We start from the raw sequence: 113,084 nt of genomic DNA, 5'->3' as shown, positions 1-113,084 counted from the left end.
CTGGGCCCCTTCCTCGGCGGCCTCATCACCTTCACGCTCGACTGGCGCTGGATCTTCCTCATGAACCTGCCCATCGGCGCGCTGGGCCTGATCGGCGCCTTCGTCTTCGTGCCGAAGACCCGTGTGGAAGGCCGGCAGCGACTGGCGTTCCTCCCCGTGCTGCTCGCGACGGTCAGCATGTTCGGCGTGCTCTACGCGCTGATCGCCGGACCGCGCATTTCCTGGGGGCAGATCTTTTCCGGGGTGAACATCAGCTATGTCCTCATCGCCGGACTGGTCGTTTTCGGTGGCTTCGTCTATTGGGAATGGTCCCGGACCGACGGCCTCCTGCCGCGAGCGCTGTTCGACAACAGAAACTACGGCCTGATGGCATGGGCCTCCCTGGCGACATATTTCTGTATCTTCGGCACCCAGCTGACCATGACCATCTATTTGCAATCGGTCCTGCACCTCAACGCCCTGGAGGCGGGGCTGGCGTTGTCGCCCATGTGGCTGGCCTCCTCACTCGTCGCCCCGCTCAGCGGGGGCCTGATGCGACGCTTCCAGCCCCGCTGGATCCTGGTCGGCGGCTTCGCCGCCTTCTGCCTCGGCACGGTGGCCACGGCGCTGTTGATCACCCCTGACACCTCGTGGGGCGTGTTCGTCGTGACCCTGCTGGTGGCCGGAGCCGGCGCCGGGTTCACCTTCGCGCCGCTCACCACCGTGGCGATGAGCGAGGTGCCGCCACGAGACCTGGGCGGAGCCTCGGGCACCATCGAGATGGCGAGAATGCTCGGCAGCGCCGTGGCCACGGCGATCACCGGCGCCATCCTGGGCGACACCGTCGCGGCCTCGGGCCCGGCCCTGTCGGCCGAAGCGCGTACCGCCCTGCTGGCCAGTGCTCTCCTGATCGCGGCCGCGGTGATCACCACCGTGTTTCTCAAGCACGGCGGGCGCCCCGGCACCGCCCCCGGCGACCACGAGCACTCCACCCCGGCCAACGCGGCCGAAGCCACACCGACCGCGTGACGCCCCGGCAGGTGGCGAGCCCGCCGGCTCGCCCCTGTCCGCTACCCCGGCAACCTCACATCCACCAGGTACGGCGAGCCGAAGTCCGTCCGGTCCCCCGGCCCCGCGCCCGGCACGGGGAACAACCGGGCCGACAGCGGTTTACGCAGACGCACGGCGAGCGCGGCCACATCCATCAGAAGCCGGGCCACCTCCTCCACCGGCGTGTCACCGGGCAGCGGCACGGTGTCCAGGCCCGTGCCGCACACCGCCGAATAGGCCAGCAGCCGGTGGAGGTCGATCCCGCCCGACTCCCAGGCGCGTGCCAGGACGGTGTCCTCCATGACCGGCAGCATCAGGCCGCAGTAGCCGACCTGGGAGACCGGGACCGTGCGCAGGGCCTGCGTGATCGCGGCAGCCGTGCTCAACGTGCCAGGGGCGCCGAACGGCCCGGCGATGGCGTGTTCGATCGCCCGGCCGATGCTGGTGTCACCGTGCGGGGCGGGCGACAGATCGATCCCGGCGAACGGCCGGCCCACCTCGGTGGCCAGCTTCTCCGCCAGCCGTACGACAGGCAGCACGTGCTCGGCGAGCGCTCCACGGACCCGTTCGGTGATCTTCGCGGGATCCGGCTCACCGGGGATGGCACGCAGCGCCTCGGCGACCACTCCCGCCGACTGCAGCCCGAGGCTGAAGGTGCTGGGCCCCTCATGGTAGGCGGCGGGAAAGAACGGATGTCCCGGCCCGACCTCGGCCAGGACCGCGAAGCGAAAGTTGCCGACCCCCTTGGGCGTCGCGGCCGACAACTCACCGACAACCCGCGCCGCCGCCATCGCCGCCGCCACCCGCGCGCCATGCTCGCTCGTCGCGATCTGAACGGTGCAGCTCAACGCCTCGCACGCGGCCAGCATGCCGGCGATCTCCGCAAGGCGGTTCAGGTCGAAGTCCGGCCGGGCGGCCTGGGCGGGACCCAGCGACAGATGCCCGATGCCCTCGTCGTCCATCAGGCGCTGTAATCGAGTGGCGTACGGGGCCAGGTCCGGCACCTGGCCGAACACGGGCTGCGTGGCCAGCCGGACGGTCTGCACCTCGTACCCGGACTCCGCGAACCGCGTACCCAGCCGATGCGCGACGCCGGCCGCCTCCCGCAGCTCCGCGCCCCCCACGGGGTGCTCTTGCGCCACACCTACGGTAATCGTGCGTATCGTGAGCCGCACCGCTACAACCCCAAAGACCGGCGACGAGTGATTACCTCGCCAATGAACCACCTGTGCGACACGCGATCAAGCGAACGCCGCCAAGGCTCTGCCCGGAACCTGGGAACGTCCCGGGCGCCGACCGCTGCGACCGTTCTCGCCCGCGCGCACCTCGTCGAACGCCCCAAGGCCCCCCGTCCCGCTCCTGGCAACGACGGCCCAGCGCAGGAGCGCTGGTAGCCTGCGGTCGTGTCATCCAGCCGAGGCAAGTCGCGGACCGATGCCGAGCGGAATCGGGCGCGTGTGCTCGCGGTGGCGCGTAGCCTGTTCGCCGAGTTCGGCGACCAGGTGCAGATGGCGGAGGTGGCCAGGGTCGCCGAGGTGGGCATCGGCACCGTCTACCGCCACTTCCCCACGCGCAAGGCACTGGTGGAAGCGGCCGCGCAGCACCGGTTCGCGGAGATCCTCGCCTTCGCCGAAACCCGGTGCCTGGCGGCGCCCGATCCAGCCGATGGGCTGGCTTTCCTGCTGGGGCACATCGGTGAGGTGCTCGCCAGAGACCAAGGCCTGTCCGGCGCGATCGAGTCGGCCATGGGCTCCGCCGAGCCGTCCGGTGAGAGCAGGATCGCGCTGGAGGGCCTCGCGGCGACGCTGATCGAGCGGGGGCAGGCGGCGGGATCCGTCCGGGAGGACGCCACGGTCCATGACGTCTACATGATCGTCTGTGGGCTGGCCGCGGTGATCCGGACCGGCAGCGGAGAATGGCGGAGATTCGTGCGGATCGCCCTCGACGGCTTGCGGCCCGTGCCGGCTCCGGCGACGCCCTCCCGGCGCTGACAGCGAGCACCAGGGCGAGCCCCGCGCCCTCACGATCATGACTCGCCGCCCGGGTATCAGCCCCTAGTTCTCCTCGTAGACCACGTGGTACGGGCGTGTGTACCGGTTGAGGGCGGCCGGGTCGAAGCGGCCCGCCACACTCACCTCTGACCTGTGCTCGATCAGGGCCTCCACCACGCACTCCCAGCCCCCGGGAGAGGAAATCTGGATCACCCTCGGCGGCGGGTTGGAGCCGGGACGCAGCGCGTGCGGCACGCCATGCGGCAGCAGGACGAACTGCCCCGCTCCCGCGGTGTGGCTCCTGCCGTCGAACTCGATCTCCAGCTCGCCGTTCAGCACGTAGACGCATTCATCGGCGACGTGGTGGGTGTGCCGCGGGATCGGCTGCGCCACGACGACCTCCAGCAGGGAGAACAGTCCGTCGGTGTCGGCCGTGCGCGCCTTGACGGAGAACGCCGGCGGGACGGCGATCCGGCCCGGCCGCGCCTCACCGGCGTCGAGCACGAAGAAGCGTTCCTTGTCGCCCCACTCGTCGGCGTCGCCCTCCCCGGTGTGGTAGCGCATGCCGTACGGCTTGCCCACCTCGTTGGCCTTGGTCCAGTCGCCCCCCAGGCCTGCCTCGGCGATGTCTTCCATGTAACGCTCCCAGCCCGCCGGCGCCGAGAGTTGCAGCGCGTGTACGGCGGAGCCGTCGGGGCCGAGATTGCGCATGGCATGAGTGACCCCGCGAGGTACCAGGAAGTACATGCCGGCGGTCAGATGGTGGGTCGTGCCGTCGTAGTCGAGGCCAAGGTCGCCCTCCACGACGTAGACGAACTCATCGAAGGTGTCGTGGACGTGCGGGGGGATGCTTCCGCCACCGCGGTTCTCCATGAGGGTGAAGCGGCCCTGGGTGTCCTCGACACCCGCTTTGACCGTCGCCCACGGCGGCAGCGGCACACGGGTGGGGCGGGAGGCGCCGGCGTCCAGCAGAAAAAAGCGGTCCTTGGACATGGAAGGTCCTTTGCTAAGAGGATGCGGAATCCGATTCCGTATAGATGTAAGCAGAGTGCGCGGGGCGAAGTCAAAGAGACGTTCAGCAGCCCGAAACGACGGTGGGCACTGCGGAGATGCCGCGAGCACCGCCCCGGGCGCCGGGACGGCGCACGTGGGAAAACGGGCACGTGGTGGCTGCCGGCCACGAAGGTCAGCAGGTCGGCCAGATCACGCGGGTGCCGATGGTGAAGGTGGCGCCGCCGGCCCGCGGGGCGGTCGACGCGGCGAGAATGGCCTGCGCCGCGTCGTCGAGCCGGAACGGCTAATTGACGGTGACGAAACCGGTGCCGGGGCGGTAGTTGGGCGACTGGTGCCGGAAGTAGGTGTTGTACACCTCGCAGTAGCGCCCGCCCCTGGCCAGCAGGGTGGCGTGATCGCCCTGCTCCACGATCCGGCCGTGGTCGAGCACGAGGATCCTGTCCACGTGCTCGATCGTCGACAACCGGTGCGCGATCACTATGGAGGTCCGGCCGGCCAGCACGGTGTCGAGCCCGTCCTGGATCTGCGCCTCGGTCAGCGGGTCGACGCTGGCAGTCGCTTCGTCCAGGACGACGATCGCAGGGTTCTGGATGAGGAGCCTGGCCAGGGCCACGAGCTGGCGCTGGCCCATGGACAGCGATCTGCCGTGCTCGCCGACGTCGGTGGCCAGGCCGTCGGGCAGCGTCTCGATCCAGTCGCCGCCTCCCACGCCGACGGCCGCCTCCAGCACCTCATCGTCCGTGGCCTCCGGGCGCGGGTAGCGGATGTTGTCGGCGACCGTACCGCTGAACAGGAACGGCAGCTGCGGCACCGCCCCGATCTGCCGGCGGTACGCCGGGAGGTCAAGGGTCCTGATGTCGCGGCCGTCGATGAGGAGGGTGCCGCCCTGGAACTCGTAGAAGCGGGTGATGAGCTTACTCAGCGTGGACTTGCCCGCCCCCGTGTGGCCGACCAGCGCCACGGTCTGCCCGGCCTCGATCGTGAGGCTGAAGTCCTGAAGGACCGGGACCTCGGCGGAGTAGCCGAAGCTCACGTCATGGAACTCGATCCGCCCGGCCAGCTCGCCGACCGGCAGCGCGTCGGTCTGCACCACTCGTGGAGGCGCGTCGATCAGTGCGAACACCCGCTCGGCCGCCGTCAGACCCTGCTGGAACTGCGACCAGAAGGCGGCGATCGAGGTCAGCGGGAACCAGAAGAACGCGATGGCCTGCAGGAACAGATACCAGTCACCGGCCGACAGTCCGCCGTCCAGCACCGACCTGCCGCCGACCAGGACCAGCCCCACCTCTGCCAGTCCGGCGATGAGGAACAGCAGCGGAAAGATGCTGGAAAAGACGAAGCCCTGCCGCAGGTTCACCGCGTAGCTTTGCTCGTTGATCGGGCGGAACTCGTCGTAGACCCGCTGCTCCTGGCGGAAGTTCTTGGCGACGGAGATCCCGCCCATGGTCTCGTTGAGGTTGGCGTTGACCCGGCTCATCGAGCGCTGGGCCCGGCGCGTGGTGGTGCGCGCGATCCGCCGGAACTGCAGCGCGCACAGGATCACGATCGGCGCGATGACCAGCGTCAGCAGGGCGAGCGGAGCGCTCCGCGTGAACAGCAGCGTGGTGACGAAGCCGACGACCAGCACCTGGCTGAGCAGGTCCATGCTGAGGCCGACGACGTTGGCGAAGTCGTCGGTGTCGGAGGTGACCCGGCTGACGATCCGCCCGGACGGGTTCTCGTCGTAGAACGACATGTCCCGCTCCAGGACCGCGTCGAAGGCGTCCTCGCGCAGGCTCAGCACCACGTCGCCGGTGGCCTTGGCGTTGAACCACTGCCGGACGAAGCTGAACGCCCAGCCGAGGGCGCCGGCGAGCAGGATGCCTCCGGCCAGTGCCCAGATGTTGCCGCCCGCGACGATCCTGTCAATGCCCGAGCTGATCATCAGAGGTACGGCCGCCTGTGCCGCGGAGCCGAGCACGACCATCAGGGCGACCAGGAGCATCGCCCATCGTTTGGGCCAGAAGTAGCGCAGGATACGGCGGAGCAGGTCGCGGTCGCTGTACACGCGGTCGTAGTCCTCGGCCTCCAGGCCGTCCATCAGGAAACCCATCTAGACGGGCACCTCCACCTCGTCGTAGTGGGAGAAGATCCGGCGGTAGAGCGGGCTTCGGCCGAGCAGCTCGGTATGGGTGCCGAAGTCGATCACCTCGCCCCGCCTGAGCAGCAGGACCTTGTCGGCCCAGCGGATCTGGGCGAGCCGGTGGGTGATCAGCAGCGTCGTGCGGCCGGACTGGATGCGTTCGATCGCCTGCTGGATCAGGTCCTCCGTGCCGGAGTCGATGGCGCTGGTCGAGTCGTCGAGGATCAGGATGGCCGGGTCGGTGAGCAGGGCGCGGGCGATGGCCAGGCGCTGGCGCTGGCCGCCGGACAGCGTGACGCCGCGCTCGCCGATCACGGTGTCGTAGCCGTCCTCGAGCTCGGCGATGAACTCCGCGGCCTGCGCGTCGGCCGCGGCGGCTTCGATGGCCTCGCGGCTGGCCTGCTGGCCCAGGCCGAAGGCGATGTTCTCGGCCACGGGACGGGAGAACAGCACGATGTCCTGCTCGATGGTGGAGATCTGCGAGCGCAGCGAGTCGAGGTTCCAGTCGCGTACGTCCACGCCGTCGATCTGGATCTTCCCGGAGTCGACGTCGAAGATCCTGGAGACGAGCTTGGTCAGCGTGCTCTTGCCCGAGCCGGTTTCGCCGACGATGGCCACCGTTTCGCCGCGCCGTACCGTGAAGGACACGTTTTTCAGGACCTGTGCGCCCTCATAGCCGAACGAGACGTCCTCGAACACGACCTCGCCACGCATCGGAGCCGTGCGGCCGTCCGTGTGCTGGTCGAGCTCGGTCTCGGCGTTCATGATCTCCAGGATGCGGCGCGCGCCGACCAAGCCCAGCTGGACCAGGGAGAACGTGAACGTCGACACGTTCGTCGGGAAATGCAGCAGGCCCATCAGGCCCATGAACGCGATCAGCTGGCCGAGGGTCAGATCACCCGCGGCGTGCAGGTGGACGCCGTGCCACAGGGCACCGGCCATGGCCACGGCGAGCAGCAGGGTCGGCAGGTAGCGGGCGCGGACCAGGCCCTCGCGGACGAACAGGTCGCGGTAGCTCCGGGCGTTGCGCCGGAACCTGAGCCGCTCGCCGCCTTCCTGCGCGGTCACCTTGATGACCTCCATGCCGCGCACGGCCTCGCTCAGCCCGGCGTTCAGCGTGCCGAACTCCTCGCGCATGCCGGTCGCGACCGGGTTGAGCTGCCGCATGTAGTGCCACAGCGCGAGGCCGAAGGCGACCATGAAGATCGCGGGCACGAGCAGCAGCCGCGGGTCGATGAACGCAATGAACACCAGTGGGATGACGGCCTGGGCGCCGGAGTCGACGATCATGTCGAGGCCGGGCGCGACCAGCATGCGCAGCTGCCTGATGTCGTTGGCCGCGCGGGCCATCAGATCGCCGACGCGCTGGCGGTTGTGGAAGGTCTGGCTCTTGCCGAGCAGGCTCACGTACAGCTCGTCGCGGGTGTCGCGGTTGAGCCGGTTGGCGAGCAGCTCGCTGCTCAGGCGCGCGCAGAAGTCGAGCAGGCCGCGCAGCGCGACGACGCCGAGCAGCACCAGGGCGATCGGGAGCACGTCCCGCCGGGCGAGCACGGCGTCGAAGGCGTCGCCGACCAGGCCGGGGATGGCCGCGTTGAGCACCACCATCACGACCGCTCCGACCAGGGACCCGGTCAGGTACAGCGGCTGGCGGCGCAGGTGCGACCAGATCCAGCGGGACGGACCCCGCCGATCATGGCGCGCGCCTGGGACCGTGAACTCCGCCCGTGTTGTCACGCTCTTCCCTTCGCCAAGCTCGCCGGCGACTGTTGTATCAAATTCGACCGACAGTTCGGAATCGGTTATCCGGGCACCGGATCAGGCCTCGGCCCGCACGCGCTCGCTTGACACGCCGACGTGCTCCGGCGCCTGGGGACACGTCCGGGAACCGAGGTCCTTCACGGTCAGGTAGTGAGCGTCCGTGGCCGGACGCAGCTATGCGTTCACCGCGGCCAGCAGGGTGCGGACGTCTTCGGCCTCCGGCAGCGAGAGGCGGTCGAAGATCTCCAGCGCTTCGGCGTGGCAGACGTGACCGCGTTCCCGCTGGCCGGTGGCGGTGAGGGCCTGGCCGAGGATCATCAGGGCCTTGCCCTGCCAGTGCTCGTCGTCGGCTTCCCGCAGCGCGGCCAGGCCTTGCTCGGCGAGTTCGAGGGCGCGGGCGTGATCGCCCAGGGTGAGGTAGATGCCGGCCATCCGGGTGGCGGCCGTGCCGATCCAGTCGAGCTCGCCGATCTCGCGGAAGCCCGTGACCGCGCTCTCGTACATGCGCAGCGCCTCCTCCAGCGAACCCACGGCCTGCAGCGTGAACGCGAGCTGGTAGGGCGCCCACGGGTGCCGCGGGGTGCCGCCGCCGAGCTCGGCGTGGACGCGGTAGGCCGATCTGGCCGCCTCCACGGCCTGGCCGGGCTCGTCGGCGGCGGCGAGTGAGCGGGCCAGCAAGCCGAGCCAGAGAGCTTGGGCGCCCCTGTCGCCGCGGCCGGCGAAGATCTCCACGCCTCGCCTGATGAGCTCGACCGAGCCCTGGTAGTCGCCGTCGTCGTAGGCCTGGACGCCGAGGGAGGCGGTGGCGACGGCCGTCACGTAGGGGTCGCCCTGGGCCAGATCGATGGCCGCCAGGGCGTCGGACCGGCGTGCCTCCCGGTCGGCCGAGGACAGCGTCGAGCGGAGGTAGCGGGCCAGGCCCTCGGCCCGCGGCTCGCCGCCGGCCCGCGCGACCAGGAGGTCGAGGGTGTGCTGGAAGGCCACCGACTCCGGTGCGACGTCCGTGAGCATGTCCACGATCCAGGCCAGCCGGTAGCGGTCGGCGTGCTCGCGCGTGGCGGCCTGCCGTACGACAGAGAGCAGGGCGTCGGTCTCGGCGGGATCGAAGGCGTCCCGGCACTCGCCGGTGGGCAGCAGCTCGGCGCGCAGGTCGCCGGGAAACAGCGAGCGGAAGCGGCCGGCGACAGCGGCGGCGGAGTACTCGAGCAGCCGGTCGAGCGCCGCGCCGGCGCCGGAATCCGCCCGGCTCCTGGCGAACACGCGCAGCAGATCGTGGAAGCGGTAGCGGCCGGGCGAGAGCGACTCGAGCATGCTGACGTCGACCAGCGCCTCGCACACCGCCTCCGCCTCCTGCTCGGGCAGATCCAGCAGCGCGGCCGCGGCACGCAGCGAAACATCCGCCATATCCGGTACGGCCAGCAGCCGGAAGGCCCGAGCGTGCGCCTCGTCGAGCTGCTCATAGCCCAGCGCGAACGTGGCCTCGATCGCCAGATCGCCGGCGCGCAGCTCCGACAGCCTGCGCCGCTCGTCGGAGAGCCGGTCGCGCATGCCGGCCACACTCCAGCCGGGCCGGGCGGCCAGCCGGGCGGCCGCGATCCTGATCGCCAGCGGCAAGAACCCGCAGGCCGCGACCAGATCCATCGCCGCGCCCCGCTCGGCCGCCACCCGCGACTCACCCACGATCCCGGACAACAGCCGCAACGCGGCCACCGGCCCGAGCACCTCCAGGTCCAGCTGGCGTGCGCCGGTCAGCCCGATCAGCCGGGCCCTGCTGGTCACCAGCACCCCGCAGGTGGCCGAGCCGGGCAGCAACGGCCGCACCTGAGCCACCCCGGCCGCGTTGTCGAGCACCACCAGCATCCGCCGGTCGGCCACCATCGAGCGATACAACGCCGCCCGCTCGGCCGGCTCCTCCGGCGCCTCCTCCACACCCAGCGCGCGCAGAAACGCGCCGAGCACAAGTTCGGCCTCCAGCGGCTGGACGCCCGAGCCGCGCAGATCGACGAACAACTGCCCGTCCGGGTAGTCCCCGGCCAGCCGGTGCGCCACGTGCACGGCCAGCGTGGTCTTGCCCACCCCGCCCGCACCCGCCACCGCGCAGACCACCAGCGCCGACGCCTCCCCTGGACGCAACGCCTGCGCCATCGCCTCCACCTCGCTCCGGCGGCCGGTGAAGTCGGCCACGTCAGCGGGCAGCTGACGCGGCACCCGCCGGGCCGGCGGCCCTGCGGCGGTTCCCGGCCGGGCGGGTGCGCGGCCGAGCGCCGGGTCGGCGCTGATGATCCGCTGGTAGAGCTCGGCCAGCTCGGGTGAGGGATCCACGCCGAGCTCGTCGGCCAGCAGCCTGCGGGTGTCGGTGTAGACGCCGATGGCCTCGGCCTGCCGCCCACCGCGATAGAGGCCCAGCATGAGCAGGCCGCGCAGGCGTTCCCTGGTCGGGTACTCGGCGCACAGGGTGCTCAGCTCGACGACCACCTCGGCGTGCTTGCCTTCGTCGAGGTCCTGGCCGAGGCGGTGTTCGAGGGCGGCTAGCCGCTGCTCGGCCAGGCGGGCGCGCTGGGCCTCGGCGTAGTCGCCGCCGAGCCCGGCCAGCGGCTCGCCGCGCCACAGGGCCAGCGCCTCGGCGTAGCGGCCTTCGCCGTACAGCATCCGCAACTCGGCGGCATCACACGCGCCCGCCCGCAGCGCGTACCCATCGCCAACCGACACCAACGCATCGGCCCCCAGCACCGCACGCAACCGCGACACATACGTGCGCAACACCTGAAGCGCGGTACGCGGCCGCGCTTGACCCCACAGCGCATCCATGAGCTGGTCACCGCCGACCGCCCTGCCGTCGGCGAGCAGGAGCACGGCCAGCACCAGGCGCTGCTGCGGCGAGCCAAGCTCCAACTCCCGGCCGTCACGCCACGCCTGCACCGGGCCGAGCACCGAAAACCTGAGCTCATCCCCCATGCCCGCCCACCCCCGTCATCCTTCACCGCAAGGACGATCACCCTACCGTCCACCCCGAGCGCGGCCTTCCCCACAATCTCCCAGCCCCGCCTACACGCCAGTGCGCGGCTCGGGCACGTCACCCCGGGAGGCCGGCAGCTCGCTCGTCGGTGTGCGGGTGTAGGAAACCGCCGGGCAGCGCATGCCAGGAGCGGGAAGCGCCTGCTCGATGAGGTAGCGGTCGAGCGCGTCGCGGGTGCACGCACTGCGGTTGTAGATGCTGTGCCCCCAGCCCTCGTAGGTCAGCAGCCGCGCCTCACCGCCGATCTGGCCGGCCGCGTTCACCGCCCAGGCAGCGTGTCGACGTGGTCGAACAGCGGTCCGGTCCTGGCCCGGCAGTCGGCGCGGAGCCGGTCGTTGTGGTCGAGCCATCGATCGAAGTCGGCCTGGCTCTTCAGGAAGGGGTCGGCTGGTGCCTGCCGCATGAGTTCGACGGAGCAGGCCACGGGATTGCTGCGCGCCACACCGCGGGGGTCGAACCCGACGATGTCGAACCTTCGGGTGATCTCCTCGCTGAAGTAGCCCTGGCGTCTCAGGATGAAGTCGACCCCGGATTCGCCGGGACCACCCGGGTTGACGCTCAGGGAGCCGATTCTGGCTTGGGGGTCGGTGGCCTTGCGCCTGGCCACGGCCAGGTCGATGGTGGGGCCGCCGGGGTTCGCCCCATCGAGGGGGACGGTCAGGGTGCCGCACTCCGCGGTCGGGTTCTCGACGCAGGGTGCCCAGGCGATGGCCCGGCCGGCCGACGTAACGGCCGCAGCCGCGTTCCCGAGGAGGACCAGAACCGTGACCATCATCAGAAGAACGGGCAGGGTACGAACGGATCTTGTCATGCTTCTCCGGTCATCAAGTCGAAAGGCAGGCGAAGCGCCTGTTCCTCATCGTCGGATCAGGACGTCGCCAGTGAGACGAGGATGGCCGGCGAGCCCGCCGTCGTCCGGAGAAAGCGGGTCATGACCAGGGGCCGGAACCAGCCGGGGAAGGCTTCCTCGGCTGCTCTCATCAGTACCTAACCTCTGTGATCAGTACATCTAGAAGGTAACCGGTAGTTCGCGTACGCCGTAGACGTTGGAGTTGGTGCGCATCGGCACCTCTTCTGGCGTGACGGCCAGCCGTAGGCCGGGGAAGCGGGTGAGCAGCGCGGGAAGGGCGACGCGTAGCTCGACGCGGGCCAGTTGCTGGCCGAGGCACTGGTGGATGCCGTGGGCGAAGGCGAGGTGCCCGGTGGCCTGACGGTTCAGGTCGAGGGTGTCGGGGTCGGGGAACCTGGCCGGGTCGCGGTTGGCGGCGTTGGCCGCCAGGACCACCGTTTCGCCTTCCCTGATCAGATGGCCGTTCAGTTCAACGTCTCGCAAGGCGGCGCGGATGCCGGTGTGGGCGATGGTCAGGTAGCGCAGCAGTTCCTCCACCGCCTTGTCGGCGAGGCCCGGGTCCTCGCGCAGTGCGGTGAGCTGGCCGGGGTGCTGGAGCAGGGCGAAGGTGCCGAGGGCGATCATGTTGGCGGTGGTGTCCAGGCCGGCTCCCAGCAGGAGGGTGACGACACCGGCGAGTTCCTCGTCGGACAGGTCGGTGCCGGTCAGGTCACTGAGCACGTCGTCGGTCGGGTCGGCCCGTTTGGCCAGGACGAGATCGCCGATGTACTCGCCGAGCGCGGCGAAGGCGGTGAACTGGTCCTGCGGCGAGGAGGCGGCGATGCTGTCGGCCGCCTGGCGGCGGAAGGTGTCGCGGTCCGCGTACGGCACGCCGAGCACCTCGCAGATCATGATCGCGGGGATCGGCTGCGCGTAGGCCTTGAGCAGGTCGAGCGGCGGGCCCTGCCGTTGCATGGCGTCCAGGTGCTCGGCGGTGACCTCCTCGACGCGTCCGGTGAGCTGCCGCATCCGGCGGACGGTGAACTGGCCGGTCAGCAGCTTGCGGTAGCGGGTGTGCTCGGGGGCGTCCAGTCCGGACAGGTCTCCGATCGGCGCCGGGGGCATCGGGCCCGATCCGGCGGGGACGAGGGGGTGGTGCAGCAGTTCGTAGCGGGAGGTGAAGCGGGGGTCGGCGAGCACCTCGCGGACCAGGGAGTGGCTGGTCACCAGCCAGCCCTGGTGACCGTCGGCGAACGCCAGCCGGGCGATCGGCTGCCGCTCGCGCAGGCTCGCCAGTTCCTCGGGGGGATCGAAGGGGCATCGCGCGGGGCGCTCGTGGGGGAAGGCTACAGATTCGGACATTTCATACTCCCTGATTCCAAAGGTGGGGGCGTGCAGGGGTGCGGAGCTCGCGCGGGCTGTTCCGGCCGGGCAGTCCGGCCGTGGCGGTGGTGGGCGACGACGGACCGGTCGTGGGGCAGGGTTCATTCGGTGATCTTGATGGCCATGGCCGGGCAGACCTGGGCCGCCTGGCGGGTCGCCTCCTGGAACTGGGGTGCGGGTTGCGGTCGCAGGAGTACGACGAGGCCGTCGTCGTCGCGCTGGTCGAAGACGTCGGGTGCGAGCAGGGCGCACTGGCCGGCGCCGACGCAGGCGGGAGTGTCCACGTCGATGTGCATGACTGGGTTCCCTCGGCTTCAGTGATGGGTGCCGGCGACGATGTCCGGCACGGCCCGCAGGCCCTCGCGGTCGCGGAGGGCCGAACTCCAGATCGAGGTCGCCCTGCGCCGCTCGTCGTCGTCGAAGACGGTGATGAGGATCGACAGCGTGCCGGGCATGACGAGCGCGCCGCAGCAGTCCGGCGAAGACCAGGATGTAGGACGCGGCGATCCACTGGATGTCCTGAGCGGTGGCGCCCAGGTCGTGGGTGAGGGTCGGGATCGCCACGGTGAGTACGCCGTTGTCGACGACCAGGACCAGAGCGCACAGGCACAGGACGGCCAGGATCAGCCAGCGCCGGGGATGGCGTTCCATCCGCGACACCTCCTTCTTGAACGTTGTTTGACAGTTTTAACGCCGTTAGAAACAGTCAACACCGTACATGAAGTCTTACGTTGTTCAACAGGGCGGCTATGCTGGGCCGTGAAGAAGGAGGTCGCATGTCAGGCGATGAGCAGGCGCTCGGCTCGGTGTGGACCCGCCCGGCCCGCACGAAGCGGGCACGGCCCGAGCTGAGCCGCGAGCAGATCGTGTCCGAGGCGATCCGGCTGCTCGACGAAGAGGGCATCGACGCGCTGACGATGCGGCGGCTCGGCAGCCGGCTCGGCGCCGTCGCCCCGGCGCTCTACTACCACGTGAGCAGCAAGGACGAACTTCTCGAACTCATCGTGGACCAGATCTACGGCGAGATCGAGGTAGCCGGGGAATCGGCCGGCTGGCGGGGCGGCGCCGTTCGCACCGCGCGCAGCCTGCGCTCGGTGATCCTGCGCCATCCCTGGTTCGCCTCGGTGATCGGCGAGGCCGGCCTGGTCTTCCTCGGGCCCAACATGATGCGCGCCTCGGAGGACATTCTCGCCCTGTTCGAACGCGGCGGCTTCACCCTGGAGCAGGCCGACCACGCGCTGAACACGCTGATCGCCTACGTCCTCGGGTCGGCGATCAGCGAGGCCGCGTTCCTGACCACGCTGGCCCGCAGCGGACGCTCCGAGCGCGACCTGGTCGAGCAGGTATGGCCGGCGGCCGAGAAGGCGGCGCAGCCGTTCCCGCGCCTGAGCAGGCTGTACGCCCTCCACCACGGAAGGAACCTCCACAGCACCGGCGACGCGGACTTCGACCGCCGACTCGACCTGTTCCTGGACGGCCTGCAGACCTGGCTCACCCCCGCGAACGGCCACGACGGCCCTTGACCCGCTGCGGGCCCGAGGCACGTCTCCGACCCCGGTTGTGATCTTCGGTGCTCATCGGCTTCGTGACGCGGGCGATCGGTGGGACACGTCACATCGTCGATCTGTCACACCGATCATGCGGCCGGCGTCTCTTGGTCGTCAGGGCGCCGACGCGCCTCCTCCGGTTCAGGGAGTCGAGCATGACCGAACAGGCACACCAGAAGATCGCGCTGGTCACCGGTGCGAACAAGGGGATCGGGCGGGCGGCCGCCGAGCGGCTGGCCGTACTGGGAATGACGGTTCTGATCGGCGCCAGGGACCGGCGGCGCGGTGAGGAGACCGCGGCGGCGCTGCGCGCGGCGGGTGGCGACGCGCGCGCGATCGTCCTGGACGTCACCGACCAGGTCACCGTCCAGGCCGCCGCCCAGCGGATCGAGGCGGAGTTCGGCCACCTCGACGTGCTGATCAACAATGCCGGCATCACCGGCTCCGGGCGGACCTCACCCATGGACGCCACCGACCAGATCCCCAGCACCGTCGATCTGCACATGGTGCGAGCGGTGTTCGAGACCAACGTCTTCGGGTTGATCGCGGTGACCAACGCCATGTTGCCGCTGCTGCGACGTTCACCCGGGCCGCGCATCGTCAACGTCAGCAGTCACGCCGCGTCGCTGACCCTCACCAGCGACCCGGACGGGCCCTTCGCCGCGCTGCTGCCCTCAGCCGCGTACACGCCGTCGAAGTCCGCGCTCAGCGCGCTGACCGTCCAATACGCCAACGAACTGCGCAAAGACAACATCCTCGTCAACGCCGTCGCCCCCGGCTACGTCGACACCGACAGCAACAACCACACCGGGCACCTGACCCCCGCCCAGGGCGCGGCGGTCCTGGTCCGCCTGGCCACCCTCGCCGCCGACGGGCCGACCGGCGGGTTCTTCAGCGAGGAGGGCCCGGTGCCCTGGTGACAGAAGTCCGGTGCCGCATGCGGGACCGGCTGACCAGGCCGGCGAGCCGGCTCAGCTCATCGCATCACGCGGGCCGGAGGGACCGCCGTCAGGCGTCGGGGATCCAGTTGCCGTGGAAGCCCAGCGGGACGCGGACGGGCAGGTGGACGCGGGCCACCGGCGGGCCGGTGAAGTCCTGGGCGGACAGGATCACCAGGTCGGAGGCGCCGCGGTCGGGGTCGGCGACGTAGGCCATCAGGTAGCCGTCGTCCTCCTCGCCGCCACCGGACGGGTTGGCCGCGAACGCCGCCTCACCGACCGCCGCGTCGCGCGCGAACCCGTGGACCTCGGTCGTGCCGCTTACGAGATCATGCTTGACCAGCGCGTTGGTGAACGCCTCGTCGGGGTGCGGCCCGTCGGGCGTGAACGGCGTGCCGTACAGAGGACTCACCGCGGAGTAGCCGAAGCGGTGAGGGAGAGAGGCGAACGCGTCGTTGACCCGCGGGAAGTCCTGCGGCCGGTCGTCCACGCGGCGCTGGTCGACCGTGCCGGCCGCCAGGTCGATGGTCCAGCGGTCGAGCGTCGGCTCGATCCCGCCCGGGTCGGTGACGTCCATCGGGCCCGCGGATCTGATCAGGTCGACGGTGATCGTGGAGCCGTCGTCGTAGGCGTTGAGCGTGTGGCTGACGAAGAACGGGTCGACGGGCAGCCAGCGCACCTCCCCGCCCGTCCGGGGGAGGACCCCCACGCGTGCCTGGTGCGCCGGGTTCCACCGGAAGGGAACCGCCTCCATGCTGAAGACCAGCGGGATGTCGAAGACGATGACGTAGTTCTGCGACAGCGCGAAATCGTGCAGGAACGGGGTCTCCTCGCCGGCCAGCGGGATGTCGGTCACGCGCGTCACCGTGCCCGCGGGGTCGGTGACGATGTGCTGCGCGAACGGCTGCCCCATCAGGTACGCCAGGGAGTGCAGGTCACCGGTGCGCGGATCCACCTTGGAATGCGCGTTGGCGCTGAAGCCCTCCGGGGTGGCGCCCATCGGGCAGGGACCGACCGTATCCAGTTCGTAGCCCAGTTCGTGGGTGAGCCCGCCGGCCTCGACGAGGGCGAGCGTGCGCCCGGCATGACCGATCACGTGCACATTGGGGGACGGCAGGATGAACCCGGGAGGCTCCTCGCCGTCTCGCAGCTTGTCCAGCGCGTCGGCGACCTCCGTCGAGCGGACCCAGCGGTTGCGATACCACTCGGCGCGGCCGTCCCGGATCCGAACGCCGTGCACCATGCCGGCGCCAAGAGCCCAGAAGTGGGCGGTGGGATCCTCCACGCCGAGCGGATTGGGCCCTATTCGCAGATAACGGCCCTCAAGATCGGCGGGAAGGCTGCCGGTCACCGGCAGGTCGAGGGCGGTCACCTCCTCCTTCACCGGGGCGAAGGGACCCTCCAGGTAGCGGTTGCTCATTCTCACTCCTCTTGTACGGTGTACGAGCAGGACGGTACGCCGTACAAGGCATCGAGCAACCGCTTGAGCCGCGTGTGCTAGCCCAGCCTGACGCGTGCATACCACACGACTTGGCGGCCGTTGCCCGCATGCTGTGTACTAGCACAATGGGTCCAGGTGAGCCGCCGTACCGGCAGATCGTCACGGAGATCAAGCGGCGCGTCGCGGAGGGCGAACTCCGCGCCGGCGACCGCGTCCCGTCGACCCGGCAGGTCGCCGTGCAGTGGGGCGTGGCCACGGCGACCGCCGCCAAGGCGCTGAGCACGCTGCGCCAGGAGGGTGTGGTGGTGGCCGTCCCTCGCGTCGGCACCGTGGTCGCGGAAAAGCCCCGGATCCGGCCCGTACGGCAGGCCGCCCCGAGGGTGGATCGCGAACGCCTCGTCGGCATGGCGATCGCCATCGCGGACGCCCAGGGATTCGCCGCGGTGTCCATGCGCGGCCTCGCCACAGCGCTCGACATCCCCACCCTGTCGCTCTATCGCCACGTACGCGGCGAGGAGGACCTGGCCGCGCTGATGTCCGACAGCGCGTTCGGCGAAATGGAGTTCCCCGCGACCTCGCCCGCGGGCTGGCGGGCCAGGCTCGAAATGGCGGCCCGCCTTCAGTGGAACCTCTACCAGCGGCACCCGTGGCTGCCCCGGCTCGTCTCGCTCACCCACCCCCAGCCCATGCCGAACATGTTGCGACACGCGGACTGGGTCCTGCACGCGTTGCGCGAACTCGGGCTCGACACGGAGACCGGCCAGATGGCGTGGTGGACGGTGGTCAACTACGTCAGGGGAACGGCGACGAACCTGGAGCCGCAGGCGGAGTCGGAACGCCACACCGGCCTGACCTCCGAGCAGTGGTGCGCCTCCCACATGCCGCTCTTCCACGCCGGCCTGCCCTCGGGCTCCCTCCCGGAGCAGCTGCCGCACCCCGACTTCGACCTGACCGCCTACTTCGAGTTCGGCCTGCAGCGCGTGCTGGACGGCATCGCCGTCCTCGTCGGCCGCCGGCACCGCCACTGACCAGACACAGAGCAGATGCCAAGATCACAACCAGTACGGTGGCGCGAGGGTGAAGCTCTACAACGCTTCACAAGCGGAGATCGCGTCCTACGGAAAGGGCAGGCACGGCATCCCCAACGAAATTCTGTACGCGACGGAGTGGATCAGAATCTGCTGAACCAGCCTCCTGGGAACGACCGCCCTACGCCCCCACCTGTCACCAAGCGGGGGCGTAGGCCATTCGACGGTCTTCTGCGCCCAAACCGGCACCGCGCGATTCTTGCTGCCGTACGCACCTGGCGCTCAGCAGGCTCCGGGGTCGATCCGGTTCATGCGGCGGCCGAACTTGGACTTGGTGCTGTAGAAGCGGGAGTAGTCGCCCTTGGCGGCCCGGTGCGCCTCGCGGACGCGGCCGTCACCGTAGGTGTCGACGAAGCAGGCGTCGGCCTCGGCGATGAACGACCTCACGTTGTCGGCCAGGCAGGACTCCAGGTAGCGGACGCCGTCGGCGGGCTTCCACTGCAACGTACACGTGTTGACCTTGAAGTCCGTCTCGTTGTAGAGGCAGACGTGGCCGTCCGGGCATATCGGCGCCGCCGCGGCCGGTGAGACGGCGAAGGGCGAAGGGATCATGGACACCGCGGCCAGGCTCAGGGCGGCGGCGGCGACACGGGACGTGGTGAAGAGTGTCATGGGAAGGCCTTTCGCGAGGGCGGGTCGTGGGTCAGCAGGAGGGGTCGATGCGGTCCCAGTTGAGGCCGTATCCGCCGCCGTACTTGTAGGCGCGCGAGTAGTCGCCCTTGACGGCGCGGTGCGACTGCCGGATCTGGCCCCTCCAGCTGTCGACGAAGCAGGCGCCGACCTCGGCCCTGAACGAGCCGACCCAGTCGCGCAGGCAGACGGGCAGGGTCTGGACGCCGTCGGCGGGCTTCCAGATCCACTCGCAGCCCGATCTCACGTAGTCGTGCTCGCGCCAGAGGCAGACGTGTCCGTCGGGACAGTCGGCGGATGACACGGCCGGTGCGGCGGCGGCCGGCAGCGGGGCCGCGGTGATGATCGTCAGAGCGCAGGTGGCCGCTGTGGCGAGCCCTGCCCATCGGATGTGCATGGTGACGCTCCTGTGTACGGGCGAGCGGCCTGTTCAGCCGCCGGTTCATCGCTTACACAGTCAGGACAGCGGGATCGCCTGGGTGTCCAACAGGGCTTCGGACGGGCTCGGACAACCTCGGACGGTGCGTGCCGCGCCCGGCTCGGCTACGGTCGCCGTGCGCGCCCGGAGCCCGGCCCCGGTCCAACAGGCCCACCACCAGTGACAGCGCCAAGGGCCTGCGGTTACGTGGCGGTGGACAGCCAGGTGGTGATGTCGGTGTTCAGGCGGTCTTTGAGGGCGGCCGGGGCGAAGGAGGCGTTCACCGCGTTTCTGGCGAGGCCGGCCAGGACGGCGTCGCCGTATCCGAAGACGTCGCGCAGGCGCTCGTACTCGGCGGCCAGGTCCGTCTCCCCGTCGGTGTTGATCGTCACCGTCAGGCCGGCGTCGAGGAGGCGGGGCAGGGGGTGTTCGGGGAGGGAGGGGACGAGTTTGAGCAGGACGTTCGAGCTCGGGCAGACCTCCAGCGCGATGCCGGCCGCGGCCACCCGCGCGGTGAGGGCCGGGTCGTCGAGGATGCGGATGCCGTGGCCGAGGCGGGCGGTGCGGCCGGGGCCCAGGGCGGCGCGGATGCTGTCCGGGCCCGCGGACTCGCCAGCGTGGTGGACCAGGCGGATGCCGGAGGCGTGGGCGGCGTCGATGACCTCGGTGAAGGGGGCCAGCGGGTACTCCTCGTCGCCGGCCAGGCCGATGGCGACGACCTCCGGATGGCTTTGGGCTAGTTTGAGGGTTTTCCAGAGGCGTTCGGCGGGGCGGCGGCGGGAGTGGTCGAGGATCACCCGGCATTCGACGCCGTACTGGCGGCCCTCGGCCAGGCCCTCCAGGACGGACTCCAGCGGCATGTCCGGGCGGCCGAGCCGTTCGCCGTGGGCGGCCGCGGTGAAACTCACCTCCGCGTAACGAGTCCCCTGGGCCGCCTCGTCCTCGCAGAACTCCCTGGCTATGCGGCGGAAGTGCTCGGGTTCGACCAGGCGCTGCCTGACCTGCGCGCGGTGGTCGGCGAAGTCGCGGAAGGTGGCGAACGGGCCGCCGCGTCCGGCGGGGCCGCCGAGCTCCTCCGAGGTCTCGGGGCGGACGGTGCTCTCCAGGTGTACGTGCAGGTGCGCCTTGGGCAGCGCGCGCAGGTCTCTCACCGCACGGACCCTAACCGACCGCCCACCTGCGAAGCAGCCCATTTTCCGCCCGGGAAGGAACTCACATGGGGGCGTCGAGCTAGCTGAGGTAGTCGCGCAGGGCCAGGGCGCGGGAGGGGTGGCGGAGCTTGGACATGGTCTTGGACTCGATCTGGCGGATGCGCTCGCGGGTCACCCCGTACACCTTGCCGATCTCGTCGAGGGTCATGGGCTTGCCGTCGGCCAGGCCGTACCGCATGGTGATGACGCCCGCCTCGCGCTCGGTCAGGTCGTCCAGCAGCGACCGGAGCTGCTGCTGCATGAGCGTGAACGAGACCGCGTCGGCCGGTGAGACCGCCTCGGTGTCCTCGATGAGGTCGCCGAACTCGCTGTCGCCCTCCTCGCCGAGCGGGAGGTGCAGGGAGATGGGCTCGCGGCTGTACGACTGGACCTCGACCACGCGCTCGGGCGTGATCTCGACCTCGGGGGCGAGTTCCTCCGGCGTGGGCTCGCGGCCGAGTTCGATCTGCATGCGCCGCTGGACCCGGGCGACCTTGTTGATCAGTTCGACCATGTGCACCGGGATGCGGATGGTACGGGCCTGGTCGGCCATCGCGCGGGTGATGGCCTGCTTGATCCACCAGGTGGCGTAGGTGGAGAACTTGAAGCCCAGGCGGTAGTCGAACTTCTCGATGGTGCGGATGAGGCCGAGATTGCCTTCCTGGATGAGGTCAAGGAAGAGCATGCCGCGGCCGGTGTAGCGCTTGGCGATGGAGACGACCAGGCGCAGGTTGGCCTCCAGCATGCGCTCCTTGGCGCGCAGGCCGTCCTCGGCGACCCATTCCAGGTCGGCCCGCAGGTCGAGGGGGAGGCCGGTCTCGGTGTCGAGCCGTTCGCGGGCGAACAGACCGGCCTCGATGCGCTTGGCCAGCTCGATCTCCTGCTCGGCGGTGAGCAGGGGGACCCGGCCGATCTCCTTCAGGTACGCCTTGACCGAGTCGCCGGTGCCCGGGGCGCTGTCGTCCAGGACGGGAAGCTCTGCTACTTCGGACAAGACGCTCTCCTCGCTTCGGTGGGCCGGCTTCGTCGGTGACGCGGTGACTAGAGGCAAGAGGGACCCTTCTCCAAACTTAGGACGCGCCCAACTTTAGGTCGACACGATGATGATGTCAACCTAAAATAAGGACCGACCTAAAATTTTTAGATGGGGATGCTGAGGTGAGGCTGCCTCTTTCACGCTACCCAACGCCGGGGCGAACAAAGCTCCATCAGCTGAGGCTCTTGACATCATCGGCGGCTTCGGCGATGGGCGGCCCCTAGATCGGCATCGGGGTTCCGGGAGCCCGCCACTCGATCGCCCCGCCCTCATGTCCGGCGAAGGCCAGCAGTCGCGCGCCCTCCTCGGCCAGTTCGGCCCGAGCCGCCTGCGGCAGCGGTGAGAAGGGCACCAGGACCAGGGCGCCGTCCTTGAAGTCCCACATGCCGCCGACGGTTCCGTCGACGAGGAAGGTGGGGTAGATGGTCGAGCCGACGCAGATCGCCTTGCGCTGCTCGTCGGTCATCATGCGGCGCCGGTCGGCGAAGGCCACGATCAGGTTGTCGAACCACGGCAGGAACCGCACCGGCGCCGGGGCGTCGGCCGAGACCAGCACCGCCCCCGGCAGGTCATAGAGAACTTTGCCGGAAATATCGCGATATTTTGCCAGGTCCATCGCCTCCATCACCGGCTTCAACCGGGTCAGGCCCGACCAGGCCTGGACGTCCATCACGCCGGCCGGGCCGTACGCGGCCAGATACCGCGCCACCAGCCGCTCCACCGGCGGCGACGGCTCCAGCGCGCGGCCCAGCCACTCCTCCGCCAGTGTGAACGGCGTGGCTCCGCCCCGGTTCCAGGTCCCGTTGGGCGGCGTGTGGATGATCGGCAGCAACGACTGCGCCGACCAGCCCAGCCCGGACGGCTCCACCTCCGGCCAGCGCACGGCCAGCAGGTCGCGCAACTGCGGCCGGGTCAGCGTCCGCCCGCTCAGGTGTTCTCGGGCCAGCTTGACCAGCTCCTCCAGATCCACCTCCTGCATGGACTTGCCGAAGGAGGCCTGCCGCGCCCGGCTCATCGGCACCTGCATCAGGGGCCGCAGCCAGAGGTAGTCGTCGGAGACGGCCAGGTGCTGGGTGGCCCGCAGCATGGTGCCGCGCACGACCTGCTTGCCGTACAGCAGGGAGGTCAGGTCGTCCTGGGTGAAGGAGGCCAGGCGCGACCACAGTCCGACGTACGGCGCGTTGGCCTCCTGGCCCTGCACGGCGACCAGGCGTTCGACGGCGGTCCGCGCGTCCAGGCCGGCGCGCTCCAGAAGCAGCTGCCGGTGCAACGTGGTGCGGTTGAGTACCCTCTGGCTCAGCTCCATGGACTCAACCTAGAACTCCATGCGGAAAGGTTCATTCCGCGTTGAGCAGCTCGTCGAGGGCTTCGCGCAGATATCCGGTCAGCTCCCACGGGTCCGGAACCATCTGCCGGTCGGTGATGACGCCGATGTCCAGCGAGCCGTCGTAGGAGAAGGCGGTGATGTTGATCCCGCCGCTCACGTCGGTGATCACCGAGACCGGGTAGTGGGTCAGCAGCCGCGCCCCGCACACGTACAGGGGGAACTGCGGGCCCGGCACGTTCGAGATCGCCACGTTGATCGGCGGCGCCGTCTGCCCCACCAGCCCGAACGCCGAACGCGAGGCCAGCCCCATGAGCGCGGCGGGCATCGACTCGCTGAACTCCCGCAGCCAGCGCGCGGGCGCGAGCGAGAACCTGTCCTTGATCCGCCCCATCGAGTCACGCACGTGCCGCAGCCGTTCCAGAGGATCCTCCACGTGTACGGCCAGCGGCGCCGTCATGATCGCCACCTGGTTACCAGGCCCCTCCTCCCCCGCCGAACGCAGCGAGAACGGCACCCCGGCGGCCAGCGGCATCCTCGGCACCCCGCCGTGGGCGGCCAGCCAGCGCCGCAGGGCGCCCGCGCACACCGCCATGACCACGTCGTTGACGGTGACGCCGTTCGCCTTGCGCACCAGCTTGATCTCATCCAGCGGCAGGGAGACGAAGGCGAAGCGCCGGTGGGCGGAGACCGGCCCGCTGAACGGCGTGCGGGGCGCGGGCAGCGAGGGCAGGTCGGGCAGCTTCCCCGATCCGGCCAGGCGGCGCGCCAGCCCCGAGACCAGCCGGCTGCCGGGAATCCATGACACCACCGGGATCTCGTCCAGGTGCGGCAGCGCCCGCGCGGCGAAGCGCACCGCCTGGGCCGGGTTGGCGCTCATCCTGATCAGGGCCCGTCCGACCATCTCCAGCCCGTCGGGCGCGGGTTCGTCCCGATCGGGGGCGATCTGGGGCGGCGGCGCGGGCACCGGGGTGAGGTCGAGCAAGGCGGCCAGCACGTCGGCGCCGCCCACGCCGTCCACGGCCGCGTGGTGGATCTTGGTGTAGAGGCCCATGCGGCCGCCCGGCAGGCCGTGGATCAGGTAGATCTCCCACAACGGGTGACCGCGGTCCAGGCGGCGTGGGTGCAGCCGGGAGACCTGGTCGGCGAGCTGGCGTTCGTCGCCCGGCGGCGGCAGGCCGATCTCGCGCACGTGGTAGTCGAGGTCGAGGTCGTCCTCCTGCACCCAGTACGGATGGTCCAGCCCGAACGGCACCGGCGCGAGCTTGCGGCGCAGCGCCGCCACGTACGGCAGCCGCTGCTCCAGCAGGGCCTGCAGATCCGAGCGGTTGAGGTCGCCCTCGAGGATGGCCAGCCCGGCGATGTTGGGCACGTTGGTGGCGGTCTCGAAATGCAGGAACTGGGCGTCCAGGGCGGTCAGCTGTGGCACAGGTCACACCTCCGCCCCGAACCAATCAGACTTGCTCCACGACTTCAAGTGCGGGGGCGTCGGGTTCGGCGAAGGCCAGCAGCCGCAGGGCCTCCTCCTCCAGCCTCGCGCGCGGGACCGGCGTGAACGGCGAGAGCAGCAGCGTCGCCTTGCGGGCCGTGCGCTTGATCTGCCAGGTTCCGGCCACGAAGCCGTCGGACAGGTAGACCGCGCGCACCCGCAGGTTCTTGGTGGTGACGGGGAAGGCCGGGTCGACGATCCTGCCGCGGTCGGCGTGGCCGAGGAGCAGGGTGTCGAAGTCGGGCAGGAAGCGCACCGGCGCCTCGGCCCCGCCGCCGGGCAGCGGGGCGCCGGGCAGGTCGAACAGCTCTCTGCCGCGTTCGTCGCGCAGGCGGTCGAGCGGCATGCCGTTCAGGATGGGTTTGAGGCCGCCGAGGCCCGACCAGGCCTGTACGTCGGCGACGGTGGCGGGGCCGAAGGCGGCCAGATGCCGGGTGACGAGGTCCTCCTTGGCGGCCGGCGTGAGCGTGAGGCCGGGCAGGCCGAACGCGGCGTCGCGCGGGAAGCTCCACGGGTCGCCGGTCGGGGCCATGGTGAGCGGCATGAGCATGCGCACCGCGTAGCCGAGCGCCCGGTCGTTGACGTCGGGGAAGAGCGTCTGGAGGCGGGGCCGGATCTCGTTGAAGGTCAGCGGCCCGTCCTCGGCCAGCATCTTCCCCGCCGCCTCGATCACGCCGTCGAAGGCGACGCCGGGGAAGCGGCTGGACAGCGCGCCGGAGAGCACCTCGTCCAGCAGCGGGCGGAAGGCGGCGAAGTCGGCCGCGGTCACCAGGTGGAGCGTGCCACGCCACAGGGTGGCGCGCACCAGCGTGCGCGCGTGCAGCGCCGCGTGCAGGTCCGCGCGTTCGAAGCGGGCGAGCCTGGCCCACGCTCCCAGGTACGGCGGCCGCGGCTCCTGGGCCTGCAGCCCGCCCACGCGCCCGACCACCTCGCCCACCGGCCCGTCGAACGGCGTGAGCAGGTGCTGTCGTGCCAGCGTGGCCCGGTTGAGATCCCTCAGCGTGAGCATGAAGACATCATGGCCTTTCCCCCCAGACAAGATGCAACCACTACGTACTCCCCCGAAACGGTACGCGCCGCCTACCCCGCCCTCTCCGACGGCCACGCCTACCTCGACGGCGCGGCCGGCACCCAGACCCCGCGGCCCGTCATCGACGCCATCGTCGGCGCCTACCGGGCGGGGCTGTCCAACGTGGGCGGGGCCTTCCCCGCCAGCCACCGCGCCGACGAGATCGTGGCCGCCTGCCGCGCCGCCGTGGCCGACCTGGTCGGCGGCGTGCCGCACGGGGTGATCCTGGGCGCCAACATGACCACGCTCACCTACCGGCTGGCCCGGGTGCTGACCGGGCCGGGCGACGAGGTCGTGGTCTCCCGCCTGGACCACGACGCGAACGTGCGGCCGTGGACCCAGACGGGCGCGCGGGTGCGCTGGGCCGAGGTCGACCCGGTGACCGGTGAGCTGCCTCTTGACCAGTTCGCCGAGCTGGTGGGCCCGCGTACGCGGCTGGTGGCGGTCAGCGCGGCCAGCAACATCCTGGGCACGCGGCCGGACGTGGCGGGAATCTGCGAGATCGCGCACGCGGCCGGGGCGCTGACGTACGTGGACGGGGTGCACGCCACCGCGCACGGCCCGGTCGACGTGCACGCGCTCGGCGCCGACTTCTACGCCACCAGCGCCTACAAGTGGTCGGGCCCGCACGTCGGCGCGGTGATCGCCGACCCGGTGGCGCTGGAGTCGCTGCACCCGGACAAGCTGCTGCCCTCGCCCGACACCGTTCCCGAACGGTTCGAGCTGGGCACGGCCGCGCTGGCCGACCTCGCCGGCGTGACGGCGGCCGTGGACCACCTGGCCGGCCTGCTGCCGGGCTCGGGCGGGCGGCGCGAGCGGCTGCTGGCCTCGATGGCCGCCGCGGAGGAGCACGAGCTGGGGCTGTTCGCCGAGATGCTGGCGGGCCTGGAGACGATGCCGCACGTCACGCTGTACGGCAAGCCCGCCCGCCGTACCGCCACCGCCTACTTCACGGTGGCGGGGCTGGCGCCCCGGCGGGTGGCCGAGCACCTGGCCGCCCGGGGGGTCAACGTGTGGAGCGGCCACAACTACGCCTGGGAGCTGACCGGCGCGCTGGGCGTGCGCGACTCGGGCGGGGCGGTGCGCGCCGGGCTGGTGCACTACAACGACCACTCCGACGTGGAGCGGCTGCTGGAGGGGGTGGCCGAGCTCAGATCCAGCCCTCCAGCGAGGCCATGAAGCCGGGCAGGTCGTCGCGGTGGACGCAGTGGCCGGCGCCCTTGACGGTGCGGACCTCGAAGCCGCGGCGCTCCAGCTCGGCGGCCAGTTCCGCGTTGATGGTGAAGCTGGGGTCGGCCACCTGCACCAGCGAGGGCACGACGGGCCGCTCGGGCACGTAGTCGCCCCTGACGCCGTCGAAGAAGGCCGGGTCGAACAACGCGAACCCGGCCAGTTCGGCGTCGATGTCGGCCTGCGACCAGCGCGGGTTCATGGTCCTGACGCTGTCCTGGGTGGCGGTGGCGACCATCCGGCGCATGAAGGCGGTGGCCTCGGCGGGCACGGCGTCGAGGGCGAAGCCGGGGTCGGAGTAGATCGCCTTCTTCGGCCGCAGCCGTTCGGCGGCCAGCGACAGCGACAGGCCGCCGAGCGAGTGGCCGATGGCCACGTCGGCGCCGCTCGGGAGGTTCTCGGCCAGGTCGTCGCCGAGCAGTTCCGGCCGATACTCGCCGCGCGGGCTGGCGCCGTGACCGCGCAGGTCGGGGGCGATCACCCGGTAGCCGCGGGCGACGAGCTCGTCCTCGACGGCGTGCCAGGTGCGGTGGTCGGACATGCCGCCGTGGATGAGCAGCGCCAGCTTGTCGCCGTCACCGCGTTCGTGGACGTGGAGCTTCATGATGCCCAGTTTATACGTATAACCATGGAATGAATCAAGAGGCCACCTTGCTTGCACGTACAAGAAAATCGGAAAGAAGAGAGAAGGCTCACCCGATGGACGCGGCCAGGCTGTTGGTGAAGGCGCTCGAGGCGGAGGGCGTCGAGTACGTCTTCGGCATCCCCGGAGAAGAGAACATCCACTTCGTCGACGCGCTCAACGACTCCCCCATCCGCTACATCCTCGTCCGCCACGAGCAGGGCGCCGCCTTCATGGCCGAGATGTACGGCAGGCTGACCGGCAAGGCCGGCGTCGCCTCCGCCACGCTCGGGCCCGGGGCCATCAACCTGCAGCTCGGCGTGGCCGACGCCACCACCAACTCCACCCCCGTGGTCGCCATCACCGCCCAGGTGGGCCTCGACCGCATCTACAAGGAATCCCACCAGGTCGTCGACCTGGTCTCGCTGTTCCGGCCGATCACCAAGTGGGCCGACCTGGTCCCCGCCGGCGAGGCGCTGCCCGAGATGCTGCGCAAGGCGTTCAAGACCGCCCAGACCGAGCGTCCCGGCGCCGTCTACCTGGCCATTCCCGAGGACGTGGAGTCCGCCCAGGTCTCCGACGACCTGGCGCCGCTGCGCGTCAACGTCGTACGGCCGCAGGACCCCTCCCCCGGGCAGGTGGCCCGCGCCGCCGAGGTCCTGGCCGGCGCCCGGCGCCCGATCATCCTGGCCGGGCACGGCGCCAGCCGCGCCGGCGCCTCCGCCGCGCTGATCCGCTTCTCCGAGCGGCTCGGCCTGCCCGTGGCCACCACCTTCAACGGCAAGGGCGTCTTCCCCGACGACCACCGGCACGCCCTGGGCGCGGTCGGCTTCATGCGCCACGACTACGTCAACTTCGGCTTCGACGAGGCCGACGTGCTCATCAGCGTCGGCTACGAGCTGCAGGAGTTCGACCCGGTCAAGATCAACCCCCATGGCGACAAGAAGATCATCCACATCCACCAGTTCCCCGCCGAGGTCGACGACCACTACCCCGTCGAGGTCGGCATCCAGGGCGACATCTCCCGTTCCCTGGACGCGCTGGCCGCCGCCGCGCCCAGGCCCTTCGCCGTCAACGGCACCGGCGAGAAGATCCGCAGGCTCATCCGCGAGGAGATGGCGCAGGCCGCCGCCGACGACGCCTTCCCGCTGTCGCCGCGCCGCGTGGTCGCCGACATCCGCGCCGCGATGGGCCGCGAGGACATCGTGCTGGCCGACACCGGCGCGGTGAAGATGTGGATGGCCCGCATGTACCCCACCTACGAGCCCAACACCATGCTCGTCTCCAACGGCCTGTCGTCGATGGGCTTCTCGGTGCCGGGGGCGCTGGCCGCCAAGCTCGCCTTCCCCGAGCGCAAGGTCCTGGCCGCCACCGGCGACGGCGCCTTCCTCATGAACTCCCAGGAGATCGAGACCGCGGTGCGCGAGCGCATCCCGATGGTGGTGCTGGTCTGGGTGGACGACGCCTACGGGCTCATCGAGTGGAAGATGGACCTGGAGCTCGGGCGCAGCTCCAACATCGCCTTCGGCAACCCCGACTTCGTCAAGTACGCCGAGGCGTTCGGGGCTCGCGGCTACCGGGTCACCTCCGCGGACGAACTGCTGCCCACGCTGCGCAAGGCACTCGACGACGACACGGTGTCGGTGATCGCGGTACCGGTCGACTACTCGGCCAACCTGGAGCTGACCAGCAAGCTCGGCGAGCTGACCGGCCCGTTCTGAGCCCAGCCCCTAAGATCGTGCCCGATGACCGACCTCCCCGACGCGGGCGGGGCGCTGCCGGTGCTCCCCACCGGCCAGGCGCCCCCCGCCGAGCCCGCCCGCGACCCCTACCACGTCTACCTCGCCTCGCTGACCAGCATCGAGTCGCGCCGCACCATGCGCGGCTGCCTCGACCGCATCGCCCGCCTGCTGACCGGCGAACCCGCCTCCACCGGCGCCGGCCAGCCCTGGCACCTGCTGCGCTATGAGCACACCGTCCGCATCCGCACGCTGCTCACCGAACAGGGCTGGTCACCGGCCTACGTCAACAAGCACCTGGTCGCGCTGCGCCGCGTGCTGAAGGAGGCCTGGCGCCTCGGCCAGACCTCCGCCGAGGACTTCGCCCGCGCCTCCGACCTCTCTCCGGTACGGCAGAGCCGCCTGCCCACCGGTCACCACGTCCCGCCCGAGGTCGTCGGCGCGGCGCTGTCGGCCTGCGACGACTCGGTGGCGGGGGTGCGCGACGCCGCCCTGATCGCCGCCCTGTACTCCACCGGCTGCCGCAGGGCCGAGATCGCCGGCCTGGAGCTGGCCGACTACGATCCGGCGGCCCGCTCGCTGCGCGTGCGCGGCAAGCGGGACAAGGAGCGCATGGTCTATCTGACCACCGACGCCATCGGCCTGCTCGAGCGCTGGCTGGCGGTGCGCGGAGGCGGACCCGGCCCGCTGTTCAGCCCGGTGAGCAAGGCCGGGCGGCTGCGTCCCCGGCCGCTGAGCGGGCAGGGCATCGCCGACATCCTGACCCGGCGGCTGGGCGAGGCGGGGGCGGCCCGCCGTACCGCGCACGACTTCCGCCGCACCTTCATCGGCGAGCTGCTGGACGCGGGCGTGGACCTGGCGACGGCGCAGGCGCTGGTCGGGCACTCCTCCCCCGCCACCACCGCCCGCTACGACCGCCGCCCGGAGAAGACCCGGCGCGAGGCCGTCGACCGCATCAAGCTTCCGCGGGCGCGGCCGCTGGCGTGAGGGCGGTCAACCGGCGACCATGCCGATGACCAGGTTGATGGTGGTGGCCAGGATGCTGGTGCCGAAGACGTAGGACAGCAGGCAGTGCCGCAGCACGACCTTGCGGATCGCCCGGCTGGAGACGCCGGTGTCGGAGACCTGGTAGGTCATGCCGAGGTTGTAGCTGAAGTAGAGGAAGTCGCTGTAGGCGGGCGGCTGGTCGGAGTTGAAGTCGATGCCGCCCGGGGTCTCCTGGTAGTACAGGTAGGCGTAGCGGGTGGCGTACATCAGGTGGAGGGCCGCCCAGGCCATGAACACGCCGCCGAGCGCGGTCGCGGCGGCGGCGTGACCGGGGTCGGCGTTGCCGACCGCGAGCAGCACGACGATGGCGACCAGCCCGCACAGCGCGACCGCGACGACCACGAGCTCGTCGGCGACGGGCCGGAAGTCCTCGCGCCCGGCGTTGCGCCGGGTGGTGTGGGCGTCCATCGGCCACAGGACGGCCAGACCCGCGACGACGAAGACGGTCTCGGTCGCGGCGATGGCGGCCAGGACGCCCAGGGGCGGATGCGTCAGCAGTCCGACGGCCGTCCCTGCCAGCGCGCCCGCGACCGCCGCGCCGACCAGCCGGGTGACCGCGGAGCGCGGGGACCACAGGTTCATGGTGGACACTCATACACGCTCGGATCACCGGAAGCCGCAGCGACACGGCCGGGTAGGCTGCGGAACGTGAGTCCTTTCGACGCGCTCGCCGGCCTGGTCGCCGGCGGCGCAGTGGTCGTGCTGAGCGGCGCCGGGCTCTCCACCGAGTCCGGCATCCCCGACTACCGGGGCCCGAGCGGCCGCAGGCGCCCGTCCAGCCCGATGACCTACCAGGACTTCACCGGCTCGGCCGCCGCCCGCAGGCGCTACTGGGCCCGCAGCCACCTCGGCTGGCGGCACATCGAGCGCGCCCGGCCCAACCCCGGCCACCGAGCGGTCGCCCGGCTCCAGGAGCTGGGCCTGCTCTCGGCGATCATCACGCAGAACGTCGACGGGCTGCACCAGGAGGCCGGCGCCGGCGGCGTGATCGAGCTGCACGGCAGCCTGTACCGGGTGCGCTGCCTGTCCTGCGGCGAGCGCACCCCTCGCGCGCGCCTGGACGCGCGGCTGTCGGCCGCCAACCCCGGCTGGGCCGCCGACGCCGGCCAGGTCAACCCCGACGGCGACGCCGCCGTGGAGGACTCCCTGATCGACGGCTTCACGGTCGTGGACTGCGAGGGCTGCGGCGGGCTGCTCAAGCCCGACGTGATCTTCTTCGGCGAGAACGTGCCGCCGCCCAGGGTGGCCGAGTGCTACACGCTGTCGGAACGCGCCGGTCTGCTCCTGGTGCTCGGCTCCTCTCTGACGGTCCTTTCCGGCTACCGGTTCGTACGGCACGCCGCCCGCCACGCCGTACCGGTGGCGATCGTCAACCAGGGCGCCACCCGGGGCGACGAGCACGCCCGCCTCACCCTGGACGCGCCCCTGGGCAGCACGCTGACCACCCTGGCCGCGGAGCTGGCACGCTGAAGCGTCGCCTGTGACGTGCTCTAGGAGCGCTCGGCGATCTGCTGGAACTTGCCGAGGATCGCGCGCGGGTCGCCGCTGGGCCCGACGGCGGTGCCGAGTTCCGCGGCGACCGAGCCGCGCAGCTCGGACCACACCGGCTGCGAGGTCGGGTCGAAGCGCGCCTTGGCCACCATGTCGACGATCGGGCTGACCTTCGGGTCCTTGCGCATCAGCGTCGAGGCCGAGGAGGTCGTCGGCAGCAGGCCCTCGACCTTCAGGTACTTGGCGTAGTTGTCGGCCTGGTAGAAGTAGTCGAGGAACTCGCGGACCAGCTGCTGGTTGCCGTCCTTCTTGAAGGCCATCAGGTAGTCCTGGATGCCATGCGTGCTCGGCTCGGCGCCGTGGTTGGTGGGGTGGGTGGTGGCGCCGTACTTGACCCCCGCCTTGTCCACCGCGTCGAGGAAGGCCCTGGTGCCGAAGGAGGCGTACACCATGCCCACCTTGCCCTGGGCGAACAACGGCCACGTGCCGTCCGGGCGGTTGGTCTGGCCCGGGTTCGGCTGGGTGTAGCCGTCCTGGGTCAGCGTCTTCAGAAACTCCAGCGTCTCGACGGCGCGATCGCCGTTGACGGTCCACTTGCCGTCGGTACGCCAGTCGGTGCCGTTGGCGCGCATCCAGGTGCCGAACTCGTAGTCGCCGGCCTCGGCGCCCAGCGCCAGCCCGTACGGCACGTAGCCGCCGGGCAGGGCCTTGATCGCCTTGACCGCGGCGCGGAACTCGTCCCAGGTGGCCGGGGGCTTCTTGAAGCCGGCCTTCTCCAGGATCGTCTTGTTGTAGTACATGCCGTTGACGGTGGCGACGAACGGCAGGCCGTACTGGGCGCCGTCGTAGGAGGCGTTCTCGACGAAGGACGGCAGGAAGTCCGCCATCACCTCCTTGGACACCACCTCGTCGGCGCGGTATAGCAGCCCGGCCTCGGCGTAGTCGGCGAAGACGTTGATGTTCAGGACGTCGGGGAACTGCTTGGTCTGCACCATGGTGTTCACCTGGCTCTGCAGGTTGCCCCAGTCGATCACCTGCAGGTCCACGTTCTTGCCGGGATGGGCGGCCTCGAAGGACTTGATCAGCTCGTCCCAGTAGGGCCGCGTGCCCTCGGTGTACTGGGCGACGACCAGCTTGATGGACTTCTGCTCGCCGCCGGCCGTACCGCCGCCGGAGCCTCCGCACGCGGTCAGGGCGAGCGTGAGGGCGGCGATCGCGGCCAGGCCCGCTCTTCTTCTGAAGGTCATGTCATACCGATCTTTCTCGTGTTCACTTGGTGCTGCCCGTGGTGAGGCCGCTCACCAGGTGCTTCTCAATGAGCGCGAAGAGGATGACGGCCGGCACGATCGCCATCAGCGCCGCGGCGAACAGGTACTGGTAGTTGGTCTCGTACAGGCCGATGAACTGCTGGATGCCGACCGTGAGCGGCACGCGGCCGGAGGCCGGGTCGTTGAAGAGCGTCAGCGCGATGACGAACTCGTTCCACACCTGGATGAACGTGAAGATCATCACGGTGACGAGGCCGGGCGCGGCCAGCGGGAGGATCATCCGCAGCAGGATCCGGAACTTGCCGAGGCCGTCCATCATCGCGGCCTCGTCGATGTCGACGGGGATCGAGCTGAAGTGCGCGTGCAGGATCCACACCGCGAAGGCGAGGTTGAAGGCGGAGTTGATGGCGATGATGACGGCGTAGCTGTGGATCCCGTCCACGAACAGCGCCTGCCGGTAGAGCCCGATGAGCAGCGCGACCGCGGGGAACATCTGCGTCACCAGGATGACGCCGAGGAACGCCGTGCGCCCCCGGAACCGCGACCTGGCCAGCACGTACGCCGCCGGAGCCGCCACGAGCAGCACCAGCGCCGTGGAGGCCAGCGCGACGGTCAGGCTGACCCGGAAGTAGTCGGCCAGCGGGATGCGCTGCCACACGTCGGCGTAGTTGGACCACGCCCAGCTCCCGGGCAGGTAGTCGGCGGGCACGGCGAACAGTTCGGCGTCGGTCTTGAGCGAGCCGGACAGCATCGCGGCGTACGGAGCCAGGAAGAACAGCGCCACCGCGAACCCGATGATCGGCAGCACCACGGGACGCACCCGCGCCCAGCCACGGCCCGCCCGCGCGAGCACCGGCCGGGCCTTGACCGGAGCCGGCCGCCATGGGGTGGCGGCCGCGGGGGGTTCGGCAGCGGCGGCGGAGACCGAACCCGCGGGCCGGTCGTCCGTCGCCGAGGGGTTGCGATACGGCCGCAGCACCAGCACGAACGCCAGGATGAGCAGCAGCAGGAACGCCACGTTGAGCACGCCGAGCGCGGCCGCCTCGCCCGAGTCGAGCTGCGCGGTGAACGCGATCTTGTACAACCACGTCACGGTCGTGTCGGCGTGGTTGCCCGCCGTCTTGCCCATGATCACCCAGATGACGGTGAACGCGTTGAAGACGTGCAGCATGTTGAGGACCAGCGCGATCATGAGCGAGGGCCGCAGGATCGGCAGCGTCACCCGACGCCAGGTCGCCCACGCGCTCGCCCCGTCGATCTTCGCCGCCTCCAGCACGTCGTGCGGCACCGTCTGCAGCCCGGACAGCAGCACGTAGGTGGTGAACGGCATCGAGGTGATGATCCCGACCGCCATGACCGAGTACAGCGCGGTGGCCGGGTCCTTGTACCAGTCGACGGGCGCCGAGATGATCGACAGGTCCATCAGCAGCCGGTTGAGCAGGCCGTTGCCGCCCTCGTAGATGAAGCGCCACACGGTCGCCGTCATCACCAGCGAGGCCGCCCACGGGACGACCAGCGCCAGCCTGACGAACTTCCTGCCGAAGAAGTCCTTGGACAGGAACTGCGCCAGCGCCAGCGAGAGCAGCACGGTGAGCCCGACGACGAGCACCAGCCACAGCAGCGTGTTGCCGGCCACCTGGCCGAACGCGTCCTCCTTGAGGAGCCTCGCGTAGTTGTCCAGCCCGGCGAAGCCCCTGACCAGCCCGATCCTGCTGATGTCGAGGAAGGACATCCAGACCATGTAGACGGCAGGGAAGCCGACGACGCAGGCGATCAGCGCGGTGCTCGGCGTGAGCCAGCGCCACGGCACCGTGCGCTGCCACAGGTCGGCGATCCGGCTCACCGCGGGTTCCTGAGGTTCGCGGTCCAGGCGTCCAGCGTGGCCTGCCACTCCAGCGGGTCCTCGGGGCGGCCGGGCACTCCCGGGCGCGTCTGCCAGGGCATCGGGCCGGACTCGCGGCGGTACTCGACCCCGATCGCCTCCAGCCGGGGCAGGTGGGCGGCCAGCCGGCGCCGGAAGTCGGCCAGGTCCCGCTCGGGCCCCGACCAGACGGTCTCGGCGAAGGCGGCCAGCCTCGGGAAGGCCATGTAGTCGACATGCCGGCTGGAGTCGATCAGCTCGGTCCAGATCCCGCACTGGGCGCCGAGGACGTGCTGGGCGGCCGGGTCGCCGCGCAGGTCGGCGGGGACGGGTTCGAAGGCGTAGACGTCCTCGACGGTGAGCACGGTCCCGAACGGGACGGGCTCGTCCTCGCGCGGGCTCTGCCGGTAGTCGAAGTAGACGGCGGTGTTGGAGCAGTTGATGACGTCGTGCCCGGCGCGGGCGGCGGCCACCGCGCCCAGGTCGGCCCGCCAGGCGGCCACGACCGCGCCGGGGGCGAGGCCGCCCTCCAGGATCTCGTCCCAGCCGACCAGGCGCCGCCCGCGCTCGGCCAGGTACTCGTCGAACTGGTGGATGAACCAGCTCTGCAGCTCGTCCTCGTCGCGCAGGCCCAGCTCGGCGACGCGGCGCCGGGCCGACGGGCTGGTGCGCCACTGGTCCTTGGGGCACTCGTCGCCGCCGACGCACACGTACTGGCTGGGAAACAGCTCCAGCACCTCGTCGAAGACGTTCTTGAAGAAGTCGATCGTGGCGTCCTCGACGTTCAGCACGTTGACGCCGACGCCCCAGGTGGTGCCCACGTCCAGCGGGGTGTCCAGGTTGCCCAGCTCGGGGTAGGCGGCGATGGCCGACTGGGTGTGGCCGGGCAGGTCGATCTCGGGCACGACCGAGATGTGGCGGCGGGCGGCGTAGGCGACGATCTCCCGGATGTCGTCCTGGGTGTAGTAGCCGCCGTGCGGGCGGCCGTCCATCTCGCCCATCCAGCCGACCTGGCTCTCCTCGCGCCAGGAGCCGATCTCGGTCAGGCGCGGGTAGCGCTTGATCTCGATGCGCCAGCCCTGGTCGTCGGTGAGGTGCAGGTGCAGGACGTTCAGCTTGTGCAGGGCCATCAGGTCGATGAAGCGCAGCACGTCCGCCTTGGTCATGAAGTGCCGGGCCACGTCGAGGATCGCGCCGCGCCAGCCGAACCGCGGCCCGTCCTCCACGTGTACGGCCGGCAGCTCCAGCACTCCGGCGCCCACCGCGCGGCGGAAGGCGGCGGGCGGCATGAGCTGGCGCAGCGTCTGGGCGCCGTAGAAGGCCCCGGCCGGCGAACCGGCGTCCAGGGCGATCCCGTCGGGCGCGACGGTCAGCCGGTAGGCCTCGGGCGGCAGGTCGTCGAGGCCGAGAGTGATCGTTCCCGGGCCGGGGGCGGCGGGGAGCAGTTCGCCGCCGGTGACCGGGCTGAGCTCACCGCGCAACCAGGCGGCGACCTCGCCGAGCGCGGGGTCGGCGGTGAGCGCGGTGCTCCGGTCGAGGATGAAACGGCCGGGCCCTGCCGCGTACCGCGTGGGCTTGGGGACGATCATTCGGCGGGTCTCCTTGGAGAGGGGTGACAGACTTACGAAGGAGTGCATCATTATTAACACCCGACTCCACGAGGGTCAATGCTCATTTCTGCTCACTTACCTGCTGCGTGGACACCTTTGGACCTTGAATGCGGCATAATGCATCATGACTTACAGAGGACACCTGCATTAGGACGGCGATGGCCACACTTCGGGGCGGCGACCTGTCGCGGCTCAGGCAACTCAACTCCCTGACCGCGATCGGGGCCCTGCGCGGCGCGGGCCCGCTGACACTGTCCGCCCTGGCCAAACGCACCGGACTGTCGCGGCCCTCCATGAAGGAGGTCGTCGACGAGCTCATGCAGCTCGGCTGGGTGGAGGAGACCCCGCCCGCGCAGGGCACGATCGGCCGCCCCGCCCGCCGCTACCGCTTCCGGGCGAGCAGCGGCTACCTGGTGGGGCTCGACATCGGCGGCCACAACATCCGCGCCGCGCTGGCGAACCTCAACGGCGAGATCCTCGCCGAGACCCGCCAGCCCGTGCAGCCGGACACGCCCGTGGAGGAGCGGCTGGCCGCGATCGAACGCACCGTCGCGAGCTGCCTGGCGCTCGGCGGCAAGACGATCGCCGACGTGTGGATCGTCGCGGCCGGCACGATCGGCGTCATCACCCCCGAGGGCCGCATCCACTACTGCGCGGCGATCCCCGCCTGGACCGGGCTCGACCTGGCCGGGCGGCTGCGCGAGATGTTCCCCTGCGACGTCGTCGTCGAGAACGACAGCCGCCTGGCCGCCAGGGCCGAGTCCGAGCGCGGCACCGCCCGCGACGCCGACGACGTGGTCTTCCTGCACGTCGGACGCCGAATGGGGGCCGCGCTCATCATCGGCGGCAACGTCCACCGCGGGTTCGGCGCCGCGGCCGGCGAGATCGCGATGCTGCCGCAGGCCCAGTGGTTCGACGCGCCGGAGCACCTGCAGAACTGCTCGATCATCCCCCCGGACACCTCGCCCGCCGACGCCGCCGGCTACACGCTGGCGGCAGCCCGCGCGGGCGACCCCGTCGCGCTGGCCGCGGTCGAGCGGTACGTGGACGACCTGGCGGTGGGGACCAGCGCGATGGTCCTGCTGCTCGACCCGCAGGTGGTGGTACTGGGGGGCGGGTTCTCGCGCTCGGCCGACGTGCTGCTGCCCCCGCTGCGCGAGCGCCTGCGACGCACCTGCATCCGCCTGCCGGACGTGCGCGCGTCGACGCTGGGCGACGAATGCGTGGTCACCGGGGCCATCGACTACGCCGTCGCCCATCTCGACCTGCAACTCTTCACCCCCGACGTGCCTCTCCCCACGTCGCGCTGACCTTCCGCCCTTGACGGCCTTCCCGCCGTTTCGGGTGCTCTTCCGTCCCATCTTTTACGGCAAGCCGCCCCCACCACCGCCCGCCGACGTGGGCGGCGGCCCGTCGTCTCCACGCCCATCGGGCGCGTCTCACCTCACCGTGACGTCGCCCTCTTGACCTGCGCCCTGGGGCGCATGGCGGGCGGGCAGGTGGGCGCGGTGAAGGTGACGCATGCTGCGCGGCCCGGCCACGACCCCGGTTCGACGGGCACCCGCGGGCTCGGTCATGGGCTCGACCGCGGGCTTGATGGTGGACTCGGTCATGGGCTCGGCCGTGGGCTCGGAGTTGGGCTCGGTCGTGGGCCTGGTCTTGGGCCACAGGAGGCGGGCGGTGATCGCGGCGGTCACGGCCAGGCTTGTCAGCGCCGTCGCGGCGGCTGTCATGCCGGCGCTGGTCGCCAGCCAGCCCGCCAGCGGGTAGGTGACGAGCCAGGCGGCGTGGGACAGCGCGAACTGGGCGGCGAAGGCGGCGGGCAGGCCGGCCGATGTCACCGAGCGGCGGATGAGGCGGCCGGTCGGGGTGAGCACCGCGGCCGTGGCGGCGCCCAGGACCGCCCACGTGGACAGCATCGCCCACCAGGTCAGCGTTCCCGTGGCCAGCGTCGCGGTGATCGCGGCCAGGCCGGCGAACAGGGTGAACGATCCGGCCAGCATCACCGCGCGGTCGGACAGCCTCTCCAGGATTCCGGGCAGGAGCAGGGCCACGGCCATCGAGCCGGCCCCGAAGGCGCCCAAGGCCAGGGAGACCTCGCCGGTGCTGCGCTGCAGGTGCTCGCGGACCAGGACCACCGTGTTGACGATGACCATCGCACCGGCCGCCGCCACGGCCAGGTTCATGGCCAGCAGGGCGCGCAGGGGCGCCGTGGTCAGGAAGCGCCTGACGCCGGAGGCGGCCTTGGCGAAGGGGCCGGCGGCGTGGCGTACCGGCTGGGGCTTGGGCAGGACGACGGACAGCACGAAGGCGGCGGACGCCAGGAAGCCGAGAGCGGTGCCCATGAACAGCCAGTTGTAGGTGATCAGGCTGAGGAGGGCGGCGGCCAGGACCGGGCTGAGCAGGCTCTCCAGGTCGTAGGCGAGACGGGACAGGGACAGGGCGCGGGTGTAGTCGCGCTCCTTCGGCAGGAGTTCGGGGATGGTCGCCTGGAAGGTCGGGGTGAAGGCGGCCGAGGCCAGCTGGAGCAGGAAGATGAGCACGTAGATGTGCCACACCTGGCTGACGAACGGCAGCGCGAGCGCGACCCCCGCGCGGATCAGGTCGGAGCCGACCAGCAGCGCGCGGCGCGGGAGGCGGTCGGCGAAGGCGCCGATCACCGGGGCGACGCCGACGTAGGCCACCATCTTGATGGCCAGCGCGGTGCCGAGGATCGCGGAGGCGTCGGCCCCGGCGAGGTCGTAGGCGAGCAGGCTCAGCGCCACCGTGGCCAGTCCGGTGCCCACGAGGGCGACGACCTGGGCGGCGAACAGACGGCGGTAGGCACGATCGCGCAGTACCTGGAACATGGCCACGGTCCTCCCGGCTCGAACTCAACATATGCGTATATGCGCATGCGTTGAACTCAAAAAGGGCCGGGAAGATTCCCGCTAGGCGTGCCAGGGGTCGCCGGTCACCTTGTGCTCGGCGTGACTCAGCGCTTCGGTGACGAGATTGCGCAGGTGGCCGTCGCGCAACGAGTACACCACGCGGCGCCCCTCCCTGCGCGACTGCACCAGACTGGCCAGCCGGAGCTTGGCCAGGTGCTGGCTGACGGCGGGCTGCGCCGCGCCGCTGGCCGCGGCGAGGTGGCTCACGTCCGCCTCCCCCTCCGACAGCAACCACAGCAGATGCAGCCGCGTCGAGTCGGCCAGCAGGCCGAACACCCGGCTCGCGGCGTCCAGCTGCTCCCGGTCGGGCACCGGCCGGTGCCGATGAACCGTTCGGGACGAGGGCTGATCGCTCATGCAGTCATCGTAGGGCGAGGCGCGCGGGCGCGAACTTTCCCGGTCCGAGCGCTCTCCAACATGGAGTAAGCACCAGTTCCCGACGGGGGGATCACGATGGACATGTCAACCTGCCTGCGGTCGGCCGCGGTGATCGCGCTGGCCGCGGTCGGCTGCGCGGTGCCGGCCGGCGCCGCGGGGGCGTCGACGCCGGGCAAGCCGCCGGCTTTACCGGAATCCGGCGCGGGGGCCGCGGCCTTCGCCTATCTGTGCGCCGCGGGCAAGGATCTGCTGCCCACCGGCAAGTGCGACGCCTGGCGCGTGGTGACGCTCGACGGGCGGGTCTACTCCTTCCCGGAGGCGCTCGCGTACGAGAAGGGCAAGAAGGCCGACGACGCCGGCGAGGCGGGGGCCTTCGCCATCAGCCCGGACGGCGCCCGCGTCGCCTACCAGCGCGCTTCCGACGACCGCGTGGTGGTCCGGGACCTGGGCACGGGGCAGACCTGGGAGCTTCCCCACCGGGCGCCGAAGGGGTCGGTCGGCTCGCCGTTCGGCCTGAGGTTCGTGCGGGACGGCGGCGGCCTGGCGATCACCCACCCGCGCTACTCCGACAGCCCGGTCACCACCTACGTCGAGGTGGAGGCGGGCACGGCGCGGAACATGCCCAAGGGCCTGACGCTGCTGGACGTCGAGCCCGGTTCGGGACGGGTGACCTTGCTGAGCGAGCCCGGGATCGGGCAGCGGGGCTGGTTCCGCACGGTCGCTGACGGGCGCACGACCAAGGCCAAGATCCCGGAGAAGGCCGGCAAGCACCTCATCTGGGGCGCCTTCGCCGCGCGCGACGGCCGGGCGGCGAACCTGGTGCCCAAGGGCCCGCCCGCGTGCGGGCCGGACATGACGCCGGTGTGGCTGACGGTGTACTCCACCACGACGGGCAAGATGACCAAGGTCAAGCCGAGGCTGCCGGCCGACGTGAACCGGGCCGACGCGATCGACTGGCTCGGCACGGACGAGATCGTGGCCGCGGCCAGCCGGGAACGTCCGGGCAAGAAGGAGTCCACGGTGCTGGGCGCCTACGTCTACGCGGTGAACGTCAAGTCGGGCGCCTCCCGGCTGCTGACCAAGCTGTCCACCGGCGAGCACGTCTTCGAGGAGCGGCTGGTGGTGGGCGGCTACGCGGCGGTGAAGACCGGCGCGGCGGGGGGCAAGATCGCCAAGCCGGGCAAGCGCGGCTGCGAGTGAGCGCTGGGGGCAACCCGCCGGGTTGCCCCCTTTTACCGGCCTTACAGGCCGCGCAGGAACGCCGCGGCGACCGGGGCCGCGACCTTGCCGCCACCACCGCCGCCCTCCACCACGATGGCGAAGGCCAGCGAGCCCTTGTAGCCCATGAACCAGGCGTGGGAGTCGAGCTTGGGGCCGCTGCCGTACTCGGCGGTGCCGGTCTTGCCGCGGGTGCCGCCGGGTAGCCCGGCAGCCTTGGCGGTGCCCTTGGTGACCACGGCCGACATCATCGAGCCCAGCTTGTCGCTCACGCCCTCGGGCAGTTCGCGCGGCTCGGCCTTCTGCTTCATGTCGGGTACGAGCGTGGGCGGGCGCCAGGTGCCGTCGGCGATCGCGGCGGCCACCGAGGCCATGGTGAGCGGGCTGGCGGTGATGCGGGCCTGGCCGAAGGACTCGGCCGCCAGCTCCGCGTCCGACTCGGCCTTGGGGAAGCTCGGTTTGGTGGCGGGCACGCCGATCGCCAGCGGCTGGTTGAAGCCGACCCGCTCGGCCGTCTCCAGCAGCTTGGCGGCGCCGAGGTGCCGCTGGGCGAGGGGGGCGAAGGTGGTGTTGCAGGAGTAGGCGAAGGAGTCGGAGAAGCTGAGCGAGCCGTACTCGGCCCGCTCGGAGTTGCGGATCTTCAGCCCGCCGACGGTGGCGTACTTGGGGCAGGTGACCCGCTCCTGCGGGCCGACGCCTCCGGCCAGCAGTCCGATGGCGGTGACCGCCTTGAACGTCGAGCCGGGCGCGTACCGTCCGTTGATGGCCCGGTCGAAGCCGCCCCGGTTGTTGACCACGGCCTTGATCTCGCCGCTGTCGCTCTCGACGGCGACGAGCGCGGCCGGCTTGTCCAGGTCCTTGACGGCGGCGACGGCGGCGTCCTGGACGCGCGGGTCCAGGGTGGTCTCCACGCTCCCGCCCTTCTCGCCGTCGATCGTCTCCAGCGTTTTGCCGCCGAGCTGGATCTCGGTGGTGGGCGTGCCGGCCAGGCGCTTCTGGAAGTTCTCCTGCAGACCGCCCCGGCCAACGGCCTGGCCGACCTTGTAGGAGGGGCCGAGCTGTTCGATGTCCTTCTTGGTCGCCTTGTCCAGGAACCCGACCAGTTGCTGCACCGAACCGCCCACCTGGCCGGTGTCGATGCGCGCGCCGGTGCTGTCGGTGATCTCGCCGCGCTCCGGCCAGCGCGTCTTGAGCGCGAACGCGGCGCCGTTGCTCATCGACGGGTGCAGGGTCTGCGGCGTCCAGTCGACCTTCCAGGTGCGGTCGGTCACCTTCACGGGGATCTGTCCCTGGTAACTCCAGTCGCCGACGTTCTTGAGCTTCATGCTCGCCGTGTACGGCACCGCCGAGCGCCCGTCCTTCTCCGGGGCCGCCTGGCCGAGCGTGACCTTGAGCGTCTCCATGGCCAGGCCGGTGCGCATCTGCTCGTACCCGGCCAGCGACTGCGGCGCCGCGAGCTCCCTGGTCATGGCCGCGTTGTCGCCGTTCTGCCAGGCGGCGGCGAAGCGCCCGGCGGTCTCGGCCGGACTTCCCGTGGTGCGCAACAAGAAGTAGGCGCCGGTGCCGGCGGCCCCCAGCGCCACCACCGTCACCACGGAAACGATCGCGATGGTCGTACCACGCGCCACAGCTCAGCCCCCTGCTCGTCGACGGATCCCCGAGCTTAGTAGGCGACAAATCCTGACATGTCCCACTTTCTCGGATCGCCTTGCCCGTCCCATCCTTCCCACATTCCCCACCCGGCGGCTGACCAGCCCTCTGCCTCCACGTCAGACCCGACCCGGCCGATTCTCCGCCCCCGGCCGCCCCAGCGCACCACGATCGGCAAAGGCCGGCCCCGTGCCGAGGCCGTCACAGGGAAACCGGCGGCGGGTAGCCGGGGATCGGCCGGGGGGCGCGCCACGGCTCGTGGATCAGCTCGGCGGGGACGCCGGCCAGTTCGGGGATATGGCGGCGCACGTACGCGCCGTCGGGGTCGAAGCGCCTGGCCTGGCGGATCGGGTTGAACGTGCGGTTGGGACGGGTGTCGTTGCCGGTGCCCGCGATCCACTGCCAGTTGCCGGAGTTGTTGGCGACCTCGCCGTCGAGCAGCAGCTCGAAGAAGTGGGCGGCGCCCGCCCGCCAGTCGACGCGCAGGTGCTTGACGAGGTAGGAGGCGGTGATCATGCGGGCGCGGTTGTGCATCCACCCCTCGGCGAGCAGCTGGCGCATCCCGGCGTCCACGATCGGGACGCCGGTCTGGCCGGCGGCCCATGCCTCGGTGGCGCCGGGGTCGTCGCTCCAGCGGTGGCCGCGCGGGCGGTAGTCGGCGCGCGCGATGTCCGGGAAGGCGAAGGTCACCTGGTGGTGGAAGTCGCGCCAGCACAGCTGCCTGATGAAGGGCTCGTTGCCGTGTCCGGCCAGTTCCAGGGGTGACAGGCAGCCGAAGCGCAGGTAGGGGCTCAGTCTGGAGGTACGGTCCCCGGCGAGGTCGTCGTGCCTGTCGGAGTAGTCGTCGAGATGGGCGCCGATCCAGGCGCGCATGCGGGCGCGGGCATGGGTCTCGCCGCCGGGTATCGCGCCCCAGCGCGGCGCGTGCGGGATCTTTCCCGGCTCCAGGTCATCCGGGACCGTGATCGTGGCCGGGACCGGCGCGAGAGCACGCCGTTCCGCCTGGGTCCAGGCTCGCCAGTAGGGGGTGAAGATCCGGTAGTGGTCGCTTCCGGCGGGCCGCAGCCGCCCGGGCGGGACGACGGTCACGCCGGGGAAGAGGTGCAGGCCGATCCGCTCGGCCGCCAGCCGCCGTTCTCTTCGGCGGGCCAGGGCGCTGACGTCGGCGGAGGCGAAGACCGCTTCCGCGGCGACCCGCCGGGCCAGGCGCACGGTTTCGGCCACGGTGTCGCCGTGCCGTACGAACAGATCGGCGCCCTTGGCGCGCAGGCGGGCGCGCAGGTCGGTGAGGCTGTCGAGCAGGAAGCTCGTGCGGCGGCCCGCGGGCACGGCGGGATCGAGCACGAACAGCGGAACCACCGTGCGGGCGCGCTCGCAGGCGGCGGCCAGCGCGGGGTGGTCGTGCAGACGCAGGTCCCGGTTGAACAGGACGATCACAGTATCCATCACCAGCGTGTTCGCGGCCGCCACGGTCCCGGTTGCAACTTCGGGGGGCCGGCGTCCGAAAGAATGAGGGAAGATGTCGACCGAGAACGCGCCTGCCGAGGAGCCGGGATACGGCATTGGAGCCGTGGCCAGGCGGCTTGGTGTGCCCGCTCCCACGTTGCGCACCTGGAACCTGCGCTATGGCATCGGCCCGAGCCGGCGCAGCCCGGGCGGCCATCGCCGCTACGACCAGGCGGATCTGCGCCGGTTGGAGGAGATGGCCCGGCTGATCCACCAGGGGGTCGCGCCCGCGGACGCCGCACGCGAGGCCCTGGGGGTCCGGCTGGACGAGACGCCGGCGGTCGCCGAGGTCCCGCGCCCCCCGTCACCACGCCTGCCGGAGGCGGCGGTGCCATCGGCGGACATGCTGGCGCGGGCGGCGGCGGTGCTGGACGGCCGCACGCTCGACGAGGGCCTGTCGGCGGCGCTGAGCCGGCACGGCGTGGCGTGGACGTGGCAGCGGCTCGTCCTGCCGGTCTTCGGGACGATCAGCAGGGGCCAGGAGCGCACGGGGACGGGGATCGAGGTCGAGCACGTGTTCTCCGACCGGGTGATGGCCGCCCTGCATCCACTGATCGCCCGGCCGGCCGCGCCCGTCAACGTCCGTCCCGCGCTGCTGGCGTGTGCCGAGGACGAGCAGCACAGCCTGCCCGTCTACGCGCTGGCCGCGACGCTCGCGACGCGGTGCCGCCTGGAAAGCCGGGTGCTGGGCGCCCGCACGCCGACGTCCGCGCTGGCCGGCGCGATGCGGGCGCTGTCGCCGGGGGTGGTGTTCGTGTGGTCGCAGCAGCCGGCGACCGGGGATCCGGAGCCGCTGGGCGCGCTGCCCGCGCTGCGCCCGCCGTACCGGCTCATGGTGGGAGGGCCGGGCTGGCGGGGCGAATTGCCGCGCGCGGCCGTGCGGGTCGGCTCGCTGGAGGACGCCGTGCGGGCGATCACCGCGGCGCTGACGTGATCGGCGCCGCGGCGGCGATCACGTTGCGGGGCATTCTGCCGAAGATGAGCCGGTGGAACGGCGCGAGCGCCCACCAGTACACGTGTCCGGCCAGCCCGCGCGGGTGGAACAGCGCGCGCTGCTCGTAGACCGTCCGCCCGTCCTTGACGTGGACCCCGAGTTCGAGCCAGGCCGCCCCGGGCAGCCGCATCTCGGCGCGCAGGCGCAGGAGCCGGCCGGGCTCGATCTCCTCCACGCGCCAGAAGTCGATGGTGTCGCCGACCCGCAGCAGGCGTGGGTGGCGGCGGCCGCGTCGCAGGCCCACGCCGCCCATGACGCGGTCCAGGACGCCGCGCAGGCGCCAGGCGACGGGCAGGGAGTACCAGCCGTTCTCGCCGCCGATCGCCTCGATGACCCGCCACACCGCCTCGGGCGTGACGTCGGTGCTCTGGGTGCGGTGGTCGATGTAGAGGCTGCCGCCGGCCCAGCCGGGGTCGGTGGGCAGCGGGTCGCTGGGCGCGCCCGGGGTGGAGGCCGAGGACCAGCGGGTGTCGACGTCGGCCTCCTTGATCTTCTTGAGCGCCAGCTCGCACGCGTGGCGGAAGCCGATCAGGTCGTGCGGAGGGTCGGGGACGTATCGGGCGATGTCGTGTTCCCGGCAGACGGTCTCGTTACGCAGCGACTCCACCAGAGGCCGGGCGATGGCGGCGGGAACGGGGGTGACCAGTCCGACCCAGAGGCTGGACAGCCAGGGGCTCAGCAGCGGAACCGAGATGATCAGCCGGGGCGGCAGGCCGGCCGTGGCGGCGTAACCGCGCATCATGTCGGCGTAGGTGAGCACGTCCGGGCCGCCGATGTCGAAGGCGCGGTCGACCTCGCCGGGCACCGACGCCCAGGCGGTCAGGTAGCGGAGCACGTCGCGGACGGCGATCGGCTGGGTCCGGGTGCGCACCCATCGCGGAGTCGTCATCAGCGGCAGCCGTTCGGTGAGATGCCTGAGCATCTCGAACGAGGCGGAACCCGAGCCGATGATCACGCCCGCGCGCAGCACGACAGCGGGCACCGCGCCGTCGAGCAGGACCCGCGCCACCTCGGCGCGCGAGCGCAGGTGCGGCGACAGATCCTCGTCGGCCGCCAGCCCGCCCAGATAGACGATCCTGTCCACGCCCGCCGCCTCGGCCGCCTCGGCGAAGACGTGCGCGGCCCGGCGGTCGGCGGCGGCGAAGTCCCGTCCCCCGCCCATGGTGTGAATCAGGTAGTAGGCCACCTCCACGCCCTCCAGCGCCGCCCGCGTGGCGTCGGCGTCGAGCGCGTCGGCGGCGGCGATCTCGGTCCGGTCGGCCCACGGCAGGTCACGCAGCCGCGCGGGTGAGCGGACCATGCAACGTACCTGGTGGCCCGCGGCCAGCAGGCTGGGCACGAGACGCCCGCCGATGTAGCCGCTCGCCCCGGTCACCAGGCAAAGCGCCATGATTCTCCGCCCTTCTTCGCGGCTCGTGCGGGTCGTCGGTGAGCTGATCAGGCGGGCACGTGGTTGCGCAGCCGCAGCGTGTCGGGATAGGGGGCGAGGTAGCTTTGGTCGCGCACGTATCCGGCGTCCTGCCCGCGCGCGTGGTGGCGCACCAACGTGGCGGGCACGCTGAGCGGCACCAGGCCCGCCCGGTAGGAGTCGATGACCGCGAGCAGGTCGTCACGCCGGGCCTTGTCCAGGGTCAGCATGCCCAGGCAGTGATGCAGCACGTTGACGGTCCTGCCCAGGGTCGCCCTCTTCGCCAGCGACCCCCGGAAGGCGTCGGCGTAGGCGCGGGCCAGTTCCTCGCGCGCGCCGCTACCCGCACCGGCCACGATCCGGCCCGCCCGCCGGTATCCGACAGGGTCATGGGCGAGGATCTGCATCTTGTGCCGAGAGTGGAAGGCCACCAGGTCCCGCGGGCGCCAGTCGCCGGCCAGGAGCTCGCGCAACCGCGCGTGCGCGAAGACCCGCTCGACGAAGGACTCCCTCAGCAGCGCGTCGTTCAGCCGCCCTTCGTCCTCTACCGGAAGCAGCGGATGCGCGCGCAGGATGACGTCGGCGAACAGGCCCCGACGGCGGCGGTCGATCGGCGGGCCGTCCGGGAGGTAGAGCGCCACTCCATGGATCCCGCAGGTCGGGCTCTTGGCCTTGAACACGTACCCGTCGACGTCGAGGACGGCGGCGCGGCGCCCGGCCAGAGCGGTCATCCGGTCGGTGAGGTCCACGCTGGTCTTGCGCACCTTCAGGCGCGGCCCGGCGGCCTCGTTCTCCAGGCGCAGGGTGTCGCGCGGCGCGCCCAGCCCGAGCTCCATCTCCGGGCAGATCGGCATCCAGTCGACGAACGGCGCCAGCAGCCCGGTGAGGAACCGGTCGCGGCTGTGGCCGCCGTTGAACCGGACCGGTTCGCCGAGCAGGCAGCTGGAGACGGCGATCACCGGCCGGTTCATGCCGCCGCCAGAAGGGTGTGCAGGCGGTGCAGTCCACGCGCGGTCCTGGCCTTGACCGTTCCGAGCGGCACGTGCAGGCGTTCGGCGATCTCGCGCTGGCTGAGCTCGCCGTAGTACGCCAGCTCGATGGCCTCACGCTGAGGATCGGGCAGTACGGCCAGCGCCTGCCGGACCCGGTCACGGTCGGCCAGCCGCTCGATGTCGACGCGCCCGTCCTGCCCCGGCGGATCCGCCACCACGTCGAGCGAGACCGTGCTCAGGCGGCGTACCCGCAGATGGTCGACGGCCCGCCGGTGGGCGATGCTCAGCAGCCACGTCTCCAGGCTCCGGTCCGGGTCATAACGCGCCCTCGAGCGCCACACCTCGGCGAACACCACCTGCGCGACGTCGTCGACCTCCTGCCACGGGATCAACCGGCGCAGGTACGACCGGACCAGCGCCGCGTGGGTGCGGAAACAGTCGTTGATCGGTTCCATGGCGCCTCCCCCGAAAAATAACCTCTTCAAAAGTTATTCAATCGCGGTGGCCGCCCGCGTACAACCAAGCCGGCGAAGATTCCTTCCAAGGGTTGGCCGCCTCACGCCCGGCCCGCCTTGCTTGGCGCGCATGAGGCAGCCGGGGATCGTCCCTGCCAAGGGCTTCCGCGCGTACTCCTCGCTCGAGATCGGGACACAATGGCGTTATTGGATTTCGAATCCAGTTTGGGTCTTGTCGGGCCTGGAGCTCCAGGGGATGGTGAGGGCGCGCGGTTCGAAGCCCCGGACAAGGAAGGCACGCTCATGGCACGTCGCTCCTTACAGGCTCTCGCCCTGCTCGCCGTAGCGCTGCTCACGCCGGCGCTCATCCCCGCCGCGGCGCACGCCGACCCCGCCGTCTTCCCGCTGGTCGACCAGGCGGGCCCGCCGCCCGCGGGCGCCGCCGCGCTCGCACCGGGCGACATCCGGATCGTGGCCGTACAAAGCGACCAAGGCTGGATCAACTGCCAGCGGCCCTCGCTGTCCACCGGTTTCGGCCCGGTCGCGCAGTGCAGCATGATCTCCGGAGGCAAAGCCCGTTTCGGGCTCTACAGCCCCTTCACCAATGACTTCGGCCCCAGCACCGACTGGCTGGACGTGCTCGACGGCCGCGGCTTCCGCTTCGCATGTACGGCTACCGCCGAATCGGGCGGCGCGGCCGGCACCTGCCTGGGCGGCCCGATCGTCAACACCGCCTTCGGCGGCGGCTACAAGGCCACGCGGTATCAGGCCACCCGGGGCCGCTGGGGCTGGTGGAACGTGGTGACCACCCGGTTCTACCCCGACGGCGACGGCGCCTGGTCACCCCGGGTCAACGACTGACATATCAGCGGAGCCGTCCATCGCGGGCCAAGCCACGGCTCCCGGCGACTGATCGATGCCCTTGCGGGCGTGGTTGACGCGGGTCGCCGCCGGAAAGGCGGCCACGTCTGAAATCCTCCAGAGAGTGGACCGCGCGAGCCTCCGTCGAACGGACCGGCGCGGCTACCTCCAGACGCACGTGGGCGGCCGCCCATCGTCGATCGGGATGTCGCACAGGGAGCTGAACAGTTCGCCGTCGACGAACACCTTGATCGTATGCCGCCCAGTCCGCTCAACCCGGACCGGTGCACCCTGGAGAGACGAGATCTCCTCTGTCCGGGCGTGGACCCCCCGGGCTCGCTCACGCGTGGCGCGGGTCACGCGCCCTGCCAGGTTCTCACCGGCCGGCCAGAGGACCACATACACATCCTTTGCGGTGCCGAAGCCCGCACGGGTCCCGAACTGACCTGTGTAATTGCGGCGGATGATCCCGTAACAGCAGTTCCCTCCGCCTGTGCCCCACTCGTGCAGGAAGAAGCGTGGCATGTCCGGCCTCGACGGAGAAGAAGGCGTCCGAGCCGGGTTCGAGGCGGGAGCCGACGGTGATGGGATGGGCGTGGCCCGCGGGATGCGCCACAGGGTGAAAACCCGATCTCCCAGGTGGAGAGTGCCGTCGGCCTTGATCTCCTGGCCGAAGGCACCGATCTTCCCTTCGGCCTTCAACTCCGGCTCGATCTTGAACTCGCCCTTGAACTCCTGTCGTGAGCTGGTGACTTCGGGGCCGGCGGTGACACGGAAGCCCAGGCTCACCTCGGCCGTTCCAAAGGGAATCGGGTCTTTCCCCTTCAACCCGATCTCGAAGCCCAGCGAGGCGCCGAAGGACGACTCGTGCCCGGGAAGGTCCGGCGGAGCGTTCACCAGGTCGTTGTCCAGGTCGGCGTCGCCATGAAACCCGCCGTCATCGGAGTCGTAGCCGGCCTCGAATCCGATCCGTGTCCGAGCCTCGATCTTGCCGGAGTTCCAGGTCGCCTTCGCCTCGGCCTTGGCCTTGCCGACAATGTTGAACTCGCATTCCAGTGAGATCGGCCCGATCCTGGCGATTTCTCCAGGGAGGCTGTCGCAGCCGAGGGGAACCTCGCGCTCCATCTCGCAGGTGAGCGCAGCTTCGATGTCGGCTTCTATCCCGTGCGTGAGAGTCAGCCGGGCGCCGACCGCGAGTGAGACGGATTTCGGCGCGTACGGAACGCCGAATGCCTTTTTCCACGCCACCTCCGGGCCATCACCGGTGAAGTCGAAAGACGCCTCCTTCAACTCATAGGTGATCTTGGCCGAAACGGCACTTGCTTCATCCTTCGCCGAACAGGCTCTTACTTTGGTGTCGGCCGAGAACTCCACCGAGGCGAGCGGATCATCTTTGTAGGCCACCGGCCGCATCAGGGAAAGGCTTCGCTGGCGGACGCGGACCACACCGGCGGGAAGAACGTCGTCCAATGCGGCCGGGGAAGTATCGACGATGATCTGATCACCGGCACGCCTCGTAGCCTCAACTCGACGCACGAGCATGTGCGGAACTCCCGGGCCCTCCCCCGAAATCAGATAACGCCCGGCCGCGAGCGTGCCCGCCATCGGCGAGTCGGCCCGGAGATGGACTTTCGCGCCGCGCACCCGGACAACGTCTCGCGCAGGCTGGAGCACCGTGGTCGTATCCGGGATCACCACCCGATAAGCCGCCCTCGCAGTCGTGACACGGCCTTGCGCCACGGTGACGTGCCGAACGTCATCGGCGGGGTAGTACACCTGCGCGTCACTCCGAACAGGGTGAATGGCCAAGCTGTAGCGACCTGGCGGCACAGCCCGCACGTCCGGGGCGGTGACGGTGTAGGTGGTGGATTTCGGGCCGGAAACCACCACCTTCGCCGCTGTGTCAGGAGGCAGGCCGGGGATGTCGACGCGCAGCAGCGTGGCCGGCTGGAACCGGGCCACCCCGATGACGGCCACAGCCACGCCCGTCAGCAGGGCCGCGATGACGGCGATCGAACGGAACCGTTTCACTGGTCCCTCCTCCGCAGACGTCAACGTCTCACAAAGGATCAGCCGCGGCAATCAGGCCCATGGCTCGAAGGGGCCTGCCAGGGCGTCGAGAATCGCTGATAATTCTCCTCCCGAAAGGACATCCACCCGCGGCCGAGGCCATGGTGCACCGTTACAAGACATCAGCTCCGGTTTACCGGCTGGGCGTCGTCGTCTCCTTTATCGACCGGGTCCGGGGCGTCCGTCATGTTCCCGGGTCGGTTCGACCGGAAGGACGGTCCCTCGGATTACAGACCTCTTACCGAGCCGCTTCGCAGGTTGATCACGAGGCCGGAACCGATCGATATTCATGGTCACGGTTGCCGACGCATCGGATGCCAGAGGAGTTCCCGTGGCGAAGCTCAGCGTGCAAGCGAACCAGCGACGAGTCCGACCGCTCTTACGGTCAGCGCTCAGCGCCGCCGCACTGATTCTGCTCATTGCGGCCTGTAGCAGGTCGGTCGACGCGGCCACGGCCTGCACGGAGGCCTTCAAAGTGATCGACGCCGCAGAAACCAGGTCGAACCAGCAAGCCACCGCCCGTGCTGACACGGCGACGATAGCGAAGACCTTCGCCGACGCCGGAGACGGCCTGCAGAAGGTCGAAAACGAATCGTCAGATCCGGAGGTGGCGAAGCGGATCGGCAGGGTACGCGGCTCGTACACCTTCCTCCTGAACCAGGCCGCGGGCGACGGGAACTTCGCCCTCCCCCTGGCCATGGTGAAGCAGACCGTCCAGGACCTGCGCGATCACTGCAAGTCGAAGGGGTGATCGCGGGCGCCGGCCGAACGGTCACGCGTCACGCTGCGGCCTCCGCCGACATCTAGTACCGCCTGCGTCTGACCCGCGGCGACCATTTTCAACAACATTGCGTGGCTTCGTCCTGGTACTGCGTCCAGCCCTCATCGAGGAGTCGGAATCCTGCATCGATGGTCGACTCCGGATCGGCGTCGCGGGTGGCGTTGAGTTGTATCTGGAGGGCGAACCGGACGTAGAAGCGGATCTCGTCGCTCGGTTCGGTGAGCCCGAAGTCCTCGGTGATCGCTGCGATCAGGGCGTCTTCGTGGCGGAACCACATCCGTTCGGCGTACTCGACGAGGGCGGGTGTCTGTTCCATCAGGGCGAGGATCTGGCGTTGGGGTTCAGTTCCGAACCCGGCGATCTCCGCGAGGTAGTGGGACTTGAGAGCGGCGGAGATCGAGGTCCCCGGCGGCCGGTCACGGATCGCGGCCACGAGCTGCTCGTGCCGCTCGTCCTCGTCGCCGAACGCGAGGGCCTCTTTCTGCGGGAAGTGGGCGAAGACGGTGGTCGGCGACACGTCGGCCTTGTCAGCGATCTCGCGCACGCTCACAGCGTCGAAACCACGCTCAAGGAACAGCTCGTGCGCGGCTTCCACGATCAACGCCCGGGTCGCGGCCTTCTTACGTTCCCGCCGCCCCGGCCGGTGCACATCGCTCATGCCCGTCATCGTACTGGATCCAGCCAATAGTTGGCTTGACACCTAAACTGGTATCGATACAGTCATGTACTGACACCAGGTTGAAGACGCTGGGGCAGCCGGACGAAGCAACCAGGCACTGACCCGAACCAGCGGGCCCGGGACGCCTCTCCACAGACATCCGAAAGCCCCGTCATCGCGAGCCACCGAAAGAAGGCAACCGTGAACGACCTAGAGACCGAGCCGCTCGCCTCAAGCGGTGATCGGATGATGCAACGTCGCACCGCCGGTGCCGTACTCATCGCCGGAGGATTCATCTTCTTCCTCGCCGAATTCATCGCCGCCGCGGCCTGGACGAATCCTCCCTACAGCTACACCCACCACTACATCAGCAACCTCGGCGTCCGCGGCCCTTCAGAGGCATTCGGGCAGTTCATGAACTCGCCGCTCGCGTGGGTCATGAACACCGGCTTCTTCCTCTTCGGAATCACCCTGTTCATCGGTGCCGCCATGCTCAGGGGGCTGCACGGCCGGCGCCGCTGGGCGGTGCTCACACCGGCGGCTCTGCTGGCTGCTGGCGGCGTCCTGCTGGCGTTCTTCCCCGGATCCGGCGAAACGGCGAACAACGCGGCCATCGACTATCACGCGCTGGGCGCCTTTGCCGGCATCGGCGGCGGCAACATCCTCATCATCGTTCTTGGACGGCTCCACCGAGACGCCGGAATCACTCAGAAGACCGGCAAGGCCATGGTCATCCTCGGTGTGATCGGCCTCCTGGCTCTGGTGGGCTTCCTCACTCTCGCCGGCTCAGGAACCAACGTCCTCATCGGCCTTGTCGAACGCGGCGCCGTCTACCCGCTCCTGATCGGCCTCATCTGCGCGGGAGCATCCATCAGAACCAGCACCACTCCAGAACACACCAGAGACGCACTCCCCCAACCCGGACGAGATCACCAGCACGGCACCTGAAGATCCCTGGCGGACGACGCTCCAGTTGGCCCCTTATCTGCTGCCGTTGCCGGTGCTTGCCCTCCTATCGCGCATTGTGGAAATGATCACCGGCGGGCGCGGCCTCACGTTTGTCCTGCTGTCTCATCTTTGGCCGACCTCGTTCACGACCGCGACCCTGAGTGCGGCGGACATGAAGAGGACCTTGCCTTCGGGCATGTTCTTCCTCATCTCCGCGGAAGGCTGCCACGGGGTCTCCTCAGGGGACTTGCCGCCGGAGGGATGGAAGGAGTCGTCGTAGTCGACGACCTGTCGTTCGCCGAGGTATTTGAAGGTCTCCGGGTCGAAGATGAGGTCGTGGCGGACGCCGTGGAAGGTCTGGCCGACGGCGATTCCGGGACGTCCGGCGGAGTCGGTCACGTTGTCGTACACCTTGGTGCCGGGGATCTCCGCGGTGGCCTTGAACATCGCGGCCAGGGACTTGGGGCCGACGTAGGCTTCGCGGATCGTGTCGCCCACGGTGACGAAGGCCTGAACGTCCGGCGGGTTGCCGCCGTGGCTGTTGCGGTAGAGCCAGTCCTTCATGGCCTTGACGTCGGTGGGCAGGTCGGTGCGGTAGGCGGGGGCGTCCTCGCAGCCTGTCGGCGGCTTGGCGAGGTCGATCTCTTCCTCGACCTTCTCCTCGGCCGGCGGCGTGGCGCCGTCGTTCTTGTGGCACAGCCAGGTGCCGTTTCCTTGGCCGCCGTCCTCACGCAGCAGCCCGGCCTGGCCGCCGAACGCCGGGAGCCAGACGTGCCGGTGGGAGGCTTCGGGGGGCTGGCCCTGGCCGCGTTCGTCGAGGATCCCGCTCTGGGCGCTCTTGGATTCGAAGTACATGAACTGGCCTCGCGCCGGCTTCAGTTCGGGCTCGTTCGCGGCGTACTGGGACGCCTTGACGAGCACGGCGGGGGCTCCGGCGAGCGTCACGGAGGCGTCGGGCGCGAGTTCGTGGGGGCGGCCGGTCTCGTCGTGGAGTCCGGGAATGATCAGGGCGACGGCTGTGCCCGTGGCCAAGGCCGAGGCGGCGAGGGCGCTGAAGAAGAGCCTGCGGCGAGGCGGCGTGCGGTGAAGGGTGGACAGTTCGGACATCAGATGCTGCTTCCTGCTCTCGTGGCCGGGCAGGTCCCGTCGTGCCGGAATGTTCATGACAGTTCCTCCCTGAAGGCGTTGTCTCTGCCTTTGTGTCCGATCGACGGTGGAGGTTCCAGGAGCTTTGCCCGCAGGCGGCTGAGGCGGGAGCGGACGGTCCCGATCGGGATGTTCAGGGCGGCGGCCGCTTCGGCGTAGGAGAGCTCCTCCCAGACGCAGAGCGCGAGCAGTTCCTGGTCGCGGCGGGGAAGCGTCTGGATATGGCTGAGGATGTCACGCATACGCCGCTGGTCGTCCACGCGGGCCGCCACGAGGTCGGCGACCTCGTGCGCCGGGATGGGTCTGGGCAGGCGGGCAAGGGCGTCGCCGTGCCGTCGCAGCGCGCGCCGGTGGTTGCGCAGGCAGTTGGTCGCCACGCCGTAAAGCCAGGCCAGCAACGAGCCGCCCTCCATGCGGACCTGCGCGCGACGCCGCCAGGTCTCCAGGAACACCACCGAGGTCAGTTCCTCGGCCACCGACCAGTCGGCCGTCCGCCGGAAGCAGTAGTTGTAGACGGCCCGGCTGTGCCGGTCAAAGAGGTCGCCGAAGGCGCGCTCATCGCCGGCGAGCGCCAACGCCCACAACTCGGCATCGCTGTTACTGGTCACGTTCCTCTTGTGTCCGAAGCCGGCCACCGGTTCCGGCCGTGGAGCCTCACGTCTTTCGGGAACGCGGGTTGGTGATCACGCCTACCAACAGTGGCCCGTTCAGCAGGTCGGAGGTGAAGCGACCCCGATCCTGGCAGGCCCCTCCACCGATCCGCGTGCGAGGGTCACGGCGGAGCGCGTTCCATCTGCGCCATTGACCCTCGCCTGGCGGGGTCCTCAGATGTTCAGGCGGGCGGCGATGCCCTCGAGAAGGCAGTTGAGGCCGAGGTCGAACTGCCACTGCCTGTCGTCCTTGCGGGTGGCGGTGCGCAGGTAGTGCTGGTAGGTGGGGTAGTGGCCGGTGCGCATGTGCCAGGCCATGAGGGGCGCGAGTTCGGTGCGCAGTTCGTCGTCGGTGGACAGGCTCTGCTCGCTCATGAACGCATCGACGGCGCTGTCGTGGCTCATGGCGCCGTGCACGTAGGCGTCCACACCGCGGAAGATGCCCATCATCGTGTCGGTGTCCAGGCCGAGACCGTCGAGCGCCGTCAGGGCCTGCTCGGCCACGGCCATGCGGCTGGGGGTCAGGGCGAGCTTGGTTCGCGGCGGGAGCTGAGCCAGCCACCGGTGCTCCAGCATCAGCTCGCGGGTACGCACGGCCAGGGCGTGCAGGCTCTCCCGCCAGCCCAGGCCGGCGGGCAGGCGCATGCCCGCGTAGACGTGGTCGACCATGAGTTCCAGCAGGTCGTCCTTGCCTGACACGTAGCGGTACGGCGCCATGGGAGCGACGCCCAGTTCTGTGGCCAGGCGGCGCATGGTGATGGCTTCCAGGCCCTCGGCGTCGGCGACCATGACGGCGGCCGAGGCGATGCGCTGCGCGGACAACGTCTGGCGTGGGGCTGGCGCGGGCCGTTCCAGCCGCTCCCACAGCGGTGCGCGCTTGTCGGTGGTCATGCCGTTGCCCCTTTTCCTCGCCTGCCGATACAACGTACCGGCAGTAGACAACGTACACCCGAATGTGTACGTTGTATCCGCTCGATACGGCGTACACTAAGGGAAGATTCGTGCTCAAGATCTCCGTCATTCTCGGCAGCACCCGTGAGGGACGCTTCGGACCCGCCGTGGCGAACTGGCTGCTCGACCACCTCCATCAGCGTGACGACATGAGCGCCGACCTGATCGACCTGGCCGAGACCCCGCTGCCGACCGTGCTGCCGGAGCTCGGCCGGCCACCGGCCTCTCAAGAGGACAGAGATCTGCTGGCGGCCGTCTCACCGCGCCTGGCGACGGCCGACGCCTTCGTGATCGTGACACCCGAGTACAACCACAGCTTCCCGGCCGCGCTGAAGAACGCCATCGACTGGCACGGCGTCGAATGGCAGGCCAAGCCCGTCTCTTTCGTCTCCTACGGCGCCTTCTCCGCCGGGCTGCGCGCGGTCGAGCAGCTCCGGCTCGTACTGGCCGAGCTGCACGCCGTCACCCTGCGTGACAGCGTCGGCCTGCAACATCCGTGGGCGCAGTTCGACGGCGACGGCAGGGCCCTCGACCCGGCCGCCGATGCCGCCGCCAAGGTCATGCTGGACCGGCTCGCCTGGTGGGCGCACGCGCTGCGCGAGGCCAGGACCGCCCACCCCTACACCGTCTGAGGCGCCATGACCCGCCTGGGTGTCTTCGGGCTGCTGACCGGCATGTTCCTGGCCATGCTCGACGGCCTGATCGTCGGCACCGCGCTGCCCACCATCGCCGGTGACCTCGGTGGCCTGGACCAGCTGCCGGGGGTGGTGACCGCGTACATGCTCGCCGCCGCGGCGACCACCCCGATCTGGGGCAAGCTCGGCGACCTGTTCGGCCGCAAGGCCACCTTCGTCTGCTCCATCGTGCTGTTCCTGGCCGGATCCGCGCTGTGCGGCCTGGCTCAGACCATGCCGCAGCTCATCGCCTTCCGCGCCGTGCAGGGGCTCGGCGCGGGCGGGCTCATGGTCGGCGCGCTGGCCATCATCGGCGTGCTGGTCCCGCCCCGCGACAGCGGCAGGCTGCAGTCGATGATCGGCGCCATCATGCCCGTCGCCTACGTCGGCGGGCCGCTGCTGGGCGGGTTGCTCACCGACCATCTCAGCTGGCGCTGGACCTTCTACGTCAACCTGCCCATCGGCGGACTCGCGCTGCTGCTCATCGCCATCCGGATCCACCTGCCACCCGCGAAACGGGGCCGACCGCGCATCGACTACGCCGGAGCGGTGCTGCTGACCATCGCCATCGTGGCCCTGACCCTGCTGGCGGGCGGAACCCCCTGGCCCTGGGCGCTCGGCGCGGTCGGCGCGCTGGCCCTGGCGGCGTTCGTGGCCGTCGAACGCCGCGCCGCCGAGCCGATCATCCCGCCCCGGCTGTTCACCGACCGCGACTTCGTCCTCGCTCAGATCCTGAGCTTCCTGGTCGGCGCGGTGATGCTCACCGTCACCAACTACCTGCCGCAGTACCTGCAGCTCGTGCAGGGCTCCTCCCCCGCGGCCAGCGGCATGTTACTGCTTCCGCTGATGTTCGGCATGCTCGGCGCCCAGCTGCTCACCGGCCGCCTCATCAGCGCCAACGGCCGCTACCGCGCGTACCCGATCCTCGGCGCGGCCCTCATGGCCGGCGGCGCGCTGGCGCTGTTCCCCCTTGACGGAGACACCCCCGTCGCGCTCGCCTCGGCCCTGACCCTCCCCATCGGAGCGGGCCTGGGCCTGGTACTGCAGAGCACCACCCTGATCACCATGAACAGCGCCGACCCGCGCGACATGGGCGCGGCCGGCGGCACCCTCACGCTGCTGCGCACCATCGGCGGCTCGCTCGGCATCGCCCTGCTGGGCGCCCTGTACGCCGCCCAGGTACGCGGCGACCTGGCCGCCCGCCTGGGTCCGGCCGCCGCCGACCGGCTGACCACGCGAGGCGACCTCACCCCCGCCCTGCTGCCGGACCTGCCCGCCCAGGTGACCGACGCGGTACGGCCGGCCGTCACCGCGGGCCTGCACGTCATCCTCGTCGGCGCCGCCGTCCTGTCCGTCGCCGCCTTCGCCATCGCCTGGCTGATCCGCGAAACCCCGCTGCGCACCGGCCCATGATGGATGGGCACGGCACGCGATTCCTCTGTCACCACCGTGAAACTGGTGGAGGCGGGGCAGCATGCGTTGGAGAACTCCAGCCCCGCCGCGGGCCTTCCTTGCTCGGGTACGCGTCAGCTGTGCCGGGCCGGGATCGTCACGGGAGGGCAGCGGGGGTCGAGTCGGACCTTGGCCAGGTCCCGGCCGACGATCGTCCAGGCGTTGAACGAGCCGGGCTCGAACTGCAGCTGCGGATTGGTGTGCCATTCGTCGCCCAGCCCGGTTGCCAGCAGCCTGGCCTCCGATCCGAGCTCGTAGGCGTTGCCGCCGCCGAAGTAGGTGGAGGTGAACACCCGGCCTCTGTGGACGTTCAGCTCTCCGTGGCCCGAAAGCAGGCCCTGGTGCTTGATGGTCCCGGTGGCGGGGTCAAGGGCGATCCAGGCGCCGAGCACACGCTTGTAGACCGCGTACAACAGCCCGTCGTGCACCTTGAGATCCTGGAAGGTGCGGTGATTGGGCAGGGGATCGATCTGCCACAGCACCGTGCGCCGCTTCAGGTCGAAGGCGGCGATCGAGGCCGTCGCCTTGGTCGGCGGGGTGCCGCCTCCGCCGAGCACGTCGCCGCCCAGATAGACGATGCCCCGCGCGGCGTCGACGCTCAGGCTCATCAGGCTCTGGTCGGGGATGACGTTCGGGTAGACGTCCAGCTTCCCGGCATCGGGGTCGAGCACCGTCAGGGCGCCGCTCAGCTTCGCGCCGGTCGGGGCCGATGCCACCAGGATGGTGTCGGTGACGGGGTCGTGCTCGATGTCCCACGGGCGTGACTGGCCATGGCCGATGTAGCCGTGGCTGCGCACCTTGTCGGTGTGCACGTCGATGGAGATGATCTCACCGCTCGGGTACAGCGCGGCGTAGATCTCGTTGCCCCGCCGTACCATGGCCTTCGGCTCGCCCACCACGCGGATTCTGCGCTGCTTTCCGGTCCGCAGGTCACGTACCTCCACGGCGAAGTGGCCGCCGATGTACAGCGCCCGGTTCGGCACCAGCAGCATGCTCTGGGTCCGCTCGGGACCCGCCGGGAAGCCCGCGTCGATGAGGTCGACGAACGCGGAGGTCCCGCTCGGCAGGTCCAGCCACCACATGCCGCCGCTGCCGGCGAAGCCGATGAGCTGCTGCCCATTCAGGTGCAGTGCCCGGGTCTCCTCGCCCGGGGAGGGCGGGCCGGCCACCTTGGTCACCGCGTTCTGCCCGGTACGGTAGCTGTAGACGGCGCCCTCGGGGCGTGAGGTGAGGTAGACCGTGCCGTCGGGGGCGACCTCGAAGGCGTCGATGGTGCCCACTCCGGCGTCGAACTGCCGGCGGTCGGTGCCGTCCTTGCGGACGTCGATCAGCGTGCTCCCACTCGCCGCCAGGATCCGCTCGCCGTACAGCGCCACCGTGCCGACGGCCGTGGGCCCCTGGGCGAGTTCCCTGACGGCGCCGCTGACCCGGTCGACGGCCAGCAGCTTGCCCTTTTCCAGCAGGCCGGCGTAGGCGGTGGTGTCGTCGGCGGCGACGGCCCTGACGTAGTGCTCGCCCTGGGCCAGCACGCCGTATCGGCGGACCGCGCCGGTCGAGGGGATGTACTCCCAGAGCCGGCCGTCGGAGGAGGTGCCGAGGTAGAGGGCGCCATCCGGGGCTGCGGCCATGCTCCAGACGAAACCGCCGTTCGCTCCGAAGGAGCGCAGGTGAGCCACCTGGCCCGTGGCCAGGTCGTAGCTGTACAGATCGGGCACGGGATAGGTGCCGATGTACAGCTTGCCGCCGGCGACGGCGGTGGCCCAACCGCCTTCCGGCTCGCCCGCGGCGGGGCCGTCCGGCAGGGTGGCCGTACGCGTCACCTTGCGGGTGGCCAGGTCGATCTCGGCTACTACCGGAGGCTTCGGCCCGCGCGAGACCACGTAGGCGTGACCGTCGTGGACCGTGGCGCCGACGATCGCGCCGGTGACGGAGGCCGGGCCGTACGTGGTGACCGCCTGCGCGCCGCAGCCCGGCGGGGAGCTCGCGTGGGCGGAGGCCGGGACCAGCACAACGGTCAGGACCATAAGTAAGGACACGCAGAGTCGTGGCACAGCGGATCTCCAGATTGTCCATTCGTGCTCAATTATGGTCAGGACCGTAATCTTTCGCGCGCAGCACGTCAATACGGCTGACGACCGTGACCCGCTCGCTCCGAGTTGCGGGCGCCTGGGGACCGCACGCGCGGAGGAATGCCGGACGGCTCCGTGGCAGCGCCGGGTCCGTGCCGGGTGGCGGACCCCAGGTCGTCCGATCGTCCACACCAGGCGGAGGGTTGTAGAATGTCGAGAAAGTCCACCCCCGAACCCCAGGCCTGACCTGGGGTTTTCGTGTTCTGCGGACCGTTAACGTCGCTCCGCCCGAGGCATGTGAGGTGGCTATGTACCCGGTGCCAAGCCATGACCCGCGCCAGGCGCTTGCCCGTGTGGTCGCTCACGAGATGTCTCAGGGATGGCGTGTGGAGACGCTGACGGATTACGTGGCCGTCCTCTCCCGCGGCTATACGTATGCGCCAAGGGTCAATCACCTATTGCATCTGCTTCTCACGGTTTTTACCTGCGGTTTCTGGGCGCCGGTTTGGATACTTCTCTCGATCTTCCGCCCCAGGCCTCCGTGTTACGAGCGTCGCATCCTCTCAGTGGACGCCTACGGGCGAGTGCATCAGCAATAGCGCTGGGGACGAGGCCTCGGATGCTTGTCTACCGTGCTGCCGTCGACGGTCGCGTGCAGCCGGCTCGCCATCCAGACCCGCACGAGACAGCGGCCCGCCCGCTCGGCCCCGGCCCCTGTTTCTGTTCGAACACCGGCCGCTAGAAGGTGTAGCGAGTGTGGCTGAACACCTGGCTGTCGTGCCCGAATCCGTACGCCGTGCCGGGTGCCACCGCGAACAGCAGGTCCTTGCCCTGGCGGATGCTGTCGCCGAAGCCGTAGAAGGTCCCCTCCGGCGAGGTGATGTGGTCGCCGTATTGCGTCTCGAACGCGGCGATGACCTCGTCCTGCCGTGCCGGATTCGTCACCCGCTCCGCCGTACCCTCGATCACGATGTCGAGGCCTTCGGACAGGGAGTTGTTCCCGGTCGTGAGTGCGCAGTGGGCGTTGCCGGCCAGGTTCTTCGCCTTCTGCTCGCCCGGCCCGGTGCTGAAGTGCAGCGCCCCGTCGTGCCAGGCGGCGATGAGGGGCGTGACGTGCAGCCGGCCATCCGGCCGGACCGTGGTGATCCAGAAGATCTCGGCGGCCCGCAGCTGGTCCTGGGTCTGGTCCCAGTCGGTGGCGGTGACGTTCTCCGCGCCCGGGCGCGGGTTCAGCGCGGAGCTGTAGCGGGCGTCGAGCTCGGTCTTGGGCTGTTTCGGTGTCATGCGGAACTCCCTTCCCCTTCTCGCCGAAGACTACGGGGGCTGCCGGTCGGCCGGGCGTCCGACATCGTCCGCGACGCCCTCGGCGGCGCCGACCCCATGGCGGGCCGTCTCACCCCGCCCGTACCGCGCTCATGGCCGAAGTCCGCAGAAAGCGGCGGCCCCGGGCCCGGCCGGCCGACCAGGAGCAGCTCCAGCGCAGGCAGGCCGAACGCGGTAACGAGGCCTTGGGATATTCAGTGGCCCGCCTGCCCCTGAGGACCCAGGATGGTGCGCATGACTCTGGCCACCCCCGTACTGCACACCGATCGCCTGCGCCTGCGGCCGTTCACCGACGCCGACGCCGACCCCCTCTTCGCGCTGCACAGCAGCAGCTACGTGATGCGCTACTGGGACTCTCCGCCGTGGACCGAACGGGCTCGCGCCGGGCGCTTCATCGAGATGTGCCGGAAGATGGCGGACGAAGGCACCGGGGCCAGGGTGGCCATCGACCGTGCTTCTGACGGGGCCTTCGTCGGCTGGTGCGGCCTGACCCAATGGAACCCGGACTACCGCAGTGCGTCGCTGGGCTACGTCCTCGGCGACGCGATGTGGGGCCAGGGCTTCGCGACGGAGGCCGCGCACGCCTTGCTGCGGTGGGCATTCGACGCACTGGACCTGAATCGAGTCCAGGCCGAGACCGATACGCGCAACGTGGCATCCGCCCGCGTACTGGAGAAGGTGGGCTTCGTGCGCGAAGGGACGTTGCGGGAAGATTGCATCGTGAACGATGAGGTATCCGACTCGTGGGTGTTCGGGTTGATCAGGCGAGAATGGCGACCGTCGGACGCGCCGATCTCAGGGCCCCGTCAGGCTCACATCGTGCGATAGCACGGATGCCGAGAGCACACGTTCACACAGTTCCTTCTGCCCGCCGCGTGCCTGCTGTCTTCGTTCGCGTGGAGTGACCTGCGCCACACGTTCCGTCCTGATGTCACACCGCTTCCTGCCGCTCCGTCCTTGGGATGTTCAGTCGAGGCAGGAGGTCTTCATGGCACGGGCTGTGACGAGGGTTGTCGTGGTCGTCAGCGCGCTCTACACGCTGTACTTCGGCGTCTGGATGTGGGGGTGGCCGCGCGAGTTCGCCGAGTTCGTCAACTATCCCAATCATGTTCATTTCCTGCATGACCTGGGTGCTTTCCACCTGGGCATCGGGGTCGCCCTGCTGGTCGCGCTGATCTGGCGGGACGCCATCCTCGTCGCCCTCGTCGGCCTCGCGGCGGCCAGCTTGATCCACACGGTCAACCACACGATCGACTCTCATCTCGGCGGCGCCTCGAGCGATCCCTACGTGATCGGCGCGCAGACCCTCCTCGCACTCGTGGGCATCGCCTTCCGGGTCCGGCATCTGCGCGCGCGCGAGACCAAGGAGCAAGGGCGATGAGGGTACTGCTCGCCGGAGCGACCGGCGCGATCGGGGTCCCGCTGCTGTCGGCGCTGGCCGCCGCGGGTCACGAGGTGACCGCCGTCATCCGCGATCCCGCCAAGCGACGGCTGGTCGCCGACCACGGCGCGGACCCGGTGATCGCCGATGTGATGGATCGGGACGCGTTGCTCCGCGCCGTCGGCGGCCGTACAGCCGACGTGGTCATGCACCAGGCCACAGCGCTGCGGAACGCTCCGCGCATGCTGCGCCCCGACGACCCCACGCTGGCCCTGCGCGGTCAGGGGACCGAGCACCTCCTGGCGGCCGCGCGCCTGGTCGGCGCGCGGCGGTTCGTCACGCAATCGCTGATCACCGGGTACGGCTACCGCGATCACGGCGACGCCGTCCTGACCGAGGACGACGCCTTCGGCTCTCGCGTCGGCACCATCGGCGACCTGGTCACCGACGCCAGCGTGGCCACCGAAAGCCAGGTGTTCGCCGCGGACGGCATCGAGGGCATCGCTCTGCGGTACGGGATGTTCTACGGCCAGAACGCGTTCAGCGACATGTTCGCCGACCTGATGCGTAAGCGGGCTCCCATCCTGCCTCGAGGCAAGACCGCCACCACCTCCTTCGTCCACGTGAGTGACGCGGCCGCCGCCACGGTCGCGGCGATGGAACGCGGCCGGGCCGGCGAGGCGTACAACATCGTGGACGACCAGCCGGTGAGCTGGCGCGCCTTCCTCACCGAGGTCTCCCGAGCCCACGGCACCCCGCGGCCCGTGGTGACGCCGAGATGGTTGATCCGGCTCGCCGTGCCGTATCTGGGTTGCTTGATGATCGACACGACGATGCGGATCTCCCATGCCAAGGCCACCAGGGAGCTCGGCTGGAACCCGGTGTACCGCACCTTGCGCGAGGGCCTGGAGGCGCATCATCCGTCACGTGAGAGGCCATGATGTCGAATCCGCTCGACGCGTTCGTCCCGAGATATCTGTTCCGTGAGAACCACGAGCTGCGCATCAGCCAGCCCCCCGACCTCGTCTGGCGGGCGTTGATGGGGGTGTCGGCGGCGGAGTTGCCGATGGTCCGGGCGCTGATGCGCCTTCGGGGGATGTCGTCAAGGGGAGGTGGGAGCGAGACCGTACTCGCCGGCCTGTCGAGGCGCGGGTGGTTCGAACTGGCGAAGGATCCGGGCCGGCTGGTCATCATGGGTTCGATCGGCCAGTTCTGGCGTCCGGGCTCCCAGCGACGTTTCTGCCCGGCTGACGACTTCCCGGCTCATGAAGAGGATGGTTACGCCAAGTCCGCCTCGGCCTTCGAGCTGGTTCCCGCCGGGACGGGGACTCTTCTGCGGACCGAGACGCGTGTCGCCCCGGCCGGGAACGTTCGTTTCAGGATGGGAGCCTACTGGCTGCTGATCCGGCCGTTCAGCGGGCTGATCCGGCGGATGATCCTTCACGCGGTCGCCGGCCGGGCCGGACGGCTCGCCGGCACCTCCAGCCCCGCGTAACCGGGGCCGAGCCCCGGCGGCGGGCCGTGGCGCGTACTGACACATCACAGAACCGGCGGTGAGGCATCTCACCTACACGAGACTGACCAGTAGTACCAATTTGGTCAGTTTTTCATTTAGCCTTCCGCTCAAGACGCAAACAATGAGGAGCTGTCATGACGAACACGGGCAAGGGCGGCCGGGCTCTGGTAGTTGGCCTCGGCGTCACGGGAATCGCCACCGCGCTGCGGCTGCGCCAGGTGGGCTGGGAGCCCGTTGTCGTGGAACGAGCAGCCGCCCGTCGAGCGGGCGGGTACTTCATCATGTTGTTCAAGGCGGGCGCCGCCCCCGCGCGCAGGCTCGGCGTACTGGAGGCGATCGGAGATCGGACGCCCGCCCGGATGGTCAGCCATGACGTGAACCGGGCCGGGCGCCGCAGCCCCGGAATGAGCCCGGCCGCCCTGCCCGCCATCCCCCGGCAGCTACTGCGCGGCGACATCGAGCAGGCCCTGTTCTCCGCGCTGCCCGCCGACGTGGAGATCCGCTACTCGACGGTGCCCACCCAGATCACGCAGGACGACTCCGCGGCCGAGGTCACTCTCCTGGACACCGTCTCCGGCACCACCGTCACCGAGCGCTTCGACCTGGTGGTGGGCGCCGACGGCATGCGCTCGACCGTGCGCGAGCTGGCCTTCGGACCCGAAGAGTACCTGCACCCGCTCAACTACATGATCGGCGCCACCGTCCTTGACCAGCCGATCGCGGGTCTCGGCCTGGACGTGGGCCTGTCCCTGGCCGAACCGGGACGCTCAGCGATCATCTTCCCCTTCAGCGACCACACGCCGAGCCTGCTGTTCTCCTACCGCACTCACGACGTCGACGCCGAGTTCCGCCGCCCGCCGATCGAGTCCATCCGCGCCGCCTTCGGCCCCGAACCCACCGGGCGGCTGCTGGAAGAGTTGTTCACGCGGTTCGAACAGGCCCCGGAATACCTGTTCGACTCCGTGAATCAGGTCAAGATGCCACGATGGCACCGCGGGCGGGTCGTCCTGATCGGCGACGCCGCCTGGTGCGTGACCTTGTACGCGGGCATGGGCGCCTCCAGCGGAATCGCCGGAGCCGAGTTGCTGGGCACGATGCTGCAACGCCACCCGGGTGACCAGCCTGGCGCGTTGCGGGCGTGGGAGGCCAGGATGCGGCCTTTCATCCATACCGAGCAGAACAGCGCGCTGCAGATGCGCAAGATCTTCACGCCGCATGACCGCAAGGAGCGGCTCCTGCGCACCCTGATGATGCGCCTCGTGCACACCCCGGCCATCGGGCGGTTCCTGGGCAAGATAATAGGCCCGGACATGCGCAACAAAGAGGTGGACGTCGCCGCCGTCTGAGACGTCCCGGATCTGAATAAAGGAACGAACCCGATGAGCCAGCTGGTCGAACACCACTCGCGCAAAGCCGCCCGCATCCTGGACAGCGCACGCGAACTGGTGCTCGACCACGGCGCGGGCAAGGTCACGGTGTCCGAGATCAGCCGCGCGGCCGGAGTCGGCAAGGGCACCGTCTATCTGTACTGGCCGAGCAAGGAAGACCTCATTCGCGGGCTGTTCGCCCGTGACCTGCTGACGCTGATGGACCAGAGCATCAGCCGCATCACCGCCGACCCCGCCACGGTCCAGCCTCGCCACCTGGCCGCGCTGCTCCTGCGCACCACCCGTCAGCTCCCGCTGGCAAACCGTACGTACAGGGGCGACACGGAACTGCTGCGGCTGTTCGCCGAAGAGCCCGCCGACCGTGAGCTGTTCGCCCGCATCAATCCCGCCGCGATGTGCTCGGCGGTCATGCCGATCCTGCACCGCCACGGGCTGATCCGCGATGACCAGCCTCTGCCTCGCCAGACCTATGTCGTGCATGCCGTACTCGGCGGATTCTTCGCCGCCGTCTCCGAACCGGCCATCGCCCCGCCCGGTGTCGACGACCCGGTCGAAGTCCTCGCCGACACCATGGCCACGCTGCTCGAACCCGCCGCCCCACCCGGCCGGGCGGCCATCGCCGCGGCAGCCGAGGAGACCGTCGCCGTCTTCCGCGACGTCCGCGCCGCCGTGCTCGACCTCATCCACCGCGGCCAGACCCCCGTACCCTGATCAGCCCGTCCGGCGCCCGAGCAGCGCTGATACAAGGGAGCGCCGGCCGCGCTCGACTCTCTTTCTCCGCCCCGTGACTGAGTCGACAGCGAGAGTCCGCGAGACGCGGCGTGTCGCACGCTCACGTCTCATCAGCGGTTCCATGCGGTGATGTGCGGTTTCGTACCAGCAGTCAGTGGCTGGATCTGCCCGCCGGGTACGCGCCGTGGCCCGCTGCCTATGACCTGTTCCGGTCGTGGGTGGTGGCGGGCGCGTTCGAGCAACCGATGCGGGCGAACTGGCCCGAGCGCTGGAAGAGGCCGCCGGCGAGGCAAGGGGGCTGTGGCCAAAGGGCAAACCTCCACTCAGCAGGGCGGCAGGATCCGGCACGCGAACCTCGGACATCAATGGCCGGAACGGCTACAGGTCGCGATTCCTGCTCAAGATGTCGTCCGCTGCCCGGCGGCTGGGCAAGGAAGGCCTGAACCGGACCGAGAGGGTCCGGCGGCCTGGTCGCGTACGTCGCGGGCGTCCATCACGCAACCGCTCGGACCGCCAGGCAGAACGCCTATAGACAGCGTCGCGTAATTGCGTGAACACTCTGAGCGACAAGTCCTCCCCCCCGGCGGCCATTTCCTGCAGCCTCACCGTCACCGGTGTGTTTCGCGCTGCCCGAAGTGCGTCCGCCAAGGACACCACGAAGGAGAAGCCATGCTGTCCAAGAAACTCCTGGCCCTTCCGCTCGCCCTCCTGGCGGCCGGAGCGTGCGTGTGCGCGGCCACCACCGCCACCGCCAGCACCGCGGCCAAGCCGGCCTCGGCCCGCCAGGCGGCACTGCCGCCGGGCTACCAGATCGTCACGCTGCCCAACGCCAACGTCCCCAACTTCCAGCGCCGCACGCTGCTCTGCCCCGGCACCAAGCGCGTCCTCGGCGGCGGCGCCGAAGCCCAAGGCAACCGGGCGATCCTCGTCGGCTCCTTCCCCACCACCGACGGGCGCGGCTGGATCGGAATCGGCCGCCAGGACGGCTTTAGCGACGTCGGAATCAGCGTCTACGCCATCTGCGCCGACTAGATCCTCTCCGGCTTCTGTCTCGGCCCAATGCGGCCGAGGCAGAAGCCCCCTCGCTCACCCCGGCCCCTGACCACGGTGAGGACCAGCATCCCCCGAACCTGCTCACGATGAGCCAACCCAGCACGCCTTCGAGACGGCGGCACCTGTAGCCAGCGGGAGAATCGGTTGCTTGCCTCACCCCGCAGACCCGAGAGGCTGCAATGGGCCGATGAGAGGGAGATCTCCCCCGCGAGGTCCTTGCCGCGGCGTCCACCGCCCGGACCCACCCGACGACAAGAAGGGAGAGGGTGGTCATCCAGCTCTACGCGCTGCGTTACCCCGACGACATAGCAGGGCTGGTCTTCGTCGACCCCACCGTCAGCCGGACGCCACCCGGTTCAGCGCTGGTGCGCACGACGTCGTTCGCCCTCGCCTCGAAACTGCTCCGCCTGCGCGCGCTCATGCCCTCCAAGGCCTCCCGGTCCCTCCGTGAACTCGCCCGCACCCTGGCGGCCATGCCCCACCACATGCGCGAGGTCGCCGACGCGCGCACTCTGCCGCCCGTGCCCATCCGAGTGATCACCGCCGGCCAACGCCCCCGCATGCCCCAAACCCAGCTTGCGCACCTGAACGCCAATCATCACGAGCTGGCCACTCAATCTCCCCGAGGACGCCTCACCATCGCCGAACGCGCCACCCACCAGATCCCCCACGATCAACCCGAGATCATCATCCAGGCAGTCGAGGACGTTCTGCGACAGCTCGACGCCCCGCAGGCAGAGCCATGACACCAGCCGGGGAAACGATCAACGCATTCGGGCGAACTACTCCCCGCGGAGTACGGGTCGCGTGCGCTCCGACGTGGCCGGCGGCCTCCCCTGGGGAGAACCCCCTACGCTGAAAGGCTGGTACGGGCCGGCCCATCGTACGCGCGAGGGAGTAGCCCAAGTGCGTCCGCCGGCCTGACGTTCTCCGGTGACGTTTTCGCGAGTCTGAACCCAGACGAAAACGGCATCCACCCGGGAGGACGAAATGACCGGCACCATCGAGAACATGATCGTCAAACTGACCGGCTGGCTGTCCCGCCACAGCATCGACGTGCTGCGCGTCAGCCTCGGCCTGGTCTTCGTGGCCTTCGGGACGCTCAAGTACTTCCCGGGAGTCAGCCCGGCGGAGGCCTTGTCGGTGGCCACTCTGGAGAAGCTGTCGCTGGGAATGGTGTCGGGCTACGCGGCACAGTTCGTGATCGCCGGCATGGAGGTCTTCATCGGTCTCACGCTGGTCACCGGCAAGCTGCTGAAGACCGGGCTGGTCGTGATGACCGGAGCGATGGCCGGGTTCTTCGCACCGTACGTCCTGTTCTTCACGGACCTGTTCCCCGGCGCGCCGACACTGGAGGCGCAGTACATCTTCAAGGACATCGTCCTGGCCGCCGCCGCCATGGTGATCGGCGCCCGGGCGCTGGGCGCCCGCCTGATTCCGGCGTACGAGCATCAGGCGCCCGCCCACGAAATCCACGAGCGCGTGGCGGCCTAGGTGTACCTTGGCCGAGATCTTGGTATCCATGGCCACAGACAGCTGATCACATAGAAGACCTCCGGGCTTGGTGGAGTTAGCCGCTTCACCGAACGCTCGGAGGTCTCAATGGCACACGCTAACGCCCGCCTGACGTTCCACGGCAGATGCCTGCTGGTCCGCCGCGTCGTGGAGGTAGGCCGCCCGACGCCCATGTCGCCGCCGAGCTGGGCATCTGCCGACAGTGCGGACACCGCTGGGTCACTCGACTCCGTCAGGAAGGCTGGGATGGTCCGCGGGAACGACGCAGCGGCCCCGACCGGCTCGCCACCGTCACCGGAGTACCGGCCCGGACCATCACCCGCATCCTGCGCCGCCACCACATCGCGCCCTTAGCCGCCTGCGACCCGGTGACCGGCACCCCGATCCGAGCGCACCGCATGAGCGAGCGCCGCTACGAGCCCCCGGCGACCTGATCCACCTGGACGTCAAGAAACTCGGCCGCATCCCCGACGGCGGCGGCCGGCGCGTCCACAGCCGCAACGAACAGGTGCGCTGCCGCGGCATCGGCTACGGCTACCTCCACACCGCCTGATCGCGGACGCGGCCATGGTCCCGTCCGGGGCTCGCACCAGGATGTGAAGGCCGGAACGGTAGGGCCGGTTTCCGCGAACGCCTTCGTCAGCGAAGCGCGTTCAGCTCTTCGAGGGCGCGATCACCGCGCTTGACCATCCCTGGAACGACATCGTGGCGTCCGTGACGGATGGGGACCTCGAGCGTGAGGAGGGTCTGTGCCGCGGCGAGCACCGCCGCCCCCTCCCAGCCGACCAGGTCGAGGATTCTCGTCCACAGTCGCCTTCGGACACCGTCCAGCAGCGGATCCTGGAAGGTGTACCACACGAGGGTGGTGAGATCAGTCGCCCGCGTGCCGCTGCCCGCGTTCCCGATATCCACGACCGCCACCACCGCTCCGTCACGGACCAGGACATTGCTGGGGGTTGAGAGATCGGCATGGACCATGTCCGGCGCCTCTCGTGGTGGTGGGACGTCGGCACACACGAGCCGCAGGCGCTCGGCCAAGGCCGACACCACGGAGGAATACCCCGAGAGCCTGGCCACGGACTGGCGGAGGCGCGCCTGCTCCGGCGTCTCGTTGAAATCCAGCCCGGAGACAGCTGACTCCTGACCGGTGGCCACCCGCCAGGCGTACGACCAGTGGTCGTAGGGCTCGGAGGCTTGACCGGCCTGGAGTTCGATGATCTCCATCAGCTGCTCAACGAGGGACGGGGTCAGCTCTGGCGCGGGAGCCGCGTCGACGAAGTCCATCAGATGCCATACATGAGTGGCTGTGGCTCCCACTCCGAGCCAGGCCGGGGTGGGATAGCCGCGCCTGCGCATGTGCTCGACCACTCTCTGGGCCCGCAACGTCTCATCCAGGTGGCCGGGGTGGGCCCGGGGCACTGCTTTGAGCACCGCATTCGCCTTTCCGGCCAACTGGACGCGCATGGCACCCCCATTGACACCTCCGGGCAGGCGGCTGAGACGAGTGACCTCTGCCCCAACCACGCCGGCCACGTCGTCCAGGACCTCGTCCGGCAGCTCTTCGGGACGGGCCCCCTGGTTCATCGACTCGACCTCGAAATTTCAGCGCATTGACGGAGAGCTACTTGGCGCTTGGCGGCAACTTCGGCGGCATCAAGGCGTGAAGCTGGCGCCCCTGGCTGGGAGTGTTCGCGGCGGCGGGGGCTTCGAGTCATCGGATCATGAAACAGGTCTCGGTCCGGCGTGTCATCCGGATTTCTTCCCCTCGGGCTTCCCGGTGCGTTCGGGCGGAAGCGGCGTTCGACCCAGAACGGCCCGTAACCATCTTGGGTGGCCCGCGCCGGATCCCACAGCGCAGGCCAGTTCATCGTACGAGTTCATCGGACGTCACCTGCGGCGGAGCGACCATCGATTACCGCGGGCTCGGGGTACACCCGGACGGCCAGCAGAAGGTCGATGGCACCGCCCCGAACTGAATGAGCGCGCCAACACCGGCGACGCAGCCGAGGGAGCAGGCTCGACGGTGCCGCCGCCCGCTGCACGGCGTCCGCTGAATCATTGGATGCGCCGTCCGGGGATGGTGCGCCTGTAGACGGACGTGCGAACCGGTCGAACGGCCGAGGCGGTGGCCGGGAGCAGCATCCTAGGTTGATCCCGACTCACACCTGAGCCTTGGGAGCAGAAATGACGTCCGCTTGGATCGTCGTGCTTGCCGTCGCGATGGGCGCCCCAGCCGCGGTGCCCGGGTACGACAAGACGCGACTTCGCCAGGATGTGGCCGCGATACGCGAGGCGGAGGTGACCGGGGTGGAAGCCCAGTTCTGGGCGCCGGGCGGCCGCATCACCGCTCGCGCCGGGGTCGCCGACCTGCGCAGCCGCCGGGCCATGCCGGCCGAGGGCTACTTCCGCATCGCGAGCACCACCAAGACCTTCGTCGCCACCGTCGTCCTGCAATTGGTTGCCGAAGGCAAGGTGGCGCTCGATGAGCCCGTCGACAAACATCTGCCGAAGGTGGTGCGCGGCCACGGAAACGACGGCCGCGTCATCACCATCCGCCAGCTCCTCCAGCACACCAGCGGCCTGTACGACTACGCCAGCGACATCAACGCCACCATCGCCAGCCGCGCCGACTGGCAAGAGCGCCGGCTGGCCCGCTACTCGGTACGACAGCTGGTGGCCATGGCGCTGCGGCACAAGCCCGCGTTCAAGCCCGGCGCGCGGTGGGCCTACAGCAACACCAACTACCTCCTGGCAGGGATGATCATCCAGAAGGTGACCGGGAGATCCTGGGACCGGGAAGTACGGGAGCGGATCGTGAAGCCGCTCGGGCTCCGCCGTACCTTCAACCCCGCCACCACGTCCCTGCCCGAGCCACACGCGAAGGCCTACGTGAAGTTTCGTCCAGGCGAGCCGTGGACCGACACCACCAGGAGCCGGGACAACTTCGCCGATGGCGGGCTGGTCAGCACGATCACCGATCTCAACCGCTTCTTCCGTGCCCTGATCGGCGGCCGGCTGCTTCCCGCCGCCGAGCTGGCCGAGATGCGTAAGACGGTCCCGGCCCGTGTGCCCGACATACCCGGCCAGCGGTATGGACTAGGGCTGTTCTGGACCCCGCTGACCTGCGGCGGCGGATACTGGGGGCACGGCGGCGACGGAGCGGGCCACAAATCCAGGGAAGGCGTACTGGACGGCGGCCGGCACAGCGTGATCGTCTTCACCCAGAGCATGATCGTCGAGGACGCGGCGCTACGACGCCACGAGCGAGCCGGCCAGCGGCTCATCGACCACGCGTTGTGCGCGTTCAAGACCGGCTCCTGAGATCGCCCGCACGGCCCATCGCGGAGCGGGTGGGTGCTCGGCGGCGGCGGTCTTGAGCTCGGACAGTCGCTCCCAGAGCTGCGGCCGCGCCTCCTCCAGGCGGGCCACGTGGGCAACGCGTGGCGGCTCCGAGGGAACTCTCGCCAGCGGCGGGACCCGGGGCGGCGCGCTCTGAGCGACGCGCCTTGCCGCAGGTTCGTTGACGAAGCCCGGGGGTGCGTGGCGCCAGGCCGGTTGCGGGGCGTGGGTGACCTGGCCTCGATCGAGGTGCTCCAACCGGGCAACTCCTGATCTGACCACTTGTGGCCATATCTGTTGCCCGGCCCGGTGCCCGGCGGGATGCTGCGGGCAACCGCTTCCCCCCGGCAGAAAGGCATGATCGTGCCACGGACCCGTGGAGCGCGTTTCGCCGCCACTCTTCTGCTCCTGGTCGGCGTCGCCGGCCTGGGCAATCAGGCTTCGGCCTCGGCCCTGCCCAGGCCGCTGGCCTTCGCCGAGAACCTGGATCTGGAGTGCTTCAGAACCGACCCGTATGTCCCCGCGCAGCCGGTGACACTCCTGTTCCGCCACCTCAATCCGGTCCTGGAGAAACTGCCGCCGGAGAAGGTCACCCTGGGAGAAAGGCAGCAGCTGTGCGTCCCGGTCACCAAGAACGGCGTCATCCCACCCGACGACGTGCTGCCCTACCTCAAGTACGTAGACCTTTCCTGCTACAAGGTCGCCAGTGACAACCGCATCAGCGAGGACCTGCGGCTCAGCCACCTCAACCCGGTGCTGCAAAAGCTCGGCGCCCCCAGGCACGTGGTGACGATGGTCGAGCTCCAGCAGCTGTGCGTACCTGTGGCGAAGGACGACTTCTTCCCGCCCAAGGAGATCCAGCACGTCGTCCAGCACCTCGACCTGGCGTGCTACCTGGTGAAGACCGAGGAAGCGCTCAACGAAGAACTCAGGCTGGGACAGCTCAACCCGCGCCTGGCCCACCTGCCCGACTCCCCCGCCAAGGTCACCTTCAGCCACCAGCTCTGCGTCCCCGTACAGAAGGAGGGCGACGACATCCCCGGCGACGTGCGCGAGATCGTCCAGTGGATCGACCTGGAGAAGTACGAGATCGTGGCGCCCAAGCTGCCCGCTGTCCAGCGGCTGACGCTCACCCACCTCAACCCCGTGCTGAGCCGGCTGCCCAGGGAACGAGCCACGTTCAACCTGCCCCAGCACCTCGCCGTCCCGGTCGCCAAGAACGACCTCATCCCACCGGGCTGACAGAAGTTACGGCAGTGGCTCGCCGTCGAGGATCGCACTGCGACGGCCGCCGAGACCTCGCCGGCACCAGGTACCCGCCCTGCCGCCCGGGGAGTTCCGGTCCTCGAAAGCGTGAACGGCCGGCGCATCGTGAGCCTTCTTCCTCTCGGAAGGGTCGCCGGGGGCGGGTTCATCGGTTCTCGCCGGAGCGACGGGGCCTAGCCGGCGTCGACGGCGTCTATCCGGGCCTGTGCTGGCCGGCGACATGCTCTACGCCGTCGATGTCCGCTGAGCGGCACACCGCCGCACCGTCGCGGGAGACCTCCTGCTGCTCGCCGGCCTCAACGACGGCGCGCGGGCGCTACAACCCTGCCGCAGTTCCGTACCAAGCCGGCACAGCACCCGCTGCGGCGGGCTGCTCCAGGGCTCATGACCGTCCCATCACACGATCCGGCGATCGTCGGGCACCGGTGGGGCTTCGCCGGCGCCACCGTCCGCCTGGCCGCCGCGCTGCGCCCAAGGGCGGTTGACCGTGATCGTTAGGTGCGGCAGGAAGCGGGCAGCCATCTCTCAGTTCGCGGGTCCGGGCCCTAGGTCGATCACGGTGGTCTTGAGTTCGGTGTAGTGCTCGACCCCGGCGAAGCCCAGTTCGCGACCGAACCCGGAGCTCTTCACTCCCCCGAAGGGCAAGGAGGGGTGGAAGATGCCGTACGAGTTCGCCCAGACGATGCCGGCCCGCAGGCGGCGGGCGACCCGGTGCACCGTGTCGTTGGCCGTGCTCCATACGCCGGCGGCAAGGCCGTAGCAGGAGTTGTTGGCCAGCCGTACGGCATCGTCCTCGGTATCGAAGGGCACCACCGTCAGCACGGGGCCGAACACCTCGTCTCGTTCGATCTGTGTGCCGGGAGCGACGTTGGTCAGGACGGCCGGGGCGGTGAAGAAGCCGTTACCCTCGGGTGGCGTTGGCCCGTCGTGTGCTTCGGCGCCCTCGGCGACAGCGTGCGCCACCATGCGGTTCACCCGGCCACGCTGCGCGGCGGACACGAGCGGGCCCATGTGGGTGCCGGGCGCCAGTCCATGACCGATGGTCAGCTGCCGAGTACGGCGCACCAGTTCGGTCACGAACTCGTCGTGGATGCCACGGTCGATGATCAGCCGGCTACCGGCTACACAGATCTGTCCGGCGTTGGTCCATATGCCGTCCATGACCCCCTTGATCGCGGCGTCCCAGTCCGCGTCGGCGAAGACCAGCTGGGGGCTCTTGCCGCCGAGTTCCAACGTGACCTTGGTGAGGGTGTCGGCGGCGGCGCGCATGACGGCCTGCCCGGTCCGGGTCGACCCGGTGAAGGCGATCTTGTCGATGCCGGGGGCGGAGGTGAGAGCCGCCCCCGTGGCGCCTCCTCCGGGCAGAACGTTGACCACTCCGTCCGGGATGCCGGCTTCAGCGCACAGCTGGGCGAAGTACACGGTCGACAGCGGCGCCTGTTCCGAGGGCTTGGCCACGAAGGTGTTGCCGAAGGCCAGGGCGGGAGCCAGCTTGTACATGAGGATCGGCAGCGGATAGTTCCACGGTGTGATCGCGGCGCATACTCCGAGCGCTTCGCGGGTGCCGGTCGCGAGCAGGCGCCGGGGGGCGGGGATCACCACTCCTTCGATCTTCGTCGCCCAGCCCGCGTAGTAGCGCAGGACGGCGACCGCCTCGGCGATGTCCAGGCGGGCCTCGGCCAAGGGCTTGCCGGTGTCCAGCGACTCGAGCTGGGCGACCGCTTCGGAGTCCCGATCAAGCAGACCGGCCAGGTAACGCAGCCGCGCTTCACGTGCCTCGGGATCGAGTTCGCTCCAACGGCCGTCATCGAACGCCGCGCGGGCCGCGCGGACGGCGTCGGCGACGTCCTCGGACGAGGCGGTGACGTACTCGGTCATCGTGACCCCGCTGCCCGGGTCGACGACGGGCAGGCGATGCTCCGAGCGGGCCGCGCGGAAGGCGCCGTCGATGAACGGGCTGAGCGGTGGCCTGTCGAGCCAGTTCCGCGCATCGGGCAGCAGCAGGTCACGGACCGACGGGTCCAGTTTCGCGGTCATCGCATGCTCGATTCTGTGTGCCTGGGGGCTACCACTGGGTGGCGATGTACTTGGTCTCGAGGAATTCGTTGATGCCGTGGTGTCCGCCTTCGCGGCCGATGCCGCTTTGCTTGACGCCGCCGAATGGCGCCGCAGGGTCGGAGAACACGCCGGTGTTGAGGCCGACCATGCCGGTTTCGAGCTGTTCGGCCACGCGTAGCCCGCGCGGCAGGTCACGGGTGTAGACATAGGAGCCCAGGCCCATCTCGGTGCTGTTGGCCATGGCGATCACGTCGTCTTCGCTGTCGAAGGAGACCACCGGAGCAACGGGCCCGAACAGTTCGTGGTCCAGCACCGGCGCGGTGGCGGGGACGGAGTCGATGAGAGTCGGCGGGAAGAAGTAGCCGGGGCCGGGCAACGGGTCCCCGCCCACGACGACGCGGCCTCCGGAGTCGAGCGCGGACCTGACCGCCCCGGCCAGGGAGTCGCGTGCCGCGGCTGAGGCCATCGGTCCCACGGTCACCGAGGGATCCGTGCCGGGGCCGACCTTCAGCGCGGACAGTGCCTGGGCGAAGCGGGAGACGAACTCATCGTGTACGCGGGTGTGGACGTAGAACCGGTTGGCCGCGGTGCACGCCTCGGCGTTGTGCCGCATCTTGGCCACCAGCGCGCCGGCGACGGCCGCGTCCAGGTCGGCATCCGAGAAGACGATGAAGGGGGCGTTGCCGCCCAGCTCCATCGAGGTCTTCAGCACCCGTTTGGCCGCTTGGCCCAGCAGGGCGCTGCCCACCCGGGTGGAGCCGGTGAAGGACAGCGCCCGGACCGGACCGGCGTCGATGAGATCGGCGGTGAGGGTGATGTCGTGGGTGGTCGGAAGCACGTTGACCACGCCGGGGGGAACGCCCGCGGCGGCGAGCAGGCCGGCCAGGAGGAGAGCGGTCAGCGGCGTCTGGTGGGAGGGTTTGATCACGACGGTGCATCCGGCCGCGAGCGCCGGGGCGACTTTACGGGTGATCATGGCCGCCGGGAGGTTCCAGGGCGTGAGCAGCAGTGCCACTCCGACCGGCTGGGAGATCTCGATGATGCGTCGGTCGCCGCCGGGCGCGTGGCCGAGGTGGCCGGACACGCGCACGGCTTCTTCGCTGTACCAGCGGAAGAACTCGGCGGCATAGGCGACCTCCGCGTGAGCGTCGGCGCGGGCCTTGCCGTTCTCGGCGGTGATGAGGGCGGCGATCTCGCCCCGGGACCGGATCATCAGCTCGTAGGCCCGGCGCAGGATCTCGGCGCGCTCCCTGGGCGCGCGCTCGCGCCACGCGGGCAGAGCCGTGGCGGCGGCTGCTGCCGCATCCCTGCCGTCGTCGACGGCGGCGTCGGCCACCGTGGCGATGACCTGCTGCGTGGCGGGGTTTTCGACGTTGAACGTGCCGCGCCCTGTGGCGGGACGCCAGGCCCCGTCGATGAACAGATCGGTGAAGCTGACGGTGCTCACTGGGGCCGCTCCGTGGGGTGCGGGAGACGGAACTCGTCGTTGTCGGCGCCCAGCCGGGGAACGCCCCCGGGTCGGGCACCCTGCCCGTCGAAGAGCAAGGGCAGGCGGGGCAGGCGGAGGACGGAGCCGTCGGCGCGCAGGGCGCGTTCGTCGTCGAGCGGAGCGAACAGCCCGCGGTGGGCGAGTTGCGGGCAGGCCCGGACGTCGGCAATGGTCTGCACGACGCCGGCGGGCTGCCCGGCCGCGCGCAGGGCGGCCACCGCCTCGTGCCGGTCCTTGTCCTTGGCCCACTCCTCCAGCAGCGGAACGATTCGGTCGCTCATGTGCTCGGCGCGCTTGAGGGTCGTGTCGAGCTCGGGATCTGTTTCCAGGCCGGGGTCGCCGAGCGCGACACAGCATCGGCGCCACATCTCGTCGGTAGGGATCACGATGGACACCCACGCGCCATCACCGGCGCGGAACGCCCCGACGGGGCTGAAGCGGTCAACACCTCGGCCGGGAACTTCGCCGGTGTACTCGTGCAGGGTGAGCGGGCGTTCCAGGAACGCCGCACCGATGTCGTACATGGCGGCATCCACGTGGGCTCCTCTACCGGTGGAGACGCGCGCGACCAGGGCGGTGAGGATGCCGAGGGCGGCGTAGACGCCCGCGAGCAGGTCCATGGTGCCCATCGGGGCCAGGCCGGGCGGCCCGTCCGCATCGCCGATCAGGCTGGACAGGCCACTCATGCCCTGGATGACCGAGTCGAACGCCGGCCAGCTGGTGTAGGGCCCGCCGGAGCCTCCGAAGCCGGAGATCTCGCAGACCACCAGGTGGGGGTGCCGTTCGAGGAGCAGGGCGGGAGCCAGTCCCTGGCGTTCCAGCGACCCGGGGCGCAGGTTGCCGACGAGGACATCGGCGGACCGCAGCAGTTCGTGGAAGATCCGCCGGTCGTCCTCGAAGCTCAGGTTGAGCTCGACGGACTTCTTGCCGCGGTTGTAGGAGGCGAAGCCGCCGCTGATGTAGTCGTCGTCCGGGCCGAGCTTGGGGTCGTACCGGCGGCGAGGGTCACCCGTTCCGGGGCGTTCGATCTTGATGATCTCGGCGCCCGCGTCGGCGAGCAGTTGCGTGCAATACGGTGCCGCGATGAACTGCTCCAGCGACACCACGCGGATGTCGCGCAGGAGTCGCAGTCCTTCAGTCACGGTCCGCGCCGATCGTTCCGGCGACCAGCGCCACGGGGCGGAAGTCAAGGAGGTCCACTGACTCGCCCGCCTGCCGCAGGGTCTGTCCTTTGATGCGGAAGGCGATCAGTGCCCCGCCGTCGACCGGCAACAGTTCGTCGCAGGTGATGTCGAAGGACAGGAGATCGTCTTCGAATGCCGGGGCGAGATGGTCGCAGGAGCGCCACCCGACGACGGCGGCCAGGCCCGGCACGAGGCGGGTCAGGGATGCCTGCGCGAGGGCGGCGACGTGACCTCCATAGACGAGGCGCCGTCCGTGCCGGCCGCGTGCGGGGTCGCGGTGTGCGGCGGCCTGATTCTGGGTGAGGCGGACGAGGTCCAGGGCGCCGCTGATCGAGTCGCGCAAGGGATCGGTGGCCTGCCAGCCGGCAGGTGGCAGCGGCCGTCGCGACAGCTCGGACAGGTTCCAGTCCTTGGGCACCACGGGCAGCAGGGCCTCCAGCGGGCGGCTGGAGTCGGCGGTCCCGACCTCCCCTGCTTCCACCAGCCGATCCTGGTCGCGCACGGGTAGCAGGGCGAGTCGCTCCAGCGAGGCGACCAGCACGTCGTGCTGGTCGCGGGTCTCCACGGACAGCAGGACCTTCGCGCGCCGGCCGTTGCCGTTGTCCCGGGTGAAGGCGCGGGCGATGGGAGTGACCGTCGAGGTCAGCGTCGAACCCAGATGAATCTGCCTGTGCAGCGTCACATCGCGGTAGAAGAGGTTGGCGATGACGATCCGGGTGGCGACGGTGGACTGGCCGATCGCGAGGTGAAGCACGAGAGCCGAGTTGACCACGCGAGCTTCCGCTCCGGTGGTGGCGTAGGCTCGCGGGCCGCTCAGTGTCAGGCCGGCGGGGTCTCCGCTGATCGCCTGGTATTGCGCGGCCAGGCCTTCGTCGATGGTGATCGCAGGTGCCGGTGGGAGGGACTCGCCGATGACGAAGTCGTCGCCGTAGGGGCCGTCCGGGAGCATGGTGGTGCTCAGTGTGATGGTGCTCATTGTCCTGCCTCCGCGAGTATGTTCAGGGCGCGGTCGATAGCCGGCCGGTCGACCATGGCGCCGTTCACGACGATCGCGCCGGTGGCGTGCTCGTCGGCGACGGCGCCGACGATGCGGTGCGCCCAGGCCACCATGTCCGGGTCCGGCCCGAACAGTTGCCCCACGGCGGCGATTTGGGCCGGGTGTATGCAGAGCTTGCCGGTGAAGCCGAGGGCCGCCTGCCGGGCGCAGTGGGCACGGAGCAGCCGCTCGTCGTCGACCGCCACTGTGGGCCCGGCGATCGCCGGTATCTCGGCGCTCGCCGCGGCGTTCACGATCCGGGCCTGTGCCCAGGAGGTGTCCTCGGCGCGCAGGCCGCCGCAGCGGGTGAGCTCGGCACGGTAGTCCAGCTCGCCGAACATGACCGCCTTCACCGCCCTGTGGTGGGTGGTGAGCCAGGTGTGCTCGACTCCTTCGGCGGTCTCGATCAGCGCCACGACCGGCAGCTTCGTCCTGCTCGACAGGTCCGCGACCGCGTCCGGCGTGGCCTTGGGCAGCACCAGGGCGTCGATGCGGTCCAGCACATCGCGCAGCGTGGCCAGATCGGCCGCCAGGTGGGGCGAATCTGTGGAATTGACGCGCAGCCACAGCCGGCGCGCCGGCGCGGCCAGTCTCCCGGCCCACTGCCGGGCGAGATCGCGGGCGTTGTGCTTGTCGATCTCGGCGACGCCGTCTTCGAGGTCGACCATGAGCGCGGAGGCCGTGGAGGCCTGAGCCTTGGCGAGGAACCGTTCGGAGGAGGCCGGCACGGCCAGGACAGTGCGGGCGGGCGTCCGCTTCATGCCGGCGCGCCCTTCACCGCTCGCGGCTCGCCCTCGATCTGCCCGGCGAGCGGCCGCCCGGCCTCGGGTGGCTGAAGCCGGCGGATGTCGTTCATGAGGACACAGCCCTTTCTTCTCGCATCAGAGGTCGAGTACGAGCTTTGGGGACAGGCAGCGGCCGACGCAGATCATCATCGTCTCGTTGCCGTCCCGTTCCTCCGGGGAGAGCACTTGGTCTCGGTGGTCGGGAACGCCGTCCAGCACGGTGGTCTCGCAGGAGCCGCAATAGCCTTCTTCGCAGGAGAACGGGACCTGGGGCATGAGCTTGCGGATGACGTCGATCAGGCGCTGGTCGGCCGGCACGGTCAGGGTCCGTCCGAAGCGGGCCAGCTCGACCTCGAAGGCACGGTCGGCCGGCGCGGGCTCGTTCTCGTCCTTCGGCCGCGCGCCGAACCGCTCCAGGTGCAGCGTTCCCGGCGGCAGCAGTTCGTCGCCGCGGGCCTCGACGGCCCGCAACATCGGTTCGGGGCCACAGGCGAACACGGCCGTGCCGACCGGCAGGCCCGTGAAGGCGGCGGCGAAGTCGGGGTGCCCGAGTTCGTCCTGCGGGATCAGGCGCACCTCCCCCCTGGACCGCTGGGCGAGTTCGGTGAGTTCGCCGGTGTAGGCCATCGAGGAGCGGGCCCGGCCGCCATAGACCAACGTCCATGGGGTGCCGGTCGCGGCCGCTTCGCGGATCATCGCGAGGATGGGGGTGATGCCGATTCCTCCGGCGAGGAAGAGGTACCGGTCCGCTGGGACCAGGCGGAAATGGTTACGCGGTGCGCGGACCTTGACGATCGTTCCTTCGGTCAGCTGGTCGTGCACCTCTCTGGAGCCACCCCGGCTCGCCGGCTCGCGAAGGACGGCGACGACGTACTCGCCCGTGCGCTCACCGTGGCCGCACAGGGAGTATTGGCGCACGGTCCCGGACGGCAGGACGAGATCGATGTGCGCTCCTGGCGTCCACTCCTCCAGTGGATGGTGAGCGGGATCGGTCAGGGTGAGTTCGACGACGCCCGCCGCCACGGCGCGCCGTCGGGTGACTGTTACCTGCCGCACTCCGGCGAACTGGGTGTTCATGACCGCACCTCGCTCTCTGTGATGGTCTCGGGGCTGAAGCCAACTCGGACGGCCGCCTCAGCACGGCTTGTCAGCGCGGATGGCCGGTGGCGGCCCGGCCGAGCGCGAAGGCCATCTCCGCGCCCGAATCGACGACGACGTCTGTGCCGTTGATCCATCCGGCCTGCGCACCGGCCAGAAAGTGGATCACTGAGGCGATCTCGTGAGGCTGACCATTGCGTCCTCCCGCCAGCTCGGTGAGGGGATCGAGCTCGTCGTGGCCCATCGACTCGTAGAACGCCGGCAGGAGCGGGGTCTCCACAGCACCGGGGCTGACCGTGTTGACGCGCACGTGTCCGCGGTAGCGCTGGGCGGCGTAGGACGTCCACACGATGAGGGCCTCCTTGCTCCGTGTGTAGGCGTCCTTGCCGTTCGTCAGTAGGTCCGCACCCGTCCGCAGGCCGGTGTGGAAGTCCGGCGTATTCACGAGCCGGCCGACCTCGTCGATGTGGTCGCGCCAGTGCCAGCCGGCGGTGGAGGCGACACTCACCACCGATCCACCGGGTTTCATGCGAGGCACGAGGCGTTCGGTCAGGTGCCGTAGCCCGAAGAAGTTGACTCCGAGGATCAGCGGGACGGGCGAGGCCCCCGAGACACCGGCCACGTTGCACAGCACGTCGACGGGATCCGGCAACGCCTCGATCGCGGCATAGATGGAGCGGGGGTCGCCGATGTCGGTCTCGATGTAATGGCCGACGGCGCCACCGGGCCTGAGGTCGAGCACGACGACCTCGTCCCCGTGCGCCAGAAACCGCTCCACGACGGCTTCGCCGATGCCTGATGCTCCGCCGGTGACCACCACCGTGCGAGACAGGGCCATCGCCGGCTCCCTTCGATCTTCGATTGCCTCGAATCAGCTGGATATCTCTACGATGACACGGCTCGCCGGTTGATACAAGAGAATATTGCATCATCAGCACCATAGACACGTGAACTTTGCGCTCATTCGCCAGAGTGCAAGCGTGGTGAGCATACGCATATGCCGTGCCAGGGAGCGCGGGACGGTCAGCCGCTTTCGCGCCGCAGACCGCGGCCGAGGGTCAGATAGATCGCGAGACTGACCATCGGCCCCGCGAGCACGGCGAGGTCGACGCCGCCCAGCCCCGAGGCGACGGGCCCTTGCCACACCGTGGTGTTGACGCAGACCAGCGCGGCGGCCGTACCCGCCGCCAGTGCGGCGATGCCCGCGATGTTGTACCCGCCGCGATACCAGAAAGGGCCGCCTGGCCGCAGATCGTGGAGCGCCGGCCCGTCGTAGCGGTTGCGCCGGAGCCACACGTCCACGGCGTAGATGGTGAGCGCCGGCGCAAGGAAGGTGACGCTGAGCGACAGAAGGTTTCGGAACGCGGTGAGGAATTCCGTGGTGATCAGGATGTAACACAGCGCTCCGCCGAGCGCTGTGGCCACCAGGACGGACGTGGCACGACTCAGCGCGACACCCACCGCCTGCAGGGCCAATCCGGCCGAGTAGGCGGTGATGATGTTGTTGGTGATGAGCCCCACGACCACGGTGAGCAGGAAGACCCGGTAGAACCAGCCGGGGAGCAGCTCACCCATCGAAACCTGCGGCTCGGTCATGTCGACGACCGTGCCGGCGAACACTCCGATCGTCCCCAGGACGACCGCGGGAAGCCAGCCCCCGAGCGCGGTCCAGCCGAAAACGGCTCTCCTTGAGGACCCGGTGGGGAGATATCGCGAGTAGTCAGCACCGTTGCAGTACGACAGCGGACCAGCCGCGACCACGGCCAGGCCGGCCAGCATCGCCGCCCAGAGGTCTCCGCCCTGCAGCGGGGTGAAGTCCGACGGGACGCTCTGCGCCTCGGCTGCCACGAAGCCGCCGAGAAGCAGCATGCTCCCACCGAGCAACAAGCTGAACAGCCCGCTGCACCGCACGATCGTCGCATGGCCGTACACGCTGATGGCGAACGTCGCCACGCCGATCGCGACGGCCGTGACGATCCTCAGGAGGGTACTCATGGACAGGCCGAGAGATTCCAGGAGCGCGTAGCCGGCCAGGGAGGTCACAGCGAGGTTGACGCCAACGTAGCCGACCCAGGTGATCCAGCTCAGTCCCGCGCTGAAGGGCCGGTTCCCCCTCACGCCGTAGATCGCGCGGGTGACCACCGTGCTCGGCGTGCCCGAACTCGGCCCGCTCGTCGCCGTGTATCCCACGAGCAGCCAGAAGCCGTTGCCGAGAACGACGATCAACAGCGCCTGCGGCACGGACAGTCCGATGACCGGCAGGCTGCCGCCGATCAGAAGGTACAGATAGCTGACATTGGCCCCCAGCCACACGGGGAAGAGCTCGAAGGGACGGCCGTGCCGTTCGGCTTCGGGTACGTGGTCGATGCCCCGGCTCTCCACTCGTCCGGCCCGGTCTTCGGCCTGATCGGCCGCCGGGCCGGGAGAGACGCTGGGGAGTTGATCGTGCTTGACGACGTCCTTGGGCATCTCGGGCTCCTAACCGTCCTCTTTCAAGCGGGGTCGGCTGATTCAGAGATCGTCGCGGAGGAGTTCCATGGTGGAGCAGTGGATGCCGCCGCCGTTCGCCTCCACCGCGTCGTAGTCGATCACCGTCACCTTGACCCCAAGGGAATCCAGCGTTTCGGCGGTCCTCGGCGCGGAGGACGACATGAGGAAGTGGCCGGGCGAGATCGCCAGGCCGTTGATGGCCCAAGCCTCCGCAGGGTCCACCCAGATCGGCTGGACGCCGTGTTCCCGGAGCAGGTCCGGCAGCCAGTGGGGAACCGAGCTCGGTGACAGCAGGGCGCGGTCGACGTCGATCATGGCGAGTGATCCGTCGATATGGAACTCGAAACCACTCAGCGGCACGGTGAGGAGTTCGACGCCGAAGTAGCGGAGGATGTCGGCGAGCTGATCGGCGCCCTGCCGGTTGCAGCGGATGGACGTTCCGAAGAGCGCGAGTTTCGCGTTCAGTTTGGCGAAGGAGCCCCCTTCGACGTGGCCGGTTCCGCCGATCGTGCCGAGAATCGGCATGCCGATGGCCGCCACGGCGCGGGTCACATGCGCCTCCTCGCCGCGGCGCATGGTGGGGGCGAGGCGGCCGATGACCGCCCCACCCCTGATAGTGATCATGGGATCGCGCACATAGATCGACTTGGTGTACACCCCCGGTAGCGGTGGCAGGACGTCGGTAGTGACGCCGAAGGATCGCAGGGTTTCCGCCAGGGTGTCGTGCTGTGCCTGCATCCGCCGCAGGTCAGGGCCTTGGGGGCGAATCCAGTACCAGCGCCCGTCCGGGTCGAAGGCCGCGCCGAGCTTCGCGTCCCACCGTCCGGCGTCGATCTCGTCGAACTCGGTTCCGGGACGGCGCAGCATGACCCGTCGCAGAACGCCAACCTCGGAGGACGCTCCCCAAGCCGCCCCCCAGACGGATCGCAGTTCGTCGTCGTCTGAGAACGAGGAACGGCACAGAGGCACCCGCCCCTGAATGTAGGCGCTGTCGTTGGTGATCTCGGCGGGCAAGCGCCGCTCCGGGCGGATCTCCATGTCTGACTCTCCACTGCCTCTGGCACGTATCGATGCGAGCGATAAATTTGCTCACAGCGAGCAGGTTTACCGTTAACTGCTCTAGAAAACTAGAGACCACCCAGATATTTTGCAAGAATCGCACGCATGAGACGCCATTTGAACCACCGTGGAGACAGGACATCATGAGTCGACCGACGGCTGCGGCATCCGCCGAGATCCTTACCGATCCCGACTTCTGGCAGGGAAACCGCCAGGATGCGACCTTCCGGATCCTGCGCGAGAGGGCCCCGATCAGCTGGCAGCCCGAGCCGGTCACGAGCTGGAACCCGAAAGGAGGGCCCGGCTTCTGGTCGGTGGTGACCCACGCGCTGGTCACCGAGGTCAGCCGCAACCCGGACATCTTCGGTTCCCGCCACGGGACGGAGATCATCGATCTGGAGCCGGAGGTCTACCAGCTGGCGGGCATGCTCAACATGGACGCCCCCGAGCACACCCGGCTCCGCCAGATCGTCTCCCGCGTGTTCACACCGCGTCGCGTCACCGCCATGCTGCGGGACATCCGACTGCGCGCCCACGACATCGTCGACAGGATGGCCGGGGCAGGCGAGTTCGACTTCGTCGCGGAGGTCGCCGACACCTATCCCGCGGGGATCGTCGCGGACGTGATGGGGGTCGCCCCATCGGACGTCCCGGACCTGGTCGACCTGACCAAGCAGATCCTGTCGCCCCCGCCAGAGCGCGCGCACCACGCGAACCTGCAGATGATCGAGTACGGCACCGGCCTGGCCCGCGAGCGGGCGACCACGCCCACCGACGACCTGCTGTCGCTGCTTGTGCAGGCAGAGGTCGATGGCCGGCGGCTGACGCCTGAGGAGATTGGTGTGTTCTTCGCCCTGCTGCTGACCGCCGGCATCGAAACGACCGGTACGGCACTCAGCCACGCCATCGTCGCGCTGCACGACTTTCCCGGCCAGCGGGCCCTGTGGCTCACCGACTACCCCGCGCTGGCTCCCGCAGCCGTGGAGGAGGTGTTCCGCTGGGCCAGTCCCGTACGGCGTTTCCGCCGTACCGCCTTGGCGGACACCGAACTGGCCGGCACACCGATCGCGGCCGGCGACAAGGTCGTGATGTGGTACTCCTCAGCCAACCGCGATGATACGGCGTTCGCCGACCCCGCCACCTTCGACATCACGCGCAGCCCCAATCCTCACCTGGCCTTCGGCGGAGGAGGGCACCACTTCTGTCTCGGCGCCAACCTCGCCCGTGCCGAGACGGCCGCGTTCCTGGACGCCTTCCTGCACGCCTTCCCTCGCTACGAACTGACGGGTGAGGTCGTCTACGCCCAGAACGACATGTTCAACGTGATCACCTCGATCCCGTGCGCCTCGGGCGGCCCACGGTGACCGAACCGGACCCCTGGAAGCCGTCATGCACCTGACTCTGCGAGAACGAGAACGACTCGACATCTTCAACGCCGCCCAGCTCGCGCGACGCCGCCTCACTCGAGGGCAGCGGCTCAACGCCCCCGAAGCCGTCGCGCTCGTCTGCGACGAGATTCTCGAACTCGCCTGGGACGGTCTGAGCCTGGCCCAGGTCGTCGAGTTCGCCCGCCTGGTCGTCACCCCCGGGCAACTGCGTGAGGGGGTCGCCGAACTCGTCCCGCACCTCCAGGTCGAGGCGCTGTTCCCGCACGGCACCTCCCTCGTCGCGGTCGACCAGCCGTTCGGGGCCCCTTCACCCGGCGGCCCCGGGGCGCACGCCGTGGCCGGGGGTGAGATCGAACTCAACGCGGGCCGCCCGGCCTGGACCACGACCGTCCGCAACTCGGGCCCCCTCCCGGTCCATGTCTCCTCGCACTTTCCCTTCGCCGAGGTGAACGGCGCCTTGGAATTCGACAGAGAGATCGCGCGCGGGGCACGGCTCAACATCCCCGCCGGCACATCGGCGACCTTCGATCCTGGGGCGACCCGCGAGGTCGAGCTCATCGCCCTTGCGCTGCCCGCCGTTCCCTCTGACCACCAAGGCGACACATGAAGATCACTCGCGACCGATACGCACAGCTGTACGGACCGACCGCCGGCGACTCCATTCGTCTCGGCGACACCGACCTGTGGGTCACCGTCGCCGCCGACGACGCGCTGTACGGGGACGAACTCCTGGGTGGCTGCGGCAAGACCTTGCGCGACGGACTCCTCGTCAGCCCGGCGTCCGGCGGTGACTCGGCCCTGGACATGGTGATCACCAGCGTCGTCATCCTGGATCCCGTTCTGGGCGTCAGGAAGACGAACATCGGCATCAAGGACGGACGCATCGCTTCCGTGGGGCGCGCGGGCAATCCCGGCCACGACCCCGACGTGACGGGCATGGTCGACAGCCACACCGCCATCGTGCCCGGCGAAGGACTGATCGCGACGGCGGGCGCGGTCGACTCCCATGTTCACCTGTCCTCTCCAGAGCTGGTTCCCGCCGCCCTGTCCGCCGGGGTGACCACCCTGGTCGGCATGGGACTGGGAGGCGTGTGGGATGTGGGCTGCAATCCCGCGTACAACCTGCACACGCTCTTCGAGTCCTGGCGGGGGCTGCCGATGAACGTGGCCTTCCTCGCCCGCGGTTCCACTGCCGCCGGCGCCCTGCACGAACACGCGATCGCCTCCGGTGCCGGTGGCTTCAAGGTGCACGAGGACTTCGGCGCGACCCCTGCCATCATCGACGCCTGCCTGAGCGCCGCCGAACACGCCGATCTGCCGGTCGCCCTGCACACCGACTCCCTCAACGAATCGGGCTCCCTGCAGGACACGGTGGACGCGACCCGGGGCCGAACCGTGCACGCCTACCACGTGGAAGGCGGGGGCGGGCACCCGAACCTCCTGGAGATCCTTTCCGTCCCCCACATCCTGCCGTCCTCGACGACGCCGACGATTCCCCTCACGGCCGCCACCGCGCTCGAGCTCATGCCGATGACGATGACCGTTCACCGGCAGAATGATGCGATCGCCTCCGATCTGGCCGTCTCCGCGAGCCGTATCCGGGAGCGTGCCATCGCCGCGGAGAACCTGCTGCACGACCTCGGCGCCATCGGTATCGTGAACTCCGATTCCATGGGCATGGGCCGTATCGCCGAAACGATCCGTCGCACCTGGCAGCTCGCCCACCTCTGCGCGCACCACGCCGGGCAGGCGGGACAGTCGGTGGACTCGACCGAACGCGTGCTGCGCTTCCTGGCCAAGATCACGCTGAACCCGGCCATCGCTCACGGCATGGCCCACGAGGTGGGCAGCCTCCAGGTGGGTCGCATGGCCGACGTCGTCCTGTGGCAGCCGGCCTGGTTCGGCGCCAAACCCGAACTGGTCCTCAAGGGAGGCTTCGCGGTCTGGGGCAACGTCGGCAGTTCCTCCGGATCGACCCGTCTGGGACAACCCCGCGCCTACCGGCCCTACTTCGGAGCCGTGGGCAGTGCGCCAGGCCGCCTGTCCGGTGTCTTCGTCTCCGGTGCGACGCTCGACGACTCCCGCCTGCGACGCGCGCTTCCGTCAGGACTGACCTACCTGCGGGTATCGGGCTCGCGGGCACTGAGCAGGGCCGACCTGTCCCGCAACACCGCCACCCCGACGGTCGTGGTGCCGACCGACCGATCACCGGTCACAGTGAACGGCGCCGAGGCCCACTTTCACCCGGCCGAGGTCACCCCCCTCGGGCAGCTGCACCACTTCGCCTGAAGGTTCGCGCCCCTACAGGTCGGCCCAGGTGTAGGGCAGCTTGTGAATGTTGATGTAGTTGAACGTCTCCGTGGACATGACGCCAGGAACGCTGCGAAGCTTCGTCCCCGTCAGGTCGTACAAGTCGGCACGGCTCGCACAGCTGGCCTCGATCAGCAAGTCATAAGGCCCTGTCGTGGCGACGACCACCTCCACCTCAGGGAGTTCCTTCAGCTGCCGGACCGCCTCCGGGATGGGGCCGTGCACACGAACGCCGATCCCCGCCTGGACGCGGTGGCTGAAGAGGATCTGGTTCGTGACCGTCACGATCCGCACCACACCACGCTCCAGCAGTCGCACCACGCGCCGCCGTGCGCTGGCATAGGGCACGCCGGACTGCTCGGCCAGCTGCCGGTAGCTGGCGCGGCCGTCCTGCTGGAGCACGGCGGCCAGCGCACGGTCCGCGTCGTCGAGATCTTCCCTCACCTCCGGCTTGGGCGAGCCGACATGCCGGCCTCCCCCGAGGAGGATCTGCCGGGGACCGCCGGCGGCGTACTTCTCGACGGACAAGTACTGCATGACCAGGCACCGTCCCACCTCGGGAATGGTCCGGACCGATTCGTCGAGAACCTGCAGGATCTCCCGGTCGTCCCGGCCCACGAGTTCGGCGATGATGTCGAACATTCCCGCCGTCTGCACCACCAGGTCAGTGGCCGGCAGTTCGGTCAGGGCGCGGGCGATCGGCTGGACCGGCCCGTTCGCCGTGATGCCGACCAGGGCGAAGCTGCCCAGCCCGAGGGTGGGAGCGGAGACACTCCCGACGACCTTGATGACGTCCTCGGAGATGAGGCGCTTCAGCCGCTCGCGAACGGCGTCGCCCGACAGTTCGACTCTGGCGCCAAGGTCGGCGTAGGCGGCCCGCCCGTCTGCGATGAGGAGTTTGATGAGTTCTTCGTCGATCGAATCGAGCGTCACTCCCCGCGCACCGTCAACCCTGGTTTCCCGGCTCGCCGACTGCATCGCCGCACCCTTACCTCGATCGGAAGTCAATTCCACAATGTAGCACTCGGGCACGAGAATTTTTCCGTGTCGACGCTGCTGCAAGCGTTTTGTGGTGTGTTTGCCGGGCAGCGCGCGAATAGTGCCGCCCGCCCGCGTTCCGGCAGCCGAGGCATCGTGCCCGTCGGCGCTCGCGGACCGCGGGCCCGTCTCGGCGCCCGGCCGAGCCGGTCACCGCGGCGGGGACTCCCGCGCTGCCCGCTCGGAGACGATCTCCCTCGCCAGTTGCAGGCACTCGGTGCAGATCGTGGAGGGGTGGTCCGTCCCGCGCGTCTCCGCCATGCCGGACACCCGCCGCCACCGCCGTGCGCAGAAGCCGCAGCGTGTCCGCGCGGAGGTGACGGGCCCCAGGCAGGCCGTCCCGCTGGAGCGATCACTGTACTGGCGTTGCGCACCGGGTTCCCCTTTCGGACGCGCCGTCCGTCACGCGAACGATCGGGCGGGCCCGGACAGGAGGTGCGGCACTCGAAGAAGTCGCTCGACAAAATAACAATATGTCCATACGATTATTTCCATGCCGAGAGTCGCCGATCGTTCTCAGCGCCGCCAACCGGCCGAGGCCGCAATGCGGGTCATCGCGGCTTGGAGGATGAAAGGGCCCGCGGTGGCCGAGGCCGCGGTCTCAGCGGGGCCGATGCGGCCCCGCTTTCCGGCCGAGGACGAGATGCCGCTCGTGGAAGCCGGCAGGTGTCAGGTTCGCCGCGGTAGGGCGTTGAGTAGTCCCGCCCTGCGCAGGGCACAGGTGGCGCCGTGTTCCACGGCCCGGGCCGGCCTCGCGGCGGCCGTCGTGCGGGCGCGGACCGAGGAGGAGATCCCGGCCGAGGAGGTGGCGCGCGAATGCGCCGATCCCGGCAGGATGCCGCCGGCCGTGGCCGAGCGCCCGGCCGGCCGGCACTGGTACCGGCCGTTCGACTGAGCCACCCAACCGGCGGCTTTTTTTGAACAACTGACCAGTAACAGATGCTATACGTACGTTCAATAAAGAGGTGAAGTGAATGACGGACACCGCGACCCAGCTGCTGCCGGCGCATGCCTACTTCGACGCCGGCTGGTACGAACGCGAGCAGCCGGAGCTGTTCGGCCGCACCTGGCGCTACGCAGGGACCACCGACGATCTCAAGACGCCGGGTTCCTACCGCTCTGTGCAGGCAGGGCGGCACCCGCTGGTCGTCGTGCGCGGCAAGGACGGTGAACTGCGCGCCTTCCACAACGTCTGCCGTCACCGCGGCACGGCCGTCCTGTCCGGCAGCGGGGTGGTGGACAAGCAGATCGTCTGCCCTTACCACAACTGGACCTACGGCCTCGATGGCTGCCTGCTGGCCGTCACCCAGCGCAACGAGGTCGATCGTCACCTCGACCGCTCCAAGCTCGGCCTGCACCCGGCCTCCGTGGCGGTCTGGCGCGGTCTGGTGTTCGTCCACCCGGAGCCCGAGCCGCAACCGCTGACCGACTGGCTGGGCGATCTGCCCGACCGGATGGCGCCGTACGACCCGGAGCAGCTGGCCGAGGTGGTGCCGCCGCAGGTGCATCACATCAAGGCCAACTGGAAGGTGTTCATCGAGAACGCCTTGGACAACTACCACCTGGGCTACGTGCACAAGAACACGCTCATCGGCTACGACCACAAGCGTCAGGAACAGTACGCCTGCGGGGACCGGCACTGGTTCTTCTACGAGCCGCCGCTGGAGCCCGGCCAGGTGACGCCCGTGGAGGCCGCGGCGGGGCTCGAGCCGATCGCGGCCGAACCCCGCTGGTACGGCTCGGCCTTCGGCTTTTTCTTCCCGAACCTGTTCGTGCTGTCCTCGGCCGTCTCCTGGTCGAGTATCGAGGTGATCCCCACGGGTCCCGAGACCACCACGTTCGAGATGCGCATGCGTTTTCTGCCTGGTCAGAGCAGCAAGCTCGCCGTGGCCGGCGCGAAGGCGGCCGTGTCCACGGTGGCCCGGCGGGTCCTGGACAAGGAACGCACGTACGACCTCATCGAGGAGGATGTGTTCTGCTGCGAGGCCGTGCAGGTGGGGATCAGGTCGCCGCGCTTCTCCGTCGGCCCGATCGCCTACCGCTACGAGCGCGGCATCCAGGCCTTCCAGCGCAACGTCCTCGACTACGTGCCGCTGGAGACGGGGCGGTGATCGTCACGGTGCCCGGCGGCCGGCTGGCCGTCGTGGTGCGGGAGGGCGGCGCCGCCACGCCCGTGCTGTTCCTGCACGGGCTCAACAGCTCGGCCGACGTGTGGACCGCCGTCGTCGATCTGCTGCCGCGCGACCGCGCGCTGGCCGCCATGGATCTGCGGGGGCACGGCGGCTCCACCCGTGAGGGTTCCTTCGAGGTCGAGCGCCAGACGGCCGACGTGCTCGCCGTCGTCAACGGGCTCGGCTGGCCGAGGGTCCACCTCGTCGGCTCCTCGTACGGCGGCGGCCTCGCCCTGGCCGTGGCCGCCGCGCACCCCGGCCGGGCCGCCACGGTCACGATGTTCGGCACCGCGCTGGACCCGGCTCCCGAGACCTTGAAGCCGGCCCTGGACCTGCTGGCCCGCGCCGGCGTCGCGGGCTTCTTCACCGCGATCGCCCCCGAGTGGACCTTCGCCCCCGGCTCCGATCCCGGCTTGGTGGCCGAGGCCAGCCGGGTGGCCGCCGCCAACTCCCCGGCGACCGTCGCCCGACTGCTGGAAGCGGGGTTCACCGCCGACTTCCGGCCGGCGGCGGCAGAGGTGGGCTGCCCCGTGCTCGTCGCGCGCGGCGAGCACGACAGGACCTGCCCGCACGAGGCCGCGGCGAAGACGGCGGCGGCGCTGGGCACCGAGCAGCACACCGTGCCGGGGGCCGGTCACCTGCCCATGGCCGAGGCGCCCGAGCCGACCGCCGCCCTGATCGCGAGCTCCTGGAGGCGGACATGACCCACGGCCACGGCAGCCGCTCATGACCATCACCGAGGTACGCGCAGGCGTGGGCTTCCGGCTGGGCTTCGGCGCGGTCGCCTTCGGCATGCTGGCGGCGCTGCTCACTCCCGCGCAGATCCTGCTGCCGCTGCAGGCCGCCGAGCTGAGCGGCGAAGCCAAGGCGGGAACGCTGGCGCTGGTCTCCTCCATCGGCGGCGTCGTCGGCGTCGTCGCCGCGCCGCTGGTCGGCATGGCCTCCGACCGCACCCGATCCCGGTACGGCAGACGCCGCGGCTGGGCGCTGGCCGGCGCGGTGACCGGGGCGCTCGGGCTGACCGGGCTGGCCGCGGCGACCAGCGTCCCGGCGCTGATGCTGGCCTTCGCCGTGCTCCAGATCGGTATCGCCGGCGTGATCGCCGGCGCTCTGGCGCTCGTCGCCGACCAGGTGCCACAGAGCCAGCGCGGCGAGATCTCCGGCGTGGCCGGCGTGGCCGGCGCGCTCTCCCCCGTCTTCGGCGCCTGGGCCTTCAGCCTGCTGGGCGGCGACGTGCGGGCGACCTACCTGGTGCTCGCCACGCTGATGCTGGGCGGCGGGGCGCTGCTGCTGGCCACCGTCCGCGAACCGTCCAGCAGAGCGGAGGCCGCCAAGCCGTGGGACTGGCAGGAGTGGGTGGGCTGCTTCCGGCTCAACCCCCGCCGCGACCCCGACCTCGGCTGGATGTGGCTGACCCGGTTCCTGGTCTTCCTCGGGATGGCGCTCTCGCTCGGTTTCGTCCTGTACTGGGTGCAAGGGGTGCTCGGCCCCGGCACCGGACCGGCCGAGCTGGCCGAGTCCATGGCTGTGGTCACGTCCGTGTACGCGCTGGTGGCCGTGATCTCCGGAGTGATCGCCGGCATCGTCTCCGACCGGCTGATGCGCAGGAAGGCGTTCGTCGTCGCCGCCGGGCTCGTGCTCAGTTTGTGTTCGGTCGCCAACCTGGCCTGGCCGACGTGGACCGGGGTCCTGATCGTCTCGGCGATCGCCGGGCTGGCCTTCGGCGTGTACTCGACCATGGACCTCGCCGTCGCCGCCGACGTCCTTCCCCGCGCCGACCAGCGCGCCCGCGACCTGGGCGTGCTGCAGAGCGCCAACACCCTTCCCAGCCTGGCGGGACCGGCCCTCGGCGCCGTGATGCTGTCCGGCGCCGGATTCACCGGCCTCTACGCGGCCGCCGCGCTGTGCATGGCCGGCGCCGCCTTCACCGTCACCCGGATCACCGCGATCCGTTAGCCGAAGGAGTACACCGTGCGATTGAGCCTCAGCTTCAGCGGCTTCGGGCCGCTGCCGCCCACACTGCGCGCGGCCGCCGCGGCGGAGGCGGCCGGGCTGGACGGCGTGTGGATGTGCGAGCATCTCGGCTTCACCGACTCCGTGGTGCCCGCCGCCGCGGTGCTCGCCCGCACCGGCCGCCTTGAGGTGGGCCTGGTCGGGCCCGCTCCGATCGCCCGGCATCCCGCGCTGCTGGCGATGGAGCTGTCCTCGCTGGCCGCGCTCGCTCCCGGACGGGTTCGGGCGCAGGTCGGGCTGGGGGACGCCCTGCTGGCCGGGATGCTCGGTGGCGACCACCGCCAGGGCTTGCGAGTCGCCCGCGAGTACGTCGACGCGCTGCGGCGGCTCCTGGCCGGAGAACGCGTCGACGGGGAACTGGCCGGGCACCGCTTCTCCGGGTGCGCCGTCGCCCCGCCGCACGAGCCACCGGCCATCGATCTGCTGGCCGTACGGCCGCGCATGCTGGATCTGGCGGGGCGGGTCGCCGACGGCGTCTCGCTGACCGCCGGGGCCTCGCTCGGCTACCTGGCCGGTGCCGTGTCCTCCGTGGTCGAGGCGCTGGCCCAGGCCCGGCGCGACCGGGCGGACTTCCGGATCTCGGCGACGGTGCTCGGCTCGATCGGCGAGGACGAGGAGAGCGCCGCGGCGATGCTCCGGCCGATCCTGGCCGGGTTCAGCCCGTCCGGGTTCGAGGTGACCGCACCCGGCCTGTTCGACCCCACCGCGCTGGCGGACGCCCAGGCGGGCCGACTGCGGATGGCCGAGTTGCTGACCCCTGCCGCCCTGTGCGAACTGGCCCTCGTCGCCACGCCGAGCACGCTCCCCGAGGCGCTGGCCCGCCTGGCCGCGACCGGGATCGACGAGGTCGCGCTCGGCCTGGTCAACCCGCCCGAGCTGCTGCCCGGCCTGGTGGAGTCTCTCGGAACGGCCCGGCCATGACCTACACTCTCGCGAGCCTGATCGCGCCCGACCCCTATCCGCTCTACCGGGAACTGCGCAAACACGCCCCGGTCCACCTGACGCCCGAGGGCATCTGGCTGATCAGCCGGTACGCCGACGTGCGGGCGCTGCTGCTCGACCCGCGCGCCACCAGCAACCCGGCGGCCCGGCCCAACTATCGGGACTGGGCCGAGCGGCACCTCGACGGGGTGGACGGGCCGGTGGCCCGCTGGCAGCGCTCGATGTTCGTCTTCATGGACGACCCCGAGCACCGGCGGCTACGGCAGCTGTTCCAGCAGGCGTTCACCCCCGCCTCCGTGCAGGCGCTCCGTCCCGGGCTTGAGGCTCACGCTTCCGAGCTGATGAAGGCGGCCGGAAACTCCCTGGAGGTGGTGTCGGAGTTCGCCCTGCCGCTGACGACCGCGCTCATCGGCGAACTGCTCGGCGTGCCGGAGCAGGACCGGGTCGCGTGCGTGCGCAGGGCCGAGATCACCGGGCGCACGCTGGCGCCGGTCGTGCCGCCCGCGGTGCTGGCGGCGGCCGCGCAGTCGCTGGCCGAGTCGACCGGCTACTTCCTCGACCTGGTCGAACGGCGCAGGAGAGAACCGCGCGACGATCTGCTGACCGCGCTCACCGCGGTCATGACGCCGCAGGAGGTGGTCTCCAGCGCCCTGCTGCTGTTCAACGCCGGGCACGAGACGACCACCGCGCTCATCGCCAACGCCGTGCACGTGCTGCTCGGGCACCCCGGCCAGCTCGGCCTGCTGCGCGCCCGACCGTCGCTAGTGGCCGGGGCTGTCGAGGAGGTGCTCAGGTTCGAACCGTCCTTCCAGTTCGGGCTCAAGGTGACCCGCGAGCCGATCGAGCTGGACGGGGTCACGATCCCGGCCGGGGCCGCGGTCGTCCTGCTGGGCGCGGCGGCCAACCGGGATCCGGCCGAGTTCCCCGACCCGGATCGCTTCCTGATCACCCGCGGCGAGGGGAGGCACCTGGCGTTCGGGATGGGGACGCATCACTGCCTGGGCGCGCCGCTGGCCCGCATGGAGGCGCAGGTCGCGCTCGGCGCGCTCCTCGCCGCGTGGCCGTCCTTCGAGGCCGGACCGGATGAGCCGGTGCGAGCGGCACCGGCCGGCGCGCTGCGCACCCTCGAACGCCTGCCCATCAGGAGGTGCTGAACGATGAACATCACCACCCGCGTGGCCGTACCGGCCGGGGGCGGCGCGGCCGTACGGGGGAAGGTCAGGGAGGATCTCGCCCGGCATCTCGCCTCGGGTGGCGACAGCGCGTTGCACCACTCACCGGAGGCGGCGCTGGCCGCCATCCGCGCCGCCGCACTGCGCGGCCGCGGCGGCGCGGGCTTCCCGGTCGCCGCGAAGATCGAGGCGGTCCGCGCGGCGAGCGGGCCGCGCGTGCTCGTCGCCAACGGGGAAGAGGGCGAGCCTGCCAGCGTCAAGGACCGCTACCTGATGCGCACCCGCCCCCACCTGGTGATCGAGGGCATGCTCCTCGCCCGCCGCATCGTGGGAGCCGACCGGGCGATCCTCTACGTCTCCGACGCCCTCTCCGCCCGATCGGTACGGCTGGCGCTGAAGGAACGCCGACCGGCCTGCCCGCCAGAGGTCTTCGACGCCGAGCCCGGATTCGTCAGCGGCGAGGAGACCGCGCTCGTGCGCGCGATCGACGGCGGCCCGGCCAAGCCCACGGCCAAGCCGCCCCGTCCCTACGAACAGGGCGTCGCGGGCCGTCCCACGCTGGTGCTCAACGTCGAGTCGCTGGCCAGGATGGCGTTGCTGACCCGCTTCCGGCGCAGCGGCCTGCTGGTGACGCTCTCGGGCTCGGGTGGCGCGCCGGTGCTGACGGAGATCCCTCATGGGGTACGGCCGGCCGAACTGGCCGCCCGTTTCGGTTTCGACGCCTGCCGGGGCTTCCTGGCCGGTGGCTTCTCCGGCGGCCTGCTGCCGCCCTCGGCCGGGGACACGCCCCTGACCCATGAGGCCATGCGCGCCATCGGCAGCGCACTCGGCTGCGGCGCCCTGGTGGCCATCGGGCGTGAGGACTGCCCGGTGGCGGCCGCCGCCGACGTACTGGCCTTCTTCGACCGGGCCAACGCCGGCCAGTGCGGAAGCTGCTTCAAGGGCACGAGCGCCATGGCCGGGGCCGCGGCGGCGCTGCGCGCGGGCACCGCGGTCCCCGAGCAGGTGGACCGGCTGGAGCAGTGGGCGCGGCGGCTGCGCGGCCGCGGCGCCTGCGGCACCCTCGACGCCGCCTGCCTGACCGCGGACAGCCTGCTCCGCCACTTCCCGGAGGAGATCCGGCACCACCTGGCCGAGTCGTGCGCGCGCTGCGCCCGGCTGCCGGTGGGCGCCGACACCCGCTTCCGGGTGCACCCACCCGAACCCGAGGAGGACTGACAGATGCGCGTGAACGTCGACGGCACCAAATGCGCCGCCTACGCGCTGTGCGTGGAGATCGCGCCTCAGGTCTTCGACCTTGACGACTTCGGCTACGCCATGGCGACGCGGGAGGACGTCCCGGCGGAGCTGGAGGCGGCGACCGGGGAGGCCATCGAGGCCTGCCCCGCCCAGGCGATCCGCCGCCTCGCCCCCGGCGGACCAACCAAAGGAGTGTGACATGAGCGACGACGAGCGGCGTATCCGCGAACTGCACGACGGCTGGGTGACGGCCAACGGCACCGGTGACATCGGCTGGCTGCGTGCCCATCTGGCCGGTGACGACTTCGTCATGTGGAACACGCTGGGCAGCAACTTCTTCGGCCTCGACGGCATCGTCGAGCTCTGGAAGCAGTTGATCGCGATGGCGGGCGAGGCCGTACCCCAGAAGGTCGTTTCGCAGGCGTGGGACGAGCGGATCACGGTCGGCGGTGATCTGGCCGTGGTCAGCTACCTGTGCCGGCTGACCGTCGACTTCGGGCCGCGCGGTGAGGAGGCGGGCGGCGACCTGGACCAGCGCTACCGCGCCACCGAGGTCTACCGGCGGCACGACGGCGACTGGAAGATGATCCACTACCACGGCTCGCCGCACCAGCCCGGCGTCATGGGCGGGTCATGACCTTCTCCCTGGCCGCCCGCTGCGCACGCACCGGCCAACTGGGCGTCGCAGTGGCCTCGCACTCGCTGGGGGTGGGCGCGGTGGTGCCGTGGGCCCGCCCGGGGGTCGGCGTCGGCGTCACCCAGGCGCTCACCGATCGGCGGTACGGCAGGCTGCTGCCCGACCTGCTGGCCAACGGGCTGGCGCCGCCGCTGGCACTGAAGCTCGCCATGATCGACGACGAGAAGGCCGCGCTGCGCCAGATCGGCCTCGTCGACGTCCAGGGCCGCACCGCCGGGCACACCGGCGGCGCCTGCGTCGCCCACGCCGGCCGGCGGGCCGGTGTGGGCGTCGTGGCCCAGGGCAACATGCTCGCCGCCGACGGGTTGTGGGACGTCATGGTCGACCGGTTCACCACCACGCCGGGACCACTGGCCGAGCGACTCCTGGCCGCCATGCGGGCTGCCGATGAGGCGGGTGGTGACGTGCGCGGCAGACAGGCTGCCGCTGTGCGCGTCGTGGACGGGACGGCGGAGGGTGGCGTCGTGCTGGACCTGCGCGTCGACGACCACCCCGACCCGCTGGCCGAGCTGGAGCGCCTGCACGGGCTCTGGCGCGGCGACCGGCTGATGCACGCCTCCATCGCCGCCATGCTCGCCGGCAGCGAGCCGGAGCCGATCCTGGCCGATCTCGACCTGGCCCAGGACGCCTTCGGCGCGGGCAACCGGGAGCCGTCCTTCTGGCGGTGCGTCGCGCTGGCCGCCGCCGGACGTCCCGATCGGCTCCTGCTCAACGAGCTCGTCCGCCGGCGCCCCGGCTGGGGGGAGCTCTACCGCAGCATCACATCCACCGTGGAGAGAACATCATGATCGAGATCAATGTCACCAGCGACGTCGGTGTGCTCCGTGAGGTGATCCTGGGCCCTTGCAAGGCGTTCACCATGGAGGACCTCATCAGCGAGGCCCGGGTCGACGGCGGCGGCGGGGACCAGCGGCTCCTCGACGAGTTGTACGCCCGCTACTCCATCGAGGCCCCCGACCCCACGATCGCGGCCAAGCAGCACGCCCAGCTCATCGCGGTGCTGGAGGCGCACGACGTGAACGTCCACTGGGCGGCTCCCGTCGACTGCGTCATCCAGATGTACACCAGGGACATGGGCTTCGCCATCGACGACGTCTTCTTCCTGGCCCGCCCGGCCACACCCACCCGGCGCCGCGAGCAGGCGGCGTTGCTGAGCCTGCACTCGCGCATGTCCAAGGTACGCGCGCTGGACGCCGGCCACATCGAGGGCGGCGACGTCCTGGTCACCCCCTCCGAGGTGCTGGTCGGGATCGGCGACAGCACCAATGAGGCAGGGGCCGAGGCGCTGCGCAGGGCCATGGCGGCCGCCGGCCTGTCGCGCGAGGTGGTGCCGATGCGCTTCACCCACCGCGGCGTGGTCCATCTGGACGTGCACTTCACCCTCGCCTCGCCCGACGTCGGCCTCGTCAGCCCCGCCGCCTTCGACGCCGAGAGCCTCGACCACCTCAAGAGCCGCTTCAAACTGATCACCGTGACACCGCAGGAGATGCGGGCGCTCGCGGTCAACACGGTCGCGCTCGGGCCCGACCGGCTCATCATCCAGGCCGGGCACGAGCGGCTCGAAGCCGAGCTGTCCCGGCACGGCGTCACCCCCGTCCCGGTTGAGTTCTCGGAGATCACCCGCTTCCCCGGCGGTCTGCACTGCGCGACGCTCCCGCTGGTCAGGGAGTAGGCCGTTCGTGGCCGGCCTTCGTCCGGACATCGCCCGCTCATGGCGGCGTGCGGCCCTGAGCGGTCTCGATCCCGGTTCGGGCGTGGCCGGGGAACGGCTGGAGGAGGTCGACTCCGGCAGCAGGCTGATGGTGGCCGCGAAGCCGGTGCTCGACGCCGTCGCCGAGCAACTGCGGAACACCCGGTTCAGCGTGCTGCTCGCCGACGGCGAGGGCCGCATCGTGGATCGGCGGCTCGGCGACCCGCGACTTGCGGACGCGCTGGACGAGGTGTTCGCGGTGCCCGGGTGCCGCTACACCGAGGACGTCGCCGGGACCAACGCGCTGGCGACCGCGTTCGAGCTCCGCCGCGGGGTCTCGGTGGTCGGTCCCGAGCATTTCCTCGAGCGGCTGAAGGGGTTCTGCTGCTACGGCCATCCCGTCACCCACCCCGTGACGGGCCGGCTGGAGGGGGTGCTCGACGTGACGGGGCTGGCGCGGGATGCCACCGGACTGCTCGAACCCTTCCTCGCCCAGGCCGTACGCGGCATCGAGCAGCGGCTGATAGAAGGAAGCAGGCTCTCCGATCAGCGCATGCTGGCCGCCTTCCGCGCCCGCACCGCCCGTACCGGCGCGCCCGTCATCGTCGTGGGCGATGGGATCACCATGGCCAATCGAGCGGCACACGAAACGTTCGACGCCGCCATCCTGCGCGAGCTCGGCCGGGAACTGACCGGCGACCATGGCGTCTGCCTGCTCCACAGCCGCGCCGGGATCCCGGTCCGCGCACGCTACTCAGTGGTTCCGGGTGCCGTACGGGCGGTGCTGTTCGAGGCCATCGACACCGGCCGGGCACAGCCGGTCGTGCCCCGCACACGCGCGACGGAAGGGACCGCGGATCCGCTCGAGCCGTTCCGCCGGCGGCGCCGCAGGCTGCTGATCCACGGTGAGCCCGGCAGCGGGCGCACGTACGCGGCGCACGCGCTGGCCGGAGATCACCCCAGCACCGTGCTCGACGCCGCGTCGCTGTCGGCCGGCGACATCACCTCCGCGCTGGATCGCGGCCCCGATCACCTCGTCGTCATCGACGGCATCCATCTGCTCGACGATCCCACGGCGGCGACGCTCGCTCACCTTCTGGACGGCACGACCGGCTGGTACGCCCTCACCAGCGGACCGGTCGAGGAGCTGACCGGCGAACGGATCGGCCCGGCCGCGCGATGCGCCTCCCGCTGGGAGACCATCCCGCTGCGCTCGCGTCGCCACGACATCCCCGCCCTGGCCCGTGCGCTACTGAAAGGCCACGGCAGCACGACCCACCTCACCCCCGCCGCCCTGGACGCCCTGAGCCGCCACACCTGGCCCGGCAACCTCGCGGAACTGTCGGCCGTGATGGCCGAGCTCGCCCGCCGTACCGAAGCCGGGGTGATCACCGAGCTGGACCTGCCCACCACCTTCCGGCGCCCCAGGCGGCGGCTGTCCGCGCTCGAACAGGCGGAGTTCGACACCATCAGATCCGTCCTGGACCGCTGCCGCGGCAACAAGGTTCACGCCGCCGCGATGCTGGGAATCGCCCGGACCACGCTGTATCGCCGGCTCAAGGAGCTCGGCCTCGGCTGAGCGCTGTATCGGATCGCGACAGTTACCGGCCCTCGTCCCGGTCCACGATGGCTGCCAAAGGCAATGACCTGCGGGAGGCTGATATGTCCATTCAGTTCGACGGCGACTACGTCCTGACCATCAACGGAAAGCCGGAGCGGTCCGTGACCACCTCGACAGTGGTCAATCCCGCGACCGGCGAGACCATCGCGGAGGTGCCGGTCGCCGGCCCGGAGCAGCTCGATCAGGCCGTGGAAGCGGCGCGGGCGGCCTTCCCCACATGGGCGGCCACCCCGCTCCCCCAACGGCAGGCGATCGTGAGCGCCATCGGCGACCGGCTGGAGGCCCACGCCGAGGAGTTCATGACGCTGCTGACCCGCGAGCAGGGCAAACCCGGCAGCGGTGCCATGTGGGAGGTCTTCGGCTCGATCCTGTGGCTGCGCGCGATCGCCGCCCAGTCCCTTCCCGAGGAGGTCGTCGAAGACACCGCCGACCGGCGCGTGATCACCCGCCACACACCCCTCGGCGTGGTCGGCGGCATCACACCGTGGAACTTCCCCATCCTGCTCGCGGTGTGGAAGATCGCCCCCGCGCTCGTGGCCGGCAACTGCATCGTCGTCAAACCCTCGCCGTTCACCCCGCTGTGTACTCTCAAGCTCGCCGAACTGGTCCAGGACCTGCTTCCCCCCGGTGTGTTCAGCGTCCTGTCGGGCGACGACGAACTGGGAAAGCGGCTCACCGCGCATCCCGGAATCGACAAGATCGCCTTCACCGGCAACACCGAGACCGGCAGGCACGTCATGCGTTCGGCGGCCGGCAACCTCAAGCGGATCACCCTGGAGCTCGGCGGCAACGACCCGGCGATCGTGCTGCCGGACGTGGACCCGGTCAAGATCGCGCCACAACTGTTCTGGGCGGCGTTCCAGAACAACGCGCAGTTCTGCAACGCCGCCAAGCGCCTGTACATCCACGCCGACGTCTACGAGCAGGTGCGCGACGCTCTCGTCGCCTACGCCCGCACGATCACGGTGGGCGACGGCGCCGACCCGAGCACCGACCTCGGCCCGATTCAGAACAGGCCCCAGTTCGAGAAGGTCAAGGAGTACTTCGACGACTGCGCCCGCAACGGGTACACCTTCGCGCTCGGCGGCGAGATCGACGAGTCCGCCCGGGGCTGGTTCGTGCCCGTGACCCTGGTGGACGACCCGCCGGAGAACTCACGGCTGATGCGCGAGGAGCCGTTCGGCCCCATCCTGCCGCTGGTGCGCTGGACCGACGAGGCCGACGTGATCGCGCGCGCCAACGACACCGAGTACGGCCTGGGCGCCAGCGTGTGGGGCAAGGACCTGGAGGCCGTCGAGCGCATCGGGCGGCAGATCGACGCGGGCACCGTGTGGCTCAACGAGGTGCACCAGTACTCCCCCGCCCAGGCCTTCGGCGGGCACAAGCAGTCCGGCATCGGCTGTGAGAACTCGCTGCACGGGCTGATGGAGTACACCAACTGGCAGACGGTCACCCTCAACAAGCGGCCCGACGCCGTCTGAGATCCCTGACAAGGATGGCTGAGATGAACGGGCCCGGTGAGATCCTGCCGCACAGCGCGGCGCTGTTCCCGCACAAGACGGCGCTGGTGACGGCGGCGCGCGAACTGACCTACGCCGAGCTCGACCATGCCTCCGCGTCCGTCGCCGCGGCGCTGGCCGAGCGCGGCATCCGTCCCGGCGACCGCGTCTCGCTGTACGCGCAGAACCGGTGGGAGTGGGTCGTGGCCTATCACGCCGTGCTCAGGGCCGGCGCGGTGGTGAACCCGATCAACGTGATGCTCACCGCGGACGAGGTGCGCCACGTCCTGCGCGACTGTCAGGCGGTGGCGCTGTTCGCCGCACGCGACCAGCTCGCCGCCCTGGGCGGGGTGCTCGACGCGGTCGGCACGCTGCGCACGGTGGTCTGCTTCGACGACCCGCCTCCCGGCGCCGAGGCCTTCGCCGGCTGTCTCGCCACGACCGCGCCGCCGAAGCCCGTACAGGTGCGCCGGGAGCAGCCGTCCACGATCGGCTACACCTCGGGCACGACGGGACGCCCCAAGGGTGCCGTCCAGTCACAGCACGCGGTGCTGCTGAACTGCGAGCTGACCGCCCGCATGCACCGCAGAACCGCGGCGGACACGCTCCTCACCGCGCTGCCCGCCCCGCACGTCTACGGCAACGTGGCGATCAACAGCACGTTCCTTTCCGGCGGGACGGTCGTGCTGCTGGAACGCTTCGACGCCTCCACCGTGCTGGAACTCATCGCCAAGCACCGGGTGACCATGTTCGAGGGCGTACCGGCGATGTACGCGATGCTGCTGGCCCACGAGCGGATCGGCGCCGCCGATCTGAGCTCTCTGACGCGCTGCACCGTCGGCGGGCAGACCATCGCCCGCTCCACCATCGATCGCTGGCAGCGGGTCAGCGGCGCCCCGCTGATCGAGTTGTGGGGCATGACCGAGCTGTCCGGGCTGGGGACGACGCATTGGGCCGGCGCCGAGCCATGCCCCGGCTCGATCGGCGTGGCCCTGCCCGGTGTCGAGGTGCGGATCGGCGACCTGGGCGACGCCTCCCGCACCGCACCGGCCGGCACACCGGGGGAACTGCTCGTGCGGGGCCCGTTGGTCATGCTCGGCTACTTCGGCGACGACGAGGCCACGGCGGAGACGATCGACGAGGACGGCTGGCTGCGCACCGGCGACATCGCCTATGAGGACGGCACCGGCCATCTCTTCATCGTCGACCGCCGCAAGGACATGATCATCACGGCGGGTTACAACGTCTATCCCGCCGAGATCGAACGCGTCCTGGCCGCACACCACGCCGTGGCGATGGTCGCGGTCGGACCGATTCCCGACGAGGTCAAGGGTGAGACCGCCCGCGCCTACGTCGTCCTGTCCGGCGGCGCCACGACCACCCCGGAGGAACTGATCGCGTACTGCCGCGGCAGGCTCGCCGCCTACAAGCTTCCCCGTTCCATCCAGTTCGTCACGGCGCTGCCCCAGACGTCCACCGGCAAGATCATGCGCCGGAAACTGATCGAGCTGGCCGATCGGATCGGCTGACCGGCCACCGGACACGACAGATCCCGGGAGAGACACCGGCCGCCGAGCGACTCGGTCACCCGCAGCCGTTCGGCAACCTCGTCTCCGGCTGCGCCCGACGACCGGCTCATCGTGCGGCGCCCCCGCCGGGAACCGCATGGTTCCCGGAGCTGAAGCCCTCAGCTCCCATTGACGAATGGTTATCGACTGATATCCTTGTCGAAGGTTATCGATTGATAACGCACCATGAGAGGATTCACCATGACCGTGATCGCTCCAGAGGGAACCGAGGAGATCCTTGCCGAGTTGCGGCGCTACCTCGACGAGGACCCGCCGGCGATCAGCCTCCCGCCGCGCGCCTACACCTCGCCCGAGATGTGGGAGCTGGAGAAGGAGCGGATCTTCAGCCGCGCCTGGATGCACGTTGCCCACGTCGACCAGCTCGCCGAAGCCGGCGACTACGTCTCGCTGTCCATCGCCGGCGAGGCGGTCGTCGTCACCCGCGGCAAGGACGGCGCGCTGCACGCGATGTCGCCGGTATGCCGGCACCGGCTGATGCCCCTGGTGGGGCCGGGAGCCGGCCGCGCCCAATCCTTCACCTGCCCGTACCACCTGTGGAACTACGGCCTCGACGGACGGCTGCGCGGCGCGCCGCACATGGGCGGGAACCCGGACTTCGACCCGAAGAACTGCCGGCTGCCCGGCTTCGCGGTCGAGGAATGGAACGGCCTCGTCTACGTCAACCTCGACGCCGCCGCCGAACCCATCGGCCCGCACCTCGACCTGGCCACGCCCGAATTCGGGAACTACCGGATCGGCGACCTGGTCCAGGTCGTCTCCTTCACGGAGGAATGGCAGGCCAACTGGAAGCTCGCGCTGGAGAACGGCCACGAGAACTACCACGTCATCGGCCTGCATCGGCAGACCCTGGAGCCGTTCATGCCCGGCGGCGGCGACATCTACGTCAAGCAGTACTCGCCCTGGGCGCTGCATGCCCGCGTCCCGTTCGTCGAACCCATCGAGCCGGAGGCGCTCAAACTGGGCGAGGTGGAGAAGGCGCACGCGATGTTCCTGCTGTCCTTCCCGACCGGCGGCCTCGCCGGCCTGGGCGACCAGATCGTCTGGCTCAGCTTCATCCCGCAGTCCATCGACACCCTTCAGGTGCGCGGCGGCATGCTCATGCCGCCCGAACTGGTGGCTTCGGTAGATCCAGAAGCGCTCGCCAGAGCCCAGCAGGCATTCACCACCATGGTCAACGACGAGGACAAGACGGGACTCGAAGCCGTGCAGCGCGGCGTCACCTCACGCTTCGCCGAACGCGGCCACCTCAGCCCCAAGGAAGCCGGCGTGATCGCCTTCTACAAGAACCTGGCCCGCGCCCTGACCCGCCAGGGCAACGCCTGGCCCGGGGAGCTGTGACATGGCGCGCTACCTCACGAAGGACTGGATGGACCTCGTGCTCAAGGAGACCCAGGACCTTCCCGAACGCCGGGGCGGCAACGCCCGCCTGCAGTACGTCCTGACCGGCGACAGCGACGTGCACTACTACTGGGTGCTGGAGCACGGCCGGGTGACCGACGTCGCGCTGGGCACCCTCGACAAACCCGACTACACGATCACCATGACCTACGACGACAGCGTGCTCATCGAGCGGGGCGAACTGACCGAGGAGGCCGCGTTCGCCCAGGGCCGGATGAAGTTCACCGGCAGCATGGTCAAGGCCATGACGCTGATGCCGGTCATGGACGCGCCCGAGTTCAAGGCGGCGATGGCCCGTCTCCGCGCGGCCACCGAACTGTGACCGGCTAGTCTGGCCTCCATGCCCGCACCGCGATGGAGCCCGTCGGCCGAGCGCATTCTCCGCACGGCCGCCAGGCTCTTCGCGACGCACGGCTACTCCGCCACCTCCACCCGCGACATCGCCGCCGCCGTCGGCGTCAAGCAGCCGGCCATCTACAAGCACTTCTCCGCCAAGGACGACATCCTGGCCGCACTCGTGAGACTGGGCCTGGAGCGGCCCTTGGCCGTGGGCGACTCGCTGGAGCTCGTGGCGGCGCCCGCGGCGGTCAAACTGCATCGATGGCTGCGCGAGTCGCTGCAGCACCTGCTGGACTCGCCGTACGTGCTGGTGTCCATCCTCACCACGCCCGAGCTGGAACGCGACCGGTTCGCGGCCGAACGCAAACTCATCGAACGGCTCGAAGTGCAGGTCACCGACCTGATCGTGCAGGGACAGCGCGAAGGCGACGTGCGGCCGGTCAACCCGGTGACGGGGGCACGGCTGGTGCTGGTGCTGTTCGACGCGATGGCGCTGCCGGAGATCGCGGTCAGCCCGCCCGACATCATCGACTTCGCCCTCACCGCCCTCCTGAACGACCCCTCCCGCCTGCCCGAACTCCACCAGCAGGCGAACGCCCTCGTCCTCCCCTAGGAGACCTTCCGCGGTCCCAGGCCACCTCGGCCCGAACTGTCACGCGGAACCCCCCAGATCGTCCCGCCGCCGACGTCCCGTCAGATCACGTGGTCCTCGAAGTCAACCGCATCGATCGGATGTACGGCTGCCGCGATCCGCATCACCAAAGCTTGGCTGGAAGACCGGCCCGGCGAGTGCCATCCCACAACAGGTAGTCGAACGTGACCGTAGGAGTCCTGGTGGCCCGCCGCCTGGGCCCGGCTCTCGCGGATGGGCGCAGAACCACAGGACAGTCTGCTTCGGCGGCAACACGCTCCACCTTGGTAGCCGTCGCAGCGGGGTCAGGTTGAGGTCAGCCGGCTCTGGCGGAGTCGAGGTGGCGGGTGTCACCGAGGTTCGCGACCTGGCGGTTGTGGAAGAAGTCGTCCTGGCGCAGTGTGGTGATGCTGCCGGAGGGCGCCCGGAAATCGGCGTAGCCGGCCGCCTCGATCGGCATCTTGATCCAGGCGGCGACGACGAAGGTCAGGGACCCACCGTGCGTCACGATGTTCGCAGGGGGCTCCGCACGATCTCGTCCATGGCCGCGTAGACGCGCTGTGCCCAAACCGCCTTGGTCTCGGCTCCCTGGACGCCCTCGTCATGGTCCAACCGCTCTCCGACGGCCGGCGGCGGGACGAATCGCTGGTCCAGCCATTGCTGTGGCCGTCCTCCCGCCTGGCCGTAGGACTTCTCCCGCAGTCTGCGATCCAGGAACGGGTTCACGCCGAACAGATCGGCGATCTTCTCGGCCGTTTGCCGGGTACGCCGCAGATCCGAGGAGAACAGCTCCACCTCGGCGCGCTCGGGGATCTGTGCCCGCAACGCTCGGGCGATCAAGGCCGCCGCGCTGAGCCCGGCTGGTGTCAGCTGCGCATCATGCCAGCCGCCGACGACCCTCTCGACGTGGTGGGTCGCCTCCGGATGGGTGACGGCTGGGGCGGTGGACCTGCCGCGCGGGCCACAGCCCGTCCTGAGGATCATTCCGCATGGTTGCGCCGGGGCACGAAGATCAGTGACATCAGCGCGCCCACCGTGATGAGCACGGTCGCCACCACGACCACTGCGCGAAAGCCTGAAAGCCAGGCGTCACGGGCGACATCCAGGACGACCTGCCCGGCGGTCCCGGGCAGCCGGTGGGCGACCGCCGCCGCCTCGGTGATCGACGTTCGCACGATGGCCTGATCGCTCGAAGCGAGGCCGGCGACCGGGCCGATGACGTTGCTGTAGATCGCCACGCCCACGGCGCCGAGGACGGCCACCCCGATGCCGCCGCCCAGTTCGTAGACGGTCGACTCGATCGAGCCCGCCTGACCCGCGTCATCCACCGAGACCGCGGAGAGCATCGCGTCGTTGGCCGCGACCATGGCCGCTTCGAGAGCCAGCCCCAGAACAACGAACGGGATCCACAGGAGCGCGTAGCTGGGCCGGGTGTCCAGCGCGAGCAACGGTGGGAGCGCGGCGGCGGACAGGCCGAACCCGGCCGCCAAAGTCATCCGGGTGCCGAGTCGTTGCAGCACAGGAGCTGCGATGAGCGAGCCGGCGAACGTCGCGGCCAGCAACGGGAGCAGCCGGAGACTCGCTTGCGAGGGGCTGAGGCCGAGCACGAGCTGCAGATACTGAGCGAAGTAGAGCTCGAGTCCCACCAGCGCGAAGACGACCAGGAGCACCCCGGCGGACGAGACGGCGAAGACCGGGCGAGTGAACAGCCGGATGTTGAGGAGGGGTTGGTCCCTGCGGAGTTGCCGCATGACGAACAGGATCAGCAGGATGGTGGCGGCGGTCAGGGACATGATCGACCACGCCGCGAGAAAGCCGTGCCGTACACCCTCCTTGATGCCGTACGCGAGGCCGAGCACACCGCCAGCCACGAGGAGCACGCTGAGCGTGTCCCACGGTGGGGGCGCGCTGTGGCGGCTCTCGGGCAGGAGGCGGACGGCGAACGGCAACACGACGGCCAGCACGGGCACGTTGATCAGGAACACCGCGCCCCACCAGAAATGCTCGACCAGGAACCCGCCCAGCAGCGGGCCCGCGGCCGCGCCGCCGGCCAGCAGCGCCGACCAGATGCCGATGGCCTGGGCCCGCTCCCGACGGTCGGGGAAGACCGCGCGGATGATGGCCATCGCGTTGGGCATGACCAGCGCGCCACCAAGCCCCTGGGCGGCGCGGGCGCCGATCAGCGCCGCCGGCGACCAGGCGTAGGCGGCGAGCGCCGAGGCCAGCGTGAACACCACCAGCCCGACGATGAGCATCCTCTTGCGCCCGAACCGGTCGCCCAAGGTGCTCGCCGCGACCAGGAGCGGCGCCACGACGAGAGGGTAGACGTCGATGATCCACAACAGCGATACCGGTGATGGCCGTAGCGCCTCGGCGATCCTGGGAGAGGCGATGTGCAGCACCGTTATGTCGATCACGATGATGAGCACGGCGGCCGACATGACCGCGAGCACCCACCACCGGTTGTGCGTGACGGCATCGGCGCGCTCATCGCGGGTTTCCGTCGACGTCATCGCACACCCACTCCACCCATGACCGTGGTGACGAACAGCCGCTTTACGGCGCGCCCGCCGACAAAGCCCGACCGCACGGCGTAGAAGAGCGCAAGCGCCTGCGCGCCGATCGAGTAGCCGATCCAGCCATCGGGAACATCCTTGCGGAAGCTCCCTTCAGCCTGCCCGCGAGCGGCGAAACGGGCGAAGCGCTCGTCCTGGGTCTCGGCCTCGGCGTGCAGGTCGGCCAGCGCGGTGATCGGCGGCTCGGCCCACAACAAGGTGAAGGCGACAGCCAGATCCAGTACCTCATCTCCCATCTTCTCCAGGACCGCCTCGACGGGGTCGTCGTCAAGGCCGATCCTGTCGTAGATCCGGGCCACCTCCGCGACAGCGAACCGTGCCACGTCGCGTTGCAGAATCTCGCGCGTCGGGAAGGCACGGTGCAAGGTCGTCCTCCCCACTCCAGCGCGCGCGGCCAGGTCGCCCAGAGGCACGCTCAGGTCATTCGCCAGGGCGGTGGCCACCTTTCGCAGCAACAGATCTCGTTCCATAGCGAACAAAATAGCACCGAATAAAAGGATTTAGCTCCAACTGGAACAGATTTGTTCCATCAGTCGGGCTCATGGCCACCTTGAGGTGCCTCAACGGGCATGTGCTCTACGTCGCAGCCGACGCGAGACGACATCGTGGTCAGGTACCGGGCGAATCGGAGGGCGGCACCACCCAGCGGATCAGTGGTGGTGCCCGGCGCCGGTCGGCACCGCGGCCATCGCCCCACTTGCCATTCGCGCGCCGGCCCGCTTGCCGGTCAGGTCGCTCATGCCACAGTCCGTCGATCGCGGGGTGGGCGCCATGCCGATGGCCCATCTGGTCACCGCGGCGACCAGACGGGCCCGACCACGTCCGGGACTCAGATCGGCACGGGTGCGGCATATCCGAGAAGACCTTCACGCACCTGCTTCTCGCAGTCCGCCCGTGCCGAGACGAAGTGGTCGCCGTTGGCCGCCACCCGGCACCGGTAGAGCGCGGTCCGGCCGTCCGACGGTGTGGTGGCGATGAAGCCGACAGGCCCCAGCGGCCGCAGGCCCTCGCATCCCGGTTCACGGCTCAGCAGGTTGTGCCCTCCGACCGCGCACTCGAACAGGGGCGCGGTGCCCAGCTCGGGACCGCGCCGCAGCAGCCAGGCGCCTTCGGCCGTGAACCCGGAGGGCAGCAGCCGGGTCGAGGCCCAGTGACCTCGACCAGAGTGGAAGCCGCGCACCAGCTTGACGTCGGGCAGGGTCTCGAAGCCGCACGAAAGCCGCGGCGGCGAAAGATCCGCCCGGTTGGCCAACGCCCACACCGACCAGGCCGGCTTGGCCGAGCCGTCGGCGTTGCGCAGCCCGAGCGCCAGCCCGCCGGCGACCTCGTCGGGATGGTCTCGCATGCGGTGGTAGACGTAGTTGACGATGCCGGGAGTGCCCAGCACATTGCGGAAGGAGTCGCACACCGCGGCGGCCTGCCGTTCCGGAGAGGACGGCGCCAGGGAGTTGACGCCGCTCTCGGTGAGCTGGACCTCGGACCAGGCGGCCGGGTTACCGGGGAAGGTCGCGCGCAGCCAGCCGACCAGGGCACCCAGGTTGCCGTAGGTGACGAGAGGATAGTCATCGGGGCCGAAAGCGGACCCGCGCAGGTTGGGCGGGTACGGGTGGAAGGCGACCCGCCAGGGCCTGCCACCCGTCCGCGCCGCCAGGCCGCGCAGGACGGTCTGCCCGGACAGCACCGGCTCGGCCGCCGCCGGAGCGTCGAGTTCGGCGCCGAAACGGTGGTCGAGGGAGATCAGCGTCTTGGCCGCCGGTTGTTCGGCCGCGACACGGTCGTGGGCGGCGTTGTAGGACGCGGCGATCTCCTCCAGCCAGCGGCCCGCGTCGCACGGGACGCCCTGCCCGCAGCCGATGTCGAACCAGGTGCTGTGGTTGACCTCATTGTTGACGACGAAGTCGGCGACGCGGCCGTGACCACGCCGTCCGTCGTAACGCTGGGCGAGCATGCCGGCGAAGCGGCCGTAGTCGGCCGGGTCTCGGGGCGTGCAGAAGATCTCGAAGCCCGGGGCGGCGGGTGTGCACGGTTTGCCGGCTCGTGCCCAGGCCGGCGTCCCGTACACGATGGCCGTCACCACGAGGCCGCGCTCGCTCCACCCGCGGACCTCGGCGTCGACGTCGGCGGGGACGGTGAAGCAGCGGCCGTCGTACTCCTGCTGTCCGGCCGCGCATGGCGCGGTCTTCACCTCGGGCTCCCAATGCGCCCACACGAGGTTGAGCGCGACTCCGCCGGTGTTGTTGCCGGCGATCTCCTGCTTGTCGGGCCAGAAATCGGGCTGCACCGATTTAATCCGGTAGGCGTCGCGTTCCGGGTACGGCAGGGCCGGCGAGACCGGCGCCAGCAGGCTCATGAGGGCGACCAGCGCCAGGGCAGCCTTCACAGACTGCCTCGCGCGTATCCCAGCATCCCGTCGACCGCGTGTCCCTCGCAGTCCGGGCGGACGGAGATGAAATGGTCGCCGTTGTCGGCCACGTTGCAGCGGTACACGGCCACCGCTGCTCCGCTCGGCGGCGGATCCACCCACAGGTGCCCCAGCAGCCCGATCACCACCTTGCCTTCACAGTCAGGACGGACCGACACGAACTCCTCGGTGTCATCCAGGCAGCTCAGCAGCGGCCGCGTGCCCGCCTCTTCGAGGGCGGTGACGTAGCCGATGGTGGCCTCCAGCAGGTATCCGGGCGGCAGCGCGCCGGTGGAGGCACGATGGTCGGGGCCACGGGTGCTGCGCGCCAGCGGCAGGTAGGCGTGGATGTAGCCGAGCAGACCGTCCACACGGTGGCCTTCGCAGCCGGAGTCGCGGGAGTCGAAGTGCTCGCCGGTCGCCGCCACCACGCAGCGGTGCAGGGCGACGACGGGTGTGTCCGCGGGCTTCGCGGTCCAGACCCAGCCCATCGGGCCGATCGTCGTGTGACCTTCGCAACCGGGATCGCGTGAGGTGAACGCCTCGTCGCCGATACGGCAGCTGAACAACAGCGCCGTGCCGTCCACCTGGATCATGGAGATCAGTCCGAGCCCCTGCTCGGGAGAGTAGCCGGACGGCATTCCCTGGGCCGCGCTGCGATGCTCGCCCGGCTTGGACGTCTGCACGTAGCGAGTGAGGGAGGCGTAGGCGGCGAGGTACCCGAGCGGGCCGTCGACCCTCTGCCCCTCGCACTCGGGGCTGTGGGAGTCGAAGTGGTCACCGGTCCTGTTGTCCACGCAGCGGAACAACGCGGCCGAGGGTCGCCCGGCCGGCCTGTCGGTGTGGATCCAGCCGAGAACGCCGAGCCTGCCCTCGCCCCCACAGTCCTCGCGCAGGGAGCTGAACTGGTCGGCCCCGGTCTGGCAGGAGTACAAGGGCCGGGTTCCAGGTACGTGGACGGGTGACAGATGTCCGAACGCGCCCACGAACCGGTAGCCGGGCGGCACGGAGCCCGAGCTGCTGCGTACCTCTCCGGTGGGCCCTCGATAGCGGGTGAGCTGGCCGTAGGCCGGACCTCTGTTGGAGATGGGGTCGGCGAGCACCTCGACCGAGTGCTGGTTCACCGGTACGGCACGGCCGCACTCCGGCGCGCCGGGACACCGGTCGGAGACATCGGCCTGGCCGCCCACCATCAGGTAGACGGTGCCGTTGCCGGCGTCAGCGGCCTGCAGCAGGGTGCCCTCGACCGGCCGTTCCAGCATGTGGTCGCGGGCGTCCACGCTCCACGCCGTCACCCGTACGTAGTGGCCGCAGCCGACCGTGCAGTCGGCCAGCTGAAGGGGCGCGCCGCCGGCGAACTTGAACACGCGCAGCGTCTCGTCCTGGACGGTGGTGCCGTCCTTCGGCTGCGGAAGCATGTGGTCGAGCCTGACCACGCTGCCGGCCGAGATCGGCACCGGGTCGCCGCACTCGGCCGAGCAGTTGGCCAGCCGGATCGGGGCGCCGCCGGCGAACTTGAACACGTTGCCCGCCTCGTCGCGGGCGGTGGCGCCGTCGTGCGGGTGGGGGCGCATGTGTTCCAGCTCTCTGACGCTCCACGCGGTGATCGGGACCGGGTTGCCGCAGCCGACCGAACAGGTGGTGAGGTGGATGGGGGCGCCGCCGACGAACTTGAAGACGTTGCCCG

At 70.1% G+C, this 113,084-nt stretch carries 102 protein-coding genes and 2 pseudogenes (1 of these 104 running past the window's edge); 49 read left to right on the top strand and 55 right to left on the bottom strand.

Translation table 11 applies throughout. The features are described from left to right. Window positions 1-1,008 carry the 3' portion of a DHA2 family efflux MFS transporter permease subunit gene (locus ACIBHY_RS10015; RefSeq protein ID WP_397249448.1) on the top strand. The gene continues 465 nt to the left of window position 1, outside the view, so the window shows 1,008 of its 1,473 coding nt (coding positions 466-1,473); its start codon lies beyond the left edge, outside the window; the stop codon is at window positions 1,006-1,008. A 41-nt stretch (window positions 1,009-1,049) separates the two neighbouring features. Here the strand turns inward: ACIBHY_RS10015 and ACIBHY_RS10010 are convergent, their stop codons facing one another. After that, window positions 1,050-2,204 (bottom strand): DUF711 family protein, encoded by a 1,155-nt coding sequence (locus tag ACIBHY_RS10010; protein WP_397306470.1) that lies wholly within the window; start codon window positions 2,202-2,204, stop codon window positions 1,050-1,052. 228 nt (window positions 2,205-2,432) lie between these two features. Here ACIBHY_RS10010 and ACIBHY_RS10005 point away from each other — a divergent pair, with 228 nt between their 5' ends. Further along, window positions 2,433-3,020 carry a TetR/AcrR family transcriptional regulator gene (locus ACIBHY_RS10005; protein ID WP_397306469.1) on the top strand — a complete coding sequence of 196 codons (588 nt, stop codon included), beginning with the start codon at window positions 2,433-2,435 and terminating at the stop codon, window positions 3,018-3,020. A 63-nt stretch (window positions 3,021-3,083) separates the two neighbouring features. Here ACIBHY_RS10005 and ACIBHY_RS10000 read toward each other — a convergent pair whose 3' ends face one another. The 9 genes from ACIBHY_RS10000 to ACIBHY_RS09960 all read right to left on the bottom strand — a co-directional run bounded on the left by ACIBHY_RS10000 (window position 3,084) and on the right by ACIBHY_RS09960 (window position 13,597). Further along, on the bottom strand, window positions 3,084-4,013 hold the full coding sequence (locus tag ACIBHY_RS10000) for a cupin domain-containing protein (RefSeq protein ID WP_397306468.1): 930 nt from the start codon (window positions 4,011-4,013) through the stop codon (window positions 3,084-3,086). 304 nt (window positions 4,014-4,317) lie between these two features. Next, window positions 4,318-6,126 (bottom strand): ABC transporter ATP-binding protein, encoded by a 1,809-nt coding sequence (locus tag ACIBHY_RS09995; RefSeq protein WP_397249456.1) that lies wholly within the window; start codon window positions 6,124-6,126, stop codon window positions 4,318-4,320. Then, the gene (locus ACIBHY_RS09990) at window positions 6,127-7,890 is read right to left on the bottom strand and encodes an ABC transporter ATP-binding protein (RefSeq protein ID WP_397306467.1); all 1,764 of its coding nucleotides are present in this window, start codon (window positions 7,888-7,890) and stop codon (window positions 6,127-6,129) included. Between the two features lie 198 nt (window positions 7,891-8,088). Further along, a complete protein-coding gene (locus ACIBHY_RS09985; RefSeq protein WP_397306466.1) occupies window positions 8,089-10,869 on the bottom strand; it encodes a BTAD domain-containing putative transcriptional regulator in 2,781 nt (926 codons plus the stop codon). Between the two features lie 90 nt (window positions 10,870-10,959). Further along, window positions 10,960-11,193 (bottom strand): alpha/beta hydrolase, encoded by a 234-nt coding sequence (locus tag ACIBHY_RS09980; protein WP_397306465.1) that lies wholly within the window; start codon window positions 11,191-11,193, stop codon window positions 10,960-10,962. Then, complete coding sequence (locus ACIBHY_RS09975) at window positions 11,190-11,705, bottom strand: hypothetical protein (protein WP_397306464.1); 516 nt, start codon at window positions 11,703-11,705, stop codon at window positions 11,190-11,192. The genes ACIBHY_RS09980 and ACIBHY_RS09975 overlap by 4 nt, the downstream gene beginning before the upstream one ends. A 234-nt stretch (window positions 11,706-11,939) precedes the next feature. Further along, window positions 11,940-13,121, bottom strand: a complete 1,182-nt coding sequence (locus ACIBHY_RS09970; protein ID WP_397306463.1) for a cytochrome P450 — start codon at window positions 13,119-13,121, stop codon at window positions 11,940-11,942. A 122-nt stretch (window positions 13,122-13,243) separates the two neighbouring features. After that, window positions 13,244-13,438, bottom strand: a complete 195-nt coding sequence (locus ACIBHY_RS09965) for a ferredoxin (protein ID WP_397249468.1) — start codon at window positions 13,436-13,438, stop codon at window positions 13,244-13,246. Window positions 13,439-13,456: 18 nt separating this feature from the next. Then, window positions 13,457-13,597, bottom strand: coding sequence for a hypothetical protein (locus tag ACIBHY_RS09960; RefSeq protein WP_397306462.1), 141 nt, complete (start codon window positions 13,595-13,597; stop codon window positions 13,457-13,459). Between the two features lie 321 nt (window positions 13,598-13,918). Between ACIBHY_RS09960 and ACIBHY_RS09955 the strand changes: the two genes are divergently transcribed. Together ACIBHY_RS09955 and ACIBHY_RS09950 are read left to right on the top strand one after the other, a co-directional pair. Next, window positions 13,919-14,665, top strand: coding sequence for a TetR/AcrR family transcriptional regulator C-terminal domain-containing protein (locus tag ACIBHY_RS09955; protein ID WP_397249472.1), 747 nt, complete (start codon window positions 13,919-13,921; stop codon window positions 14,663-14,665). 179 nt (window positions 14,666-14,844) lie between these two features. After that, complete coding sequence (locus ACIBHY_RS09950; RefSeq protein ID WP_397306461.1) at window positions 14,845-15,609, top strand: SDR family oxidoreductase; 765 nt, start codon at window positions 14,845-14,847, stop codon at window positions 15,607-15,609. An 88-nt stretch (window positions 15,610-15,697) separates the two neighbouring features. On the opposite strand, the gene ACIBHY_RS09945 is transcribed toward ACIBHY_RS09950, so the two are convergent. Then, window positions 15,698-17,047 (bottom strand): carotenoid oxygenase family protein, encoded by a 1,350-nt coding sequence (locus ACIBHY_RS09945; RefSeq protein WP_397306460.1) that lies wholly within the window; start codon window positions 17,045-17,047, stop codon window positions 15,698-15,700. 146 nt (window positions 17,048-17,193) lie between these two features. Between ACIBHY_RS09945 and ACIBHY_RS09940 the strand changes: the two genes are divergently transcribed. After that, window positions 17,194-18,096, top strand: coding sequence for a TetR/AcrR family transcriptional regulator C-terminal domain-containing protein (locus tag ACIBHY_RS09940; protein WP_397249478.1), 903 nt, complete (start codon window positions 17,194-17,196; stop codon window positions 18,094-18,096). Between the two features lie 282 nt (window positions 18,097-18,378). On the opposite strand, the gene ACIBHY_RS09935 is transcribed toward ACIBHY_RS09940, so the two are convergent. From ACIBHY_RS09935 to ACIBHY_RS09905, 7 genes and pseudogenes are all read right to left on the bottom strand, one after another. Beyond that, a complete protein-coding gene (locus tag ACIBHY_RS09935) occupies window positions 18,379-18,768 on the bottom strand; it encodes a peptidase inhibitor family I36 protein (protein ID WP_397306459.1) in 390 nt (129 codons plus the stop codon). A 31-nt stretch (window positions 18,769-18,799) separates the two neighbouring features. Continuing rightward, on the bottom strand, window positions 18,800-19,183 hold the full coding sequence (locus tag ACIBHY_RS09930; RefSeq protein WP_397249482.1) for a hypothetical protein: 384 nt from the start codon (window positions 19,181-19,183) through the stop codon (window positions 18,800-18,802). A gap of 224 nt (window positions 19,184-19,407) precedes the next feature. Continuing rightward, window positions 19,408-20,355: an adenosine deaminase gene (locus ACIBHY_RS09925; protein ID WP_397306458.1), complete on the bottom strand. Its 948-nt coding sequence runs from the start codon at window positions 20,353-20,355 to the stop codon at window positions 19,408-19,410. Window positions 20,356-20,434: 79 nt separating this feature from the next. Beyond that, window positions 20,435-21,340, bottom strand: a pseudogene (locus ACIBHY_RS09920) (RNA polymerase sigma factor); the annotation flags it as partial. Between the two features lie 310 nt (window positions 21,341-21,650). Next, complete coding sequence (locus tag ACIBHY_RS09915; RefSeq protein ID WP_397306457.1) at window positions 21,651-22,736, bottom strand: winged helix DNA-binding domain-containing protein; 1,086 nt, start codon at window positions 22,734-22,736, stop codon at window positions 21,651-21,653. A 31-nt stretch (window positions 22,737-22,767) separates the two neighbouring features. Then, complete coding sequence (locus ACIBHY_RS09910) at window positions 22,768-24,183, bottom strand: wax ester/triacylglycerol synthase family O-acyltransferase (protein WP_397306456.1); 1,416 nt, start codon at window positions 24,181-24,183, stop codon at window positions 22,768-22,770. 25 nt (window positions 24,184-24,208) lie between these two features. Further along, window positions 24,209-25,252, bottom strand: a complete 1,044-nt coding sequence (locus tag ACIBHY_RS09905; protein ID WP_397249490.1) for a winged helix DNA-binding domain-containing protein — start codon at window positions 25,250-25,252, stop codon at window positions 24,209-24,211. 9 nt (window positions 25,253-25,261) lie between these two features. On the opposite strand from ACIBHY_RS09905, the gene ACIBHY_RS09900 reads away from it, so the two are divergent. After that, window positions 25,262-26,491, top strand: coding sequence for a cysteine desulfurase-like protein (locus ACIBHY_RS09900; RefSeq protein WP_397249492.1), 1,230 nt, complete (start codon window positions 25,262-25,264; stop codon window positions 26,489-26,491). On the opposite strand, the gene ACIBHY_RS09895 is transcribed toward ACIBHY_RS09900, so the two are convergent. After that, window positions 26,463-27,146, bottom strand: coding sequence for an alpha/beta fold hydrolase (locus ACIBHY_RS09895; protein ID WP_397249494.1), 684 nt, complete (start codon window positions 27,144-27,146; stop codon window positions 26,463-26,465). The two genes, ACIBHY_RS09900 and ACIBHY_RS09895, sit on opposite strands and share 29 nt — an antisense overlap. A 95-nt stretch (window positions 27,147-27,241) precedes the next feature. Here ACIBHY_RS09895 and ACIBHY_RS09890 point away from each other — a divergent pair, with 95 nt between their 5' ends. Both ACIBHY_RS09890 and ACIBHY_RS09885 read left to right on the top strand, forming a co-directional pair. Then, entirely contained in the window at window positions 27,242-28,885 is a 1,644-nt protein-coding gene (locus ACIBHY_RS09890) for an acetolactate synthase large subunit (RefSeq protein ID WP_397306455.1), read from the top strand. A 24-nt stretch (window positions 28,886-28,909) separates the two neighbouring features. Further along, window positions 28,910-29,890: a tyrosine-type recombinase/integrase gene (locus ACIBHY_RS09885; protein ID WP_397249498.1), complete on the top strand. Its 981-nt coding sequence runs from the start codon at window positions 28,910-28,912 to the stop codon at window positions 29,888-29,890. A gap of 6 nt (window positions 29,891-29,896) precedes the next feature. Here the strand turns inward: ACIBHY_RS09885 and ACIBHY_RS09880 are convergent, their stop codons facing one another. Continuing rightward, window positions 29,897-30,532: a DUF1345 domain-containing protein gene (locus ACIBHY_RS09880; protein WP_397306454.1), complete on the bottom strand. Its 636-nt coding sequence runs from the start codon at window positions 30,530-30,532 to the stop codon at window positions 29,897-29,899. 66 nt (window positions 30,533-30,598) lie between these two features. Between ACIBHY_RS09880 and ACIBHY_RS09875 the strand changes: the two genes are divergently transcribed. Beyond that, window positions 30,599-31,420 carry an NAD-dependent protein deacetylase gene (locus ACIBHY_RS09875; RefSeq protein ID WP_397249502.1) on the top strand — a complete coding sequence of 274 codons (822 nt, stop codon included), beginning with the start codon at window positions 30,599-30,601 and terminating at the stop codon, window positions 31,418-31,420. Between the two features lie 20 nt (window positions 31,421-31,440). Here ACIBHY_RS09875 and ACIBHY_RS09870 read toward each other — a convergent pair whose 3' ends face one another. From ACIBHY_RS09870 to ACIBHY_RS09860, 3 genes are read right to left on the bottom strand one after another with little or no spacing between them, the layout of a single operon-like run. Further along, window positions 31,441-32,688, bottom strand: coding sequence for an extracellular solute-binding protein (locus ACIBHY_RS09870; protein WP_397306453.1), 1,248 nt, complete (start codon window positions 32,686-32,688; stop codon window positions 31,441-31,443). Window positions 32,689-32,710: 22 nt separating this feature from the next. Continuing rightward, window positions 32,711-34,552, bottom strand: a complete 1,842-nt coding sequence (locus ACIBHY_RS09865; RefSeq protein ID WP_397249504.1) for an ABC transporter permease subunit — start codon at window positions 34,550-34,552, stop codon at window positions 32,711-32,713. Continuing rightward, window positions 34,549-36,159, bottom strand: coding sequence for a beta-N-acetylhexosaminidase (locus ACIBHY_RS09860; protein ID WP_397306452.1), 1,611 nt, complete (start codon window positions 36,157-36,159; stop codon window positions 34,549-34,551). Before ACIBHY_RS09860 ends, ACIBHY_RS09865 begins: the two co-directional genes overlap by 4 nt. Before the next feature lie 179 nt (window positions 36,160-36,338). On the opposite strand from ACIBHY_RS09860, the gene ACIBHY_RS09855 reads away from it, so the two are divergent. After that, on the top strand, window positions 36,339-37,490 hold the full coding sequence (locus tag ACIBHY_RS09855; RefSeq protein WP_397249506.1) for an ROK family transcriptional regulator: 1,152 nt from the start codon (window positions 36,339-36,341) through the stop codon (window positions 37,488-37,490). A 129-nt stretch (window positions 37,491-37,619) separates the two neighbouring features. On the opposite strand, the gene ACIBHY_RS09850 is transcribed toward ACIBHY_RS09855, so the two are convergent. Both ACIBHY_RS09850 and ACIBHY_RS09845 read right to left on the bottom strand, forming a co-directional pair. After that, on the bottom strand, window positions 37,620-39,029 hold the full coding sequence (locus ACIBHY_RS09850; RefSeq protein ID WP_397249507.1) for an MFS transporter: 1,410 nt from the start codon (window positions 39,027-39,029) through the stop codon (window positions 37,620-37,622). An 81-nt stretch (window positions 39,030-39,110) separates the two neighbouring features. Further along, window positions 39,111-39,467: an ArsR/SmtB family transcription factor gene (locus ACIBHY_RS09845; protein ID WP_379640233.1), complete on the bottom strand. Its 357-nt coding sequence runs from the start codon at window positions 39,465-39,467 to the stop codon at window positions 39,111-39,113. A gap of 96 nt (window positions 39,468-39,563) precedes the next feature. On the opposite strand from ACIBHY_RS09845, the gene ACIBHY_RS09840 reads away from it, so the two are divergent. Further along, on the top strand, window positions 39,564-40,688 hold the full coding sequence (locus ACIBHY_RS09840; RefSeq protein ID WP_397306451.1) for a hypothetical protein: 1,125 nt from the start codon (window positions 39,564-39,566) through the stop codon (window positions 40,686-40,688). Window positions 40,689-40,729: 41 nt separating this feature from the next. Here ACIBHY_RS09840 and ACIBHY_RS09835 read toward each other — a convergent pair whose 3' ends face one another. Both ACIBHY_RS09835 and ACIBHY_RS09830 read right to left on the bottom strand, forming a co-directional pair. Continuing rightward, entirely contained in the window at window positions 40,730-42,334 is a 1,605-nt protein-coding gene (locus ACIBHY_RS09835; RefSeq protein WP_397249510.1) for a penicillin-binding transpeptidase domain-containing protein, read from the bottom strand. Between the two features lie 223 nt (window positions 42,335-42,557). After that, entirely contained in the window at window positions 42,558-43,802 is a 1,245-nt protein-coding gene (locus ACIBHY_RS09830) for a cryptochrome/photolyase family protein (protein WP_397306450.1), read from the bottom strand. Between the two features lie 73 nt (window positions 43,803-43,875). On the opposite strand from ACIBHY_RS09830, the gene ACIBHY_RS09825 reads away from it, so the two are divergent. Next, on the top strand, window positions 43,876-44,796 hold the full coding sequence (locus tag ACIBHY_RS09825) for a MerR family transcriptional regulator (protein WP_397249514.1): 921 nt from the start codon (window positions 43,876-43,878) through the stop codon (window positions 44,794-44,796). On the opposite strand, the gene ACIBHY_RS09820 is transcribed toward ACIBHY_RS09825, so the two are convergent. The 3 genes from ACIBHY_RS09820 to ACIBHY_RS09810 are packed head-to-tail and all read right to left on the bottom strand — an operon-like array spanning window position 44,777 to window position 47,711. Continuing rightward, a complete protein-coding gene (locus tag ACIBHY_RS09820) occupies window positions 44,777-46,246 on the bottom strand; it encodes an SDR family oxidoreductase (protein ID WP_397306449.1) in 1,470 nt (489 codons plus the stop codon). The genes ACIBHY_RS09825 and ACIBHY_RS09820 overlap by 20 nt on opposite strands. A gap of 47 nt (window positions 46,247-46,293) precedes the next feature. Then, window positions 46,294-47,235 (bottom strand): YbgA family protein, encoded by a 942-nt coding sequence (locus tag ACIBHY_RS09815; RefSeq protein ID WP_397306448.1) that lies wholly within the window; start codon window positions 47,233-47,235, stop codon window positions 46,294-46,296. Next, window positions 47,232-47,711, bottom strand: coding sequence for an RNA polymerase sigma factor (locus ACIBHY_RS09810; protein WP_397249521.1), 480 nt, complete (start codon window positions 47,709-47,711; stop codon window positions 47,232-47,234). The genes ACIBHY_RS09815 and ACIBHY_RS09810 overlap by 4 nt, the downstream gene beginning before the upstream one ends. Before the next feature lie 303 nt (window positions 47,712-48,014). Between ACIBHY_RS09810 and ACIBHY_RS09805 the strand changes: the two genes are divergently transcribed. Then, a complete protein-coding gene (locus ACIBHY_RS09805) occupies window positions 48,015-48,572 on the top strand; it encodes a hypothetical protein (protein ID WP_397306447.1) in 558 nt (185 codons plus the stop codon). Window positions 48,573-48,734: 162 nt separating this feature from the next. Here ACIBHY_RS09805 and ACIBHY_RS09800 read toward each other — a convergent pair whose 3' ends face one another. Beyond that, window positions 48,735-50,603: a hypothetical protein gene (locus tag ACIBHY_RS09800; RefSeq protein WP_397306446.1), complete on the bottom strand. Its 1,869-nt coding sequence runs from the start codon at window positions 50,601-50,603 to the stop codon at window positions 48,735-48,737. Window positions 50,604-50,973: 370 nt separating this feature from the next. Here ACIBHY_RS09800 and ACIBHY_RS09795 point away from each other — a divergent pair, with 370 nt between their 5' ends. Next, on the top strand, window positions 50,974-51,393 hold the full coding sequence (locus ACIBHY_RS09795) for a hypothetical protein (RefSeq protein WP_397306445.1): 420 nt from the start codon (window positions 50,974-50,976) through the stop codon (window positions 51,391-51,393). An 88-nt stretch (window positions 51,394-51,481) separates the two neighbouring features. Here ACIBHY_RS09795 and ACIBHY_RS09790 read toward each other — a convergent pair whose 3' ends face one another. Next, complete coding sequence (locus ACIBHY_RS09790; RefSeq protein WP_397306444.1) at window positions 51,482-52,090, bottom strand: TetR/AcrR family transcriptional regulator; 609 nt, start codon at window positions 52,088-52,090, stop codon at window positions 51,482-51,484. A 192-nt stretch (window positions 52,091-52,282) separates the two neighbouring features. On the opposite strand from ACIBHY_RS09790, the gene ACIBHY_RS09785 reads away from it, so the two are divergent. Further along, the gene (locus tag ACIBHY_RS09785) at window positions 52,283-53,029 is read left to right on the top strand and encodes a DUF998 domain-containing protein (RefSeq protein WP_397249531.1); all 747 of its coding nucleotides are present in this window, start codon (window positions 52,283-52,285) and stop codon (window positions 53,027-53,029) included. 123 nt (window positions 53,030-53,152) lie between these two features. On the opposite strand, the gene ACIBHY_RS09780 is transcribed toward ACIBHY_RS09785, so the two are convergent. From ACIBHY_RS09780 to ACIBHY_RS09770, 3 genes are all read right to left on the bottom strand, one after another. Continuing rightward, the gene (locus tag ACIBHY_RS09780; RefSeq protein WP_397306443.1) at window positions 53,153-54,193 is read right to left on the bottom strand and encodes a CU044_5270 family protein; all 1,041 of its coding nucleotides are present in this window, start codon (window positions 54,191-54,193) and stop codon (window positions 53,153-53,155) included. Beyond that, entirely contained in the window at window positions 54,190-54,783 is a 594-nt protein-coding gene (locus ACIBHY_RS09775) for an RNA polymerase sigma factor (protein WP_397306442.1), read from the bottom strand. Before ACIBHY_RS09775 ends, ACIBHY_RS09780 begins: the two co-directional genes overlap by 4 nt. Window positions 54,784-54,999: 216 nt before the next feature. Beyond that, window positions 55,000-55,716 carry a TetR/AcrR family transcriptional regulator C-terminal domain-containing protein gene (locus ACIBHY_RS09770; protein ID WP_397306441.1) on the bottom strand — a complete coding sequence of 239 codons (717 nt, stop codon included), beginning with the start codon at window positions 55,714-55,716 and terminating at the stop codon, window positions 55,000-55,002. 110 nt (window positions 55,717-55,826) lie between these two features. Between ACIBHY_RS09770 and ACIBHY_RS09765 the strand changes: the two genes are divergently transcribed. Beyond that, window positions 55,827-56,408, top strand: coding sequence for an NADPH-dependent FMN reductase (locus tag ACIBHY_RS09765; protein ID WP_397249539.1), 582 nt, complete (start codon window positions 55,827-55,829; stop codon window positions 56,406-56,408). A 6-nt stretch (window positions 56,409-56,414) separates the two neighbouring features. Beyond that, window positions 56,415-57,863 carry an MDR family MFS transporter gene (locus ACIBHY_RS09760; protein WP_397306440.1) on the top strand — a complete coding sequence of 483 codons (1,449 nt, stop codon included), beginning with the start codon at window positions 56,415-56,417 and terminating at the stop codon, window positions 57,861-57,863. Between the two features lie 113 nt (window positions 57,864-57,976). Here the strand turns inward: ACIBHY_RS09760 and ACIBHY_RS09755 are convergent, their stop codons facing one another. Both ACIBHY_RS09755 and ACIBHY_RS09750 read right to left on the bottom strand, forming a co-directional pair. After that, a complete protein-coding gene (locus ACIBHY_RS09755) occupies window positions 57,977-59,926 on the bottom strand; it encodes a PQQ-binding-like beta-propeller repeat protein (RefSeq protein ID WP_397306439.1) in 1,950 nt (649 codons plus the stop codon). A 783-nt stretch (window positions 59,927-60,709) separates the two neighbouring features. Continuing rightward, the gene (locus tag ACIBHY_RS09750; RefSeq protein WP_397249548.1) at window positions 60,710-61,255 is read right to left on the bottom strand and encodes a pyridoxamine 5'-phosphate oxidase family protein; all 546 of its coding nucleotides are present in this window, start codon (window positions 61,253-61,255) and stop codon (window positions 60,710-60,712) included. 273 nt (window positions 61,256-61,528) lie between these two features. On the opposite strand from ACIBHY_RS09750, the gene ACIBHY_RS09745 reads away from it, so the two are divergent. The 10 genes and pseudogenes from ACIBHY_RS09745 to ACIBHY_RS09700 all read left to right on the top strand — a co-directional run. Then, a complete protein-coding gene (locus ACIBHY_RS09745; protein WP_397249550.1) occupies window positions 61,529-62,122 on the top strand; it encodes a GNAT family N-acetyltransferase in 594 nt (197 codons plus the stop codon). A gap of 160 nt (window positions 62,123-62,282) precedes the next feature. Continuing rightward, the gene (locus tag ACIBHY_RS09740; RefSeq protein WP_397306438.1) at window positions 62,283-62,675 is read left to right on the top strand and encodes a hypothetical protein; all 393 of its coding nucleotides are present in this window, start codon (window positions 62,283-62,285) and stop codon (window positions 62,673-62,675) included. Further along, entirely contained in the window at window positions 62,672-63,616 is a 945-nt protein-coding gene (locus ACIBHY_RS09735; RefSeq protein WP_397249554.1) for an NAD-dependent epimerase/dehydratase family protein, read from the top strand. Before ACIBHY_RS09740 ends, ACIBHY_RS09735 begins: the two co-directional genes overlap by 4 nt. Next, on the top strand, window positions 63,613-64,170 hold the full coding sequence (locus tag ACIBHY_RS09730) for a hypothetical protein (protein WP_397249556.1): 558 nt from the start codon (window positions 63,613-63,615) through the stop codon (window positions 64,168-64,170). The genes ACIBHY_RS09735 and ACIBHY_RS09730 overlap by 4 nt, the downstream gene beginning before the upstream one ends. A gap of 155 nt (window positions 64,171-64,325) precedes the next feature. Then, window positions 64,326-65,537 carry an FAD-dependent monooxygenase gene (locus ACIBHY_RS09725; protein ID WP_397306437.1) on the top strand — a complete coding sequence of 404 codons (1,212 nt, stop codon included), beginning with the start codon at window positions 64,326-64,328 and terminating at the stop codon, window positions 65,535-65,537. Window positions 65,538-65,570: 33 nt separating this feature from the next. After that, window positions 65,571-66,290 (top strand): TetR/AcrR family transcriptional regulator, encoded by a 720-nt coding sequence (locus tag ACIBHY_RS09720; protein WP_397306436.1) that lies wholly within the window; start codon window positions 65,571-65,573, stop codon window positions 66,288-66,290. Window positions 66,291-66,980: 690 nt separating this feature from the next. After that, window positions 66,981-67,343 carry a hypothetical protein gene (locus ACIBHY_RS09715; RefSeq protein WP_397249561.1) on the top strand — a complete coding sequence of 121 codons (363 nt, stop codon included), beginning with the start codon at window positions 66,981-66,983 and terminating at the stop codon, window positions 67,341-67,343. A 287-nt stretch (window positions 67,344-67,630) separates the two neighbouring features. Continuing rightward, window positions 67,631-68,110: an alpha/beta fold hydrolase gene (locus tag ACIBHY_RS09710; protein ID WP_397306435.1), complete on the top strand. Its 480-nt coding sequence runs from the start codon at window positions 67,631-67,633 to the stop codon at window positions 68,108-68,110. Between the two features lie 244 nt (window positions 68,111-68,354). After that, a complete protein-coding gene (locus ACIBHY_RS09705) occupies window positions 68,355-68,858 on the top strand; it encodes a DoxX family protein (RefSeq protein ID WP_397249563.1) in 504 nt (167 codons plus the stop codon). A 108-nt stretch (window positions 68,859-68,966) separates the two neighbouring features. Next, a pseudogene (locus ACIBHY_RS09700) lies at window positions 68,967-69,429 on the top strand (leucine zipper domain-containing protein); the annotation flags it as partial. 89 nt (window positions 69,430-69,518) lie between these two features. Here the strand turns inward: ACIBHY_RS09700 and ACIBHY_RS09695 are convergent. Next, entirely contained in the window at window positions 69,519-70,463 is a 945-nt protein-coding gene (locus tag ACIBHY_RS09695) for a phosphotransferase family protein (protein WP_397306434.1), read from the bottom strand. A 600-nt stretch (window positions 70,464-71,063) separates the two neighbouring features. On the opposite strand from ACIBHY_RS09695, the gene ACIBHY_RS09690 reads away from it, so the two are divergent. Both ACIBHY_RS09690 and ACIBHY_RS09685 read left to right on the top strand, forming a co-directional pair. Beyond that, complete coding sequence (locus tag ACIBHY_RS09690) at window positions 71,064-72,200, top strand: serine hydrolase domain-containing protein (RefSeq protein ID WP_397306433.1); 1,137 nt, start codon at window positions 71,064-71,066, stop codon at window positions 72,198-72,200. Window positions 72,201-72,575: 375 nt separating this feature from the next. Beyond that, on the top strand, window positions 72,576-73,460 hold the full coding sequence (locus tag ACIBHY_RS09685; RefSeq protein WP_397249569.1) for a hypothetical protein: 885 nt from the start codon (window positions 72,576-72,578) through the stop codon (window positions 73,458-73,460). A 549-nt stretch (window positions 73,461-74,009) separates the two neighbouring features. On the opposite strand, the gene ACIBHY_RS09680 is transcribed toward ACIBHY_RS09685, so the two are convergent. The 9 genes from ACIBHY_RS09680 to ACIBHY_RS09640 all read right to left on the bottom strand — a co-directional run bounded on the left by ACIBHY_RS09680 (window position 74,010) and on the right by ACIBHY_RS09640 (window position 84,662). Beyond that, window positions 74,010-75,521, bottom strand: a complete 1,512-nt coding sequence (locus ACIBHY_RS09680; RefSeq protein ID WP_397306432.1) for an aldehyde dehydrogenase family protein — start codon at window positions 75,519-75,521, stop codon at window positions 74,010-74,012. A 28-nt stretch (window positions 75,522-75,549) separates the two neighbouring features. After that, window positions 75,550-76,989 carry an NAD-dependent succinate-semialdehyde dehydrogenase gene (locus tag ACIBHY_RS09675; protein WP_397306431.1) on the bottom strand — a complete coding sequence of 480 codons (1,440 nt, stop codon included), beginning with the start codon at window positions 76,987-76,989 and terminating at the stop codon, window positions 75,550-75,552. Further along, entirely contained in the window at window positions 76,986-78,173 is a 1,188-nt protein-coding gene (locus ACIBHY_RS09670) for a CaiB/BaiF CoA transferase family protein (RefSeq protein WP_397306430.1), read from the bottom strand. The genes ACIBHY_RS09675 and ACIBHY_RS09670 overlap by 4 nt, the downstream gene beginning before the upstream one ends. After that, window positions 78,166-79,191: a hypothetical protein gene (locus ACIBHY_RS09665; protein WP_397306429.1), complete on the bottom strand. Its 1,026-nt coding sequence runs from the start codon at window positions 79,189-79,191 to the stop codon at window positions 78,166-78,168. The genes ACIBHY_RS09670 and ACIBHY_RS09665 overlap by 8 nt, the downstream gene beginning before the upstream one ends. Further along, entirely contained in the window at window positions 79,188-80,012 is an 825-nt protein-coding gene (locus ACIBHY_RS09660) for an HpcH/HpaI aldolase/citrate lyase family protein (RefSeq protein WP_397249577.1), read from the bottom strand. Before ACIBHY_RS09660 ends, ACIBHY_RS09665 begins: the two co-directional genes overlap by 4 nt. A 120-nt stretch (window positions 80,013-80,132) precedes the next feature. After that, a complete protein-coding gene (locus ACIBHY_RS09655; protein WP_397306428.1) occupies window positions 80,133-81,113 on the bottom strand; it encodes a PDR/VanB family oxidoreductase in 981 nt (326 codons plus the stop codon). 70 nt (window positions 81,114-81,183) lie between these two features. Then, entirely contained in the window at window positions 81,184-81,972 is a 789-nt protein-coding gene (locus tag ACIBHY_RS09650; RefSeq protein ID WP_397306427.1) for a coniferyl-alcohol dehydrogenase, read from the bottom strand. Between the two features lie 185 nt (window positions 81,973-82,157). Beyond that, window positions 82,158-83,603 (bottom strand): purine-cytosine permease family protein, encoded by a 1,446-nt coding sequence (locus ACIBHY_RS09645; protein WP_397306426.1) that lies wholly within the window; start codon window positions 83,601-83,603, stop codon window positions 82,158-82,160. 42 nt (window positions 83,604-83,645) lie between these two features. After that, window positions 83,646-84,662, bottom strand: coding sequence for a dimethylarginine dimethylaminohydrolase family protein (locus tag ACIBHY_RS09640; protein WP_397306425.1), 1,017 nt, complete (start codon window positions 84,660-84,662; stop codon window positions 83,646-83,648). A gap of 164 nt (window positions 84,663-84,826) precedes the next feature. On the opposite strand from ACIBHY_RS09640, the gene ACIBHY_RS09635 reads away from it, so the two are divergent. From ACIBHY_RS09635 to ACIBHY_RS09625, 3 genes are read left to right on the top strand one after another with little or no spacing between them, the layout of a single operon-like run. After that, window positions 84,827-86,047 (top strand): cytochrome P450, encoded by a 1,221-nt coding sequence (locus tag ACIBHY_RS09635; RefSeq protein WP_397306424.1) that lies wholly within the window; start codon window positions 84,827-84,829, stop codon window positions 86,045-86,047. 25 nt (window positions 86,048-86,072) lie between these two features. Further along, window positions 86,073-86,678, top strand: a complete 606-nt coding sequence (gene ureA / locus ACIBHY_RS09630) for an urease subunit gamma (protein WP_397306423.1) — start codon at window positions 86,073-86,075, stop codon at window positions 86,676-86,678. Beyond that, the gene (locus tag ACIBHY_RS09625; RefSeq protein ID WP_397306422.1) at window positions 86,675-88,360 is read left to right on the top strand and encodes an urease subunit alpha; all 1,686 of its coding nucleotides are present in this window, start codon (window positions 86,675-86,677) and stop codon (window positions 88,358-88,360) included. Before ureA ends, ACIBHY_RS09625 begins: the two co-directional genes overlap by 4 nt. Before the next feature lie 12 nt (window positions 88,361-88,372). Here the strand turns inward: ACIBHY_RS09625 and ACIBHY_RS09620 are convergent, their stop codons facing one another. Beyond that, on the bottom strand, window positions 88,373-89,359 hold the full coding sequence (locus tag ACIBHY_RS09620; RefSeq protein WP_397306421.1) for an Lrp/AsnC family transcriptional regulator: 987 nt from the start codon (window positions 89,357-89,359) through the stop codon (window positions 88,373-88,375). Between the two features lie 751 nt (window positions 89,360-90,110). On the opposite strand from ACIBHY_RS09620, the gene ACIBHY_RS09615 reads away from it, so the two are divergent. The 17 genes from ACIBHY_RS09615 (at window position 90,111) to ACIBHY_RS09535 (ending at window position 106,402) form a co-directional block, all read left to right on the top strand. After that, window positions 90,111-90,314, top strand: coding sequence for a hypothetical protein (locus ACIBHY_RS09615; protein ID WP_397306420.1), 204 nt, complete (start codon window positions 90,111-90,113; stop codon window positions 90,312-90,314). 79 nt (window positions 90,315-90,393) lie between these two features. Next, on the top strand, window positions 90,394-91,530 hold the full coding sequence (locus ACIBHY_RS09610) for an aromatic ring-hydroxylating dioxygenase subunit alpha (RefSeq protein WP_397306419.1): 1,137 nt from the start codon (window positions 90,394-90,396) through the stop codon (window positions 91,528-91,530). Then, window positions 91,527-92,294 (top strand): alpha/beta fold hydrolase, encoded by a 768-nt coding sequence (locus tag ACIBHY_RS09605; protein ID WP_397306418.1) that lies wholly within the window; start codon window positions 91,527-91,529, stop codon window positions 92,292-92,294. Before ACIBHY_RS09610 ends, ACIBHY_RS09605 begins: the two co-directional genes overlap by 4 nt. 22 nt (window positions 92,295-92,316) lie before the next feature. Next, window positions 92,317-93,546, top strand: coding sequence for an MFS transporter (locus ACIBHY_RS09600; RefSeq protein ID WP_397306417.1), 1,230 nt, complete (start codon window positions 92,317-92,319; stop codon window positions 93,544-93,546). Between the two features lie 15 nt (window positions 93,547-93,561). Continuing rightward, window positions 93,562-94,524, top strand: coding sequence for an LLM class flavin-dependent oxidoreductase (locus ACIBHY_RS09595; RefSeq protein ID WP_397306416.1), 963 nt, complete (start codon window positions 93,562-93,564; stop codon window positions 94,522-94,524). Next, the gene (locus tag ACIBHY_RS09590) at window positions 94,521-95,699 is read left to right on the top strand and encodes a cytochrome P450 (protein WP_397306415.1); all 1,179 of its coding nucleotides are present in this window, start codon (window positions 94,521-94,523) and stop codon (window positions 95,697-95,699) included. Before ACIBHY_RS09595 ends, ACIBHY_RS09590 begins: the two co-directional genes overlap by 4 nt. Window positions 95,700-95,702: 3 nt before the next feature. Then, window positions 95,703-96,935, top strand: a complete 1,233-nt coding sequence (locus ACIBHY_RS09585) for an NADH-ubiquinone oxidoreductase-F iron-sulfur binding region domain-containing protein (protein WP_397249605.1) — start codon at window positions 95,703-95,705, stop codon at window positions 96,933-96,935. 3 nt (window positions 96,936-96,938) lie between these two features. Then, window positions 96,939-97,154 carry a ferredoxin gene (locus ACIBHY_RS09580; RefSeq protein ID WP_397249607.1) on the top strand — a complete coding sequence of 72 codons (216 nt, stop codon included), beginning with the start codon at window positions 96,939-96,941 and terminating at the stop codon, window positions 97,152-97,154. Window position 97,155: 1 nt separating this feature from the next. Continuing rightward, the gene (locus ACIBHY_RS09575; protein ID WP_397249609.1) at window positions 97,156-97,593 is read left to right on the top strand and encodes a YybH family protein; all 438 of its coding nucleotides are present in this window, start codon (window positions 97,156-97,158) and stop codon (window positions 97,591-97,593) included. After that, complete coding sequence (locus ACIBHY_RS09570; RefSeq protein ID WP_397306414.1) at window positions 97,590-98,441, top strand: DUF1028 domain-containing protein; 852 nt, start codon at window positions 97,590-97,592, stop codon at window positions 98,439-98,441. The genes ACIBHY_RS09575 and ACIBHY_RS09570 overlap by 4 nt, the downstream gene beginning before the upstream one ends. Beyond that, window positions 98,438-99,325 (top strand): dimethylarginine dimethylaminohydrolase family protein, encoded by an 888-nt coding sequence (locus ACIBHY_RS09565; RefSeq protein ID WP_397306413.1) that lies wholly within the window; start codon window positions 98,438-98,440, stop codon window positions 99,323-99,325. Before ACIBHY_RS09570 ends, ACIBHY_RS09565 begins: the two co-directional genes overlap by 4 nt. A gap of 7 nt (window positions 99,326-99,332) precedes the next feature. After that, window positions 99,333-100,922, top strand: coding sequence for a sigma-54-dependent Fis family transcriptional regulator (locus ACIBHY_RS09560; RefSeq protein ID WP_397306412.1), 1,590 nt, complete (start codon window positions 99,333-99,335; stop codon window positions 100,920-100,922). An 83-nt stretch (window positions 100,923-101,005) separates the two neighbouring features. Then, the gene (locus tag ACIBHY_RS09555) at window positions 101,006-102,445 is read left to right on the top strand and encodes an aldehyde dehydrogenase family protein (RefSeq protein ID WP_397249617.1); all 1,440 of its coding nucleotides are present in this window, start codon (window positions 101,006-101,008) and stop codon (window positions 102,443-102,445) included. A 23-nt stretch (window positions 102,446-102,468) separates the two neighbouring features. Further along, a complete protein-coding gene (locus tag ACIBHY_RS09550) occupies window positions 102,469-103,992 on the top strand; it encodes a class I adenylate-forming enzyme family protein (protein WP_397249619.1) in 1,524 nt (507 codons plus the stop codon). Window positions 103,993-104,232: 240 nt separating this feature from the next. Beyond that, window positions 104,233-105,390, top strand: coding sequence for an SRPBCC family protein (locus ACIBHY_RS09545; protein WP_397249621.1), 1,158 nt, complete (start codon window positions 104,233-104,235; stop codon window positions 105,388-105,390). A gap of 1 nt (window position 105,391) precedes the next feature. Beyond that, window positions 105,392-105,772, top strand: coding sequence for an SCP2 sterol-binding domain-containing protein (locus tag ACIBHY_RS09540; protein ID WP_397249623.1), 381 nt, complete (start codon window positions 105,392-105,394; stop codon window positions 105,770-105,772). 18 nt (window positions 105,773-105,790) lie between these two features. Then, window positions 105,791-106,402 (top strand): TetR/AcrR family transcriptional regulator, encoded by a 612-nt coding sequence (locus tag ACIBHY_RS09535; RefSeq protein WP_397249625.1) that lies wholly within the window; start codon window positions 105,791-105,793, stop codon window positions 106,400-106,402. A gap of 334 nt (window positions 106,403-106,736) precedes the next feature. On the opposite strand, the gene ACIBHY_RS09530 is transcribed toward ACIBHY_RS09535, so the two are convergent. The 7 genes from ACIBHY_RS09530 to ACIBHY_RS09500 all read right to left on the bottom strand — a co-directional run. Continuing rightward, complete coding sequence (locus ACIBHY_RS09530; protein ID WP_397249627.1) at window positions 106,737-106,928, bottom strand: hypothetical protein; 192 nt, start codon at window positions 106,926-106,928, stop codon at window positions 106,737-106,739. Beyond that, the gene (locus ACIBHY_RS09525; RefSeq protein WP_397249629.1) at window positions 106,925-107,404 is read right to left on the bottom strand and encodes a histidine phosphatase family protein; all 480 of its coding nucleotides are present in this window, start codon (window positions 107,402-107,404) and stop codon (window positions 106,925-106,927) included. The genes ACIBHY_RS09530 and ACIBHY_RS09525 overlap by 4 nt, the downstream gene beginning before the upstream one ends. Next, on the bottom strand, window positions 107,401-108,933 hold the full coding sequence (locus ACIBHY_RS09520; RefSeq protein ID WP_397249631.1) for an MFS transporter: 1,533 nt from the start codon (window positions 108,931-108,933) through the stop codon (window positions 107,401-107,403). Before ACIBHY_RS09520 ends, ACIBHY_RS09525 begins: the two co-directional genes overlap by 4 nt. Then, the gene (locus tag ACIBHY_RS09515; protein ID WP_397249633.1) at window positions 108,930-109,466 is read right to left on the bottom strand and encodes a TetR/AcrR family transcriptional regulator; all 537 of its coding nucleotides are present in this window, start codon (window positions 109,464-109,466) and stop codon (window positions 108,930-108,932) included. The genes ACIBHY_RS09520 and ACIBHY_RS09515 overlap by 4 nt, the downstream gene beginning before the upstream one ends. 180 nt (window positions 109,467-109,646) lie before the next feature. After that, a complete protein-coding gene (locus tag ACIBHY_RS09510; protein WP_397306411.1) occupies window positions 109,647-109,790 on the bottom strand; it encodes a hypothetical protein in 144 nt (47 codons plus the stop codon). A 35-nt stretch (window positions 109,791-109,825) separates the two neighbouring features. Next, entirely contained in the window at window positions 109,826-111,376 is a 1,551-nt protein-coding gene (locus tag ACIBHY_RS09505) for a DUF5722 domain-containing protein (RefSeq protein ID WP_397306410.1), read from the bottom strand. Next, a partial coding sequence (locus ACIBHY_RS09500) for a hypothetical protein (RefSeq protein ID WP_397306409.1) occupies window positions 111,373-113,084 on the bottom strand: 1,712 nt, incomplete at its 5' end. The genes ACIBHY_RS09505 and ACIBHY_RS09500, both read right to left, overlap by 4 nt.

Source organism: Nonomuraea sp. NPDC050547 (assembly GCF_044457345.1).
Lineage (GTDB): Bacteria > Actinomycetota > Actinomycetes > Streptosporangiales > Streptosporangiaceae > Nonomuraea.
This window is presented reverse-complemented; position numbering and strand designations above follow the sequence as displayed.

Bases quoted from the DNA above. Each gene is read 5' to 3' on its own strand.
- ACIBHY_RS10000 (WP_397306468.1), bottom strand. From the start codon at position 4,013: ATGTCCAAGGACCGCTTTTTTCTGCTGGACGCCGGCGCCTCCCGCCCC.
- ACIBHY_RS09995 (WP_397249456.1), bottom strand. From the start codon at position 6,126: ATGGGTTTCCTGATGGACGGCCTGGAGGCCGAGGACTACGACCGCGTG.
- ACIBHY_RS09985 (WP_397306466.1), bottom strand. From the start codon at position 10,869: ATGGGGGATGAGCTCAGGTTTTCGGTGCTCGGCCCGGTGCAGGCGTGG.
- ACIBHY_RS09975 (WP_397306464.1), bottom strand. From the start codon at position 11,705: ATGATGGTCACGGTTCTGGTCCTCCTCGGGAACGCGGCTGCGGCCGTT.
- ACIBHY_RS09970 (WP_397306463.1), bottom strand. From the start codon at position 13,121: ATGTCCGAATCTGTAGCCTTCCCCCACGAGCGCCCCGCGCGATGCCCC.
- ACIBHY_RS09965 (WP_397249468.1), bottom strand. From the start codon at position 13,438: ATGCACATCGACGTGGACACTCCCGCCTGCGTCGGCGCCGGCCAGTGC.
- ACIBHY_RS09960 (WP_397306462.1), bottom strand. From the start codon at position 13,597: ATGCCCGGCACGCTGTCGATCCTCATCACCGTCTTCGACGACGACGAG.
- ACIBHY_RS09955 (WP_397249472.1), top strand. From the start codon at position 13,919: ATGTCAGGCGATGAGCAGGCGCTCGGCTCGGTGTGGACCCGCCCGGCC.
- ACIBHY_RS09950 (WP_397306461.1), top strand. From the start codon at position 14,845: ATGACCGAACAGGCACACCAGAAGATCGCGCTGGTCACCGGTGCGAAC.
- ACIBHY_RS09945 (WP_397306460.1), bottom strand. From the start codon at position 17,047: ATGAGCAACCGCTACCTGGAGGGTCCCTTCGCCCCGGTGAAGGAGGAG.
- ACIBHY_RS09940 (WP_397249478.1), top strand. From the start codon at position 17,194: ATGGGTCCAGGTGAGCCGCCGTACCGGCAGATCGTCACGGAGATCAAG.
- ACIBHY_RS09935 (WP_397306459.1), bottom strand. From the start codon at position 18,768: ATGACACTCTTCACCACGTCCCGTGTCGCCGCCGCCGCCCTGAGCCTG.
- ACIBHY_RS09930 (WP_397249482.1), bottom strand. From the start codon at position 19,183: ATGCACATCCGATGGGCAGGGCTCGCCACAGCGGCCACCTGCGCTCTG.
- ACIBHY_RS09915 (WP_397306457.1), bottom strand. From the start codon at position 22,736: ATGGAGCTGAGCCAGAGGGTACTCAACCGCACCACGTTGCACCGGCAG.
- ACIBHY_RS09905 (WP_397249490.1), bottom strand. From the start codon at position 25,252: ATGCTCACGCTGAGGGATCTCAACCGGGCCACGCTGGCACGACAGCAC.
- ACIBHY_RS09900 (WP_397249492.1), top strand. From the start codon at position 25,262: ATGGCCTTTCCCCCCAGACAAGATGCAACCACTACGTACTCCCCCGAA.
- ACIBHY_RS09895 (WP_397249494.1), bottom strand. From the start codon at position 27,146: ATGAAGCTCCACGTCCACGAACGCGGTGACGGCGACAAGCTGGCGCTG.
- ACIBHY_RS09890 (WP_397306455.1), top strand. From the start codon at position 27,242: ATGGACGCGGCCAGGCTGTTGGTGAAGGCGCTCGAGGCGGAGGGCGTC.
- ACIBHY_RS09885 (WP_397249498.1), top strand. From the start codon at position 28,910: ATGACCGACCTCCCCGACGCGGGCGGGGCGCTGCCGGTGCTCCCCACC.
- ACIBHY_RS09880 (WP_397306454.1), bottom strand. From the start codon at position 30,532: ATGAACCTGTGGTCCCCGCGCTCCGCGGTCACCCGGCTGGTCGGCGCG.
- ACIBHY_RS09870 (WP_397306453.1), bottom strand. From the start codon at position 32,688: ATGACCTTCAGAAGAAGAGCGGGCCTGGCCGCGATCGCCGCCCTCACG.
- ACIBHY_RS09860 (WP_397306452.1), bottom strand. From the start codon at position 36,159: ATGATCGTCCCCAAGCCCACGCGGTACGCGGCAGGGCCCGGCCGTTTC.
- ACIBHY_RS09855 (WP_397249506.1), top strand. From the start codon at position 36,339: ATGGCCACACTTCGGGGCGGCGACCTGTCGCGGCTCAGGCAACTCAAC.
- ACIBHY_RS09850 (WP_397249507.1), bottom strand. From the start codon at position 39,029: ATGTTCCAGGTACTGCGCGATCGTGCCTACCGCCGTCTGTTCGCCGCC.
- ACIBHY_RS09845 (WP_379640233.1), bottom strand. From the start codon at position 39,467: ATGAGCGATCAGCCCTCGTCCCGAACGGTTCATCGGCACCGGCCGGTG.
- ACIBHY_RS09840 (WP_397306451.1), top strand. From the start codon at position 39,564: ATGGACATGTCAACCTGCCTGCGGTCGGCCGCGGTGATCGCGCTGGCC.
- ACIBHY_RS09830 (WP_397306450.1), bottom strand. From the start codon at position 43,802: ATGGATACTGTGATCGTCCTGTTCAACCGGGACCTGCGTCTGCACGAC.
- ACIBHY_RS09825 (WP_397249514.1), top strand. From the start codon at position 43,876: ATGTCGACCGAGAACGCGCCTGCCGAGGAGCCGGGATACGGCATTGGA.
- ACIBHY_RS09820 (WP_397306449.1), bottom strand. From the start codon at position 46,246: ATGGCGCTTTGCCTGGTGACCGGGGCGAGCGGCTACATCGGCGGGCGT.
- ACIBHY_RS09815 (WP_397306448.1), bottom strand. From the start codon at position 47,235: ATGAACCGGCCGGTGATCGCCGTCTCCAGCTGCCTGCTCGGCGAACCG.
- ACIBHY_RS09810 (WP_397249521.1), bottom strand. From the start codon at position 47,711: ATGGAACCGATCAACGACTGTTTCCGCACCCACGCGGCGCTGGTCCGG.
- ACIBHY_RS09805 (WP_397306447.1), top strand. From the start codon at position 48,015: ATGGCACGTCGCTCCTTACAGGCTCTCGCCCTGCTCGCCGTAGCGCTG.
- ACIBHY_RS09790 (WP_397306444.1), bottom strand. From the start codon at position 52,090: ATGACGGGCATGAGCGATGTGCACCGGCCGGGGCGGCGGGAACGTAAG.
- ACIBHY_RS09780 (WP_397306443.1), bottom strand. From the start codon at position 54,193: ATGAACATTCCGGCACGACGGGACCTGCCCGGCCACGAGAGCAGGAAG.
- ACIBHY_RS09770 (WP_397306441.1), bottom strand. From the start codon at position 55,716: ATGACCACCGACAAGCGCGCACCGCTGTGGGAGCGGCTGGAACGGCCC.
- ACIBHY_RS09760 (WP_397306440.1), top strand. From the start codon at position 56,415: ATGACCCGCCTGGGTGTCTTCGGGCTGCTGACCGGCATGTTCCTGGCC.
- ACIBHY_RS09755 (WP_397306439.1), bottom strand. From the start codon at position 59,926: ATGGTCCTGACCGTTGTGCTGGTCCCGGCCTCCGCCCACGCGAGCTCC.
- ACIBHY_RS09750 (WP_397249548.1), bottom strand. From the start codon at position 61,255: ATGACACCGAAACAGCCCAAGACCGAGCTCGACGCCCGCTACAGCTCC.
- ACIBHY_RS09745 (WP_397249550.1), top strand. From the start codon at position 61,529: ATGACTCTGGCCACCCCCGTACTGCACACCGATCGCCTGCGCCTGCGG.
- ACIBHY_RS09740 (WP_397306438.1), top strand. From the start codon at position 62,283: ATGGCACGGGCTGTGACGAGGGTTGTCGTGGTCGTCAGCGCGCTCTAC.
- ACIBHY_RS09735 (WP_397249554.1), top strand. From the start codon at position 62,672: ATGAGGGTACTGCTCGCCGGAGCGACCGGCGCGATCGGGGTCCCGCTG.
- ACIBHY_RS09730 (WP_397249556.1), top strand. From the start codon at position 63,613: ATGATGTCGAATCCGCTCGACGCGTTCGTCCCGAGATATCTGTTCCGT.
- ACIBHY_RS09725 (WP_397306437.1), top strand. From the start codon at position 64,326: ATGACGAACACGGGCAAGGGCGGCCGGGCTCTGGTAGTTGGCCTCGGC.
- ACIBHY_RS09720 (WP_397306436.1), top strand. From the start codon at position 65,571: ATGAGCCAGCTGGTCGAACACCACTCGCGCAAAGCCGCCCGCATCCTG.
- ACIBHY_RS09715 (WP_397249561.1), top strand. From the start codon at position 66,981: ATGCTGTCCAAGAAACTCCTGGCCCTTCCGCTCGCCCTCCTGGCGGCC.
- ACIBHY_RS09705 (WP_397249563.1), top strand. From the start codon at position 68,355: ATGACCGGCACCATCGAGAACATGATCGTCAAACTGACCGGCTGGCTG.
- ACIBHY_RS09695 (WP_397306434.1), bottom strand. From the start codon at position 70,463: ATGAACCAGGGGGCCCGTCCCGAAGAGCTGCCGGACGAGGTCCTGGAC.
- ACIBHY_RS09690 (WP_397306433.1), top strand. From the start codon at position 71,064: ATGACGTCCGCTTGGATCGTCGTGCTTGCCGTCGCGATGGGCGCCCCA.
- ACIBHY_RS09685 (WP_397249569.1), top strand. From the start codon at position 72,576: ATGATCGTGCCACGGACCCGTGGAGCGCGTTTCGCCGCCACTCTTCTG.
- ACIBHY_RS09680 (WP_397306432.1), bottom strand. From the start codon at position 75,521: ATGACCGCGAAACTGGACCCGTCGGTCCGTGACCTGCTGCTGCCCGAT.
- ACIBHY_RS09665 (WP_397306429.1), bottom strand. From the start codon at position 79,191: ATGAGCACCATCACACTGAGCACCACCATGCTCCCGGACGGCCCCTAC.
- ACIBHY_RS09660 (WP_397249577.1), bottom strand. From the start codon at position 80,012: ATGAAGCGGACGCCCGCCCGCACTGTCCTGGCCGTGCCGGCCTCCTCC.
- ACIBHY_RS09655 (WP_397306428.1), bottom strand. From the start codon at position 81,113: ATGAACACCCAGTTCGCCGGAGTGCGGCAGGTAACAGTCACCCGACGG.
- ACIBHY_RS09650 (WP_397306427.1), bottom strand. From the start codon at position 81,972: ATGGCCCTGTCTCGCACGGTGGTGGTCACCGGCGGAGCATCAGGCATC.
- ACIBHY_RS09645 (WP_397306426.1), bottom strand. From the start codon at position 83,603: ATGCCCAAGGACGTCGTCAAGCACGATCAACTCCCCAGCGTCTCTCCC.
- ACIBHY_RS09640 (WP_397306425.1), bottom strand. From the start codon at position 84,662: ATGGAGATCCGCCCGGAGCGGCGCTTGCCCGCCGAGATCACCAACGAC.
- ACIBHY_RS09635 (WP_397306424.1), top strand. From the start codon at position 84,827: ATGAGTCGACCGACGGCTGCGGCATCCGCCGAGATCCTTACCGATCCC.
- ureA (WP_397306423.1), top strand. From the start codon at position 86,073: ATGCACCTGACTCTGCGAGAACGAGAACGACTCGACATCTTCAACGCC.
- ACIBHY_RS09625 (WP_397306422.1), top strand. From the start codon at position 86,675: ATGAAGATCACTCGCGACCGATACGCACAGCTGTACGGACCGACCGCC.
- ACIBHY_RS09620 (WP_397306421.1), bottom strand. From the start codon at position 89,359: ATGCAGTCGGCGAGCCGGGAAACCAGGGTTGACGGTGCGCGGGGAGTG.
- ACIBHY_RS09610 (WP_397306419.1), top strand. From the start codon at position 90,394: ATGACGGACACCGCGACCCAGCTGCTGCCGGCGCATGCCTACTTCGAC.
- ACIBHY_RS09600 (WP_397306417.1), top strand. From the start codon at position 92,317: ATGACCATCACCGAGGTACGCGCAGGCGTGGGCTTCCGGCTGGGCTTC.
- ACIBHY_RS09590 (WP_397306415.1), top strand. From the start codon at position 94,521: ATGACCTACACTCTCGCGAGCCTGATCGCGCCCGACCCCTATCCGCTC.
- ACIBHY_RS09585 (WP_397249605.1), top strand. From the start codon at position 95,703: ATGAACATCACCACCCGCGTGGCCGTACCGGCCGGGGGCGGCGCGGCC.
- ACIBHY_RS09580 (WP_397249607.1), top strand. From the start codon at position 96,939: ATGCGCGTGAACGTCGACGGCACCAAATGCGCCGCCTACGCGCTGTGC.
- ACIBHY_RS09575 (WP_397249609.1), top strand. From the start codon at position 97,156: ATGAGCGACGACGAGCGGCGTATCCGCGAACTGCACGACGGCTGGGTG.
- ACIBHY_RS09570 (WP_397306414.1), top strand. From the start codon at position 97,590: ATGACCTTCTCCCTGGCCGCCCGCTGCGCACGCACCGGCCAACTGGGC.
- ACIBHY_RS09565 (WP_397306413.1), top strand. From the start codon at position 98,438: ATGATCGAGATCAATGTCACCAGCGACGTCGGTGTGCTCCGTGAGGTG.
- ACIBHY_RS09555 (WP_397249617.1), top strand. From the start codon at position 101,006: ATGTCCATTCAGTTCGACGGCGACTACGTCCTGACCATCAACGGAAAG.
- ACIBHY_RS09550 (WP_397249619.1), top strand. From the start codon at position 102,469: ATGAACGGGCCCGGTGAGATCCTGCCGCACAGCGCGGCGCTGTTCCCG.
- ACIBHY_RS09545 (WP_397249621.1), top strand. From the start codon at position 104,233: ATGACCGTGATCGCTCCAGAGGGAACCGAGGAGATCCTTGCCGAGTTG.
- ACIBHY_RS09540 (WP_397249623.1), top strand. From the start codon at position 105,392: ATGGCGCGCTACCTCACGAAGGACTGGATGGACCTCGTGCTCAAGGAG.
- ACIBHY_RS09535 (WP_397249625.1), top strand. From the start codon at position 105,791: ATGCCCGCACCGCGATGGAGCCCGTCGGCCGAGCGCATTCTCCGCACG.
- ACIBHY_RS09525 (WP_397249629.1), bottom strand. From the start codon at position 107,404: ATGATCCTCAGGACGGGCTGTGGCCCGCGCGGCAGGTCCACCGCCCCA.
- ACIBHY_RS09520 (WP_397249631.1), bottom strand. From the start codon at position 108,933: ATGACGTCGACGGAAACCCGCGATGAGCGCGCCGATGCCGTCACGCAC.
- ACIBHY_RS09515 (WP_397249633.1), bottom strand. From the start codon at position 109,466: ATGGAACGAGATCTGTTGCTGCGAAAGGTGGCCACCGCCCTGGCGAAT.